At 72.2% G+C, this 115,343-nt stretch carries 43 protein-coding genes and 3 pseudogenes (1 of these 46 running past the window's edge); 30 read left to right on the plus strand and 16 right to left on the minus strand.

Annotated elements, in window-relative coordinates; all coding sequences use genetic code 11:
• The 14 genes and pseudogenes from ACWC5C_RS31980 to ACWC5C_RS32045 all read left to right on the plus strand — a co-directional run.
• Nucleotides 1-214 (plus strand): annotated as a pseudogene (locus ACWC5C_RS31980) (hypothetical protein); the annotation flags it as partial.
• A gap of 331 nt (nucleotides 215-545) precedes the next feature.
• Nucleotides 546-1,091 carry a hypothetical protein gene (locus ACWC5C_RS31985; RefSeq protein ID WP_450881130.1) on the plus strand — a complete coding sequence of 182 codons (546 nt, stop codon included), beginning with the start codon at nucleotides 546-548 and terminating at the stop codon, nucleotides 1,089-1,091.
• Nucleotides 1,092-1,127: 36 nt separating this feature from the next.
• Nucleotides 1,128-3,965, plus strand: a complete 2,838-nt coding sequence (locus ACWC5C_RS31990) for a Helicase associated domain protein (protein WP_450881132.1) — start codon at nucleotides 1,128-1,130, stop codon at nucleotides 3,963-3,965.
• Complete coding sequence (locus tag ACWC5C_RS31995; protein ID WP_450881134.1) at nucleotides 3,958-4,173, plus strand: hypothetical protein; 216 nt, start codon at nucleotides 3,958-3,960, stop codon at nucleotides 4,171-4,173. The genes ACWC5C_RS31990 and ACWC5C_RS31995 overlap by 8 nt, the downstream gene beginning before the upstream one ends.
• A gap of 219 nt (nucleotides 4,174-4,392) precedes the next feature.
• Nucleotides 4,393-5,019 carry a TnsA-like heteromeric transposase endonuclease subunit gene (locus ACWC5C_RS32000; protein ID WP_450881249.1) on the plus strand — a complete coding sequence of 209 codons (627 nt, stop codon included), beginning with the start codon at nucleotides 4,393-4,395 and terminating at the stop codon, nucleotides 5,017-5,019.
• Nucleotides 5,016-7,259 (plus strand): transposase, encoded by a 2,244-nt coding sequence (locus tag ACWC5C_RS32005; RefSeq protein WP_450881136.1) that lies wholly within the window; start codon nucleotides 5,016-5,018, stop codon nucleotides 7,257-7,259. The genes ACWC5C_RS32000 and ACWC5C_RS32005 overlap by 4 nt, the downstream gene beginning before the upstream one ends.
• Complete coding sequence (locus ACWC5C_RS32010; protein WP_450881138.1) at nucleotides 7,253-8,281, plus strand: TniB family NTP-binding protein; 1,029 nt, start codon at nucleotides 7,253-7,255, stop codon at nucleotides 8,279-8,281. The genes ACWC5C_RS32005 and ACWC5C_RS32010 overlap by 7 nt, the downstream gene beginning before the upstream one ends.
• A 100-nt stretch (nucleotides 8,282-8,381) precedes the next feature.
• On the plus strand, nucleotides 8,382-11,591 hold the full coding sequence (locus ACWC5C_RS32015) for a Helicase associated domain protein (RefSeq protein WP_450881140.1): 3,210 nt from the start codon (nucleotides 8,382-8,384) through the stop codon (nucleotides 11,589-11,591).
• 84 nt (nucleotides 11,592-11,675) lie between these two features.
• A complete protein-coding gene (locus ACWC5C_RS32020) occupies nucleotides 11,676-12,860 on the plus strand; it encodes an ABC-three component system protein (protein ID WP_450881142.1) in 1,185 nt (394 codons plus the stop codon).
• Nucleotides 12,853-13,332, plus strand: a complete 480-nt coding sequence (locus ACWC5C_RS32025) for a three component ABC system middle component (protein ID WP_450881144.1) — start codon at nucleotides 12,853-12,855, stop codon at nucleotides 13,330-13,332. Before ACWC5C_RS32020 ends, ACWC5C_RS32025 begins: the two co-directional genes overlap by 8 nt.
• A 4-nt stretch (nucleotides 13,333-13,336) precedes the next feature.
• Nucleotides 13,337-15,301, plus strand: a complete 1,965-nt coding sequence (locus ACWC5C_RS32030; RefSeq protein ID WP_450881146.1) for a DUF3732 domain-containing protein — start codon at nucleotides 13,337-13,339, stop codon at nucleotides 15,299-15,301.
• Between the two features lie 75 nt (nucleotides 15,302-15,376).
• A complete protein-coding gene (locus ACWC5C_RS32035) occupies nucleotides 15,377-15,625 on the plus strand; it encodes a hypothetical protein (protein WP_450881148.1) in 249 nt (82 codons plus the stop codon).
• Entirely contained in the window at nucleotides 15,622-16,599 is a 978-nt protein-coding gene (locus tag ACWC5C_RS32040; RefSeq protein ID WP_450881150.1) for a hypothetical protein, read from the plus strand. Before ACWC5C_RS32035 ends, ACWC5C_RS32040 begins: the two co-directional genes overlap by 4 nt.
• A gap of 186 nt (nucleotides 16,600-16,785) precedes the next feature.
• Nucleotides 16,786-17,580, plus strand: a pseudogene (locus ACWC5C_RS32045) (helicase associated domain-containing protein); the annotation flags it as partial.
• A gap of 133 nt (nucleotides 17,581-17,713) precedes the next feature.
• Here ACWC5C_RS32045 and ACWC5C_RS32050 read toward each other — a convergent pair.
• Nucleotides 17,714-18,763, minus strand: a complete 1,050-nt coding sequence (locus ACWC5C_RS32050; protein WP_450881152.1) for a DUF4238 domain-containing protein — start codon at nucleotides 18,761-18,763, stop codon at nucleotides 17,714-17,716.
• Nucleotides 18,764-19,086: 323 nt separating this feature from the next.
• Nucleotides 19,087-19,365 carry a hypothetical protein gene (locus ACWC5C_RS32055; RefSeq protein WP_450881154.1) on the minus strand — a complete coding sequence of 93 codons (279 nt, stop codon included), beginning with the start codon at nucleotides 19,363-19,365 and terminating at the stop codon, nucleotides 19,087-19,089.
• A 704-nt stretch (nucleotides 19,366-20,069) separates the two neighbouring features.
• Between ACWC5C_RS32055 and ACWC5C_RS32060 the strand changes: the two genes are divergently transcribed.
• From ACWC5C_RS32060 to ACWC5C_RS32080, 5 genes are all read left to right on the plus strand, one after another.
• A complete protein-coding gene (locus ACWC5C_RS32060) occupies nucleotides 20,070-21,023 on the plus strand; it encodes a DNA-binding protein (RefSeq protein ID WP_450881156.1) in 954 nt (317 codons plus the stop codon).
• 160 nt (nucleotides 21,024-21,183) lie between these two features.
• On the plus strand, nucleotides 21,184-21,939 hold the full coding sequence (locus tag ACWC5C_RS32065) for a TnsA-like heteromeric transposase endonuclease subunit (RefSeq protein WP_450881158.1): 756 nt from the start codon (nucleotides 21,184-21,186) through the stop codon (nucleotides 21,937-21,939).
• 59 nt (nucleotides 21,940-21,998) lie between these two features.
• Entirely contained in the window at nucleotides 21,999-22,487 is a 489-nt protein-coding gene (locus ACWC5C_RS32070) for a hypothetical protein (protein ID WP_450881160.1), read from the plus strand.
• A gap of 97 nt (nucleotides 22,488-22,584) precedes the next feature.
• Entirely contained in the window at nucleotides 22,585-24,042 is a 1,458-nt protein-coding gene (locus tag ACWC5C_RS32075; RefSeq protein ID WP_450881162.1) for a Mu transposase C-terminal domain-containing protein, read from the plus strand.
• An 86-nt stretch (nucleotides 24,043-24,128) separates the two neighbouring features.
• A complete protein-coding gene (locus ACWC5C_RS32080; RefSeq protein ID WP_450881251.1) occupies nucleotides 24,129-25,106 on the plus strand; it encodes a TniB family NTP-binding protein in 978 nt (325 codons plus the stop codon).
• Nucleotides 25,107-25,201: 95 nt separating this feature from the next.
• Here the strand turns inward: ACWC5C_RS32080 and ACWC5C_RS32085 are convergent.
• Together ACWC5C_RS32085 and ACWC5C_RS32090 are read right to left on the minus strand one after the other, a co-directional pair.
• Nucleotides 25,202-25,998, minus strand: a protein-coding gene (locus ACWC5C_RS32085) for an IS5 family transposase (RefSeq protein ID WP_450881253.1) whose coding sequence is annotated in 2 segments (ribosomal slippage) — nucleotides 25,202-25,653 and nucleotides 25,653-25,998 — 798 coding nt in all. Because the reading frame shifts where the segments join, the coding sequence is not laid out codon by codon here.
• Nucleotides 25,999-26,050: 52 nt separating this feature from the next.
• A complete protein-coding gene (locus tag ACWC5C_RS32090) occupies nucleotides 26,051-26,350 on the minus strand; it encodes a hypothetical protein (RefSeq protein ID WP_450881164.1) in 300 nt (99 codons plus the stop codon).
• A 389-nt stretch (nucleotides 26,351-26,739) separates the two neighbouring features.
• Between ACWC5C_RS32090 and ACWC5C_RS32095 the strand changes: the two genes are divergently transcribed.
• On the plus strand, nucleotides 26,740-27,258 hold the full coding sequence (locus ACWC5C_RS32095) for a pyridoxamine 5'-phosphate oxidase family protein (protein ID WP_450881166.1): 519 nt from the start codon (nucleotides 26,740-26,742) through the stop codon (nucleotides 27,256-27,258).
• On the opposite strand, the gene ACWC5C_RS32100 is transcribed toward ACWC5C_RS32095, so the two are convergent.
• From ACWC5C_RS32100 to ACWC5C_RS32115, 4 genes are all read right to left on the minus strand, one after another.
• The gene (locus ACWC5C_RS32100; protein ID WP_450881168.1) at nucleotides 27,245-27,406 is read right to left on the minus strand and encodes a hypothetical protein; all 162 of its coding nucleotides are present in this window, start codon (nucleotides 27,404-27,406) and stop codon (nucleotides 27,245-27,247) included. The two genes, ACWC5C_RS32095 and ACWC5C_RS32100, sit on opposite strands and share 14 nt — an antisense overlap.
• 546 nt (nucleotides 27,407-27,952) lie before the next feature.
• Nucleotides 27,953-29,194: an IS701 family transposase gene (locus tag ACWC5C_RS32105; protein ID WP_450881255.1), complete on the minus strand. Its 1,242-nt coding sequence runs from the start codon at nucleotides 29,192-29,194 to the stop codon at nucleotides 27,953-27,955.
• Nucleotides 29,195-29,314: 120 nt separating this feature from the next.
• Entirely contained in the window at nucleotides 29,315-30,085 is a 771-nt protein-coding gene (locus tag ACWC5C_RS32110; protein WP_450881170.1) for a transposase, read from the minus strand.
• A 12-nt stretch (nucleotides 30,086-30,097) separates the two neighbouring features.
• Nucleotides 30,098-30,586 (minus strand): hypothetical protein, encoded by a 489-nt coding sequence (locus ACWC5C_RS32115; protein ID WP_450881172.1) that lies wholly within the window; start codon nucleotides 30,584-30,586, stop codon nucleotides 30,098-30,100.
• A 349-nt stretch (nucleotides 30,587-30,935) separates the two neighbouring features.
• Between ACWC5C_RS32115 and ACWC5C_RS32120 the strand changes: the two genes are divergently transcribed.
• Nucleotides 30,936-31,154 carry an EF-hand domain-containing protein gene (locus tag ACWC5C_RS32120; RefSeq protein ID WP_450881174.1) on the plus strand — a complete coding sequence of 73 codons (219 nt, stop codon included), beginning with the start codon at nucleotides 30,936-30,938 and terminating at the stop codon, nucleotides 31,152-31,154.
• Nucleotides 31,155-31,866: 712 nt separating this feature from the next.
• Here ACWC5C_RS32120 and ACWC5C_RS32125 read toward each other — a convergent pair.
• Entirely contained in the window at nucleotides 31,867-32,115 is a 249-nt protein-coding gene (locus ACWC5C_RS32125; protein ID WP_450881176.1) for a hypothetical protein, read from the minus strand.
• A gap of 263 nt (nucleotides 32,116-32,378) precedes the next feature.
• Here ACWC5C_RS32125 and ACWC5C_RS32130 point away from each other — a divergent pair.
• Both ACWC5C_RS32130 and ACWC5C_RS32135 read left to right on the plus strand, forming a co-directional pair.
• A pseudogene (locus ACWC5C_RS32130) lies at nucleotides 32,379-32,519 on the plus strand (50S ribosomal protein L32); the annotation flags it as partial.
• A 244-nt stretch (nucleotides 32,520-32,763) separates the two neighbouring features.
• Entirely contained in the window at nucleotides 32,764-33,240 is a 477-nt protein-coding gene (locus ACWC5C_RS32135) for a GNAT family N-acetyltransferase (RefSeq protein WP_450881257.1), read from the plus strand.
• A 67-nt stretch (nucleotides 33,241-33,307) separates the two neighbouring features.
• On the opposite strand, the gene ACWC5C_RS32140 is transcribed toward ACWC5C_RS32135, so the two are convergent.
• Nucleotides 33,308-34,264, minus strand: a complete 957-nt coding sequence (locus ACWC5C_RS32140; RefSeq protein WP_450881178.1) for an immunity 49 family protein — start codon at nucleotides 34,262-34,264, stop codon at nucleotides 33,308-33,310.
• A gap of 198 nt (nucleotides 34,265-34,462) precedes the next feature.
• On the opposite strand from ACWC5C_RS32140, the gene ACWC5C_RS32145 reads away from it, so the two are divergent.
• The 7 genes from ACWC5C_RS32145 to ACWC5C_RS32175 all read left to right on the plus strand — a co-directional run bounded on the left by ACWC5C_RS32145 (nucleotide 34,463) and on the right by ACWC5C_RS32175 (nucleotide 40,129).
• Nucleotides 34,463-35,236: a thioesterase II family protein gene (locus ACWC5C_RS32145; protein ID WP_450881180.1), complete on the plus strand. Its 774-nt coding sequence runs from the start codon at nucleotides 34,463-34,465 to the stop codon at nucleotides 35,234-35,236.
• 342 nt (nucleotides 35,237-35,578) lie between these two features.
• Nucleotides 35,579-36,484 carry a thiamine pyrophosphate-dependent dehydrogenase E1 component subunit alpha gene (locus ACWC5C_RS32150; RefSeq protein ID WP_450881182.1) on the plus strand — a complete coding sequence of 302 codons (906 nt, stop codon included), beginning with the start codon at nucleotides 35,579-35,581 and terminating at the stop codon, nucleotides 36,482-36,484.
• The gene (locus tag ACWC5C_RS32155; RefSeq protein ID WP_450881184.1) at nucleotides 36,484-37,464 is read left to right on the plus strand and encodes an alpha-ketoacid dehydrogenase subunit beta; all 981 of its coding nucleotides are present in this window, start codon (nucleotides 36,484-36,486) and stop codon (nucleotides 37,462-37,464) included. Before ACWC5C_RS32150 ends, ACWC5C_RS32155 begins: the two co-directional genes overlap by 1 nt.
• A gap of 2 nt (nucleotides 37,465-37,466) precedes the next feature.
• Nucleotides 37,467-37,709 (plus strand): biotin/lipoyl-containing protein, encoded by a 243-nt coding sequence (locus ACWC5C_RS32160; RefSeq protein WP_450881186.1) that lies wholly within the window; start codon nucleotides 37,467-37,469, stop codon nucleotides 37,707-37,709.
• A 30-nt stretch (nucleotides 37,710-37,739) separates the two neighbouring features.
• Entirely contained in the window at nucleotides 37,740-37,985 is a 246-nt protein-coding gene (locus ACWC5C_RS32165) for a phosphopantetheine-binding protein (protein ID WP_450881188.1), read from the plus strand.
• Nucleotides 37,982-38,917, plus strand: a complete 936-nt coding sequence (locus ACWC5C_RS32170) for a ketoacyl-ACP synthase III (protein ID WP_450881189.1) — start codon at nucleotides 37,982-37,984, stop codon at nucleotides 38,915-38,917. The genes ACWC5C_RS32165 and ACWC5C_RS32170 overlap by 4 nt, the downstream gene beginning before the upstream one ends.
• Nucleotides 38,918-38,974: 57 nt before the next feature.
• The gene (locus ACWC5C_RS32175) at nucleotides 38,975-40,129 is read left to right on the plus strand and encodes a zinc-binding alcohol dehydrogenase family protein (protein WP_450881191.1); all 1,155 of its coding nucleotides are present in this window, start codon (nucleotides 38,975-38,977) and stop codon (nucleotides 40,127-40,129) included.
• Nucleotides 40,130-40,211: 82 nt separating this feature from the next.
• On the opposite strand, the gene ACWC5C_RS32180 is transcribed toward ACWC5C_RS32175, so the two are convergent.
• From ACWC5C_RS32180 to ACWC5C_RS32205, 6 genes are all read right to left on the minus strand, one after another.
• Complete coding sequence (locus ACWC5C_RS32180) at nucleotides 40,212-46,394, minus strand: type I polyketide synthase (protein WP_450881259.1); 6,183 nt, start codon at nucleotides 46,392-46,394, stop codon at nucleotides 40,212-40,214.
• Between the two features lie 50 nt (nucleotides 46,395-46,444).
• Nucleotides 46,445-66,475 (minus strand): type I polyketide synthase, encoded by a 20,031-nt coding sequence (locus tag ACWC5C_RS32185; RefSeq protein ID WP_450881193.1) that lies wholly within the window; start codon nucleotides 66,473-66,475, stop codon nucleotides 46,445-46,447.
• Nucleotides 66,476-66,585: 110 nt separating this feature from the next.
• A complete protein-coding gene (locus tag ACWC5C_RS32190; protein WP_450881195.1) occupies nucleotides 66,586-82,311 on the minus strand; it encodes a type I polyketide synthase in 15,726 nt (5,241 codons plus the stop codon).
• Entirely contained in the window at nucleotides 82,308-98,426 is a 16,119-nt protein-coding gene (locus ACWC5C_RS32195; protein WP_450881261.1) for a type I polyketide synthase, read from the minus strand. The genes ACWC5C_RS32190 and ACWC5C_RS32195 overlap by 4 nt, the downstream gene beginning before the upstream one ends.
• A gap of 59 nt (nucleotides 98,427-98,485) precedes the next feature.
• Nucleotides 98,486-114,925 carry a type I polyketide synthase gene (locus tag ACWC5C_RS32200; protein WP_450881197.1) on the minus strand — a complete coding sequence of 5,480 codons (16,440 nt, stop codon included), beginning with the start codon at nucleotides 114,923-114,925 and terminating at the stop codon, nucleotides 98,486-98,488.
• Nucleotides 114,926-115,308: 383 nt separating this feature from the next.
• Nucleotides 115,309-115,343: the 3' portion of a YiaA/YiaB family inner membrane protein gene (locus tag ACWC5C_RS32205; RefSeq protein ID WP_385444104.1), read on the minus strand. It continues 253 nt past the right edge of the window; the window shows 35 of its 288 coding nt (coding positions 254-288); its start codon lies beyond the right edge, outside the window; its stop codon occupies nucleotides 115,309-115,311.

Below are 115,343 nucleotides of genomic sequence, written 5' to 3' on the forward strand. Positions count from 1 at the left end.
CACCTCGTCCACAGCGGCCCAGACCACCCTCACCCACGAGGACGGTGTGCTCTCGTACATGGCCGCCGCCGGGCAGACGAACAAGGTGACGGTCCTCCAGCAGCGCCACGCCAACGCCCCTCTGTTGAAGCAGAGTTGTGGCCTGGTGCATCCCCCCTGCTGGGATTGGGAGCGCTGCGCGCTCCGGGCGGGTCCGCTGCGCTCCCCCGCCTGACGGTCCCTCCGGCTTCGCCTCCAGAACCGTTGGGGCCCTCCGGCGCGGGCTAGGCTGGCTAGGAGGGTGGCGGTCGCTCGTTCGGGTAGGTTCCAGGTAGTACATGCATCAGGTTGATACAGCGTGTAGCGTTGGCGGAAACACGGGACACCTCACAACCACCCGGGAGCCTCCCCGGAATTCCGAGAGGACCGACCGCAGATGACCGGTCACCCCGAATCTACCGGACCCGATCCCGCGCTGAGTAGCGATTGTGCACCGGGTGACGCAGTACCAGACTACGGGCGTAAACGCCCGGTAGAAGGTATTCGCGCTCCTGGATGCGCACGGCGTGCCCGCGAGCGAGGCGGACGACCTGGAGACCGGGGCGGTCGCCGGGGCGCAGTGCGAAGTGGTGGAGCTGGGCGGCATGGCGCCGGCCTCTCGGGGCCCGCTGTTCGCGGACGGCTGGGACGACGGCGTGACGGCCGTGAGCAAGGCCTTGGTGGGCATCGCGGACCGGGACTGGTCCCGGCGTGGCGGCCGGTCGGCCGGATCCGCTGAACTGGCCGTACATCTGGCGGACGTGAGGCAGCGTGAGCGGGCCGACCTGGTGCGGCTGGAGAGGTTCGTCCGGGAGAACGTGCTACCGCGCACCCATCCGCACACCACGGCGCGGCGCCGTGTGCTGGAGGCGCTGGGCGAGGCCGGCGGTCTATACACGACCCGGACGCGGAACACGGACGGAGACGTCATCGTCTGCACGCCCAATGCCGGGCACTACGACCCGGACGAAAAGCCGCCCTTCAAGGACGGAAAGCCCGGCGGCTGGCACAAGGCGGATGCGTCGATCTGGAACGACCTAGGCGCGGCCTGCATTCCGCACACGGCCCTCTAAAAGACCACAGACATTCACGCTCGGGGAGACATGGAAATGTCAGCGATTCAGCTCAAAGAACACCAGGTAGATCAGCGCTCCGCGTTTCGCAGGTGGGTGGGATTCCCTCCAAGGTCATCTGTGCCCCCGCAGGGTGCCCGGGGCACGATCGTGTCAGCGACCGGCTCGGGCAAGACGATCACAGCCGCCGCGTGCGCGCTGGAGTCATTCGCGGACAGCCGGATCCTCGTGACCGTCCCCACCCTGGACCTGCTCGCGCAGACCGCCCAGGCATGGCGCCTGGTGGGCCACCGCGCCCCGATGGTCGCGGTGTGCTCGCTGGAGAACGATGCAGTGCTAAACGCGCTGGGGGTGCGGACCACCACGAACCCGATCCGGCTCGCCCTGTGGGCCGGGTCCGGGCCGGTGGTCGTGTTCGCCACGTACGCCTCCCTGGTGGACCGCGAGGACATCGACGCTCCCGTGGACCAGGGGAAGGTTCGCGGGCCGCTGGAGGCCGCTCTGGCGGGCGGGGAGCGGCTGTACGGGCAGCAGATGGCCCCGTTCAACCTCGCGATCGTGGATGAGGCGCACGGAACCGCTGGTGATCTTGGGCGGCCGTGGGCGGCGATCCACGACAACCAGCGGATCCCGGCGGACTTCCGGCTCTACCTGACCGCGACCCCGCGCATCCTCGCCGCGGCCCGCCCGCAGAAGGGCGCGGACGGCCAGGAGGCGGAGATCGCGACCATGGCCGATGACCCGGAGGGCACGTACGGCGCGTGGCTCGCGGAGCTCGGGCTTTCGGAGGCGATCGAGCGCGAAATCCTTGCCGGGTTCGAGATCGACGTGCTGGAGATCCGCGATCCCTCGCCGGTCCTCGGGGAGTCGGAGGAGGCGCGGCGTGGCCGGCGCCTGGCGCTCCTGCAGACCGCCCTGTTGGAGCACGCGGCGGCGTACAACCTCCGTACGGTCATGACGTTCCACCAGAAGGTGGAAGAGGCGCAGGCGTTCTCGGACAAGCTCCCGGAGACCGCAGCCGAGCTGTACGTCAACGACGCCTCCGATGAGGACCTGGCCGCCGCCGACAAGCTCCCGAAGTCGTCCATCGACGCGGAATTCTACGAGCTGGAGGCCGGCCGCCACGTCCCGCCGGACCGGGTGTGGTCGGCGTGGCTGTGCGGCGACCACCTCGTCAGCGAGCGGCGCGAGGTCCTGCGCCAGTTCGCCAACGGCATCGACGCGGCCGGGCGCAGGGTGCACCGCGCCTTCCTCGCCAGCGTTCGCGTGCTCGGGGAAGGCGTGGACATCACCGGCGAGCGGGGAGTCGACTCGATCTGCTTTGCGGACACCCGCGGCTCGCAGGTGGAGATCGTGCAGAACATCGGCCGGGCGCTGCGGCTCAACAAGGACGGCTCCACGAAGGTGGCCAGGATCATCGTGCCGGTGTTCCTGGAGCCCGGCGAGGACCCGGACGACATGGTCGCCAGTGCCTCGTTCCGCCCTCTTGTAGCGGTCCTCCAGGGCCTGCGCTCGCATGATGAGCGCCTGGTCGAGCAGCTCGCCTCCCGCACGCTCACCAGCGGGAAGCGCAAGGTCCACCTCCGACGCGACGAGGACGGGCAGATCGTCGGGGCGGGCGGCGAGGGCGACGGCGCGGACCAGGAGGACGACGACACACAGGCCGCCGCCGAAGCTGCTCTGCTCCACTTCTCCAGCCCGCGCGACGCGGCGACCATCGCGGCGTTCCTGCGCACCCGGGTGTACCGGCCGGAGTCGCTGGTGTGGCTGGAGGGCTACCAGGCCCTGCTCCGGTGGCGGAAGGAGAACGGCATCACGAGCCTCTACGCCATCCCGTATGACGTCGAGGTCGAAGTCGGGGCGACCAAGGCGTTTCCGCTCGGGCGATGGATCCACCAGCAGCGAAAGGCGCTGCGGGCCGGGGAGCTGAAGGAACGGCGCAAGCTGTTGCTGGACGCACCGGAGGCCGGAATGGTCTGGGAGCCGGGCGAAGAAGCGTGGGAGGCCAAGCTCGCCGCGCTCCGGTCCTACCGGCGCGCCACCGGGCACCTCGCCCCACGTCAGGGCGCCATGTGGGACGACCCGGCCGGCGGCGGCCCCGTGCCAGTCGGGCAGCACATGGCCAACCTCCGGCGTAAGGGTGGTCTCGGGAAGGACCCGAAGCGGGCTGCCGCACGCGCGCATCAGCTGGCCGCGATCGATCCGGACTGGAACTGCCCCTGGCCCCTGGACTGGCAGCGTCACTACCGCGTCCTCGCGGACCTGGTCGACGCCGACGGCGCCCTGCCAGCCATCGCGCCCGGGGTGCTGTTCGAGGGCGACGACCTGGGCAAGTGGCTCCAGCGACAGCAGCAGCCGGCTAGCTGGGCGCAGTTGTCGACCGAACAGCAGGACCGGCTGTCGAAACTGGGCGTACAGCCCGCCGAGGCCCCGCCTGCCGTCCCGTCGCGTGCTCGTGCGACGAAGGAGCTACCCAAGGCGCAGCAGGCCTTCCAGCGCGGTCTGACAGCCCTCGCCCAGTGGGTGGAGCGGGAAGGTACGGACCGGCCGGTGCCGAGAGGGCACAGCGAAGAGATCACGGTCGACGGCGAGACGGAACCGGTAGCCGTCAGGCTGGGCGTGTGGGTCTCGAACACCAAATCGAGGTGGGGCAAGCTCGCCCAGGAGCAGCAGGCCGCCCTCGCTGCACTGGACGTCCCCTGGGCAGTGACCGCGCCGGTGCCGAGTCGGCCCGGGGGTCCGGATCCGGCGGGTGACGTCGTCGTCCAGCCCGTACCGTCGGACGCGTCAGGGCAAGAATGCCAGGGCCGAGGCGACACCATGGCGGAGAAAGAGCGCCAGGTCATGGAGCGGGTAACCGAGGCGCATGCATGAGCTGATGCGCAACCACACCAAGGCAGAACTGCTGCGCATGGCCTACGCGGGCGGCCTGGTCCGTTTCAACTCCCCCGAGAAGTGGCGCAAGGACGAGATCGCCTCCACCATCGTGGACATCGAACTTCGGACCGCTGTCCAGCCAGACCAAGCCCGGTCTGCCGAAGACACCACGCCTGCGGCGAAGAGTTCTCATCCGTTCGGGTGAGCGGCGAGGATCGGAACATCTGCGCTTCTGCTCATGTACTTGGCTTCGGGTATGGAGCCTGGCGGAGTTGTTGGTGTGGATGCGGCGGGCGATCTCAGGGTGTCCGCAGCACCTGTGGCTACCGGCAGGGTCGACGCGTGCTTTCGTGATCTTCTGGGGAAGGCACATCAGGTTTCGTGGCTTGAGGCGGCGCAGGATGTTGTCTTTGAGGACTGTCCTGTGATTCGGTCGTTTCCCGTCCGGTATGGGCGGCGCGTGGCGCCGGGGTGGTGGTGGTCGTCGACCACCGGGCGGCTGGTGGCGTACGGGTCCGGTGTCATGCGGACCGAGATGATGCTGCTCGACCGGGATCCGGCGGTTGTGGGGCTGGTCTGTCGGCCGGTGGAGCTGGTGTGGCGTGAGGACGGCAAGGTCGTCGGTCATGCGCCGCAGCTGATGGCCCGGCTTCAGGACGGCAGCGGCCTGTTACTCGACTGCGTGGGACGCAGCGGGTCCTCTGCCCGGCTGGCGGAGCGGGCACGGGTTGTGGCGGCTGCCGCGGAGGCAGTGGGCTGGTCCTACAGGCTCGCGGGGCCGCCGGATCCGGTGCTGGTGGCCAATGTGCGGTGGCTGGCGGGTTACCGGCATCCCCGGTACGCCGCAGGGCCGTGGATGCCAGCTCTGGTGGAGGCGTTCAGCAGTCCGCAGCCAGCGGTGGAGGCTGTGCGGGAGCTGGGTGACCCGATCGCCTTGTGGCCCGCGGTCTTTCATGCGCTGTGGAGCGGTGTGCTCCGGGTGCGGCTGGACGAACCGCTGCACGAGCGTGCCGTTGTCTCGGTCGCACGGCAGGAGGCCGGAGCGGCGTGACGCAGGCGGTTGTCGAGGTCGGGGCGCGCCTTCGCTACGACGGACGGGTATGGACGCTCGCCGTGCTGGAAGGCGCCCGGGCCACGCTGGTGACCGATGAGGGCGCCTCGGCGGTGGTGCTGCTGCCCTACCTGTTCGCCGATCCGTCCTTCGAGGTGGAAGGCGGGCCGGCGCCGGGGAGGGTGCCGCCGTTCGGGCTGCTGGAGGCGCTGCCGGTGGAGGTGCGGGAGCGGGCTCTGGCGTGGCAGCGGCATGTGCGGGAGGTGGAGACCGGATTTCCTGACGCGGTCGGGCAGGGCGCCCCGCGTGAGCAGTTCGATCCGGCGGTACGGAGCCTGGCGCAGCGGGAGCGGGCGAAGGCGGAGGAGTTGAGGGCAGCGGGCTGGGCGGCGAGTGCGGCGACGGTGCGCCGGATGCGGGCGCGCTACCGCAGCGAGGGCTTGTGGGGGCTGTTGGACGGCCGGGCCGTGCGGGAGCGGTCGGCGGTGGGTCGGGCCGATGAGCGGGTGGTCGCGGCAGTCAGGAAGGCGCTGGATGGGCAGCGGGAGCGGTCGACGGGCACGCTGGTGCGGCTGCGGCGCCGGGTGGGGTGGCTGCTGGAGGAGGAGTACGGCGCCGGGGTGGTGGCGCTGCCGCCGGTGTCGACGTTCAACCGGCTGGTGCACGCGGTGGCCGACGGGCAGGGGCTGCTGGGAACGGCGGCGCAGCGGCGGTGGCATGCGTCGCGGCCGGCGCCTCCGTTCACGCCGACGGTGGCACTGCGGCCGGGCGAGCTGGTGATGCTGGACAGCACGCCGCTGGACGTGCTGGCGGTGCTGGACGACGGTGTGACCGGCCGGGTTGAGCTGAGCATCGCGCTGGACGTGGCGACGCGCAGTATCTGCGCGGCGGTAGTGCGGCCGGTGGGCACGACGTCGGTGGACGCGGCGATGCTGCTGGCGCAGATGGTGGTGCCGACGGCGATGCGGCCGGGGTGGGACGCGGCGCTGTCGATGCAGCGGTCGGTCATCCCCTACGAGCGGCTGGTCGCGTTGGACGCGCGGCTGGAGCATGCGGCCGCCCGGCCGGTGATCATGCCGGAGACGGTGGTCGTGGACCAGGGCCGGGTGTATGTGTCGGCTTCGTTCGTCTCGGCGTGCGAGAGCCTGGGGGTCTCGGTGCAGCCGGTGCCGCCGGCGAACGGCCCGGCGAAGGGGAACGTGGAGCGGACCTTCGGCGCCATCGCCGACGGGTTCAGCCAGTACCTGCCGGGCCACACCGGCTCGGATGTCTCCCAGCGGGGCACGGCCGCGGAGCAGGATGCGTGCTGGAGCCTGGCGCAGCTTCAGGAGCTGCTGGACGAGTGGGTCATCTGCGGGTGGCAGGAGCGCGCGCATGAGGCGCTGCGGCACCCGATGATGCCGCGGGTCGCCGTCTCCCCGAACGAGATGTGGGCGGCTTTGGTGGCGGTGACGGGGCATGTACCGGTGCCGTTGTCCGCCGACGACTACGTCGAGCTGCTGCCTCTTCGGTGGCAAGCCGTCAACGACTACGGCATCCGCTTCGGCTACCGCACCTACGACCACCCCGGCCTGAACCCCTACCGGCGCCGCAGCTCACCGCAGACGGACAAGAACGGACGGTGGGAGGTCCACCACAACCCCTTCGACCCGAACCGGGTGTGGGTGCGCCTGCCCGACGGATGGCTCGAGGTGCCGTGGGTCCACGCGGAGGCGGTACGGCGCCCCTTCACCGCGTTCACCTTTGACCACGTCCGCCGCACCGTGGAACGCCGCGAGGGCCGCGAAGAACACGAGGCGGCGATCGCCCAGGCGCTGGATGCGCTGCTATGGCGCGCAAGCCAGGGACTGGGCAGCAGACGAGAGCGGACGGTAGCCGCCCGGGCCCAGGCTGCTGCACAGATGACCGATCCCTCCCCCGTCACCACCCCGCAGCAGTGGCCTGCGCCTCTCGCGCCGGGGGCCTCGTTCGGGCTGCCCGGTTCCTTCACCGTCCCGCTGGACGCCGACGGCTGGGACATCGACGACAGTCTGGATGACATCGACGACGATCCGGGCGGCGAGGACTACCTTCTCGCCTCCCTCGCCGACGGCCAGGACGCCACGGCAGGCCACGCGGATGAAGCGTCCAAGCCGACGGCCGCAACGGCCGGGGACCAAGCCGCTGAGCAGACGCCGGACGCTGACGGAGCGGGCGGCATGCGCATCTACGACCCATACCAGGAGGCCCAGGCATGGTGACGACGGCCCAGCCCGCCAGCACGAGCACTTTCAGTCCACTGACGACGTGGGACGGGTGGCAGCAGTTCGTCGACACGCACCACGCAACGGCACGGGACGTCGGCGACCGGGAGTGGACGCTGGAGCAGCGGGAGGACTACCACGCGCGGTTCGTGGTGCTGAAGACCCCCGCGATGGACACCATCTCCACCGCGGTCCGGCGTCTGCTGCTGCTCAACCGCGGCCAGCAGGGCGGAGCCCGGCGCGGCCTGATCATCTCCGGACCGGCCACCACCGGGAAGACCACCGCGATGCAGCAGCTCGGGCGCACCGTCGAACTGGCCGACCGGCGCCGCCACCCGAACCGGGACAGACGTCTGCCGGTCCTGTTCATCACCGTGCCGCCGTCCTCCACCCCAAAAATGCTCATCAGCGAGTTCGCCCGCTTCCTGGGCCTGCCAACGCTGGAGCGGATGAACCAGATCCAGATCACCAACGCCGTGTGCGAGCTGCTGTGCGAGATGGGCACCCAGCTGGTCCTGGTCGACGACGTGCATCTGATGGACACCCGCAGCCGGGCCGGCGCCGAGACCTCCGACCAGCTGAAGTACCTCGGTGAGCGGATCCCGGCGACGTTCGTCTACTCCGGCATCGACGTCGAAGCCTCGCCGCTGCTGACCGGCGTGCGCGGCTCCCAGCTCGCCGGCCGCTTCAAGATCGTGCGCAACCAGCCGCTGCGCTACGGCAGCAGCGCGGACAAGCAGGTCTGGAATGCCCTGGTGAACGGCATGGACGGCGCGCTGCGGCTGCGCCAGCACCGGCCCGGCACGCTGGTCACACACGCCGCCTACCTGCACGCCCGCACCGGCGGCCGCATGGGCAGCCTCTCCCACCTCATCCGCGAAGCCGCCCTGGTCTCCCTGCTGGACGGCACCGAGAAGATCACTAAGAATCTGCTCGAACAGATCGAGCTCGATACCGCCGCCGAACAACGGGCCCGGACACCCAGGCGCCGCCGAATGCCCACGCAACGCCAGCCTTGACCGGCGGCTTCTGCCTCAACCGTCCGCCCCGATCCCCCGTTCGGCCACAGCTCGGATGCCGGTACATCCGGGCCCGCCAGGAAACGACCTCTGCTCCCTGATGCACGACTTTCTTCCACCACAGCCGCAGCCGCCGCGTACGGCTGCGGCACGACCGGGGCCGGTACGGCTCGCGCCGCTGCAGGGTGAGACGAACCTTTCGTACCTGGACCGGCTGGCCGACCGCTACCGGCTCGGCGTCCGAGACCTCGTCCCGGCGCTGCTCCAGGTCGGCGGAAGCCTGTTCAAGGGCTACCGCACGGACGGCGAGGTCTACCTCAACGCCGAGGCTCGCGCCCGCGTCTCCGTGTTCAGCCGCGTGCCCGAGGAGATCCTTCAGCGGGCCCTGCCCTTCTGGACCGCCCAGGAACCCCTTTCGCCGGACGGGGCGGGCACGGCCGGGCGATTCCGCTTCGGTTCCGTGGTCCCGGCTGCGGGGGAAGGCTGCCGGCTGTGCACGGCCGCACGCACCGGACGGGCCAAGCCTGCACGGCTGTACCTGCAGCCGCACACCCGGATCTGCCCGCGCCACCGGCGCTGGATGCTCGGCACCCACTGGATCGGCGGCGCGCCGGTCGGCACCGAGCAGATCGACCTAACGGGGCTGCCGGAGATGATCGCGGCACACCGGCGACACATGAAGCTGCTGCGCCATCGGCCGGACATGTCTAAGGCTTTCGATGTCGCCCATGCCGTCGCCGTCTCCTGGTGGGCACAGCAATGGCCTGAGGAAGAGCAGTGGCCGCGCCGGGCACTGCAGCTCGCGCCGCCAGGCACCGATCCCGGCTGGTGGCGGCTGCTGGCCAGGGACGCGGTCACCTACCCGGAGACGGTTGCCCTCGCCTCTGTTCTCGTTGATGAACGCTTCAAGCAGCGGCTGCTCGCCGAGAGCGGCGGCCACCTGCCGCACACCCTTGCGGACACGCCCGCTCTGGTCAGCGAGCTGGCCCAGATCACCAACCGGGGCTGGCTGCCCGAGAAGATCGCTTCCACCTCAGCCGGGCCCTTGCTGGTATGGGTGCACCACTGCGTGCGGTCCCCTGCTGGCGCAGACGCCGCCGATCGTTTGTGGACGCTGCACATGGCACACCGGCCCCGGCCCATCGCCCGGGAACTGCAGGCCTACCGCGACGCGGGCCGTAAGCCGGAGGCGGTGGGAGACAGCCTGTCGCGGGGCCGCGGGCTTCGGCTCACCCCCGAGCAGGCATTTCATACAGGTCTGGCCCAAGCCCGTGCCTACGCTGCCCTTCACGGCCACCTCGCGGCTCCGATCGGCGAGCGGTTCAACGGCTTTGCACTGGGCCGGTGGCTGTCCAACCACCGGAAATCCCCCGCGGTACCGCCCGAACACGTCGCGGAACTCGAGGCGCTGGATCCGTGGTGGCGGCCGCCTTGGACGGTGATGTGGCAGCGTACCTACTACGAAGCCCGCGACCACGCCCGCGCGCAAGGCCTGCGGCCCGAGCGCGGCTTTCCCGCCACAAGCTTCGGCCTGGGCGAATGGCTCTACAACCAGTGCGCAGGCTATGACGACTTGCACCCCGCGCAGCAGCGCCTGCTGTCCGGCATCGGCCTCACCCCCGAGGCCGTACGGGCGGCCCGTCCCCGCCGCAAGCACATGGCCACCCACTTCGAACGCACCCTCGCGGGTGCAAGCGCCTACGCCCGCGCCCACGGCACGCTGGTGACCGCGACCGCCGACACCGTCCAGGACGGATTCAAGCTAGGGCAGTGGCTGGCCAACCAGCGCAGCAAAGACCGCGCCTACCAGCTGCGTCATGGCGCTCCCTCACCCCGAGCACTGGCACTGTCGGCAATCGATCCCTGGTGGAACCCGCCCTGGACCCTGGACTGGCAACGCTCCTGGCACCAGGCACACACCCACATCGGAGACGGTCACGTCCTGGACGCTGGGGCCGGATTCCCCGGCACCAGCAGCGCACTCGCCACCTGGCTGACCAACCAGTGCGCCCAGTACGACGCACTCCAGCCCGACCAGCAGGGCCTGCTCGCCCGGATCGGGCTGACCGCGGACCGGGCCCGCGGCGCGGCCGCACGGCCCGCCGAACGCGAAGCCGACTTCGCCGTCGGACTCGGCTACGCACTCGGCTATCACGCCGCACGCGGCACCCTCGCCATCCCGGTCGACACCGTCCACGACGGATTCCAGCTGGGGCGATGGCTGCGCCGACAGCGCCACCACGCCCGAACCGACACCTGCCGGGGTGCGCCTCCTTCCGCTGCGGCGAAGGCGCTGGGCAGGGTCGATCCCTGGTGGTGCCCGCCCTGGAGCCTGGCCTGGCAGCGCACGTGGCAGCACATCCACCATCAGGTCCCCGCTGACCACCAGCTGGACGCCACGCACGAGTTCCGCAGCTTCGCCCCCGCCGAGCGCGCCTGGCTACGCCGACAGATCACCCGCTACGACGACCTGTGTTCCGGCCAGCAGCGCCTCCTGGCCGACATCGGCCTCACCGAGGAGAGCACCCGCGCCCGGCCCGTCACCCCGTACGCCGAGACCGCGCTCGAGCACGCCCGCGGCTACACAGCCGCGCACGGCAGTCTGGCAACGCCGTACTGCGCCGTCCACGACGGCTTCCCCCTGGGGACCTGGCTCGCCCGACAACGCCTTCTGGCCCATAACGCGAACACCCCATACGCCGTCCACCGCGCCCTGACCACGCTCGACCCCTGGTGGAACCCGCCCTGGCCCATGCGCTGGCAGCGCTCCTACCATCACGCCCGCACCACACCCATCAGTGCGGGCACGAGCTCTTGGGCGTCCGCTCAACGCGCCGCCTGGCGCCGGCTACACCCGCAACAGCGCGCACTCCTCACCGACATCGGCATCACCCCGGAAAACCGCACAACCACACAGCGCCGCGAAGCGACCCGCGCCTACCCGCCAAGCCCCGGCTTGGCCCACGCCCGCGCCTGGGCCGAGGAGACCGGCAACCTCTGCGTCCCCAAAAGCGCGCACCATGACGGCTTTCCCCTGGGGGCATGGCTGATCCAACAACGCCGCAAAGCCGGCCAACGCCGCCTCTCCCCCGCCACCCTGCACACCCTCAACACCATCGACCCCTGGTGGAACCCACCCTGGCCCTACCACTGGCACCGCACCTACCACCAAGCCCGCGAGCATCACCACACAGGCCAGCCCTACCCGCCACGCATCACCTCATGGATCCAGACCCAGCACCGCGACTGGCCACGCCTGCATCCCAAGCAACAACACCTGCTCACCACCATCGACATCCACCCCGGATAGAACCGACAACATCGCTTCCCATACTTGTGTTCGATTATTGTTGTTGTTCTGGACGGGCAACATCAGAATCGGGAGAATGTGGGCATGGCGTCCTCCGCGCATGAGGCATCTGCGTCGGCCCTGGGCTATATCTTCCAGGCGCAGCTCGCCCTCCTTGAGCTGCTGCGGGGACAAGAGGATCGCCCGGACGGGGCGATCAGCCTGGAGCTCCACGACGACGTTGCGTGGGAAGAAGACGGTCGCCCCGTTGAACTCCTGCAGGTCAAGCACCACATCCGCAGTGTGCGGTTGCTCGGCGACAAGGACGACGACGTGTGGCGGACTATCCAGTCCTGGATGGACACCCACGCCCCTGGCGACGAATACGGCCCCATGCTGACCCTGGTCACCACGCAGGAGGCCCGGCCGGGTACGGCTATGGCCGCGCTCAAGGTGCCCAATCGAGCACCCGCACAGGCCCTTGACCTACTCATCGCCGCCGCGCAGGAGTCGAAGGCCAAGGAAACGAAGGACGCACGGGCAGCTTTCCTGGCACTTCAGCCGGCGCAGCGTGCCGTCTTCGTACAGCGGATGAGGGTCATCGACGGTTCGCCGTCCATCGACGACCTCGACGCGCAGGTACGGGTGAAGCTCAGAGCCGCGCTCCCCGACGGGCACGCCGACTCCTTCATGCGGCAGCTGTGGGCGTGGTGGTACGAGCAGACCGTGGACATGCTGCAGAAGCGGCACACCAGCGTCTCCGTGACCCGGCTGATGCAACGCATCAGCCGTCTCCGCGACGACTACACCTCCGACAGGCTGCCCACACTGGTGAACCGTGAGGACTTCCCGCAGGAGGCTGAGACCGAGCTGGCCGATGCCTGCTTCGTCCACCAGCTGCGCTGGGTGGGCGCCGGCCGTCAGTTGAACAAGGCGATGGTGGACTATTACCGCGCCTACACCCAGACCGTGGCCTGGCTCGAAGATGACCTGGTGGACCTCGACGAGCTGGCACGGTTCGAGGACAACCTCGCCGACGAGTGGCAGCGGGAGTTCGACTGGATGCTCGACGACCTGGGTGAAGATGCCACCGACCGGGAGCAGGAGCAGGCCGGCAAGGCGCTGCTGCGCAAAACCCTGGACCAGACCCGGTACCGAATCCGTGAAGCGTACGACGAGGCGTTCTTCTCCCGAGGCAAGCACCACGAGCTGGCCGACCGCGGACGGGTCGGATGGCACCCCGACTTCGAGGTACGAGTGAAGAACCTGATCAGGGCCGCCCGTGCCTAGCTGGACACAGCGGCCGCAAGCCAGCGCCGCCTTCCTCAACCCTGCTCTCGTCGCCGCCGTCGCAGCCACTGCGGCACGCGATTACGAGCGGGAGGCCTCCGGCAGGCTGATGCCGTGGCCAATGGCCTTCGTCGTGGCCCCACTGATCCTGCACCGGCCCACGCGGCAAGCGCTGCCCACTTCGACGCGCACCCATCTCACGAACTGGGTGGCGAAACACCCGGCACTCGTCGCAGGCCTTGCCGCGCGCAGCAACTCACTCGCGCCCGCCGTACGGGAAGGCCTGCGCTTTGGGCTCCGCCATCAGATGCTCACCATCGAGCAGGGCTCTCTCAAGGGCCGGATTGCGTCGAAATCCCTTATCGAGGGTGAACTTGCCGACCTGATCAAGGCCGCATCGCTGATAGGCCGCTGGACTGCCAAGTCCGACAACCCTTCCACCGTGTTTACGCTGCTGGGCGTGAGACCCTGAGCCGGTGCAGATCCGGTCGATCATCCTCTACAGCAAGAGCGGCGAGAAGCGCGTCCTGGACTTCCGGCTCGGCGAGCTCAACATCGTCACCGGCACCTCCCAGACAGGCAAGAGCGCGCTGCTCGACATCGTCGATTTCTGCCTCGGCAGGGACGAGGCCACGCTCCCGATCAGCCCGATCTTCAACACTGTCGCGTGGTATGCAGTCATCCTGCAGCTGCCCGACACCCGCATACTCGCCGCACGGCCGGCGCCTCGCCCCGGCGCCAAGTCCGTCACCAACGCCATGCTCGAAGTCGGCAACGACCTCGGCACCCCGGAACTGTCCGACCTCCGCGTCAACACCGACTCCACACAGCTGCGCCAGCAGCTCGGACGCCGGATCGGCATCGGAGACACCCGCAGCGAACCAGCGCCGGGAAGCCTGCTCTCCCCGCTCAGCGCCAACCTCGGCCACGGCGTCCTGCTCTGCCTGCAGAACCAGGATGAAGTCGCTTCCAAACGGGCCCTGTTCCACCGGCAGAACGAGCGCGGCATCCCCGAGAGCCTCAAGGCCACGATCCCCTATTTCCTCGGCGCGGTCCCCGAGGACCAGGCCGCGCTCCAGCATCAGCTCACCCAAGCCAAACGAGCCCTCCGCCGCGCCGAGAACGACCTCAAAGCCGCCCAGGAAGCAAACCAAGGCATCGAGGCCCGCCTTGAGTCCCTCCTCGGCGAGGCCCGCGTCCACGGTCTACTCGCCGACACCAGCGTCGACACCTCCGACAGAGCAGCCGTCATCGAGGCACTGCAGCAGGCTGCTTCCTTCCGGCCCACCCCGGACAACGCAGACGAGGAACAGCGGCGGCACGAACTCCTCCTCACCGAACAGTCAGCGGCTCTCCGGCGGCAGCTTCGCTCCCTCGCAGAAGAACGCCAGCTCCTCAACGACCTGGAGACACAGGCCGCCGGCTACACCGGCGCCGTCGCCCGCGGCATGTCACGCCTGTCGGCGCTCAACCTCGTACCCGACGGTTTCCCCGGCGAACACAGCTGCCCCCTGTGCGGAAACGAGCTCGCCGAGCCCGACCCAACCATCGCCGATATGCACACCACCCTCGCAGACCTCCGAGGACAGCTCGACAGCGTCCAAACCGTCCAGCCCCGCCGCGAGCAGGCCCTGCGCGAGATCGAGCAGACGGCGACGCGCCTACGCCAACAGCTCCGCGGCATCGAAGGCGCCCTGAGCATCATCGCCGAACAGCGCAACCAGCAGGCCGGCCTCCTAGGACAGGCCGAAGCCCAGGCCTACACCCGCGGCAGGATCAGCGCCTACCTGGGCCAGATCAACACCGCATCCGACAGCGGACACCTCCAGCGCCTGGAGTCAGACGTCGCCGTCGCCCAGCGACTCATCCAAGGCCTCGAAGAGCAGCTCGATACCGAGACCATCGACGACAAACTCACCCACGGCCTCAGCTACCTCAGCGGCAAGATGACCAGCCACGCCCGAACCCTGAAACTCGAACACGGCGACCGCCTGGTCCGTCTGGACCTCAAAAAGCTCACCATCGTCGCCGACACCGACGAGGGCATCACCGAACTGCTCCGCATCGGCAGCGGCAAGAACCACGTCGGCTACCACGTGGCCGCCCATCTCGCCCTCCACCAGTACTTCGTCGCCAACAGCCGGCCCGTACCCCGCTTCCTCATGCTCGACCAGCCGACCCAGCCCTACTACCCCTCCGACATGGCCAAACAACGAGGACGGCTGGAGGACATCACCCTGGACGAAGACCGAGTGACCGTCACCCGCCTCTTCGAACTCATGCATCAGGTCGCCAGGGAGCTCTCCCCGAAATTCCAGATGATCGTCAGCGACCACGCGGACCTGCCCCACGACTGGTACCAGGGCTCCGTCCGCTACAACTGGCGCAATGGCGAAAAACTCATCCCCACCACCTGGCTCGAAGACCAGCCCACCCCGTAGCCAGGCACCATGCCCCGCTCTCCACCATCGGCATCCACCCCGGACGGAACCGACAACAGCGGCACTGTCAGAGCCGTGCGGAACAATGCCTCCATGGGCGAATCCCTCGCGACACAGTTCCTCAGCGCGGACTTCGAGACGGCCTGCCCCAGCTGCGGCTACCTGACGTGGGTCCGCTACTCGGAGGTCGTAGCCCAGACGGCCGTGATCTGTCCCTGCTGCTACACCCAGATCTGGCTGGTCGACGAGACCGGCAGTGCGCAGAACGCGGGCGACGTCGTCCAGCAACAGATCACACAAGTTCTGAAAGGCCTCTTGCGGTGAAGTACCAGCAGCGCCTCCAGGTCACCGTACGCGAACGCCTGCGCAAACTCATGACCGCGCCCTTCTCCAGCTCCGGCCACGAAGTCCACCTCGCCGTCACCTGGGTCAAGAATCAGCCAGCCCTCAGATGCCTCCTCGAAGAGGCCTCCAGGTCAGAGCCGGACGTGGACCGGGACCGGTTCCGCACCGGACTGACCCGCAGTGGCCGCTTCGTGTGGCCCAGCCGAACCGAAGAAGGACGAGCCACACTCATCTGGGACCTGATGCAGGAAATTGCAGAAGCCGAAGCAGACAACCCCGAGATCGGGTGGCAGATCGCAAGCGACTACAGCATGCAAAGGAGCGCTCAGGACAACTGGCGGGAGTTCGCCGAAGACATCCTGCAGCCCCTCTTCGACTTCCTCAGCGAGCGCGTCGGGGCCGAGAGCAGCATCCTGCATACTCTCGAGCGCTACCGCACCCGCATCGAGTGGTTCGACCGCGACGAGCTGTACGCACGGTTCACCGCCGACACCGCCAACGGCGAAGAGGTCTACAACCTGGACCTGCAGCGCTTCCTCTTCCTCGAGGGTGACCACATCACCCACGCCAAGCCCCGCTCAGCCTCCGGCGAAGCCGACCTCATCGGCGACCTCGACGCCGGCGACCCCCTCGTCTGCGACGGCAAGATCTTCGACGGCACGAGCCGCGGCAAGAGCTACCTCGTTAAAGGCATGCACCAGATCGTCAAGTACGCCCACGACTATGGGCAACACACCGCCTACCTCGTCATCTACAGCATCAGCGACAAGCTCCTCGAGCTACCGACCAATGGCACCCCCGGCGCCTGGCCCCCGTACACCGAAATCTCCAGCGTCCGCGTCTACTTCATCCACGTCCGCGTCCTGCCACCCACCACCACCGCCAGCAAAGCCGGCAAAGCCACCCGCGTCACCCTCACCCACCACGACCTCACCACCCCCGACACCACCTGACCCGTCCCATCAAGTAGCAGCTCACTGGAACTGCACAACGCTCGATCAACCTGCCACACCCGCGTACGCACAGGTCAGAGCAACACCACCCCGCCCAGCCCCGCACACCGAGCACCCCCAGGCACCGCGAACATCACCCAGAAGAACTGAGAAACCCCAGTTCGCAGCCACAGCGACAACTCAGAAAAACTGGGCGACGACAGCAAGGAGCTGCTGGATGCCCCGGAGGCCGGGATGGTGTGGGAACCGGGCGAAGAGGCGTGGGAGACCAAGCTCGCCGCGCTCCGGTCGTACCACCGGGCCACCGGGCACCTCGCCCCGAGGCAGGACGCTCTCTGGGGCGAGGGAACGAGCCTGGGTACAGGGGACGACTTGATCCCCGTCGGGCAGCACATGGCCAACCTCCGCAGGAAGGGCGGCCTCGGCAAAGATCCCGAGCGTGCTGCAGCCCGCGCTGCCCAGCTCGCTCAGATCGACCCGGATTGGGACTGCCCGTGGCCGCTGGACTGGCAACGCCACTACCGCATCCTCGCCGACCTCGCCGCCGACGAACCCCACGGTTTCCTACCCGACATCCAGCCCGGCGTGCTCTTCGAAGGCGACGACCTCGGACGGTGGCTCCAGCGGCAGGTGAATTTCTGGGCGGAGCTGTCGGAAGAGCAGCAGCGGCGGCTGTCCGAGATCGGTGTGAAACCCGCTGAACGGCCCGCCCCGGCACCGGCCACCAAGAATGGCAAGGCCTCAGGGAAGGCGTCAGCGGCCTTCCAACGCGGCGTGAGGGCCCTCGCCCAGTGGATCGAGCGGGAAGGCGCGGGCAGGCCGGTTCCACGTGCACACAGCGAAGAAATCATCGTCGACAGCGAGGCGGAGCCGGTGGCCGTGAAGCTGGGCGTGTGGATCTCCAACACCAAGGCCCGCCGCGACAAGCTCACTCAGGAGCAGCGCGCGGCCCTCGCGGAGCTGGGGGTTGAGTGGGCATGACACGCCGCCTCGCTCGTCGTTGAGCTGGAAGGTCAGCGACGGCCCCGGGACGTCGTAGCCCCGGGGCCTTTGTCTTGCTTTCTGGCGCCGGACCCGGTGCAACGCGGGCCGCAACACAGGTCCGCTTTTCAGGTCAGGGGTGCAACACGTCTGGGGAGCGAGGCGGTGGATGCTCCACGGTCCAGCGACGTTCAATGTTCTGACTGGGCGGAAATACGCCGTACTCCAAGATGTGCTGAGGAGCAGAGTGCGTCTGCCCGGCCCACGGCTTGGGCTGACCCGGGCTGTTCGGCTCCCAATGCTTCCAGGGATCGTGCTCCGGGTGGTGGATCACGAACTGGTCAGCCACGTCGTACGCCACCTCCACGAGCGCGAAGCCGATGGCGCCCTCCGCGTGTATCAAGTGGTCCTCGTGCTTACGCCGGTCGGTGCCCCGGGTAGCAGGGCCGGGCAGGAGCAGAAAGCGGTGAGGGTCCAGCGGAAGCATGATGTCGCTCAGTGCGGCGGCGCGCAGCTGGTCTTCGTCGTCGGGGCGGTTCCATATGGCGATCGGGGTGTCGCTGGTTAGCAGGCACATGTCGCTGAAGCCGAGCGCCCATGGACGTGCTTCCAGAGTGAGCGTCAACGTGGCGATGTTCTCAACGATGTAGTGCAGATGGGGATTGTTCTGCGCGAGCCTGTGCACTTCCTGCGGGAGCCCGGTGATGTCCGGTGCTTCGGTCTGCTGGTGGGTAAGCCGTTTCCGCTGGCGCGTGGTGCGCAAGATCTGGGCAGCCATCCACCAGGCGAGGACATGGCGCTGGTCCGGGCCCAACGGCCAGTGCGGCGTGAGCGCCCAGTCCGGGTCGTTCAGGAGGACCTTCAGTACTGTATCGGCGCGTCCCTCAAGGGAGGTGAACAGTTCCTCAGCAGCGTGGTGAGGGACCCCTTCGGCACTGATCCCCCAGTAGTAGCCGGTCTCAGCAGCGATGCCGGGAGGCGTCACGGTAAACGGCTCGTCGATCTTGTCGAGCCGTCGCACCTTCAGCTCGTACTTGTGGCGTGCTACGTGCTGAGCGAAGTGCTTCAGGTACATCTGCGGCACTGTGTGATCCCGGGTTCCGCCTGCCTTGGCCGCGCGCTTCCCCGACGACGCCTTACCCACCGGCTGCCCTCCCCCTGTATGGCTGTCCGCGCCAGTCATACACGGAACCAAGTAGAGAGTGTCACCAAATTCCGCGGGTACTGCCGGACAACGGTGCGGCAGCTGGCGAGCGGCCCGGATGTCGTCCCGCCCATGTTTCTGCTCTTCCTGCGTGGACGCTCACGCTACGCATCGTCGTCGATGTGCAGCGTCCAGCGAGACGTAAAGCCGCTGTGTGATCCGAGCCGGGTGGCAAGTCCGCGCAGCGCCGCGTAGCCCTCGTCGCGTTCATCAGTGTTGCCGGCGCTGAGCAGCTGTTCGCAGGGATTAATGAGGTGGGTTTGGACAAGCCCAGGTCCGTCGTGGTCCACCGTGCTCGCCCATCAGTCGCAGCCAGTCCGGGTAAACGTGACGAGCTGAGCTGCGTCTTCTCCTGCGTGCTGGCCGGTGTCGCGGGCGTGATGGATGGCCAAGCCGGCGCGCCGCAGTTCCCGCGCGAGAATGCCGACGCTGTGGGCCGGGGTGTTGGCGAGCCGGTCGCGTGCCGCGCGGGCCAGGTCAGAAAAGGCATAGGACTCGTAGCCGGGAAGGTTGGCGGCGAGGAGGCTCCGGACTTCGTCAGTGCCGAAGAGTTCGGCGATCCGATCAGTGCTCGATCCCATGGTGGTCGTTCTTCTCGGCCCCGCGCCGGTCACCACCGTCCTCCGCGAGTGGCTCTCGCACAACACTGAGTCGTGTGACCGTGGCCACAGCACGGCGGACGAAAGCGTTGACTTGGGCGGGCCCATGGTGGCACCGGTCGCGGGTCACACGGCCTGGATGGGTGCGGCGTCCGAAGGTCCAGGCCTCCATCCGGCGGGACTCTGCCGCCTCACGCCTTGGTGGGACTCGGTACCGAAGGACAGCACCGGGGCGCCAGCGAGGTCCGTCCTGACGCGCGCCGCCAGCTTGTCGCCGGTGCTCCCCAAGTGGAGGGAGACGACCTCGTCGCTGATCTGCCGCATAGCCAGCCGCTACGGGATGGAAGCGAAGGCGCTGCGGGCGTGCTGGAAGTGGCGCAACTACCCGCCCGGGCACGAGGGCGGAGGCGCACGGGCCGACGCCGAGGTGCTGCTGAACGCAGCCGGACGCCAGCTCCTGGCAGGCATGTGCGGCGTCGAGGAAGACGTGCTGGCGCGGGCGTTGCCGTCCTGGGAAGAAGGGGACGCCAAGCTGCGCGCCGAGGATGGCGATCCAGTGGGGCTGTGGCGGATCGGTGGCGCGGTGGCCGGTCCGGTGGCGTTCGGCTGCCGGCTACTGCACGGCCCGGCGCACGGGGACGGCTCTCCGGGTGGTGCGGTACGCGCCGCGGTGGGAGCGGGGGTGTGTGCGGCATGGGCGGTGGCTGCTGGACGCGGACGCCAACCAGCCGCTGGAGCACCTCGATCTGCGTGGCGTGCCGGAGGTGGTGGCGGCGCAGCGGCGGTGGGCCTGGGTGGCGCGGCGAGCGGTGCGGGCCGGTGCGGAGCCGGAGCGGGTGTTCGCGCTGGCTCAGGCGGTGGTGGCCCGGTGGTGGGAGCAGGCCCTGCAGTGGGAGCAGGAAACGATCTGGCCGCGGCGCCTGCACCAGGTCGCGGGCGGGGATGCCGGGGGTGATCTGGAGCGGTGGCGGATCGTGGGGCGGGACGCGGTTGTCTTTCCCGAGGTGGTGGCCGTCGCCGACGCACTGCTGGACCCAGCCATGGCCCAGCTGGTGTGGGTCGACAGTGGTGCCGGGCGGCCGCGGGCGCTGCCCGCCGACGGGATGTTCTGCCGCCGGCTCGGCGAGCGGGTCGGGCGGGAGTGGCTGGGGCCGCTGGCCGCGACCGACTACGGTGGCCCGCTGACCTCCTGGATGGGCAGCGTCATCCGCCTGCGCCGGGGGGCCAGCGGACCCTGCGGATACGACAACGATCCCTGGTGGCTGCGCCAGGAGCACCAGCCCGTGACCATGGCCGGACAGCTGCGGGTGCTGGGCACGGAGAAGAAGGCGCCCGGCTCGGGGACGATGTGGCGGACGGTGGTGCCGCCCGAGCAGCGGGTGCGGATCGGCAGTCTCATCGAGAGTGCCGAGGAGCAGCTGCTGCAGCTGCGCGGAGTGCAGACCGGGCCGACCGCCGAGGTCGCCCAGCTGCTGCTGCGCGGGCTCGGTCACAGTGCCGGTCTGATCGAGAACGCTTGGAAACGGACCGCGGTGGCGGCGGTGAACGGCGGGGTGCCGCTTCAGGAGGTGGCCCAGTGGGTGGACATGCCCGTTGAGGTGCTCAGCCAGATGCTGACGGCGGGCAGGCAGGACGGCTGAGAGCGATGCGTCGACGGGCAGGTCGGCTGTTAGCTGATACGGCACTCGTTCGTGGCAGAAATACTGAAAGCGGCGGCGTCTGCCGGCGGGAGCGGCTTGGCTGGCGAGAGTGACCAGCACAGGAGCGGCCCGGCCCCGGAGCCGGGCAGGGCGAGCGGCCGTGGACCAGGGCAGCGGGTTCGAGGCGGTGTTCCTTGACCCGGTGGGACAGGCGGTCCAGCAGCGGTGGGCGGATGCCGCCATGACCGTGGCGTTCGAGGAACTGCCGCCAGTGTCGGCGTTCCCGGTGATCCCGGGGTGGCGCTGGGGACCGGGCCTGTGGTGGTCAGCAACCACCGGACGGCACGTGGCCGCAGGGTCCAACGCGATGCGTGGCCAGCTGATGGTCCTGGACCGCGACCCGGACGTGACGGGGCTGGCAGGGCGGCCGGTGCGGCTGCTGTGGCGTAACCCCCGCGGCCAGGTGCGCTCCTGGGTGCCGCAGCTTTTCGCCCGTCGTGCCGACGGCACCGTGCTGCTCGCCGACTGTCCCAGCCACGCGGGCGCCGGCGGCGAACGCGCCCGGGGCGCCGCCAAGGCCGTCGCGGAAGCGTGCGCGCACATCGGCTGGAGCTACCGGCGCCTCCCACCGCTCGACGACGTACTGGCCGCCAATCTGAAATGGCTGGCCGGTTACCGCCACCCCCGCAACGCCGGCCAGCCCGGCCTGATGCCCGCTGCCTTGGAGGCGTTCACGCGGCCGCGGCCGCTGATCGAAGGCGCCAGCGCGGCCGGCGACCCCATCGAGGTCCTGCCCGCCGTCTTTCACGCCCTGTGGCACGGACAGCTGACGGCCGGCCTGGACACGCCGCTGCACGAACGCGTCCCCGTCGGCCCGCGGGGCTGGAGCGGCCCCCAGACGGGAGATGCCGGGTGACCGCGCGGCGCAATGCCCGGCCGGCCGTGAAGGTCGGTGCTCACATCCGCTTCCGTGGCATGAAGTGGCAAGTGGTCGCCCTGTCGGGACAGGACATCGAGCTCGTCGGCCCGGAGGGCGGCGGTGAGGCCGTGCTCGCCGGGCACCTGTTCGCCGACCCCGGCTTCACCGTCGTCGGGGCCGATGCGCCTCAGGCGGCCCCGCAGTGGGGGCTGTTCGAGACCGCCCCTGCCGCGGCGCGTGAGAAGGCGCTGGCGTGGCAACGACACGTCAGGGAAGTCGAATGCGGCCTGCCTGGCGGGCCCGGCAGCGAAGGAGCAGTGCGCGAGCAGTACGACCCCGAGCGGTACACGCTGGCCGAACGGGAGCAGGCCAAGGCCCAGGAGCTGACCGCGCTCGGATTCGGCCGGGTCTCGCGCACCACGGTGCAGCGCATGCGGCTCGCCTACCGCAAGCAAGGCCTGTGGGGGGCTGCTCGACCACCGCACCACCCGCGCCTCCAGCCCCACCGGCCGGGCCGACGAGCGGGTCGTCGCCGCCGTCCGTGAGGCGCTGCGCCGTCGGCGCGGCCGTTCCAAGGGCACCATCAACGGCCTGTTCCCGCTGATCAACCAGATCCTCGAGGACCGGCACGGCCCCGGCACGGTGCCCGCGCCGTCCCAGGCCACGCTGTACCGGCTCGTCACCGCCCTGGCCCGGCCCGGCGAACTGCTCTCCGGACCCGTCCGGCAAGTACCGGCGAGCGTCGACGGGCGGGCGTTCACCCCAGCTACGGCGCTGCGGCCCGGCGAGCAGGTCCAGGTCGACACCACCCGCCTGGACGTCCTGGCCCTCTTCGACGACGGGCGTCTGGCCCGGCCCGGGCTGACCATCGCCGTCGACGTCGCCACCCGTGCCATCCTGGCCGCCGTGCTGTGCCCGAGTGCGACCAAGGCCGTGGACGCGGCGCTGCTGCTGGCGGAGATGGCCGTCCCGCACCCCGCCCGCCCCACTTGGCCGGACATCCTGCGCATGGACCACGCCCCCGCACTCCCCCACCAGCGGCTGGCCGCGCTGGATGAGCGACTGGCCGGGGCTGCGGGCCGGCCGGTCGTCCTGCCCGAGACGATCGTCGTCGACCGGGGCAAGGTCTTCGTCTCCCGGGCGTTCACCGCCGCCTGCGAGCACCTCGGCATCAGCGTCCAGCCCGCCCCGCCCCGCGCCCCTACCGCCAAAGGCATCGTCGAGCGGACCTTCGGCACCATCAACGCCCTGTTCTGCCAGCACCTGCCCGGCTACACCGGATCCGACGTCACCCGCCGCGGCCCCGACACCGAGCAAGACACCTGCTACAGCGTCCCCCAGCTCCAGGACCTGCTCGACGAATGGCTGGTGCACTACCACCACCGCCCCCACGAAGGCCTGCGCCACCCGATGATGCCGAAAAAGGCCCTCACCCCGAACCAGATGTGGGCCGCGCTGGTCGCCGTCGCCGGATACGTGCCCGTCCCGCTCACCGGCAGCGACTACCTCGAGCTGCTGCCCGTGCGCTGGCAGGCCAACACCCCCGCCGGCATCACAATCCACCACCGCACCTACGACCACGATCTCCTCGCCCCGTACCGCGGCCAGCCCTCCCCCGTCGCCGGCCGGGGCGGGAAATGGGAGATCCACTACAACCCCCACGACGTCCGCCAGATCTGGATCCGCCTGCCCGACGGCGAGCTCACCGAAATCCCCTGGATCCACCGCGACCACGTCCACCAGCCGTTCAACGACCACACCTGGCAGCACATCCGCACCCACGCCCACCACAACAACCACGACGACAGCCAGCAGCATGAGGCCGGCCTGGCCGACGCCCTCGACCAGCTCATGCGCCGCGTCCACAGCGGCCACGCCACCACCACCGCACAAGCTCTCCTCGCCCGCGCCGCCACGCTGCCGGTTCCCGCCGCACGGCACCCGCATTACGGCACCGGCCCCATAACCGGCGAGCCGGCGCAGCACGGAGAGGACGACAGCATCGACGACCTCGACGACCTCCCCGAGGACGACACCCGCCCCGCCGCGGCCGCCGGGTTCGGGCTCTACGACGCATACGAGGAAGCCGACAAGTGGTGAACACCCGCCCTCACCCCGCAGCGCACCAACCGCCCAGCGCACCCGCCGACGCGGGCAGCGGCAACACGGCCGAACCTTCCTGGCCCCTGACCACCTGGCAGGGCTGGCACCGCTTCGCCACCACCGACCCGCCCGCCCCGCCCCAGCCCGACGACCCGCCCCGCAGCCGCGACGAACGCCTCGCCTACCACTCCGCGTTCGTCACCATCCGCACCCCCGCCATCAGCAAGCTCGCCACCCAGGTCCGCACCCTGATGATCCTCGGCCGCCACCAGCAGACCACCGCACGACCCTCCCTGATCGTCACCGGACCCGCCGCAGCCGGGAAAACCACCGCCCTGCTGAACGTCGGCCGCGCCTGCCACCTCGCCCACACCCGCAAGAACCCGCCCCCGCCCGGGTCAGCCCACGCCACGGCACCCGTGGCGTACGTCCTGGTCCCTCCCGGCGCCACCGCGAAAACCCTCATCACCGAGTTCGCCCGCTACCTCGGCATCCCCACCACCACCCGCATGACCCAGACCCAGATCACCGACGCCATCTGCCACACCTACACCCAAGCGGGCGTCCAACTCGTCCTCATCGACGAAATCCACCGCCTCAACCCCCGCACCACCACCGGCGTCCAAACCGCCGACCTGATCAAAGACCTCACCGAACGCCTCCCCGCGACCTTCGTGTACGCCGGCATCAACGTCACCGACACACCCCTGTTCAGCGGCACCCGCGGCGCCCAACTCGCCGGACGCGCCACCCTCATCGACTGCGGCCCCCTCCCCGCCCGACACGGCACCCGCCAGCCGTTCCGCGACGTCATCACCGACATCGAAAACGCCCTCGACCTCCACCAGCACAAGCCCGGCACCCTCCCGGCCCACGCCGCCTACCTCCACCAACGCACCGCCGGCCGCATCGGATCCCTCACCCGCCTCATCCGCCAAGCCACCATCACCGCCATCACCGCCATCACCGACGGCACCGAACGCATCACCAAAACCGCCCTCGACGCGGTACAACTCGACCACCTCGCCGAACAACACAGACGCCCCACCCGCAACCGCTAACCCCACCCGCCAAACAGGCAAAAAAGCGCTGCGCGATGCCGCGTCGCCGCAGGTAGCCGCGGAAGCCTCGAGAGCTGTAAGCCTTAGACGTCGTTTCAGTTGGTGAGCCGGCGGTAGCCGATAAGGGCTGCGGCTATGCCGACGAAGGCGAGGAAGTGCTCAGCCTTGCGTTCGTAGCGTCGGTGTAAGCGGCGGCATCCGGCCATCCAGGACACCGTCCTTTCGACGACCCAGCGGTGGCGTCCCAGTCGAGTCGATGACTCGATGCCTTTGCGAGCGATGCGGTGGCGGATGCCTCGGTGGCTGAGCCATCGGCGCAGGTGGGCGTAGTCGTAGCCTTTGCCGGCGTGGAGCTTGGCCGGGCGCCGGCGGCGCGGGCCGCGCCGGGAGCGTATGGGCGGTATCCCCCGGACGAGCGGTTGAAGCCCGAGGCTGTCGTGCATGTTGGCGCCGGAGATGCCGAGTGACAGTGGCAGTCCGTTCCGGTCGGTGATCAGGTGGATCTTTGATCCGTTCTTGCCACGGTCGGTCGGATTCGGTCCGGTCAGGGGCCCCCTTTTGTGGCCCGGACGCTGACCGAGTCGATGTCGCACCGCGACCAGTCCAGCTCACCACGAGCACCGAGCTCGTCGAGGATGACCCGGTGGAGCCGGGCCCAGACCCGGCCCCTGCTCCACTGAGCGAAGCGCCGGTAGACCGTGGGCCAGGCCGGACCGAACACCGGTGGGAGCTGCCGCCAGGTGCAGCCCGAGGTGGCCACGAAGATGATCGCGGCCAGGACCTCCCGGTCACCGGCCCGGCGCCGGCCGCCGCCCTGAGGACGCTTGACCTCCGTCGGCGGCACCACTCGCCGAAACAGCACCCATAACTCGTCCGGCACCAGCCGCTGCATCAAGTCCGCCATGCACCGTTCAACGACCGACGCCGTCATAAGAAACGACGTCTTAGAATTGACTCACCTGGGTGCTGGTCTGCGCCACGACCACGCACGCGTACTGGTCGGCCAGACGTGCACCGTGGTGGCGGCGCAGGGCGCCGGTGACGAGCTTGGGGGCGGCGTTGCCGTCGACCATCGAGTGCACGAGGGCGATGCCGCCACGGTCGGTATCCCACCGCAGCACCGCGTAGCGGTCGGTGAACTCCGCCCGGTCGAACACAGCATTGGCTGCTGGCTGTTGGAGCCACCGCTGCTGGCTCTCATGGCCTTTGTCGTCGTCCGGTGCATTCCGTGCGAACAGCGTCATGCCGTCCCCTCCCCGTACATTCCACCCAGGCCGGAACACCGGCCGGAATCGACTGCCGCCCCCACTTTGCCCCAGGCAGCCGAGCACTCGGCATCGCCCTCAGGAAGAGAACTTGGCCCGGATTGACGCGACTTGGAGTCAGCGTCAGCAGATCCTTGGGAGAGGCGCAGGCACTCATCCCAGGCTTCAAGAAAGCTCTCGTAGGTGTTGAGGCGTTCTTGGGGCATCCAGTGACCGTGCTCGACGGCACCTTGGTCCTGTACTTGCCGCCGGACGGCTTCGGCGTTCTTTTCCGTGCCGAACTTAGCTGCCCGCCCGCGCGGAGCAACCTCACCGCTGCTTCATCAATGACGACAGAGGGTGTCGGGTTTACGGCCGACGATGGACGTATGCGCGAAACCCCAGAAGAACTCAACAAGCTCCAGTCCCTCCTCGACTCCTCCCTCTCCGGCTCGACCGCACACCTCCGCTCGATCGTCGAGGGCCGCACCATCACGGCGGCGCAGCTCACCGGGGTCCTCACCGGCATGTGCACGCTCGCCCTCTCCACGGTGACCGCAAAGGGCGAACCGCGGATCAGCGGCGCCGACGGGCACTTCCTGCACGGCCGGTGGCACTTCGGCACGGCGCGCAACGCCGCCAAGGCCCGTCATCTCGCGGCCCGTCCGGCCGCCAGCGTCGCGCACATGCGCGGCGAGGACCTCGGCGTGTTCACCCATGGCACGGTGGAGGAGCTGAACCCCGAGGGCGCCGAGACCACGGCCGACTGGCAGGAACTCCTCGCCTACTTGAAGGACTTCTACAGCGACGACGCCTTCGACTGGAACCGCGAGGTCGTCTACTACCGGCTGAACCCTCACTGGATGACCGTCTACGCCCCCGACCTCGACAAGCTCACCGGCACGTGACGCCGGGCCCGTCGACGAGGGCCTGCACCTGCGCGTACGTGGGTGCGGGGCCGGTCGACGGCGCGCCGTCGCGTACCGCCAGCGCCGTGGCGACGGCCTCGCCCACCGCCCGCCGGTACAGCAGCGACCCGAGGCTGCCCCGCCCCAAGCTCTCAACTCCTTCCCCAAGCTCGCAACTCCGCTTCGCTGCGTTCGAGCAGGGGGCCGCTCGGCGTCTTGCCGGTCCAGGGGGCCAGGAACGGCAAGGTCGCGAGTTGACCCCGAACCCACGGAAGCAACTCCGCAGAGCACGACGACGGACCCTTGAGTTCCCACCGAGAACCCTTCAGTTTGCGTGAACTTACGGGACAACGACGCCACAAACTCACCCAACCCCAACGCGCCGCACTCACCGAACTCGGCATCGAATGGGCATGACGCCACCGATGGGCGCGCATCGTGTATCAGCACCCGCCACACAACCAACCACGGCCAAGAGCCACCAGACCAGGCCGGTGAACTCCCCTTTCACCAAGCCACTGCCCGGACGCATGTGACAGCCGGATACATGTGACCAACTGGAACCCAGGCACCGCTCCCCCCCACCCACACCCCCACTAGTACTCCAGTCAGAAATCGTTGCCTGAGCTGGCTCTTCTTCGGTAGTGGCAGCGCCGGGCGGTGGCCTGGTGGCGTCTTCTCCAGGCCGACCAGTTCAGTGCGTGGGTGACACGGTCGCGGTCGGCGCGGGGGTGGGGCAGGAAAGTGTCCAGGAGTCTGCGGACCTCTGCCACCGTGTATCGGATGGCGCTGGTGTCGTTTCTGCGGCCCCCCTTTCGGTGGTCTGAGCTGCGACGACAGCCAGGAACGCGTGGGCGAGCATGGCCAGGGTGATGTGCCGGTACCAGCCTGGGTAACGGCGGACCTCGTATTGGTCGAGGCCGCATTCGTTCTTGGCTGCCTGGAAGGCTTCCTCGATCGCCAAGCGTGAGCCGGCGATCCGGACCAGGTCCGCGACACTGGTGCCGTTGGGTGCGTAAGCGAGGTAGTAGGCGATCTCGTCAGGCTGGGACAGGCTCCGGCGAGCCAGCACCCACCGCTGATGGGTGGGCGTATCACCGTCGAAGACACCGATCGACGGCAGCCGGGCGGAAGCCCAGTCGTAGAAGCGTGGGCCCTTGGCCCCATCGCCGCATGAGTGGCGTTCCCGTGCCGCTTCGGGGGCGTCGGCGATGGCCTGGTCGATGCGGCCGAAGGGAGCGTGCAGTTGCTGTGACTTCGGCACGGCCAGGACGTAGCCGACTCCGGCCTCTTCCAGCGTGCGGCGCATGCGCCATTCCTGGCCGTAAGCACAGTCGCCGGTCACCCAGGCGACCGGCAGTGGCGAGGCCAGAACCCTCAGGATCATGGCGCGGGCCAGCTGGCCCTTGGTCGCGAACCCGCGGCTGCCCGGAACCTTCGCCGCCTGGCACCGGTCCGCATCACCGGTCCACGACTTCGGCAGATACAGCTCCCGGTCCACCAATGCCCGGCCTCTGGAGGAGGCATAGGCGGCGAAGACCCCGATCTGGCAGTTCTCCGTGCGGCCGGCCGTGCCGGAGTACTGCCGCTGCACACCAGCGGACGTGGTGCCTTTCTTGAGGAAACCGGTGTCGTCGACGATCAGGACGCCGCCCGGAGTGCCGAGCCGCTCGGCGACGTAGTGCTGCAGGTCGTCCCGGACGGCGTCAACGTCCCAGGCCGCACCGTTCAGCAGATGTTGGAAGCCAGCCGGTCCACGGTGACCTGCGTACTCGGCGAGCTGCCAGCCGTTCTTCCGCTCCACCGGAGCCAGCAGCCCCCGCACGTAGTCCCGCATTCGCCACCGCAGATCCACCCTCGAGAACCGGCCCGCGACCCGCGCGAAGACCGACTCCAACTCCCCAGCCCACAAGGCCGCTTCATCTATCCCCACCATGCCCGGAATAACGAGACCGACCAGCTCAGGCAACGATTTCTGACTGGAGTACTAAAAGCTGTCCCGTAAATGATCTTTGAGTCGGCATGGACAAGGCTGTGTGATGTGCGACCTGCTCGCTCAGCTGGCAAGGGTGAGGTTGTGCAGGCGGGCGATGCCCAGCATGGCGTGGTGGACGCCGTCGCCTTTGAGACGGCAGTCTCGGAGGATCTTCCAGCCCTTCATTCGGGCGAAGACGTGCTCGACGCGGGCACGGACCTTGCGGTGGGAGGCGTTGTGTTCTTCCTTCCAGGCGGGGAGTTCGGCCTGGCCTTTCTCCCGGCGGTGCGGGATGACCAGACCAGTGCCCCGGTAGCCGCCGTCCGCGATCACCGTGGTCGTGCCGACGACGGCCTTGGTGCCGGAGAGTTCCCATGCCTTGCAGTCGTTGCGGTTGCCCGGCACCGGTCGGCCGACGGTGACGACGAGCCGGGTGTCGGCGTCGATGACGACCTGGTGGTTGGTGGAGTACCGATAGTTCTTGGACTGCTCGGCGATGGTGTGGTCGTGGGTGGGGACCAGGGTGCCGTCCACGATGAGCACGGAGTCTTTGCGGAACCGCTTGCGTTGCTGGAGCGCGAGTGACGGCCCGAGGTGGTCGATGATGCGGTCGGCGGCTGATTTCGACACCCCGAACAACGGTGCCAGCTGCCGCAGTGTGAGGTTCGTGCGCCAGTATGCGGCGACCAGCAGGACTCGGTCTTCCAGCGGCAGGCTCCAGGGCCGACCCTTGCGGACCGGGTCCGCACCCTCGCGCCGCAGCGCGGTGATCAGCTTGGCGAACTGACGTCGGCTCAGTCCGCTGAACGGAGCTATCCAGGACGACTCGAATGCCGTGATCACACCAGCCACGGCGAGATCATCTCACTGAGGTGTGGCGGGCTCCCCGTCTGCCCGTCGCTGGCCCGGCCACATGTCGCCATACGCGGCGTCCATGAATTGGACCTGCGGCCCACGCAGCGCGGAAGCGTCGGCTATCTCGTCTCGGGCCGCCTCAGCAAGGCGGAACGCGTAGCGATAGGCAGCTCCCCGCAGTGGCTCGCTTCTGGCTGCCAGGTCGATCTCCGCCTGGGCGAGCCAAAGGTCGTCGAGAAGTTGGCCGAGCGCGGGATCGGCCGCGGTGCCGCCACCGTCCGATCGCGTGAGCGCCGCCTTCTCCACCCGCAGCGCAATGCTCACGAACTTCAGAACCGCGTCCTTGAGCTCCGCCCGGTGGGCAGCTGATTCCTGCACTTCGAGCTGCCGGGCGCTCACGCGCGAGACGAGATACTGCCCAAACAACGATCCGCCCGCGCCGAGCGCAACACCCGCGAGAGACAACAACGCCGGCCCCAAGGTTCCCCAAGATCCCATAGCTGGAGTCTCTCAACATCGGTCCGCCCCTTACAGAGGGCGGGGATGCCCGTCCACCGGTCACGCAAGGCAGTTACGGGACAGCCCTTAGACAGCAAGACTCCCGTGAGTGACACCCACCCCCACGCACAAACGGACGACAGATCCGCCCCCACCGCCACCACAGCCTCCACAGCCTCCACAGCCGGAACAGAGTCACGCGGCCGGAACGGGGTACGCGGTCACGGGCCCTGGACACCGCAACAGCCAGGTGGGGTGGCCGCAACAAGTGGGGGGGCCGTGGCCGCGCCGCCTGGGGCGGACGGATAGCCTGGGCCCGTCAGCGAAGATCACAGAAAGGGCAGACCACATGGCAGACATCATGGAAACAGCGGCGCGGAAGGTCTTCGAGCGCTACGACATCGACGGAGATGGCCTCGTCACCGCGGACGAATACCGCAAAGTCGTAGCAGAACTGGAAGGCACGCAGATCACCCAGACACAAGCCCAGGAACTGATCGACGCACTCGACACCAACGGCGACCGTCAGATGTCCTTCGACGAGTTCTGGACAGCCATGAAGAGCTGACACCGCCCCGGGGGCCCAACACACCAACTCGGGCGCAGCGCGCTTCCCGCCACCGCGTCGAGCGCCTGATGACCGTAACGGTCACGGTCCTTCACGGCGCGGGACGTTCTACCGGATAGTCGCCCGCAACCCGGTCCGGGGCGCACATCGGCGCCTGCCGACTGCGCTCCTTCCGGTCCATCTGCCCACCCGGACCATGACCAGCCTGCAGCGCTCCCGCCCCTCCACGAACCTCAGCATCTCGTTCAAGAGCCGCACGGAAGGCTTACACCGAAGGTTCGCGCGAAGACCAAGCGGAACACCGACCGACGTCGCGGCGCACGGCATAGCGGCCGCCACGCGCGACCCACCCGCCGACCACCTGACACCGCTGGACCCACCCGGAGTCACATCAGCTGACAGCCGCGGCCTGTACGTGACAATCCCACACAGCCACCAGAGCCAGGCCCAGGATCCAGGCGAGGCCATGGCGATGGCCACGTCGTCGGAGCGGCCACGTCGGCCGAGCACGCCGATCGATCAGCGCAGCGAACACGACGGGCGCCGCGAACAGTCCCCGTTGCAGGTCACAGCCGAGCGACGAGCGCCGCCAGCGCGCCGGTGAACGCGACGTGGCCGAGCGCGTCCCCGCCCGGACTGCCCGCGAGCTGAGCTTTACCGTGCTCGACAGCGGCCCCTGCGGAGCGCCCGCCACGGGACGGGGTTCCCTCATCTACGGGTTCAGCATTCCGGGTTCTGTGCCGTGGTGCCGAGCAACGGCCCAGTGGTCGGCGCCGAGGGCCAGTTCGCGGTCGCCGAGCACAGCGTCCAGCGCCGCCCGCAGGCAGTCCTCGTCCAGCCCGGCGCCGGTGAGCAGAATCTCGTCGCGGCGCTCGGCGTAGTAGTCGTCCCAGTACCACGAGGCCAGCGTCCGACGCCGCGGCGAGGCGGCGCGCCAGCCTTGCGTATCGCCGCCCTCCAACCAGCCTCCGGCCTCTCCCAGGACGAGGAGGCAGCCGGCCGAGCACCAAGAGACGACCGTCTTCCAGGTCGGCAGCCACCCACAGGTGCCCTCAGCCGCGCATCGCCGCAGCCCCTCACCCCGTCCCCCGTCCGATGGCGGTGACGAGCCCATACGCGCTCCTGCGTACCCGCAACATCACCAACGGCACTTTCCCTCCCGCACGACGGCCTCACAGTAACCAGAACCCTAGATGAAAACGGACCCCATTTTCATGTAGGGGAAGCAACACCCGCCACCGCCGCGCACAGTGGAAGGCAACCGCACCGGACCTGGTGACCATCACCATCAACGGCCGCGAACACCAGGTGCCACGACGACTCGCCCCCGCCTACCGACGCGGCCTGCTCCACCCCGAGGACTGAGCCTCCTACCCGCCACACATAGCCACCGGGTCGCACCCACGGACGTCCTCGACACCAGCCGCTTCAACCCCGAACCCGCCCAGCAAACACCCGGCTACATTCCAGAAACCAAGGACTACATCTCCAACATCCTCTTCCACACCAGCACGACGCTCCGCAGGAGACCCACGTGACCGATTCCGCACGTCACGCCTACGCCGTGCGCCCCGCCACCACCGCCGACGCCGACGGAGCGCGCCGCGTCATGCTCGACACGTTCTACCGGGAGTTCGGCTACGGCTACGTCCCCGCGTGGCACCGCGACGTCGTGGACATCACGGGGACCTACCTCGAAGACCCCCGGCACCTGCTGCTGGTGGCCGTGCACGGCGACGAGGTCGTGGGAACGACCTGCGTTCGCTCGGCGGGGCCGACCCACCCGCCGCATCCCGGGCGGCTCGCCGAGCGCTACCCGTCCGGAACCACCGCGCAGCTGCTCCGCGTGTACGTGCGACCGGAGCACCGACGGCACGGCCTGGCGCGGACGATGGTGCACCAGGCGTGCGAGTTCGCCGCCGCGACCGACGGCTACGAGAGCATCTACCTGCACACCAACGCCGACATCGCGGGCGCCCTCCCGTTCTGGCACAGCGTGGCGAAAGAAATCTTCGACGCCCGCACCACAGGAGAGCACGGCCCGGGCTTCGCTACGGTGCACTTCGAGATCCCGATGCCACGCTGACACAATCCGGAGACAGGCACCGCGGACGGCGGGGGCGATACGCCGTACCCGGCGAACGTGGCGCAGCCTATTTCGCGTACCACAGCCCCAGGTCGTTCGATTCGGCATCTGCCGCACGCCGCAGAGCGTCCAAAGAGCCCAGCATGGTGTGCGGCAGATAGCCGGACCGGATGCTCAGCTCCCACCCGTGCACCTGGACCGCGAGGGCGGCCACGGCAACGGCGCCGACCGGCAGCAACGTCCTGGGGGCGGGGTCGGGGCCCGCACTGTCCCGGTGCTCGGTGAGCCGGGCCATAAGAGCCTGTTCGAAGGTGTGCTGGTCGTCGTCGAGGAGCGCGCGAAGGAGACACCGGTCCGGTGTCAGGCGGCCGACGGCGTCCAGTCGCCTGGCCGCTTCGGCCCGCTCGCCCGGGTCCGGCTTGCGCAGGGGCACGGTGGGCCAGTCGCGGGGCAGGTGGCCGCTCGCCCGGGTCAGGTAGCCGCACAGCGCGTCCATCGCAGCGACGTCCGCCGAATCCGATGTCGAGGTGAGCTTCGAGTACGGCACCCCGTTGCGGATAGCGGGCGCGTAGTCGTCTTCGAGCAGGAGCCCGATCACCCGCCGCCATTCCCACACCACGCCGCTGACCAGGCACATCGCAAACGCATCGAGCCATGTCCCGGCCGTGGGTGCTTCCTCGATGACATCGCCGAAGGTGACGTCATCGCTGCTGAGCTCCTCGCCGATGAGCGGGAAGGCGATTTCCTGGTCACCGTTGGGGAAACAGCCCACGCTCAACACCCCCAGGGAGCACTCCGCCGCGGTCCGCAGTGCCAGGCGCGACTGCTCGTCGCCGAGGACGGAGTCCTCGACGGTACGGGCAGCGACATGGTCCAGGAGTTCGTCCCGCATCTCCATGAGCTTCTCCGGGGACGGACAGTCGTAGCGCAACCCGTGCCACCGCCGCCGGGTCCGTCCGGTGACGTCGTCGAGTGCCTGGGCTACGCGTCCTCCGCTGACCGGGTGGCGCGCCACGTCCTGCATCGAAAGCCCTCTCCTCATGATCGCCTTGACAGAGTGGGCACGCTAACAGCGGGCGGGGGTGTGCGACTCGGAGAGCCGCGCGCGGACACGCATGCGACAGTTGTAGATCATTTGATTGTCGGACCAGTACGGTGGATCGGCGCCTCCCCCGGCTTCCGCATGGTCGATATGAGGCAACGTCAGGAACCCAGGAGTGACATGACCGCGGCCAGCAGTGCCCCCAACTCCGCGTGGATACGGCGGTACTCGCCCGCACCCGACGCGCCGGTTCGCTTGGTGTGCCTTCCGCACGCGGGTGGTTCGGCGTCCTTCTACGCCGGGCTGGGCAAAGCGCTCGGGCCGCGGGTCGACACTCTCGCCGTGCAGTATCCGGGGCGGATGGACCGTCTGCATGAGCGGCTGCTGACGCGGATCGACGATCTGGCCGAGGGGCTGGTCGCCGAGCTGGCGCCGTGGAGCGATCGGGGGATCGCCGTGTTCGGGCACAGTCTGGGAGCGGTGCTGGGGTTCGAGGTGGCGCGGCGCCTCCAGGCCATGGGCCGTCCGCCGGTCGCGCTGTTCGTGTCCGGGCGGGGCGCTCCGTCCCGCCATCGGCGGGAGTTCAGCGAGCGCCCGGATGACCGGACGCTCATCGAGCAGGTGCGGGAGCTGGGCGGCACCGATCCGCGCGTCTTCGACAACGAGGAACTGGTCCAGCTCGCGCTGCCGGTGATCCGCGCCGACTACGAGGTCGTGGAGAGCTATCAGTACCGTCCGGGCCCGCCACTGAGTTGCCCCGTGATCGCGCTGAACGGCGAGGACGACCCCAAGGTGCCGGACGGGGGCGCCGCCGCGTGGGCCGAGCACACCACGGGCGCGTTCGAGGAGTTCGCCATGCCGGGCGGCCACTTCTATCTCGTGGACCGGCGGGCCGAGGTGGCCGGCATCGTCGCCGACCGGCTGGCGCGGCTGACTCACACCCAGCCTGTCTGAGCAACATCTTCGGGCGACCCTCGCTACGTCACCCGGGACGGTTTAGGTAGTGTGCGGTACAGCATGGGCGCGAGTTACCCATGCGACGGGGGAGGAATTCGCGTGACTGTTCAGTGCTTGGTGTCTGGCCGATCCGTGCCGCCGATGACGGGCCGTGTGCCCGCCCGGCCGCCCAGACAGCCCTAACGCGACTTCGGCAGTCGTCCTCACCATACGACCACACATCAGCGCCGGGTTCTGACGCGCGTTCGGCCACTCCCCCGTCGAGGGTCCGATCGTGACAACGGCCGAAGCCACCCACTGACCGGCAACGCACCCAAGAGACACGGGGGTTCGAATGTGATGACCTTAAGATCGCAACCCGAGCAGGGGCTGGACGACGGTACGAAACGGTCCCTGCTGCACCACATGCTGGTGGCGCGGGGCGTCGACGAGGAGGCCCAGCAGCTCCAGAAACAAGGAGCGCTCGACCTCTGGCTGTCCTGTCAGGGCCAGGAGGCCGCGCAGGTGGGCTCCGCTCTGGCCGTGGGAACGGAACCCGCCATCTTTCCCAGCTACCGTGAACACGCGGTGGCTCTCCTGCGGGGTGTGGCCCCGGTCGAATTGCTGGCGCAGTGGGCCGGGCGCACGTTCTGCGGCTGGGAACCGTGGCAGCGGCGCTTCTTCCCCTACACGCTGGTGCTGGCGGCGCAGACCCTGCACGCCGTCGGCTACTCGCTGGGGCAACGGCTGCAGGGGCGGGAGGACTTCGTCGTCGTCTACGTCGGTGACGGAGCCACCAGCGAGGGCGACATGTCCGAGGCGATGAACCTGGCCGCCGTCGAGTCCGCCGCCGTGCTGTTCGTCTGCCAGAACAACGGCTGGGCCATCTCCAAACCCGCCGGCGAGCAGATGCGCACCTCCGTCGCCGAACGCGCCCGGGGCTTCGGCATCGAGTCCGCCGCGTTGTCCGGCCGGGATCCGGAGGCCGTCTTCACCGCCTGCTCCCGGGCCGCCCGGCACATACGTGAGTCCAAGTCGCCGTATCTGGTGGAGATCTCGGTGGGACGCGTCCACGGCCATTCGACGTCCGACGCCCAGGAGCTGTACCGCAGCCGGGACGACATCGCGAGGACCCGGGAGTCGGACCCCGTGACCGCCTACGCGGACCGGCTGACGGCCGAGGGCGTGGTGGACGCCGCCTGGCGGGAGTCCGTCGACGCGGAGGTGCGGGAGCTGCGGAGCCAGCTGATGAAGGGGTACGCGTGATGGCTCTGGAACGGCCCGCCAGCATGGCGGAGACGATCAACGCGACCCTCGCCGACCTGATGGAGCGGGACCCGAGGGTACTGCTGCTCGGCGAGGACATCGGACGGCTGGGCGGGGTTTTCCGGGTCACCCGGGGGCTCCAGCAGCGGTTCGGCGGGGACCGGGTGCGGGACTCGCTGCTGGCGGAGTCCACCATTGTCGGCCAGGCCGTCGGGATGGCGATCAGCGGGCTGATACCGGTGTGCGAGATCCAGTTCGGCGGGTTCGTCTATCCCGCGGTGAACCAGCTGATCACGCAGGCGGCCCGGATCGGCCACCGCTGGAACGGGCAGATCAGCCCGAGTCTGGTGGTGCGTATCCCGTCCGGTGGCGGCATTCGCGGCGTCGAGCACCACAGCGAGTCCAACGAGGCGCTGTTCGCGCCCGCCTCCGGTATCTCGGTGGCGTATCCGTCCACGGGCGAGGATGCCGACCAGGTCCTGCGGTACGCGGTGGGGCTGGGGTCGCCCGTGGTGATGTACGAGCCGGTCCGGCTCTACTGGCGCCGGACCGCGCCCCCGCGCAGCGACGCGCCGGCGACGTCGCCGACGGCCGCCCGGATCGTCCGGCCGGGCACGGACGTGACCGTGGTGACCTTCGGCGCGGTCACGAACGAGGTCCTGGAGGCGGCGCACGCGCTCAGCCCGACGGTGGACGTCGAGGTGGTGGACCTGCGCTGGGTGGCGCCGGTGGATATGGACACGGTCCTTCGGTCCGTGGCCCGGACCGGGCGGCTGCTGATCGTGCACGAGGCGACGAAGTACGCGGGCATCGGTGCGGAGGTCGCCGCCGCGGTGGCCGAGCAGGGCTTCGAATCGCTGCGCTGCCCGATCCGGCGACTGGCCCCCGACCGCCGCGCGTATCCGCCGGCGGACTTCGAGAACGACTACCTGATAGGCGTGCGGGAGATCACGGATGAGGTTCTGGTGATGATGAAGTGAGCGTGGAGCACATTGACTTCCGGGTCCCCGGCTTCGGGCACGGCCTCGGCGAGGCGCTGCTGGTCGAGTGGGTCGCCGCCGTCGGCGACCGCGTCGAGCGGGGGGACGTGGTCGCGGTGATGGAGACCGACAAGGCGAGCACCGAGATCGTGGCGGAGCGCGGCGGCCGTGTCGCCGCGCTCTCCGCGACGGTCGGCACCGTTCTCCAATCCGGTGACGTGCTTTACCAGTTGGCGGCCGAGTAGCCACCGCCCCAGGGCTTTCAAGGAGAGAAAATGAACGACATCGAACGCCGGATAGCGGACATCATGCTCACCAAGCTGAGGGAGCGGGACCCGTCCCTGGGTTACGACGACCTGGAGCGGCCGGTGGGCGACCTCGACCTGGACTCGCTCGACATCGTCGAGCTGACCCAGTTGATGGAGCGGGAGTTGCAGGTCAAGGCCGATCTGCGGGAGACGGCGGGCTTCGGTCTGCTCCAGGACTTCACCGCCTACTTCGTGAAGCTGGCCGACCAGTGACGAGCGCGGGCATCGTCGATCTCGCCACGGCGAAACCGGGCCGGACCGTCGACAACGCGCACTTCGACGCGATCGGCCTCACCGACGAGTGGATCAGGCGCCGCAGCGGGATCGCGTCCCGCGGCTGGCTCGACGACGACATCCCGCTGGCGGAGGTGGCGGCGGAGGCCTGCGCGCCGATCGTGGGCCGGATGGCCGATCCGTCGTCCGTCGGCGCCCTCGTCCTGGTCTCCACGTCCGTACGCCAACGCGTCCCGGGTATCGCGCAGAAGGTGGCCGAGCTGGCCGGGCTGCCCTCGTCGGTGCTGGGCTTCGATATGAACGCGGCCTGCTGCGGCTTCGTGTACGGGCTGGTCACCGGGCTGTCGCTCTGTGACGCCGGGCAGGCGTCGTCGGTCCTGGTGTGCTCGGTGGAGGCCATGTCCCGGCTGGTGGACCGGACCGACCGGCAGACCGCCTGCCTCTTCGCCGACGGGGCCGCCGCCGTCCTGCTGGAGCGGCGCGAGGAGTTCGCGCGCTTCCACCATGTCGCCGGGAGCGACGGCTCCGGCGAGGGGCTCATGCGGGAGACCGACGCCGGCGGCATCCATCTCGACGGGATGCAGGTGTACGACCGTGCGGTGCGCCGGATGTCGGAGTCGGCCCGGTATCTCGCCGAACGGGAACCCGCGCCGACGGTGCTGGTCGGCCACCAGGCCAACGGCCGCATCCTGGAGCAGGTCCGTACGTTCACCGCCGACCTCGGCGTGCCCTTCGTGAACCGTATCGCGCACTTCGGCAACACCTCCTCGGCGTCGGTCCCGCTCGCGTTCGCCGACGAGCTGGCCTCGGGCTCCCTGCCCGCCGAGGGCCGTCTCGGGGCCGTCGCCTACGGCGCGGGCGAGGCCTGGGGCGGGGTGTCGGTGAACTACCGGGTACCGGTGGCCCGGTAGCCGGGCACGGGGAAGTCCTGATCTTAGGAGGTTGTCATCTATTCGCCAGAAGCCTGGGTGCTTCGCTCTGGTTCGCTGGTCGGCACGCCCGACGGCGGCCCGGGCGGCGCCCTGCGACGTGATCTGTTCACCTTCGGTCCGCTGGAGGAGGGTGAGGCACTGGTGGAGCCGATCCTCGGTTCCTGGGAGGCCAACGTCGATCACGCGCTGGCCCGTTCGCCGATCGATGTGTGCAGCAGCCGCGGGGAGGACGCCGTGGTCCTGGGCAACCTGGGGGTGGTACGCGTCCTCAAGGTGAACGCGGCCGACCGGGATGTCCGGGTCCGCGAGGGGGACCTGTGTCTGCTGCTGCCGTTCGGCAAGTGCGACCGGTACGGCTACGCCGAACTCGCCTACGCCTACGACGCCCCGAACACCATCGGTCTGCTGACCAAGCGGTCGAAGATGGACACCCGGGTGCTGCTGCCCATCCCGGCCGACACCGCCTACTCCCTGCCCCAGTGGGCCACCTACGGCCGGTATTTCACGGCGTGGGACAACTGGCAGAAGGCGTACGGCTGCTGGCGGACGCAGATCGCCGACGACGACCCGTCCAGCCATCTGGTCTTCGGCTGGGGCGGCGGGGTCGCGTTCGCCGAGCTGATGCTGGCCCGGCGCGCCGGTTTCCGGGTGGCGATGACGGCGGGCTCGGACGAGCGGATCGCCTTCCTGCGCGAACACGGCATCGTCCCGGTGGATCGCCGGCTCTACCCCGATCTCTCTCTTCCGCCCCGCCAGGCCAGGGCGGACCGGGAGCGTCAGGCCCGCCGGCGGCAGTCGGTGTCCGACTTCCTCGGAGTGGTCGACGAGCTGAGCGACGGCCGGGGAGCCGCGATCTTCGTGGACAACATCGGCGAACCGCTGTACGACGTCACCGTGAAGGCCCTCGCCCGGGAGGGCGTCGTCACCACCTGCGGCTGGAAGGCGGGCATGCGGCTGTCCCATCTGCGGGGCGCCGAGTGCATCAGCAGGCACATCCATGTGAATACGCATGTGTGGCGGCTGCCGGACTCGCCGGTCATCCGGGACTTCCAGGAGGCGGGTGGCTGGATGGCTCCCGAGGGGTCGACCGTCACCTACGGCTTCGACGAGGTGCCGACGCTGGCCGACGACTACGCCGCGGGCCGGATCGCGTCGTACTTCCCGCTGTACAGCGTGAACCCGCTCTCGTGAGCTGAGCCGGGCTCCACGACAAGGCTCCGCCCCGACGTCCGTACGGCGTCGGGGCGGAGCCTTGTCGTGGTGCCCGTGGCCGTCAGTCCGGGGCCCGGTCGAGCCAGTCCATGACCGGCCGGGCCGTGGCGGCGGACTGTTCCTCCATCATGCTCCAGTGGTTCCCCGGCACCTCGACCGCGGTGTGCGGCAGCTGCCAGAAGGCCTGCGGGGCAGGGGCACCGGACCCCTCGCCCGGGGCGATCCGCTCCCCGGCGCGGACGAAGAGGGTGGGGGCCGCGATCTCGGCCGGTTCCCAGTCCGCGAAGAGCCGGAAGTAGCCGCCCATCGCGGTCAGCCGGGTGAAGTTCACGCCGTCCACCAGCCCCTCCCGGTCGAACATGCTGTCCATGAAGACCGAGGCGAAGCCGTCGACGACGTCGTTGCCGGGCAGATAGGTGTCCAGCAGCACCACTCCGGCGGGCACCACGCCGACGCTCTCCAGGTGTGCGGCCACGGCGTGGGCGAGCCATCCGCCGGAGGAGTGCCCGACCAGTACCACCGGCGCCCCGTCGGCACAGGCCAGTGCCGCGTCCGCGTGGGCGGCGACGGCCGCCTCGACCGACCGCGGCAGTGCCTGGCCGTCGGAGAAGCCGGTCGGCACCAGCACCGACACGTCCCTGACGTCGTGGAAGGCCGTCGCGAACCGCGCGTACTGGTGGGCGCTGGACAGCGCCACCGGGGCGGCGAAACAGACCAGCGACGGCCGCCGCGGTCCGTGGGAGAGCCGCACCGGCTTCGGCGCGTGCCGGGCCGCGTCCGCCGCGTCGAAGGCGGGACGGACCCGGGAGGCCGCCATCAGCAGGTCCACGCCGTCCTTGTACTGGCCGCTCTCGCACGCCTGCCGGAACAGCGCCTCCACGGAACCGGCCGGTGAGGGCGCGGCGGCGGGCGGCGCGGTCTGCGGTACGGCGTCCTCGGCGGCGGCCGTCGCCAGCAGCCCGCGCAGATGCGCGGCGACCGCGGCCGGTGTCGGATGGTCGAAGATCAGCGTGGCGGGCAGCGGGACGCCGCCCGCGGCGGTGAGCCGGTTGCGCAGTTCGATGGCGCCGAGCGAGTCGAAGCCCATGTCCGTGAACGGCTGGTCGGCGTCGATCACCGCTCCGGAGGAGTGGCCGAGCACCGCCGCGACCTGGTCGCGCACCGCCGTGTCGAGGAACTGCTCCCACGCGTCCTGCGGCACCTGAGCGAGTGCCCGCCGCAGACCGCCGGTCTCGGTGGCGGGCCGCGCCCGGCGTGCCGGGGTTTGGACGAGGTCCCGCAGCAGCGGAGGCAGCAGATCACCCGACGACTCTCCGCCGAGGCCGCTGGGGTCGAGCCGCATGGGGACGAGTGTGGCGTCCTCGCCGGTGCTCGCCGCGTCGAACAGCGCCAGACCCTCCTGGTCCGACAGCGCGCCCAGGCCCGCCCGGTGCAGCCGCTGCAACTCCGCCTCGCCCAGTCCCCCGGTCATTCCGCTGAGCCGCGCCCACATGCCCCACGCCAGGGAGACCGCGGAGCGGCCGCTCGCCCGCCGGTGCACGGCCAGCGCGTCCAGGAAGGCGTTCGCCGCGGCGTAGTTGCCCTGCCCGGCGCCGCCCAGCGTGCCGGCCAGCGACGAGAACAGCACGAACAGGGAGAGGTCCGCCTCTGCGGTAAGCTCGTGCAGATGCCAGGCGCCGTCCACCTTGGGCCGGAGCACCGAGGCCAGCCGCTCCGGGGTCTGCGAGCCGATCACGCCGTCCGCGACCACACCGGCCGTATGCACCACGCCGGTCAGGGGATGTTCCCGCGGTACGGCTGCCAGTACCTCGCGCAGCGCCTCCCGGTCGGCGACGTCGACCGCGGCGACAGTCACGGACGCGCCCAGTTCGCGCAGCTCCGCGACCAGATCGGCGGCTCCCGGGGCGGCCTCGCCCTGCCTGCTGGTGAGCAGGAGCCGCCGTACGCCACGTTCGGCCACCAGATGTCGCGCCACCAGGGCGCCCAACGCTCCGGTGCCTCCGGTGACGAGGACCGTGCCGTGCGCCCGGGGCGCGGCCTCAACTGGGCCGGTGACCGCCGCCCGCGCGAACCGGGCCGCCGACACCGTGCCCTGACGGATGATCAGCTGTGGTTCGTCCGTGCCGAGGGCGGCGAGCGCTGCGGCGCCGGGCTCCTCGGCGCCGTCGAGGTCCAGCAGGACGAATCGGCCGGGGTGCTCGGCCTGCGCGGAGCGCACCAGTCCCCAGACGGTCGCCGCCGCCGGATCCGCGAGGGGCGGTGCCGCCGCGCCCCGGGTGACCACCACCAGCCGGGCTGAGGCGAACCGCTCGTCCGCCAGCCACGACTGGAGCAGGCCGAGGATGTCCCGCGCCAGCCGGTGCGCGCGCTCCACCGGGCTCTCGTCTCCCGCAGGCTCCGGTACGACGGCCAGGACCAAGTCCGGAACCACGGCACCGGGCTCCCGCAGCCGGGCCCCGAGCGCCGTGAGGTCCGGGTGCGCCTCCACGGCACCGCCCGCGTCCGTGAGCGCGCGGCGCAACCCGGTGTCGCCGGTGCCCAGCAGGGCGCAGCGGGCTGCGCGGGCGTCCCCCACCGCGAGCGGCGTCCACTCCAGCCGGAACAGCGACCTCCGGTAGGCCCCGGCCCGCAGCTGCTCGGCGCTGACCGGCCGCAGTACCAAGGCGTCCACGGACGCCACCGGGGCGCCCGAGGCTTCGACGGCCGCGAACGACACCGTGTCCGGCCCCGCCGGGGCCAGCCGTACCCGCAGTGTGGTCGCGCTCGCGCGGTGCAGCCGCACCCCGTTCCAGGAGAACGGCAGCCGCCCCCGGCCGTCGTCCGCCAGCAGTCCTCCGAGGTTCAGTCCGTGCATCGCCGTGTCCAGCAGCGCCGGATGAAGCCCGAAGCCCTCGGCGGAGTCCGCCACCGGCTGTGGCGCCTCCACCTCCGCGTACACCTCGTCGCCGAGCCGCCAGGCGGCCCGCAGCCCCTGGAAGGCGGGCCCGTACTCCAGTCCGCCGTCGGCCAGCCGCTCGTAGAGCCCGTCCACCCGCAGCGGCTCGGCCCCGGGCGGCGGCCACTCCCCCGGTGTCCACGGGAACGCGGTGTCGGGGGAGGCGGCATCGGGGGAGGCGGAGAGCAGGCCCTCCGCGTTGAGCGTCCACTCGGCCTCACCGTCGGCGCCCGCCGCACGCGAGTACACCCTGACGAGTCGGGAGCCGCGCTCGTCCGGTGCGCCCACGACCAGCTGGAGGGTGACCGCGCCCTGCTCAGCGGGGAGGGCCAGTGGCACGCGCAGCGTCAGCTCGCTCAGCTCGCCACAGCCCAGGCTCTCCCCGGCCCGCAGCGCCATATCCACCAGAGCCGTACCGGGCAGCAGTACGACACCGGCCACGGTGTGGTCGGCCAGCCAGGGGTGGACCTCGGCCGAGAGCCGGCCGGTGAACAACAGCCCACCGGTATCCGGCAGTTCCACCGCCGCGCCCAGCAACGGATGGTCCGCTGTGCCCAGACCGGCGAATTCCACGTCCCCGGTCAGGTGTCCGTTGTCCAGCCAGTAGCGTTCGCGCTGGAAGGCGTAGGTGGGCAGCTCGACCCTCCTGGCGCCGCGCCCGGCGAAGAACGCCGCCCAGTCGACGGGGACTCCACGGACATACGCCTGGGCGACGGCGGATGTGAGGGCCTGCGCCTCCGGGCGGTCCCTGCGCAGCGCGGGCACGAAGACGGCTTCGGTGCTCTCCTGGCCCATCGCGGACAGGACGCCGTCCGGGCCCAGCTCGATCAGGGTCCGTACACCCAGCTCGTCCAGGGACCTGAGCCCGTCCGCGAACCGGACCGCCTCACGGACATGCCGCACCCAGTACTCCGGAGTACACAACTCCTCGGCAGCGGCCATCCCACCGGTCAGGTTCGAGACCACAGGGATGCGCGGCGCATCGTAGGACAGCTTCTCGGCCACGTGACGGAACTCGTCCAGCATGGGGTCCATGCGCGGGGAGTGGAAAGCGTGCGAGACCGTCAGGCGCTTGGTCTTGCGCCCCTGCTCGGCGAACCGCTCGGCTATCCCCTGTACGGCGTCCTCGTCACCGGAGACAACGACAGACGCCGGTCCGTTGACAGCGGCGATCGAGACCGTGGCCAGACCGGTCAGCGCCTCGGCGACCTCGGCCTCGCTCGCCTGCACCGCCACCATCGCACCACCAGCGGGCAGCGCCTGCATCAACCGACCACGCGCCGCCACCAGCACACACGCGTCCTCCAGCGACCACACACCCGCCACATACGCGGCGGCCAGCTCACCGATGGAGTGTCCGAGCAGGACATCCGGTGCCAGACCCCACGACTCCAGCAGCCGGAACAGCGCCACTTCCACGGCGAACAGACCGGTTTGTGTGTAGACGGTTCGGCCCAGTGCGGCAGCGTCCTCGAAGACCACCTCCTTCAGCGGCCGGTCCAACTCCCCCTGGAATCCATCGCACACGGCGTCGAAGGCCTCGGCGAACACGGGGAACGCCGCGTACAGCTCACGGCCCATTCCGGCGCGCTGCGCCCCCTGCCCCGTGAACAGGAACGCGGACTTGCCCCGGCGGGAGACCACGCCTCGCACCACGCCCGGCGCCTCCCCGCCCTCGGCGAGTGCGGTCAGAGCGGCGGCGAAGGTGTCCCGGTCCGCGGCCACGACGGCGGCGCGGTGGTCCATGGGCGTGCGGGAGGTGACCAGGGACAGGCCGATGTCCTGGGGTGTGCTCTCCGGGTGGGTGTCGAGGTGGGTGCGCAGGCGGGTGGCCTGGGTGCGCAGCGCTTCCTCGGACTTGGCGGTCAGTACCCAGGGCACCGTGGTGGTGCGGACGGTGGGCTGGGGGAGGTCGGCGGGGTCAGCGGCGGGTGCCTGCTCGACGACGGCGTGCGCGTTGGTGCCGCTGATGCCGAAGGAGGACACGGCGAAGCGATGCGGTCGCCCGGTCTCCGGCCACTCCCGCGCCTCGGTCAGCAGTTCCACCGCGCCCTCGGACCAGTCCACCTGCTGTGAGGGCTCGTCCACGTGCAGGGTGCGCGGCAGCACACCGTGCCGCATCGCCATCACCATCTTGATGACGCCGGCGACACCGGCGGCCGACTGGGTGTGGCCGATGTTGGACTTCACCGAGCCCAGCCACAGCGGCCGGTCCTCGGGCCGGTCCTGGCCATAGGTGGCCAGCAGGGCCTGGGCCTCTATGGGGTCGCCCAGCCGGGTGCCGGTGCCGTGGGCCTCCACCGCGTCGATCTCGTCGGTGGAGAGCCGGGCGTCGGCGAGAGCCTGGCGGATGACGCGCTGCTGGGAGGGGCCGTTGGGGGCCGTCATGCCGTTGGAGGCGCCGTCCTGGTTGACGGCGGTGCCGCGTACGACGGCCAGGATGGGGCGGCCGTTGCGCCGGGCGTCGGAGAGCCGTTCCAGCAGCAGCATGCCGACGCCCTCGCCGAGTCCGGTGCCGTCGGCGGCGGCGGCGAATGCCTTCACCCGGCCGTCCGGTGCGAGGCCGCGCTGCCGGGAGAACTCCAGCAGGGTCACCGGAGAGGACATCACGCAGACACCGCCGGCCAGGGCCATGGTGCACTCCCCGGAACGCAGTGCCTGCACGGCGAGGTGGAGGGCGACCAGCGAGGACGAGCAGGCGGTGTCGAGGGTGACCGCGGGGCCTTCCAGCCCGTAGGTGTACGCCAGCCGTCCCGAGGCGATGCTGCCCGAGTTGCCGTTGCCGATGTAGCCGGCGACGTCGTCGGGTACGGAGCGCAGCCGGGCGGCGTAGTCGTGGTACATCACTCCGGCGAATACGCCGGTGCGGCTGCCCTTCAGTGCGGAGGGGGCGATTCCGGCCCGTTCGAACGCCTCCCATGAGGTCTCCAGCAGCAGGCGGTGCTGGGGGTCGGTGGCCAGCGCCTCGCGCGGGGAGATGCCGAACGGGGCGGGGTCGAAGTCCGCGGCGTCGTACAGGAAGGCGCCTTCGCGGGCGTACGCGGTGCCGATGTGGTCCGGGTCGGGGTCGTAGAGGTTGTCCACGTCCCAGCCACGGTCCTCGGGAAGGCCGGACACGGTGTCGGTGCCCTCGGAGACCAGCCGCCACAGGCCCTCCGGGGACGTGACGCCGCCGGGGTAGCGGCAGGCCATGCCCACGATGGCGATCGGTTCCCGGCTGCCGGCCTCCAGCTCGCGCACGCGCAGCTTCGCCTCCTGCAGGTCGGCGGTCACACGGCGGAGATATCCGAGGAGCTTTTCCTCATTCATCACGTACTCGTCGCTCCTCGCGAATCGTCGTCAGGGGTGCAGGGCATCGGTCACAGCTCCCCGAGCTCGCCGTCGATGAAGTCGAACAGCTCGTCGGCGGTGGCCGTCTCCAGGCTGCGCGTGGTCTGCGCGGGCTCCGGCTCGGTGCGGAAGCGGCTCCACTTGGCGAGCAGTGTCTGAAGCCGCACGGTGACCTCCTCGTAGGCGGTGTCGTCCGGGGCGGCCTCGGCGAAGGTGTCCGGGGTGATCGTGGAGAGGGCTGACTCCATCCGGGCGAGCTCGGCGAGCAGCGGTGCCGTCGCCGTGGGCTCTTCCAGGTCCAGGTCGGCGAGGAGCTGGTCCGCGAGCCGGTGGGGGCTGGGATGGTCGAAGACCACGGTCGGGGTGAGCCGCAGCCCGGTGACCTGGTTGAGCCGGTTGCGCAGTTCGACGGCGGTCAGCGAGTCGAAGCCGAGTTCGCTGAAGGCCTGGTCGGGCTCGACGGCGTCCGCGGAGGTGTGTCCGAGGACGTCGGCGACCTGGCCGCGGACCACGTCGAGCAGTACCCGGGCACGGTCCTCGGCGGGTACGCCCAGCAGCCGGTCGCGCAACGCGGTGCCGTCCGTGTCGGCCTGTTCCTGTGGGGTGGGCCGGGCCCGGCCGCGGACCAGGTCGCGCAGCAGTGGCGGTACGGCGCCCGGGCCGCCCGGTGCACGGTCGAGGCGGGTCGGCACCAGCAGGGCCTCGTCCAGGGTGTCGGCGAGGTCCAGCAGGGCCAGGCCCTCCGGCGCGGACAGGCCGGTCATACCGGAGCGGGTCATACGGCGTATGTCGACGTCTCCGATGGTGTCGGCCATACCGCTGTTGACGCCGGTCTCGTCGGCCCACAGGCCCCAGGCGAGGGAGGTGGCCGCCAGCCCGAGGGCCCGGCGGTGGTGGGCCAGGGCGTCCAGGTAGGCGTTGGCCGCCGCGTAGTTGCCCTGGCCGGGGCCGCCGAAGACGCCGGCCGCGGAGGAGAAGAGGACGAACGCCGACAGCTCCAGGTCCCGGGTGAGGGTGTGGAGGTGCCAGGCGGCGTCCACCTTGGGGCGCAGCACCCGGTCCACCCGCTCGGGGGTGAGGGAGCCGATCACGCCGTCGTCGAGCACACCGGCGGCGTGTACCACGGCGGTCAGCGGATGCTCCTCGGGAATGCCGGCCAGCAGTGCGGCCAGCGCCTCCGGGTCGGCGGTGTCGCAGGCCGCGATCGTCACGCGGGCGCCCAGCTCGGTGAGTTCCGCCGCCAGTTCGGCGGCGCCGTCGGCGTTCGGGCCGCGCCTGCTGGTGAGCAGCAGGTCGCGGACGCCGTGGGCGGTGACCAGGTGGCGGGCGACCAGGCTGCCGAGGGCGCCGGTGCCGCCGGTGATCAGGACGGTGCCGTCGCGGCGGGCGGCGAGGCCGGTTTCGGTGCCGTCCGCCGGGGTGTGCGACCCGGCCTGGTCCGGCGGCGGGGCGGTGACCCGGGTGAGGCGGGCGGCGTGCGCGGTGCCGTCCCGCAGGGCGAGTTGGGGTTCGCCGGTCGCGACGGCGGCGGGCAGGGCTCGCCAGGAGGGTTCCCGGTCGTCGAGGTCGACGAGGACGAACCGGTCCGGGTTCTCGGTCTGTGCCGACCGGATGAGTCCCCACACGGCGGCTCCGGCGAGGTCCGGCACGCTGTCGCCGGGGTGGGCGGCGACCGCGCCGCGGGTCACCACGACCAGCCGGGCGGTGGCCAGGCGCGGGTCGGCGAGCCAGGACTGGGCGAGGTCCAGCGCGTCGTGCGCGGCGCTGTGCACCGTGTCCGGCTGCTGGGCCTCCCGCTCGTCCGCCTGTTGCGGTGTCCGTGCACCGCCGGCGCCTACCAGGATCACCTCCGGCACCGGGGCGCCCGCGCCGATGGCTTCGGCGAGCGCGGCCAGGTCGGGGTAGGCGCCGGGCGGGGTGCCCACGGCCTTGAGGTTCTCGGCGAGGCGCAGCTCGTCCGTACCGAGGACCGCCCAGGCGCCCGGCGTCACGGCGGGGAGGGCGGTCGGTTCGGGTACGGCCGCCCAGCCGAGCCGGAACAGGTTGTCGTGGTGCCTGGCGCGTGCACCCGCGAACGTCTCGGCCGTCACCGGGCGCAGCACCAGCGACTCAACCGAGGCGACGGGTGCGCCGGAGGCGTCGGCGACGGTGAGGGACACGGTGTCCGGGCCGGCCGGTGACAGCCGGACGCGCAGCGCTCCCGCGCCGGTCCTGTGCAGGGACACGCCGGCCCAGGAGAACGGCAGCCGGATGCTGTCCTGGTCGGTGAGGAGTCCGCCGGGGCCGATCGCGTGCAGGGCGGCGTCCAGCAGTGCCGGGTGCAGCCCGAAGTGTGCCGCGTCGGCGCTGGTCGGCTGGTCGAGGGCGACTTCGGCGAGTACGTCCGTACCGTCCTGCCAGACGGCCCGCAGGCCCTGGAACGCCGGGCCGTAGTCGACGCCGTCGACCGCCAGCCGCTCGTACAGGCCGTCCACGGGGACGGGCACGGCGCCGGCGGGCGGCCAGATTCCCGTCCCTGCGGGGGCGAGCGCGCCGTCTGCGGCGAGCAGACCGGTGGCGTGGCGGGTCCAGGGTTCGCCGGTCGCGGTGTCCTGGGTGCCCGCCGCGCGGGAGTGGACGGTCAGCGGGCGGCGGCCGGTGGGGTCGGTCTCGCCGACGGTCAGCCGGACCTGGACGGCGCCGTGTTCGGGCAGCACCAGCGGGGCTTCGATGGTGAGTTCGTCCAGCCGGTCGCAGCCCACGTGGTGTCCTGCGCGGACGGCCAGTTCGACGAAGGCGGTGCCGGGTACCAGCACCACTCCGGCGACGGCGTGGTCGGCGAGCCACGGGTGGGTGTCGAGTGACAGCCGTCCGGTGAAAAGCAGGCCGCCGGAGTCGGGCAGTTCCACGGTGGCGCCGAGCAGCGGATGGTCGGCGGCGGCCAGCCCGGCCGCGGTGACGTCACCGGCGGTCTGCCGGGGCAGCCGGGGCCAGTAGGACTGGTGCTGGAAGGCGTAGGTGGGCAGGGGCACCCGGCGGGCGTCCCTGCCCGCGAAGACCGGCTGCCAGTCGACGGGCAGGGCCGCGACATGCGCCTCGCCCAGGGAGGCGAGGAAGCGGTCCAGGCCGCCCTCCCGGCGGCGGATCGTGCCGATCACGGTCGCGTCGCCGTCGATCTGCTGGACCGCGATCGTCAGCATCGGGTGCGGGGAGCTCTCCAGGAACGTGCCGTACCCGTCCGCCAGGAGGCGGCGGACGACGGGCTCGAACAGCACCGTGCCGCGCATGTTGCGGTACCAGTACTCGGCGGTCAGCTCGGCGGTGTCGACGATCCCGCCGGTCACCGTCGAGTAGAACGGGATGTCCGTCGACCGGGCGGTCACCGGGGCGAGCTGTTGCAGCAGGGGTTCGCGCAGTGGCTCGACCTGCGGGCAGTGGCTGGGCACCGAGGCGGGGATGGACCGCACCCGGATGCCGTCCGCCTCGCATTCGGCGACCAGCTCGGCCAGCGCCTGCTCGTCTCCGGCGATGGTGACCGCCTTGGGGCCGTTGACACCGGCCACGGACAGGGCCCGGCCCCAGCGGGCGACGCGACGGTCCGCCTCCTCGCTGGAGATCATCACGGAGGCGACACCGCCCCGGCCTGCCAGGTTCTCGGCCAGCATGCGGCTGCGCAGCGCGACCACGCGGGCCGCGTCCGTCAAGGACAGCGCGCCCACGAAGCAGGCGGCGGCGATCTCGCCCTGCGAGTAGCCGACCACGGCCGAGGGCCGCACGCCGTGCGCGCGCCACAGTTCTGCCAGCGACACCATCACCGCGAACAGCACCGGCTGGACCACGTCCACCCGGTCGAGGTCCGGTGCCCCGGGCACGCCGCGCAGGACGTCCATCAGGGACCAGTCGAGGAACGGGGCGAACGCGGCGGCGCACTCCGCCATCCGCTCGGCGAACACCGGGGAGGCGTCGAGCAGTTCGAGCCCCATGCCCGGCCACTGGGTGCCCTGGCCGGGGAAGACGAACACCGGGCCGTTGCGGGTTCCGGCGCCGGGCCCGCCCCGGACCACGCCGAGCGGCTCCCGGCCGTCGGCGAGGGCGGCCAGCCGCTCCAGGAACTCGGCGGGTTCCGTGCCCACCACGACCGCGCGGTGGTCGAACACGGTACGCCCGGTGAGCAGCGAGTGGCCCACGTCCAGCGGGCGCAGCCGCGGGTTCCGCTCCAGGTGGGCCCGCAGCCGGGCGGCCTGGGCGCGTACTCCCGCAGCGGTCCTGGCCGACAGCGGCCAGGGCACGAGCGGTGCCGTGTCCTCGGCGGGCCCGTGGTCGGCGGGGTGCAGGGCCGCAGGGGCCGGTTCCTCCAGGATGATGTGGGCGTTGGTGCCGCTGACGCCGAAGGACGACACGGCCGCCCGGCGCGGCCGGTCCATGGCGGGCCAGTCGCGGGCCTCGGTGAGCAGCTCCACCGCCCCGGATTCCCAGTCGACCTGCGAGGTCGGCGCGCCGACGTGCAGGGTGCGCGGGAGCGCTCCGTGGCGCAGCGCCATCACCATCTTGATGATCCCGGCGGCGCCCGCGGCGGCCTGGGCGTGGCCGATGTTGGACTTGATGGAGCCGAGGTACAGCGGTTCGGCGTCCGCCTCGCGCCGCCCGTAGGTGGCGAGCAGCGCCTGTGCCTCGATGGGGTCGCCCAGCTTGGTGCCGGTGCCGTGCGCCTCCACGGCGTCGACGTCCGCCACGGACAGACCGGCGCTGTCCAGTGCCTGACGGATCACCCGCTGCTGGGCCGGTCCGTTCGGTGCGGTGAGCCCGTTGGACGCGCCGTCCTGGTTGACGGCGCTGCCGCGCACGATCGCCAGGACCGGGTGTCCGTTGCGGCGGGCGTCGGAGAGCCGCTCCACGAGCAGCATGCCGACGCCCTCGCCCCAGCCGGTGCCGTCGGCGTCGTCCGAGAAGGACTTGCTGCGCCCGTCCGGGGAGAGCGCGCGCTGCCGGGAGAATTCGACGAAGGTGCGCGGGGTGGACATGACGGTCACGCCACCGGCGAGGGCCATCGAGCACTCCCCCGACCGCAGCGCCTGCGCGGCCAGGTGCAGGGTGACCAGCGACGAGGAGCAGGCGGTGTCGATGGTGACCGCCGGGCCTTCGAGGCCGAGGGTGTACGACACCCGGCCGGAGGCGACGCTTCCGGAGCTTCCTGCGCCGCCGACGTCGCCTTCGGTGTCTTCGTCTGAGCCCTGTGCCAGGAGCACGCCGTAGTCGTGGTACATCACCCCGGCGAACACCCCGGTACGGCTGCCCTTGAGGGATGTCGGGTCGATGCCCGCGTGTTCGATGGCTTCCCACGAGGTTTCCAGCAGCAGCCGCTGGTGCGGGTCCATCATCAGGGCCTCGCGCGGGCTGATGCCGAAGAAGGCCGGGTCGAACTCGGCGGCGCCGTAGAGGAATCCGCCCTCGTTGGTGTACGAGGTGGCGGGGCGGGACAGCTCCGGGTCGTACAGCGACTCGACGTCCCAGCCTCGGTCGGCGGGGAAGACGTCCACGCCGTCGGCGCCGGTGGCCACCAGTTGCCACAGTTCGTCCGGGGAGGTCACCCCGCCCGGGTAGCGGCAGGCCATGCCGACGATCGCGATGGGCTCGTCGGCGGCCGGCGCGGCGCCGCTGGTGGGCGGCGCGGTCTCGGTCCGCGCGCCGACGAGTTCGTCGCGCAGCATTCGGGCCAGCGCCAGGGGCGTCGGGTAGTCGAAGACGAGGGTGGCGGGCAGGCGTACTCCGGCGGCCTTGGTGAGCCGGTTGCGCAGCTCCACCGCGGTCAGCGAGTCGAACCCCGCGTCCCGGAAGGCCTGTTCGGCTTCGACGGCGGCCGCCGATTCGTGGCCCAGTACCGCGGCCACCTGGGTGCGGACCAGTTCCAGCAGCCGGTGCTCCTGCTCCGCCGGGTCGAGTCCGGCGAGCCCCTGGGCCAGCGCCGAGCCGGTGGCGGACTCCTCCGCGGCGAGCCGCCGCCGGGCGGGCCCGCGCACCAGGCCCCGCAGCAGGGCGGGTACGTCGGCGGTTTCCGCGGCGGTGCCCGGGTCGCCGAGGCCGAGGTGCATGGGCACCAGGACGGGCTCGTCGACGGCGGCCGCGCGGTCGAACAGGGTGGTGCCCTGCCGGGCGGACAGCGGGTGCAGTCCCGAGCGGGCCATCCGCTGCCGGTCGCTGTCGGTCAGCGCGTCGGCCATGCCGCCGGTCTCGTCCCACGGTCCCCAGGCCAGGGACCGGCCGGGCAGGCCGGAGGCGGTACGGAGCTGGGCGAGCGCGTCCAGGAAGGCATTCGCCGCCGCGTAGTTGGCCTGTCCGGCGCCGCCCATGACGCCCGCCACGGACGAGAACAGCACGAAGGAGGTGAGGTGTGCGTCGCGGGTCAGCTCGTGCAGGTTCCACGCGCCGTCCACCTTGGGGCGCAGCACGGCCGCCATCCGCTGCGGGGTCAGCGCGCCGACCACTCCGTCGTCGGTGACACCTGCGGCGTGCACCACTGCGGTCAGCGGGTGCTCGGCGGGTATCCCGGCCAGCACCTGGGCCAGCGCCTCGCGGTCCGCCACGTCCACGGCGGCGACCCGTACGGAGGCGCCCAGCCCGGCCAGTTCGGCCACCAGCTCGGCCACGCCCGGCGCGGCCTCGCCGCGCCGGCTGGTCAGCAGCAGCCGGCGTACGCCGCGCTCGGTCACCAGATGCCGTGCGAGCACCGCGCCGAGGGCGCCCGTACCACCGGTCACCAGCACCGTGCCGTCGCTGTCGGCGGGGGCCGGGGCGGTGTCGGCGGGGGCCGTCACCCGGGCCAGCCTCGGCACCACGACCCTGCCCTCACGGACGGCCAGCTGGGGTTCGTCCCCATCGAGCGCCCCGCTCAGGGACCCGGTGGGGACGGCGTCCTCGCCCAGGTCGAGGAGAACGAGACGGCCGGGGTTCTCGGACTGTGCCGAGCGCACCAGGCCCCATACGGCCGCGCCCGCCAGGTCGGACAGTTGGTCCCCGACGGCGCCCCGGGTCACCAGGACCAGCCGCGAGGACGCGAACCGCTCCTCGGCCAGCCACGACTGGACCAGCGTCAGGGCGACGGCGGCGGCCTCGTGCACGCCACCGGCCGTGGCCTCGCCGCCGGTGACGCAGGCGAACACCACGTCGGGCACCGGCCTGTCGAGCGCGCCCAGATCCGGACGGACATCGAGACCGGGCCCGTCCGGATCGAACGCGGCGGCGAGACCGTACGCGTCGTCGCCCACGACGGCCCAGGAGCGGGCCGCGTCCTCCACCGGCTGCCGCCGCTCGGGCAGCGGCACCCACTCGACCCGGAACAGGGACTCCCGGCCACCGCCCCGGGCCGTCTCCAGCTGACCGGCCCGCACCGGGCGCAGGGACAGCGTGTCGACGCTCGCCACGGGGACACCGGCCCGGTCGGTGACCGTCAGGGCCACCGTGTCGGCGCCGACCCGGGACAGCCGTACCCGAACCGCCCGCGCGCCCTCGGCGTGCAGGCTCACACCCGACCAGGCGAAGGGCAGCCGGGCCTGGCCGGCCGCCTCGACCAGGTCGCCCAGCCCGACCGCGTGCAGCGCCGCGTCCAGCAGAGCCGGATGCAGCCCGAACTCACCGGCCGCGTCCGCGACCCCGTCGTCCAGGGCGACCTCGGCGAACACCTCGCCGGGTCGCGTCCACACCGCGCGCACGCCCTGGAACGCGGGCCCGTACTCCAGCCCCGCGGCGGCGAACGCGTCGTACAGTCCCTCGATCGCCACGGGAACGGCGTCCGCCGGTGGCCACACGCCCGGCTCGGCCGATGGCACCGGCCCGGCCGGCGCCAGCCGTCCACTGGCGTGCCGCGTCCAGGCCCGGCCCTCGTGACGGGAGTGGATGCTCAAGCCCCGGGCGCCGGAGCCATCCGGCCCACCGACAGCCAACTGCACCTGCACCGCGCCGCGTTCGGGCAGCAGCAGCGGCGCCTCGAGGGTCAGCTCCTCCAGACGGCCGCAGTCGACCTGGTCACCGGCCCGGATGGCCAGCTCCACGAAGGCGGTGCCGGGCAGCAGCACCGAGCCCATGACGGAGTGGTCCGCGAGCCACGGATGGGTGTCCAGCGACAGCCGGCCGGTGAACAGCAGCCCACCGGTGGCGGGCGTCTCCACGGCGGCACCCAGCAGCGGATGGTCCGCGGCGCTCAGGCCCGCCAGCTCGACGTTGCTCGCCAAGACCCCGGCCTCCAGCCAGTACCGCTGGTGCTGGAAGGCGTAGGCCGGCAGCTCCACCTGCCTGGCCCCCCGGCCCGCGAAGAGCGCCGCCCAGTCCACGGCGGCGCCCCCGACGTGTGCCCGCGCGACGGCCGAGGTCAGCGTGTGCGCCTCGGGGCGGTCGGCGCGGAGGGCGGGAACGAAGAGAGCGTCGGCGGTGTCCTGCCCCATCGCCGAGAGGACACCGTCCGGCCCCAGCTCGACCAGGGTGCGGATGCCCTGCTCGGCGAGCGTCCCGAGGCCGTCCGCGAAACGGACGGCCTCACGGACGTGCCGCACCCAGTACTCCGGGGCGCACAGCTCCTCGGCGGTGGCCGGACGACCGGTCACGTTCGAGACCACCGCGATACGCGGCGCGCTGTACGACAGCCCCTCCGCGACCCGGCGGAACTCCGCCAGCATCGGCTCCATGCGAGGCGAGTGGAAGGCGTGGGAGACCGTGAGCCGCTTGGTCTTACGGCCCTGCTGAGCGAAGTGCGCGGCGACCTCCAGTACCCCGGTTTCGTCACCCGAGATCACCACCGACTCGGGCCCGTTGACGGCAGCGATCGACACGGCGCCGGTCACCGTCTCGGCGACCTCGGCCTCGGTCGCCCGCACGGCCACCATCGCGCCGCCGGGCGGCAGCGCCCGCATCAGACGGCCGCGCGCGGCAACCAGCGTGCACGCGTCCTCAAGCGACCAGACACCCGCCACATGCGCGGCAGCCAGCTCACCGATCGAATGCCCCAGCAGAACGTCAGGCGTGACGCCCCACGACTCCAGCAGTCGGAAGAGGGACACCTCCAACGCGAACAGACCAGCCTGCGTGTAGACGGTCTCGTCCAGCGCGGCCGCGTCCCCGAAGACGACCTCCCGCAGCGGACGGTCCAGCTCCGCGTCGAACCGCGCACACACCGCGTCGAACGCCTCCGCGAACACCGGGAACGCCGCGTACAGCTCACGGCCCATCCCGGCCCGCTGCGAGCCCTGACCCGTGAACAGGAACCCGACGCGCCCGTCCTCACCGGCGACGCCCTCGAACAGCGTCGCCGAACTCCCCTCCTTGGCCAGCGCGTTCAGGGCGGCGAGAAGTTCGTCCCGGTCCGTGGCGACCACGGCGGCCCGGTGTTCCAGGGCCATCCGGGAGGTGGCCAGGGTCAGCGCCACGTCGAGCTGCCGCAGCTCGGGCCGGTCCACCAGGTGCGTGTGCAGGCGAGCGGCCTGGGCGCGCAGGGCCGTGGCGGTCTTGCCGGACAGGACCCAGGGGATCACCGGGGAGCTGACAGTGACCGTGTCCGGCTCGTCGGCGGGCTCGCTCGGCGGCGCCTGTTCCAGAACGACGTGGGCGTTGGTACCGCTGATACCGAAGGAGGAGACCCCGGCCCGCCGCGCGTGCCCGGTCTCCGGCCACTCCCGCGCCTCGGTCAGCAACTCCACGGCGCCCGCGGACCAGTCGACCTGGTGGGACGGCTCGTCCACGTGCAGGGTGCGCGGCAGCACACCGTGCCGCATCGCCATCACCATCTTGATCACACCGGCCACACCGGCGGCGGCCTGGGCGTGTCCGATGTTGGACTTCACCGAGCCCAGCCACAGCGGCTGTTCCCGCTCCTGGCCGTAGGTCGCGAGCAGCGCCTGCGCCTCGATCGGGTCGCCGAGGGTGGTTCCGGTGCCGTGTGCCTCGACGGCGTCGACATCGGCGGTCGTAAGCCGCGCGTTGGCGAGCGCCTGTCGGATCACCCGCTGCTGGGACGGGCCGTTCGGGGCCGTGAGGCCGTTGGACGCGCCGTCCTGGTTGACCGCGCTGCCCCGTACGACCGCCAGCACCCGGTGGCCGTTGCGCTCGGCGTCCGACAGCCGCTCGACCAGCACGACGCCGACGCCTTCGCCCCAGCCGGTGCCGTCGGCGGTGTCCGCGAAGGACTTGCACCGGCCGTCGGTGGCGAGGCCGCGCTGCCGGGAGAACTGGACGAAGGTACCCGCGGTCGGCATGACCGTGACACCGCCCGCGAGGGCGAGGGAGCACTCCCCCGAGCGCAGTGCCTGCACCGCCAGGTGCAGGGCGACGAGGGAGGAGGAGCAGGCGGTGTCGACGGTGACCGCCGGGCCCTCCAGACCGAAGGTGTACGCCACGCGGCCGGACACCACGCTGGCCGAGGCGCCGGTCATGGCGTAGCCCTCGACGCTCTCCGCGGCGGTGTCGAATCCGGCGCCGTATCCCTGGTAGCCGCATCCGGCGAACACTCCGGTCCGGCTGCCGCGCAGGCCGACGGCGTTGATCCCGGCATTCTCGAAGACCTCCCAGGAGGCCTCCAGCAGCAGCCGCTGCTGCGGGTCCATCGCCAGCGCCTCACGCGGGCTGATGCCGAACAGACCGGGGTCGAAGTCGCCCGCCTGGTAGAGGAAGCCGCCTTCGCGGACGTACGAGGCCCCGGGCCGGTCGGGGTCCGGGTCGTACAGCTTCTCCAGGTCCCAGCCACGGTCGGCGGGGAACTCCCCGATGCCGTCCATGCCGTCGGCGACCAGCCGCCACAGTTCCTCCGGGGAGGACACGCCGCCGGGGTAGCGGCAGGCCATGCCGACGATCGCGATCGGATCGTCGGTGGTCCCGACCGTGGCTGCGGGGGTGTCGGAGGCGGACTCCGCGCCCACGCCGCGCAGTTCGCGGCCCAGGTGTTCGGCCAGGACCGCCGCGGTGGGGAAGTCGTACACGAGTGTCGAGGGCAGGGTGAGCCCGGTCGCGGCATTCAGCCGGTTGCGGAACTCGACGGCGGTCAGCGAGTCGAAGCCCAGCTCCTTGAACGGGCGTTCGGCCGCCACATCGTCCGGCGAGGCGTGGCCCAGTACCCCCGCCACCTCGGTACGGACCAGTTCCAGCAGCGCCCGCCCGCGCTCCGCCTCGGAGAGGCCGCGCAGTCGGCGCGCGAGCGCGGAGTCCGCGAGGTCCACGTCGTGCGGGCGTTCCTCGTCCAGCACCGCTCGGACGGCCGGCAGGTCGCCGATGAGCGGGCGGGACCGGGCGACGGCGAAGCCGGGCAGGAACTGCTCCCACTCCACGTCGGCGATGGTCAGGGCGGTGTCGTCGGCGTCCATGGCCTGCTGGAGGGCGGCGATGGCCGACTCCGGCGCCAGCGGCAGCAGACCGCCCCGGCGCAGTTGTGCCTCACCCGTGGCGTCCGCTGCTGCCAGGCCGACCTCGGCCCAGGGCCCCCAGGCGAGCGCGGTCGCGGGCAGTCCGGCGTCCCGGCGCTGCTGGGCGAGGGCGTCGAGGTAGGCGTTGGCCGCGGCGTAGGCCCCCTGACCGCCGCTGCCCCAGATGCCGGAGACGGACGAGAACAGGACGAACGCGTCCAGGGGCGTGTCGAGGAGCAGTTCGTGCAGATGGCGGGCGCCGACGACCTTGCCGGTCACCACGCGCGTGAACTCCTCTGCGTCCATGTCGGCGAGCGGGGTGTACTGGCCGACGCCGGCGGCGTGCACCACCGCCCGGAGCGGCTGCTCCGGGGGCAGGGTCGCCAGCAGGTCCGCCAGCGCCTCCCGGTCCGCGATATCGCAGGCCGCCACCGTCACCTCGGCGCCGAGTCCGGTCAGCTCCTGGCGCAGTGCCTCGGCGCCGGGAGCCTCGAGGCCCCGGCGGCTGGTGAGGATGAGATGCTCGGCGCCGTTACGGGCGAGCCAGCGGGCGACCTCACCGCCCAGCGCGCCCGTACCGCCGGTCACCAGCACGGTGCCGCGCGGGCGCCACGGGGCGCTGTCCCCCGTACGGCGAGGAGCGTGGGCGAGCCGTCGGACGAACACGCCCGAGGCGCGCACCGCGATCTGGTCCTCGTCGCCGCTCCCGGCCAGTACCGCGAGCAGCCGCCGCAGCGCCTGCTCGTCGGCCGTCTCCGGTACGTCGACCAGACCGCCCCACCGGTCGGGGTGCTCCAGCCCCACCACCCGGCCAAGGCCCCAGGCCTGCGCCTGGGCGGGGCTCGCCAGCCGGTCGGACCGGCCCACCGACACCGCGCCCCGCGTCAGACACCACAGCGGTGCCGTGACCTCCGCGTCGCCGAGGGCCCGTACGAGTTCCAGGGTGGCCCACAGGCCCTCGGTCACTCCGGGGTGCTGAGAGCGAACGGTCTCGTCCAGCGCGAGGAAGGACAGCACTCCGTTGACGGGCCCCTCCTCCTCGGCCAGGTCGGACAGCCGCCGGGCCAGCCGCGCGCGGTTGTCCTTGTTCGCGCCGACGGTCAGGAGGACGGTCCGCGCCCCCCGTCCGTCCATCGCGGGCAGGACGGCCTCGGCCCATTCGTCGCCGTGCCGCCCCTCGGGCAGGACCACGAGCCAGGTCCCGGTCGGAGCGGCGGCGCCGCTCTCCGGCACCGGCTTCCACGTCACCCGGTAGCGCCACGAGTCGGCGACCGACTCCGTGTGGTGCCGCTTGCGCCAGGCCGACAGCACCGGCAGCGCCGCGCTCAGCGAATCACGCTCGGCCGCACCGACCCGCAAGGTCTCGGCGACTCGCGCCACATCGGCCCGCTCCACGGCCTCCCAGAACGCCCGGTCCACCGGATCGGCCCTGTCCGTGGCCCCGACCGGTTCCGACACCGTCCAGTAGCGCTCCCGCTGGAAGGCATACGTCGGCAACTCCACCGGGCGAGTGCCCCAGCCCGCGAAGAACGCCGCCCAGTCGACAGTGGCTCCGCGGACGTGGGCCTGGGTGACAGCCGTGGTCACGGTCTGCGCCTCGGGCCGGTCGGCACGGAGGGTGGTCACGAAGAGGGCGTCGGTGCTGTCCTGACCCATCGCGGAGAGCACACCGTCCGGGCCCAGCTCGATCAGGGTCCGTACACCCTGCTCGTCCAGGGCCTTGACCCCCTCCGCGAAGCGCACCGCCTCACGGACGTGCCGCACCCAGTAGCCCGGGTCGCACAACTCTTCGGCGGTCGCGAGCTGTCCGGTCACATTCGAGACGACCGCGATACGCGGCGCCTCATACGACAGGCCTTCCGCGACCCTGCGGAACTCCGCCAGCGTCGGCTCCATACGCGGCGAATGGAAAGCATGCGAAACCGTGAGCCGCTTGGTCTTACGGCCCTGCTGAGCGAACCGCTCGGCTATCTCCTGTACGGCGTCCTCGTCGCCGGAAACAACGACGGAGGTGGGTCCGTTGACGGCGGCGATCGAGATCGTGTCCAGGCCGGTCAGGGCCTCGGCGACCTCGGCCTCGCTCGCCTGCACCGCCACCATCGCACCGCCCTCGGGCAGCGCCTGCATCAAACGCCCGCGCGCCGCCACCAGCGTGCACGCGTCCTCCAGCGACCACACACCCGCCACATACGCGGCGGCCAGCTCACCGATGGAGTGTCCGAGCAGGACATCCGGTGCCAGACCCCACGATTCCAGAAGCCGGAACAGCGCCACTTCGAGAGCGAACAAACCCGCCTGCGCATAGACGGTCCGGTCCAGCGCGACCGCGTCCTCGAAGACGACCTCCCGCAGCGGGCGGTCCAACTCCGCGTCAAACCGTGCGCATACGGCGTCGAATGCCTCCGCGAACACCGGGAACGCCGCATACAGCTCGCGGCCCATACCGACCCGCTGCGAGCCCTGACCGGTGAACAAGAATCCGACCCTGCCACCGTCTCCGGCCGACCCGCGCACGAGCCCCGGCAGGCGCTCACCCTCGGCCAAAGCCGCCAGTACGGCCAGGAATTCGTCCCGGTCTCCGGCCACGAGTCCGGCACGGTCCTCCAGCGCCGCTCGCGAGGTGGCCAGCGCGTGGCCGACATCGACGAGGGAGGACTCGGGGTGCGCTTCCAGCCAGTCCCTCAGTCGCCGTGCCTGGCCGCGCAGGGCGGCTTCGGTGCGTCCGGACAGCACCCAGGGCACGACCGGCGATGCCACGACCGGTGTCCGCGGCGTGGTCGTCGGGGTGTCGGGGGCCTGCTCGATGATGGTGTGGACGTTGGTGCCGCTGATGCCGAAGGAGGACACGGCGGCCCGACGCGGTCGCCCCGACTCCGGCCACTCCCGCGCCTCGGTCAGCAGCTCCACCGCGCCCTCGGACCAGTCCACCTGCTGCGACGGCTGATCCACATGCAGGGTCCGCGGCAGCACACCGTGCCGCATCGCCATCACCATCTTGACCACACCGGCCACACCGGCAGCCGCCTGGGTATGCCCGATGTTCGACTTCACCGAACCCAGCCACAGGGGCTGTTCGCGGTCCTGCCCGTAGGTGGCGAGGAGGGCCTGCGCTTCGATCGGGTCGCCCAACGTCGTCCCCGTACCGTGCGCCTCCACCGCGTCCACCTCGGCCGCCGTCAGCCGCGCGTTCGCCAGCGCCTGACGGATCACCCGCTGCTGCGACGGACCATTCGGCGCCGTCAACCCATTCGACGCACCGTCCTGATTCACCGCACTGCCGCGCACCACCGCCAACACCCGGTGACCGTTGCGCTCCGCGTCCGACAGCCGCTCCACCAGCAGCACACCGACGCCCTCGCCCCAGCCGGTGCCGTCCGCCGCGTCCGCGAAGGACTTGCAGCGACCGTCGGCGGCGAGCCCGCGCTGCCGGGAGAACTCCACGAACGTACTGGCGGTCGGCATCACGGAGACGCCACCGGCCAGCGCGAGCGAGCACTCCCCCGAGCGCAACGCCTGCGCGGCGAGATGCAGGGCGACGAGGGAAGACGAGCAGGCGGTGTCGACGGTCACCGCCGGGCCCTCCAGACCGAGGGCGTAGGCGATACGGCCGGAGGCGACGCTGGTGGAGATGTCGGTGAGGGAGTATTCGGCCGGGTCGTCGCCCTGGCCGCCGCCGACGCCGTAGCCCTGGTAGCTGGAGCCGACGAACACTCCGCAGGGGTGGCCCCGGAGTGCGGTCGGGTCGATGCCCGCCCGCTCCACGGCCTCCCAGGAGGCCTCGAGGAGGAGTCGCTGCTGCGGGTCCATCGTGAGGGCCTCACGCGGCGAGATGCCGAACATCCCGGCGTCGAAGTGGCCGGCGTCGTAGAGGAATCCGCCTTCTCGGGTGTACGAGGTCCCGGGGTGCTCGGGGTCGGGGTGGTAGACCGCGTCCGGGTCCCAGCCACGGTCGGTGGGGAACTCCCCGATGCCGTCACCGTCGGCGGCCACCAGCCGCCACAGTTCCTCCGGCGACGAGACACCTCCGGGGTAGCGGCAGGCCATGCCGACGATCGCGATCGGATCGTCGGTGGGCGCGGTGCTCGCGGGGAGCGCCGTGTGGACCCGGCCCGCGGCGCCGACCAGTGCGTCGCGGAGGTGTCCGGCCAGGTCGACGGGGGTGGGGTGGTCGAAGACGAGGGTGGCCGGGAGGACCAGCCCGGTGCGGGTGTTGAGCCGGTTGCGGAGTTCCACCGCGGTGAGCGAGTCGAAGCCGAGTTCCCGGAAGGCACGGCCCGCTTCCACCACGTCCTGGGAGGCGTGGCCCAGTACGGCGGCGGTCTCGGTGCGTACCAGGTCCAGGAGCAGGCGCTGCTGCTCGGCTTCGGAGAGCGCGGCGAGGCGGCGCGGCAGTTCCGCGTCGGCGTCGTCGTCGGGCGCCTCGGTGACCAGGGCGCTGCGCACCTCGGGCAGGTCGCCGAGGAGCGGGCTGGGGCGTACGGCGGTGAAGCCCGCGACGAAGCGGTCCCAGTCGACGTCGGCGACGGACACGGCCACGTCGTCGTGCTCGACGGCCTGCCGGAGTGCGACGACGCCCAGTTCGGGGGCGAGCGGGCTCAGGCCGCGGCGGCGCAGATGCCCCTCGGCCTCGCCGTCGGCCATACCGCCGCCGCTCCACGGGCCCCAGGCCACCGAGGTGGCGGCCAGTCCCCGGTCGCGGCGCTGTTCGGCGAGGGCGTCGAGGTAGGCGTTGGCGGCCGCGTAGGCGCCCTGGCCGCCGCTGCCCCAGACGGCGGAGATGGAGGAGTAGAGGACGAAGGCGTCCAGAGGGGTGTCGCCCAGCAGTTCGTCCAGGTCGCGGGCTCCGGCCACCTTGGCGCGCAGCACGTCGGCGAGTTCGGCCGGGGCGGTGTCGGCGACGGGCGTGAACTGGCCGGCGCCCGCGGCGTGCAGCACCGCGCTGAGCGGCGTCTCGGCGGGTATCTCGGCGAGCAGCCTGGCCAGTGCGTCCCGGTCGGCCATGTCACAGGCCGCGACGGTGACCGTCGCGCCCAGCTCGGTCAGTTCCCGGCGCAGTTCCTCGGCGCCGGGAGCGTCAAGACCCCGGCGGCTGGTGAGGATCAGGTGCTCGGCACCGTTGCGGGCGAGCCAGCGGGCGGCTTCGGCACCCAGAGCGCCGGTGCCGCCGGTGACCAGGACGGTGCCGCGCGGGCGCCAGGGGGTGACCGGCGACTCGGATCGGGGAGCGCGGGCAAGTCGTCGTACGAACGCTCCGGAGGCGCGCACCGCGATCTGGTCTTCGGTACCGTCCTCGGCCAGCACGCGCAGCACCCGGGCCAGCGAGCGGTCGTCCAGGGTTTCGGGCAGGTCGAGCAGTCCGCCCCATCGGTCGGAGTGCTCCAGGGCCACGGTCCGGCCGAGCCCCCAGGTCTGCGCCTGTGCCGGGCTCGCCGGGCGGTCGGACCGGCCGACCGAGACGGCGCCCCGGGTCAGACACCACAGCGGCGCCGCGATGTCCGCTTCTCCGAGGGCCCGCACCAGTTCGAGCGTGGCGGCGAGTCCGGAGGTCACCTCGGGGTGCTCCCGGAGCGGGGTCTCGTCCAGCGCGAGGAAGGACAGCACACCGGCGACCGGCGCCGAGTCGGCGACCGCGTCCCGCAGTCGGGGCAGCAGCGCGGCCACGGTGCAGTCGGCCGCGTCGACCTCGACGGTGACCGGCTCGGCGTCGGAGCCGACGAGCGCGTCGAGAACCGCGGCAGCCCCCGCCGACCGGCCCTGTGGCAGCAGTACGATCCAACGGCCCGTCAGCGGCCGCCCCGGCTCGGTGGCATGCGACACCGGCTTCCAGGCGATCCGGTAGCGCCATGAGTCCACCGCGGACTGCGTGCGGTGCCGTGTGCGCCACGAGGCCAGCATCGGAAGCACCGTGCCAAGCGAGGACCGCTCCTCCTCGCCGACCTCCAGCGTGCCCGCGAACGCCGCCACGTCCCCGCGCTCCACGGCCTCCCAGAAAGCGGCGTCCACCGGGTCGGCGGAACCGGCGCCCTCGCTGATCTCGGGCCAGTAACGCTCGCGCTGGAAGGCGTAGGTGGGCAGGTCGACCGTCCTGGCGCCGCGCCCGGCGAAGAACGCCGCCCAGTCGACGGCGACTCCCTCGACGTGGACTCGGGCGACAGCGGTGGTCAGGGCCTGGGTTTCGGGCCGGTCGGCGCGGAGGGTGGGCACGAAGAGGGCGTCGGTGCTGTCCTGGCCCATCGCGGAGAGCACACCGTCCGGGCCCAGCTCGATGAGCGTCCGTATGCCCTGTTCGGCCAGCGCTCGCATTCCGTCCGCGAAACGCACCGCCTCACGGACGTGCCGCACCCAGTACTCCGGGCTGCACAGCTCGTCGGCGGTGGCCGGACGACCGGTCACATTCGAGACGACCGCGATACGCGGCGCCTCGTACGACAGCCCCTCCGCGACCCTGCGGAACTCCGCCAGCATCGGCTCCATGCGTGGCGAATGGAAAGCGTGCGAGACCACCAGACGCTTGGTCTTACGGCCCTGCTGAGCGAACCGCTCCGCGATCTCCAGTACGACGTCCTCGTCACCGGACACCACAACGGACGCGGGCCCGTTGACGGCAGCGATCGACACCGTGTCCAGACCCGTCAGGGCCTCGGCGACCTCGGCCTCGCTCGCCTGCACCGCCACCATCGCACCACCAGCGGGCAGCGCCTGCATCAACCGACCACGCGCCGCCACCAGCGCACACGCGTCCTCCAGCGACCACACACCCGCCACATACGCGGCGGCCAACTCACCGATCGAGTGGCCCAGCAGTACATCCGGCGTGACGCCCCAGGACTCCAGAAGCCGGAACAACGCCACTTCCACAACGAACAGTGCCGCCTGCGTGTAAACCGTCTGGTCCAGAGCGGCCGCGTCCTCGAAGACGACCTCCCGCAGCGACCGGTCCAACTCCGCGTCAAACCGCGCACACACCGCGTCGAACGCCGCCGCGAACACCGGGAACGCCGCATACAGCTCCCGGCCCATGCCGACCCGCTGCGAGCCCTGACCCGTGAACAGGTACCCGACCCGACCAGCCTCACCGGCCGAGCCTCGTACGAGCCCCGGCGCGCCCTCGGCCAACGCGGCCAGCCCAGCCAGGAGTTCGTCCCGGTCCCCCGAGACGACGGCAGCCCGGTGTTCCAGGGCCGACCGGGAGGTAGCCAGGGAAAAGCCTGTGTCGACGGGTCGCAGGTCCGGTGTGTCCAGTAGGCGGGTGTGCAGGCGGGCGGCCTGGGCGCGCAGGGCGGTGTCGGTTCGGCCGGAGAGCAGCAGGGGTACCGTCGGCGAGTCGACCGTCACGGTCTCCGGTTCACCGGCCGGTTCCTCCTGGGGTTCTTCCTCCAGCACTACGTGGGCGTTGGTGCCGCTGATGCCGAAGGAGGAGACGCCCGCGCGGCGGGGTCGCCCGCTCTCCGGCCACTCCCGCGCCCCGGTCAGCAGCTCCACAGCGCCCTCGGACCAGTCCACCTGCGCGGTGCGCTCTGCGGCGTGCAGGGTCTGTGGCAGTACGCCCTGCCGCATCGCCATGACCATCTTGATCACACCAGCCACACCCGCGGCGGCCTGCGTGTGCCCGATGTTCGACTTGACGGACCCCAGCCACAGAGGCTGTTCGCGTTCCTGCCCGTAGGTGGCGAGGAGCGCCTGCGCCTCGATCGGGTCGCCCAACGTCGTCCCCGTACCGTGCGCCTCCACCGCGTCCACTTCGCCCGCCGTCAGCCGCGCGTTCGCCAGTGCCTGACGGATCACCCGCTGCTGGGACGGGCCGTTCGGCGCCGTCAACCCATTCGACGCACCGTCCTGGTTCACCGCGGTGCCGCGTACGACCGCCAGCACCGGATGACCGTTGCGACGGGCGTCCGACAACCGCTCCACCAGCAGTACGCCCACACCCTCGGCCATGCCCATACCGTCCGCGTCCGCCGAGAACGCCTTGGAACGGCCGTCGGCGGCGACGCCACGCTGGCGGGAGAACTCCACCAGCGGGCCAGGGGTCGCCATGACCGTGACGCCGCCCGCGAGGGCGAGGGTGCAGTCGCCCTTGCGCAGGGCGTGGGCGGCGAGGTGGAGGGCGACGAGGGAGGACGAGCAGGCGGTGTCGACCGTCACCGCCGGGCCTTCAAGGCCCAGGGTGTAGGCGACGCGACCGGAGAGGACGCTGCCGGAGTTGCCGGTGCCGACATAGCCTTCGGCCTCGCCGGGGGCGGTGCCGAAGAGGGCCGCGTAGTCCTGGCCGCTGATGCCCGCGAAGACGGCGGTTTTGCTGCCCTTGACGGAGGCCGGGTCGATGCCCGCCCGTTCCAGGGCTTCCCAGGAGGTCTCCAGCAGCAGCCGCTGCTGCGGGTCCATGGCCAGGGCCTCGCGCGGGGATATGCCGAAGAATCCGGCGTCGAACTCGGCGGCCTCGTGCAGGAATCCGCCGCCGCGGACGTAGGACCTGCCCATGGCGTCGGGGTCCGGGTCGTACAGGCTCTCCAGGTCCCAGCCGCGGTCGGCGGGCAGGGGCGTGATGGCGTCGGTGCCGGATGCGAGGAGCCGCCACAGTTCCTCGGGGGAGCTGACACCTCCGGGGAAGCGGCAGCTCATCGCCACGATCGCGATCGGCTCCTGCTCCTTGTCGGTGACCTCCCGCAGGCGGTCGTGCGCCTCGTCGAGTTCGGCGGTCACTCGGCGGAGATATGTGCGAAGTTTGTCTTCATTCGCCATGGGAGCAGCATCCATTCAGACTTGCGGGAAAACGGCGGGCACGTGGCAGGGCGGGATGTCCGGTGACGTGGTCACCCTTTTCCGAATTTCTTGTCGATGTAGTCGAAGATGTCGTCGTCCGCGACCGAGTCGACTGTGTGCGGGACGGTGTCGCCCAGCACCTCGGCACGGGTCTCCCGCCAGGTGGAGAGCAGGGACTGCAGTCGTTCCGTGATGCCGTCCAGCGCGGCGTCGTCCATGTCCGTCCCGGCGATCGCGTCGGGGGTGAAGGCGGACAGGGCGGACTCCAGTTTCCCGATGTCGGCCAGGAGAGGGACGGCCGGTGCCGCGAGCGCGGGTGCGAGTTCCGCGAGCAGGTGGCGGGCCACGGCGGCCGGGGTCGGAAAGTCGAATACCAGGGTGGCGGGGAGCCGTTGGCCGGTGGCGGCGTTCAGGCGGTTGCGCAGTTCGACGGCGGTCAGGGAGTCGAAGCCGGACTCCTTGAAGCTCTGGCCGGGGCCGACCTCCTCCGGTCCGCTGTGGCCGAGGACGGTGGCGACATGGGTCCGTACCACGTCCAGGACCAGGCGCTCGCGCTCCTTGTCGGGCGTTGCCTCAAGGCGTTCGCGGAGGGTGCCGGTGCCGGTCGGGGTCTGCTCGGGCAGCGGCAGGGCGGGGCCGCGGACCAGGTCGCGCAGGATCGCGGGGATCGGGGTTCCGGCGGCCTGGGCCTGGCGGCGCAGGGTGCCCGGTTCGAGTCGGGTCGGCACCAGTGCGGCTTCGGTCCGCTGGAGGGCGGTGTCGAACAGGGCGAGGCCGAACTCGGCGGGCATCGGGGCGACTCCGCCACGTGCCATGCGGGTGCGGTCCACTTCGTCCAGGCGTCCGCCCATGCCGTCGCTCTGCGCCCACAGACCCCAGGCCAGTGAGGTCGCGGGCAGCCCTTGGGCCGCGCGGTGCCGGGCGAAGGCGTCCAGGAAGGCGTTGGCGGCGGCGTAGTTGGCCATGCCGGGGCTGCCGAGCGTGCCGGAGAAGGATGAGTAGAGGACGAAAGCCGCCAGGTGCAGATCGCGGGTCAGCTCGTGCAGGTTGAGCACCGCGTCGACCTTCGGGCGCAGCACCCGGTCCAGCCCGTCCGGGGTCAGCGTGTCGATCACGCCGTCCTCGGTGACACCGGCCGTGTGGATCACGGCGGTGAGCGGGTGGGCGGTGGGGATGCCGCTGAGCAGGCGTCCGAGTGCGTCGCGGTCGGCGATGTCGCAGGCGGTCAGGGTGACCTGGGCGCCGAGTTCGCCCAGCTCGGCGCTCAGTTCGGGCATGCCGTCGCCGGCCGGGCCGCGTCGGCTGGCCAGGACCAGGTGGCGGACTTTGTGCTCGCTCACCAAGTGGCGGGCGAGCAGCTTCCCGAGGCCCCCCGTGGCGCCGGTGATCAGGACGGTGCCGTCCGGGTCGAGCGGGGCGGGCGTGGCGGTTCCGGCCGGGGTTCCCGCTTCGGCGGTGTTCGCCCGGCTCAGCCTGGGCACCAGCGTCCTGCCCGCGCGCAGGGCGAGTTGGGTCTCGTCCTGGGCCGGGTCGAGAGCGACCGCGAGGGCGCGCGGGAGGGCCCGGTGGGAGTCCGGGTGGCCGTCGGTGTCGATCAGCACGAACCGGTCGGGGTGCTCCGACTGCGCCGAGCGCGCCAGGCCCCACACGGGCGCTCCCACCAGCCCGGGCACGTCGTCGCCCGGGGCGGTGGAGACGGCCGCGCTGGTCAGCAGCACCAGCCGGGAGTCGGCGAGGCGGGGGTCGGCCAGCCAGGTCTGCAGCAGTTCCAGGGCCCGGCGGGTGGTCGTACGGGCCGCTTCGGCTCGGTCCGTGACGCCGGCCGGGTGGGCCGGGATCGCGGCGACGACGACCGGGGGGACCGGGGTGCCGGTCTCGTGAGCCGCGGTGAGGGCGGCCAGGTCGGGGTGGGTGGCGAGGGTCGTGCCGGTCGTGCGGAGCGCGTCGGTCAGGGCGGCGTCGGGCTCGCCGAGGAGGGCCAGGGTGTGCGGGCCCGTGCCTGGTCGCGGGTGCGCGGGTAGTGCCTTCCAGTCGAGCCGGAGGAGCGCGTCGCCGGTCGCGGCGTCCGGAAGCTCGGCCTGGGAGACGGGCCGGGAGATCACCGCGTCGACCTCGGCCACCGGGGTTCCGTCGGCGTCCGCCACGCGCACCGACAGGGTGTCGGGGCCGTCCGTGCCGAGGGTGACCCGCAGCGGGCCGGTCGTGCCGGGCGTGTGCACGCGGATGCCGCGCCAGGAGAACGGGCGGCTCGCCCGCAGCTCGCCCTCCGGGGCGCCGGTGAGCGCGACGGCGGCGGCTGCCTGGAGGGCCGCGTCGAGCAGGACGGGGTGCAGGGTGAAGCCGTCGGGCCGGATGGCGTCGGGCAGTTCGACCTCGGCGTGGATCTCCGCGCGGGCCGCTGGGTCGGACGTGTCAGCGGGGGTGCTTCGCCAGACGGCGCGCAGGCCTTGGAAGGCGGACCCGTAGACCACGCCGGTGTCGGCCAGTCGCTCGTGGAAGCCGTCGAGAGCCACCGGTTCGGCCCCGGCCGGTGGCCAGACGCCGCCCGCGGTGCCGGGCCGTGGCCCGGAACCGGTGGTGAGCAGGGTGCCTTCGGCGTGCCGGGCCCACGGGGTGTGGGGGTCGGCTCCGTCGGGCCGGGAGTGCAGCGCCAGGGCCCGACGTCCGGACTCGTCCGGGGCGGCCACGGTCAGCCGCAGCACGACGGCGCCCTGCTCGGGCACCAACAGTGGCGCCTCCAGGGTGAGTTCCTCCACCAGTTCGCAGTCGGCCTGGCGGCCGGCGCGCAGCGCCAGTTCCACGAACGCCGTGCCGGGCAGCAGCACGGAGCCCAGCACCAGGTGGTCCGCCAGCCAGGGATGCGTGTCCAGGGAGAGCCGACCGGTGAACACCAGCCCGTCGGAGTCGGGCAGTTCGAGGGCGGCGCCCAGCAGCGGGTGGCCAGTGGCGCCGAGACCGACCCCGGCCACGTCGCCCGAGGTGGCCGGGGCGGCCTGCGGCCAGTAGCGCCGACGCCGGAACGCGTAGGTCGGCAGGTCGACGCGCCGGCCGGGCCGCCCCGCGAACACCGCGTCCCAGTCCGGGGTGGCGCCCTGCACCTGGGCCTCGGCCAGCGACCGCAGGAAACGGTCGGTGCCGCCCTCGTCCCGGCGCAGGGAGCCGACCGCGCGGGCGTCGCAGCCAAGCGCGTCGAAGCTGTCCTGGAGTCCGACCGTCAGCACGGGATGCGGGCTGGCCTCGACGAACAGGGCGAAGTCCGCGTCCACGAGCCGCCTGGTGGCCTCGTCGAGGCGAACCGGCTGCCGCAGGTTGGTGTACCAGTACTCGGCGTCGAGCCGTTCGGTGTCCAGCCAGTCGCCGGTGACCGTCGACAGGAAGGGCACCTCCCCGGAGCGCGGGCTGATCGGGGCCAGCTCGGCGAGCAGTTCCTCGCGGATGGCCTCGACCTGGGCGGAGTGGGAGGCGTAGTCCACGGGTATCCGGCGGGCCCGGATCTCCTCGGCGGCGCAGTCGGCCATCAGCCGGTCCAGCGCGTCCGGTTCGCCGGAGACGACGACCGAGCCGGGGCCGTTGACCGCGGCGATGGACACCCGGCCGCCGAATGGCTCCAGGCGTGCGGTCAGCTCGTCCAGCGGCAGCGCGACGGAGACCATGCCGCCTCGGCCGGTCAGCGCGCCGAGCGCCTTGCTGCGCAGCGTCACGACCCGGGCCGCGTCCGGCAGGGACAGGGCGCCCGCGACGCAGGCGGCGGCGATCTCGCCCTGGGAGTGGCCGACGACCGCGGCGGGGTGTACGCCATGGGCCCGCCACAGCTCGGCCAGCGAGACCATGACGGCGAACAGCAGTGGCTGCACGACGTCCACCCGCTCCAGCGGGGGCGCGCCGGGCGCGCCGCGCAGCACGTCGTACGGCGACCAGTCGACGTACGCCTCGACGGCGCGGGCGCAGGCGGCGAACCGCTCTTCGAACAGCGGGGAGGCGTCGAGGAGTTCCGTCGCCATGCGGGCCCACTGGGAGCCCTGGCCGGGGAACACGAACACGGTCCGGCCCTCGGCGGCGACGGTTCCCTCGACGACGGCGGGGTCGCTGTCGCCCTGGGCCAGGGCGGTCAGGGCCCGGCGGAAGCCGTCCCGGTCGGCGGCGAGCAGCACCGCCCGGTGCGCGAACGCGGCGCGGGAGGTGGCCAGGGCGTACCCGATGTCGGCGGGGTCGGCCTCCGGGTGGGCGTCCAGGTGGGCGCGCAGCCGGGCGGCCTGCTCGCGCAGCGCGTCGGGGGTCTTCGCCGACAGGGGCCACGGCAGGGCCGTGCCGTCGGGCCGTACGTCGGGGTCGGGCACCGCGGGCTCGGGGCCTGTGGGCGCCTGCTCGACGATGACGTGGGCGTTGGTGCCACTGACACCGAAGGAGGAGACACCCGCGCGGCGAGGCCGCTCGCCCTCGGGCCACGGCACACTCTGCCTCAGCAGCGCCACCCCGCCAGACGACCACTCCACATGCGCGGACGGCTCATCGACATGCAACGTACGCGGCAGCTCACCATGGAGCATCGCCATCACCATCTTGATCACACCGGCCACACCGGCGGCCGCCTGCGTGTGCCCGATGTTCGACTTCACCGAACCCAGCCACAGGGGCTGTTCGCGGTCCTGCCCGTAGGTGGCGAGGAGGGCCTGCGCTTCGATCGGGTCACCCAACGTCGTCCCCGTACCGTGCGCCTCCACCGCATCCACCTCGGCCGCCGTCAGCCGGGCGTTCGCCAGCGCCTGCCGGATCACCCGCTGCTGCGACGGACCATTCGGCGCCGTCAACCCATTCGACGCACCATCCTGATTCACCGCACTCCCCCGCAGCACGGCCAACACCGGATGCCCATGGCGCTCCGCGTCGGACAGCCGCTCCACGAGGAGCACACCGACGCCCTCGCCCCAGCCGGTGCCGTCCGCCGCGTCCGCGAAGGCCTTGCAACGGCCGTCCGGAGCCAAACCGCGCTGCCGGGAGAACTCGATGAAGGCCCCGGGGGTGCTCATCACGGAGACGCCGCCGGCCAGCGCCAGGGAGCACTCCCCCGAACGCAGGGCCTGGGCCGCCAGGTGCAGCGCCACCAGCGAGGAGGAGCACGCGGTATCGACGGTCACCGCCGGGCCCTCGAAGCCGAAGGTGTAGGCGAGCCGTCCGGACACCACGCTGGCCGAGTTGCCGGTGGCGAGGTATCCCGCCAGGTCCTCGGCGGAGTTCAGCAGCAGGGAGGCGTAGTCCTGGCCGTTGGTTCCGACATAGACGCCGGTCCGGCTGCCGTGGAGGGCGTCGGGGTCGATGCCCGCCCGTTCGAAGACCTCCCAGGAGGTCTCCATCAGCAGCCGCTGCTGCGGGTCCATGGCGAGGGCCTCACGCGGACTGATGCCGAAGAACCCGGCGTCGAAGTCGGCCGCGTCGTGCAAGAATCCGCCTTCGCGGACGTACGAGGTCCCGGGCCGGTCGGGGTCCGGGTCGTACAGCTTGGCCAGGTCCCAGCCTCGGTCGGCGGGGAAGTCCCCGATCGCGTCGGCGCCGTCTCGCAGCAGGCCCCACAGCTGCTCCGGCGAGTTCGCGCCGCCGGGGAACCGGCAGCTCATCGCCACGATGGCCAGCGGTTCGTCGTGCGCTCCCGGGGCGCCCGCCCCGGTCTCTTCCGTCCGCACGTCGCCGAGGAGTTCGGCGGTCAGGTGGACGGCCAGGTCGCGCGGGGTGGGGTGGTCGAAGACCAGGGTCGCGGGCAGGGGCAGTCCGGTGGCGGCGGTCAGCGCGTTGCGCAGTTCGAGCGCGCTCAGCGAGTCGAAGCCCAGCTCGCGGAAGGCGGTGCGCGCCGGTACGGCGCCCTGGGCCCGGTGTCCGAGCACGGCGGCCACCTGGTCGAGGACCAGTTCCCGTACGAGGCGCGGCCGTTCGTCGGTGGGCAGGGCCATCAGCCGCCGTACGAGGTCGTCGGTGCCTCCGGCCGGGGTCCGGGCCGTCGCCCCGCCATCCCGGCGCATCTCGGGGAGGTCGGCCAGCAGCGTGTGCTGCCGGGGGTGGGCCAGATGGGCCGTGAACCGGTCCCAGTCGATGTCCGCGACGACGCTCCCGGCCGTGTCCTGCTGCCAGCAGCGGGCCAGGGCGGCGAGCGCGGCCTCGGGGTCCATGGGGGTCACGCCGCCACGGGCGAGGTGGTGGGCGGTGTCCTCGGACTCGGCCATTCCGGCGTCCGCCCAGGCGCCCCAGGCGATGGATACGGCGGGCAGTCCGTCGGCCCGGCGCTGCTCGGCGAGAGCGTCCAGACAGGCGTTGGCGGCCGCGTAGTTGGCCTGGCCAGCGCTGCCGACGACACCGGCCAGGGAGGAGAACAGCACGAACGCCGACAGGTCCATGTCGCGGGTCAGGCGGTGCAGGTTCCGGGCGCCGTCGGCCTTGGCGCGCAGTACGGCGGTGAACCGGTCGGGCGTGAGCCCGTCGAGGACCCCGTCGTCGAGGACGCCGGCCGCGTGGACGACGGCGGTCAGCGGCCGGTCGGCCGGGATGGCCGCCAGGACCTCGGCGAGTTCGTCGGGGGCGGCGACGTCGCAGGCCGCGATGGTGGCCTCGGTGCCGAGTCCGGCCAGTTCGTCGCGGAGTGCGGCCGCGCCCTCGGCCGTCGGGCCTCGGCGGCCGATGAGGAGCAGGTGTTCGGCGCCGTGGCGGGCCAGCCAGCGGGCGGTCCGGGCGCCCAGCGCGCCGGTGCCGCCGGTGACCAGGACGGTGCCGGACAGGCGTGGCGCCGTCGCGGGCCCGGCCGGGCGGGGCTCGCGGACCAGGCGTCGTACGAACACGCCCGCGGCCCGCACGGCCAGTTCGCTCTCGTCGCCGGTGCCCGCGAGCAGGCCGGTGAGGCGGGAGGCGGATCGTTCGTCGAGGTGTTCCGGAAGGTCGACGAGGCCGCCCCAGCGGTCCGGGTGCTCCAGCGCCGCGACGCGGCCCAGGCCCCAGATCCGGGCCTGGGCCGGGTGCGCGGGGCGATCGGAGCGGTTCACGGAGACCGCGCCGCTCGTCAGGCACCACAGGGGTGCGGGCACGCCCGCGTCGCCCAGTGCCTGGATCAGTTCGACGGTGAGCAGAGCGCCGCGCTCGTCGTCGGCGGCGAGCAGCGAGAGCACGCCGTCGACCGGCTCGCGGTGGCCGGCCAGCCGTCCGGCGAGTTCGGTACGGCCGCCCGCGCCCGCCTCGACGACGTCCACGCGAGCGCCGTGAGCGCGCAGGGCGTCCGTGGCGGCGGTGGCCCACTGCCGCGCGGGCACGGTCTCGGTGTCGGTCTGGGTCTGGGTCTGGGTCTGGGTCTGGGTCTCGGGGACGATCGCCAGCCAGCGTCCGGTGAGCGGCGGGGCGGCGGGGTGGGTGGTGGGCCGCCAGGTGACGCGGTAGCGCCAGGAGTCCGCGGTGGAGCGCGCACGGTGGCGCTGCCGCCAGGAGGACAGGGCGGGCAGCACGTCGCTGAGCGAGGTCCGCCGGTCCTCGCCGACCTCGAGGGCGTCGGCCACCGCCGTCACGTCGGTGCGCTCGACGGCGTCCCAGAACGCGGCGTCCGCCGGGTCCGCGGCGGGCTCCGGGGTGGAGGGCGCCGGGGCCTGCGGCCAGTACCGTTCGTGCTGGAAGGCGTAGGTGGGCAGTACCACCTCTCGTGCGTCCCGGCCGGTGAAGAAGCGGGCCCAGTCCACGGGCACGCCCCGGGTGTGCGCGCCGGACAGCGCGGCGACCAGGGTGTGGGCCTCTGGGCGGCCCTCCCGCAGGAGGGGCAGGGTCACGGTCTCGGGGCGGTCGGCCGGGGCGTCCTCGTCCAGCGTCTCCCGCGCCATGGCGGACAGCACGCCGTCGGGGCCCAGCTCGATCAGGGTGGTGACGCCCTGCCCGGCCAGGGCGCGGACCGTGTCGGCGAATCGGACCGGCCTGCGCACCTGGCGTACCCAGTAGTCGGGCGAGCACAGGTCCTCGGCCGTGGCGGGCTCGCCCGTCACGGCGGACATCAGCCCGATCCTCGGCGGGTGGAACGTCAGGCCCGCCGCGACCTCGCGGTACTCGGCCAGCATGGGTTCCATGCGCGGGGAGTGGAAGGCGTGCGACACCGCCAGCCGCCGGGTCTTGCGGCCCTGCCGGGCGAGATCGGCGGCGATCTCCAGGACGACGTCCTCGTCGCCCGAGACGACCGTGGCGGCCGGACCGTTGACGGCGGCGACCGACGCCCGGTCGGTCCGCCCGGCCAGCGCGGCGGCGACCTCGTCCTCGGTGGCCTGGACGGCGACCATCGCACCGCCGGCGGGCAGCGCCTGCATCAGGCGGCCGCGGGCGGCGACCAGCGCGCAGGCGTCGTCCAGGGACAGCACACCCGCCACGTGGGCGGCGGACAGTTCGCCGATGGAGTGGCCCACCAGCCGGTCCGGGGTGACGCCCCAGGACTCCAGCAGCCGGTACAGGGCGACTTCCAGCGCGAACAGGGCCGCCTGGGTGTAGTAGGTCTGGTCGAGGGCGGTCGCGTCGGCGAACAGGACCTCCTTCAGCGGACGCTCCAGCAGCCCCTCGAAGCGCGCGCACACCGCGTCGAGGGCCTGCGCGAACACCGGGAAGACGGCGTACAGTTCACGCCCCGTTCCGACGCGCTGGGCTCCCTGCCCGGTGAACAGGAAGCCCACCCGGCCGCGACCGCCCGCCACGCCCCGCAGCAGGCCGGGCCCGGTGCGTCCGGCGGCCAGCGCGGCGAGCCCGGCGATCAGGTCGTCGCGGTCGTCGCCGACGATCGCCGCCCGGTGCTCCAGGGCCGTGCGCGTCACCGCCAGGGACAGGCCGATGTCGGCGGGGCGGGCGTCGGGGTGGGTCCGCAGATGGGCGTGGAGCTTCTGTGCCTGGGCGCCGAGCGCCGTCTCGGTACGGGCCGAGAGCAGCCACGGCAGCGGCGCCGCCGGGCCGTCCGCGTCCGCGGCGACGGCGGGCGCGGAGGCCGGGTCGTCGGGGGCCTGCTCCAGGACCAGGTGGGCGTTGGTGCCGCTGATACCGAAGGAGGAGACGCCCGTGCGGCGCGGCCGGTCGAGGGCCGGCCATTCCCGGGCCTCGGTCAGGATCTCCACGGCCCCGGCGGACCAGTCCACCTGCCGCGTCGGCTCGTCCACGTGCAGAGTGGGCGGCAGCACGCCGTGCCGCATCGCCAGCACCATCTTGATGACCCCGGCGACACCGGCGGCGGCCTGGGTGTGCCCGATGTTGGACTTGACGGTTCCCAGCCACAACGGCCGGTCCTCCGGCCGGTCCTGGCCGTACGCCGCGAGCAGGGCCTGCGCCTCGATGGGGTCGCCGAGAGTGGTGCCGGTGCCGTGCGCCTCCACCGCGTCCACGTCGGCCGACGTCAGGCGTGCGCTGCTCAGGGCTTGGCGGATGACGCGCTGCTGCGCGGGGCCGTTGGGCGCGGTCAGCCCGTTGGACGCGCCGTCCTGGTTGACGGCGCTGCCCTTGACGATGGCCAGCACCTGGTGGCCGTTGCGCCGGGCGTCGGACAGCCGCTCCACGAGCAGCAGGCCCACGCCCTCCGCGAGGCCGGTGCCGTCGGCGCCGTCCGCGAACGCCTTGACGCGTCCGTCGGGGGCGAGGCCGCGCTGCCGGGAGAACTCCACGAAGGTGGAGGGCGTGGCCATCACGGTGACACCGCCGGCCAGCGCCAGTTCGCACTCGCCCTGCCGCAGCGCCTGGGCGGCCAGATGCAACGCCACCAGCGAGGACGAACAGGCCGTGTCGACGGTCACCGCCGGGCCCTCAAGACCGAAGGTGTAGGCGACCCGGCCGGAGGCCACGCTGATCGAGTTGCCGGTGCCGAGATAGCCCTCGTCGCCGTCGACGGCGGCGGCGATCTGCGTGTCGTAGCCCTGGTGCATGGCGCCGGCGAAGACGCCGGTCCGGCTGCCCTTCAGGGTGGCCGTGTCGATGCCGGCGCGTTCGAAGGTCTCCCAGGCGGTTTCCAGGAGGAGCCGCTGCTGCGGGTCCATGATGCCCGCCTCGCGCGGCGAGATGCCGAACAGCGCGGAGTCGAAGTCCCCGGCGTCGTAGAGGAATCCGCCACCGGAGGTGGAAGAGGTGCCGGGCGTGTCGGGGTCGGCGTCGCGCAGGAGCCGCTCCAGGTCCCAGCCGCGGTCGGCTGGGAATTCGCCGGTGCCCTCCGCGCCGCTGGCGACCAGCTGCCACAGGTCCTCCGGGGACCGCACGCCGCCGGGGAAACGGCAGGCCATGGCCACGATGGCGATCGGCTCGCCGGAGCCCGTCACGGCCACCGGCCCGGTGGTCTCCTCGGCGGCGCCGAGCAGTTCGGCGTCCAGGTGCCGTGCCAGGCCGCGCGGGCTGGGGTGGTCGAAGGCCAGCGTGGGAGGCAGCCGCAGGCCGGTGGCGGTGCTGAGCCGGTTGCGGAGTTCCACCGCGGTCAGCGAGTCGAAGCCGAGGTCCTTGAACGCCTGGTCGGGCTCGATGGCCGCCGGAGAGACATGGCCGAGGACCGCCGCCACATGGGTGTGGACCACGTCCTCCAGGGCGCGTGCGCGTTCGGCCGGGGACAGTCCGGCCAGCCGCCGGACGGCCTCCGGCAAGGTGCCGTCCGGCTGGGCGGCGCGGGCCGAGAGGGGGCGGACCGGACGGGGCAGCAGTGCGCGCAGCAGATGCGGCGGTTCCCCGGCGGCGGGCAGGCGGGCCGGGTCCAGGTGCATCGGCGCGAGGACGGGGTCGCCCCACGCGCCGGCCATATCGAACAGCGCCATGCCCTCAGCGGCGGTGAGCGGGGCCATGCCCCGGCGCCGGATGCGGGCGAGGTCGGCGTCGTCGAGGCGGCCGGCCATGTCGGAGCCGTCTTCGTCCCACAGGCCCCAGGCCAGCGACCGGGCCGGAAGTCCGGCCGCCCGGCGGTGCTCGGCGAGCGCGTCCAGGGCGCTGTTCGCGGCGGCGTAGCCCGCCTGACCGGCGGCGCCCAGCAGGCCTGCGGCGGAGGAGAACAGCACGAACGCCGACAGGTCCAGGTCGCGGGTCAGCTCGTGCAGATGCCAGGCCCCGTCCGTCTTGGGACGCAGGACGCCGGTCAGCCGCTCGGGGGTGAGGGAGGACAGGACGCCGTCGTCGAGGACGCCCGCGGCGTGCACCACGCCGGTCAGCGGTCGCTCGGCCGGTATCCCGGCCAGCACCTCGGCCAGCGCCTCCCGGTCCGCCACGTCCACGGCGGCGACCTGCACGGAGGCGCCCAGCGCGGTCAGTTCGGCCATCAGTTCCGCCGCCCCCGGCGCGGCCTCGCCCCGCCGGCTCGTCAGCAGCAGTCCGCGTACGCCGTGCTCGGCCACCAGGTGCCGGGCCACCAACTTGCCGAGTGCGCCGGTGCCGCCGGTGATGAGGACGGTGCCGTCGGCGGGGAAGGCGGGGCGGGTGGTGGGGGCTGCCGGTGCGGTGGCGCGGGTGAGGCGGGCGGCGAAGGCGGTGCCGGTGCGTACGGCGAGCTGCGGCTCACCGGTGGCGATCGCGGCCGGGACCGCGCCGGGCGACGCGGCGTGCTCGTCGAGGTCCAGCAGGACGAACCGGTCCGGGTGCTCGGCCTGCGCGGAGCGCGCCAGGCCCCACACGGCGGCGGCCGCCGCATCCGGCACGGTGTCCCCGGGTCCGGCGTTCACCGCGCCACGGGTCACGATGACCAGCCGCGACGCCGCCGTACGCGCGTCCTCGGTCCAGGACCGCAGCAGGGCGAGGGCCCACTGCGCGGCCCGGTGGACGGCTTCGGCACCCGTGCCGCAGTCCGGCACCGGCGCCAGCACCACATCCGGAGCGGGGTCGGCGGCGCCCGTACCGTCGTAGGACCGTACGGGGACGCCCAGTTGCTCCGTCAGCCCGAAGCGGTCGTCCAGCACCGCGTACGAGGCGGCCTCCCGCTCGTTCGACGGAGGCCGGGCCGGTGCCCACTCCACGCGGAACATGGAGCCCCGCAGCGGGTCGTGGGCGGCGCCCAGCGTCTCCGGGGCCACCGGGCGCAGCGTCAGCGACTCCACCGTGGCCACGGGCGCGCCGGTGAGATCGCTGGCCGTGAGCGAGACGGTGTCCGCGCCGATCCGGGTCAGCCGTACCCGCAGCGCCGACGCCCCGCCGGTGTGCAGGCTCACACCCGTCCAGGAGAACGGCAGCCGCACCCCGGCGGCGGCGGGGTCGTCGTGGTCCGTCAGGAGGCCGGCGGCGCCGATGGCGTGCAGGGCGGCGTCCAGGAGTGCGGGGTGCAGCCCGTAGCGCTCGGCGTCGGCCTCGGTGTGCTCGGGCAGTGCCACGTCGGCGGCCAGGCCGTCGCCGTCCCGCCAGAGAGCGCGCAGCCCCTGGAAGAGCGGGCCGTACTCCAGGCCGGTGTCTGCCAGGCGCGGGTACAGGTCTTCGAGGGGTATCGGTCGTGCGCCCGCCGGGGGCCAGGTGGCCGGGCCGTCTTGGACCGGTGCCGCGCTGTCGGCGAGGACGCCGTCCGCGTGCAGGGTCCACGGCTCGTCGGTGGCGGCGCCCGCGCGACGGGCGTGCACGCTCAGCCGTCGGTGTCCGTCCGCGTCGGGTGCGCCGACCAGCAGCTGGAGGTCGACCGGGGCGGATTCGGCGAGCGGCAGCGGGGCGTGCAGCGTCAGTTCCGCCACCCGGCCGCAGCCGACCTGGTCGCCCGCGTTGACCGCCAGTTCCACGAAGGCGGTACCGGGCAGCAGGACCGCGCCCGCGACGGCGTGGTGGGCGAGCCAGGGGTGGGTGGACAGCGACAGCCGCCCGGTCAGCAGGAAGCCGTTGCCGTCGGCCAGGGTGACCGCCGCGCCCAGCAGCGGGTGGTCGGCCGAGCCGAGACCGAGACCGGCGGTGTCGCCCGGACGGCCGGACCCCCGGAGCCAGAAGTGCTCCCGCTGGAAGGCGTAGGTGGGCAGTTCCACTCGCCGCGGGTCACGGCCGGCGAACACCGGCCGCCAGTCGACGCCGACGCCCTGAGTGTGGGCCTCCGCGAGGGAGACGAGGAAGCGTTCGAGGCCGCCCTCGCCTCGGCGCAGGGTGCCCAGAGCGAAGGCCGCGCCGTCGATGCCGGACAGCACTTCCTGCATCCCCATGGTCAGCACGGGGTGCGGGCTCACCTCGATGAACACGGCGCGGCGGCGCTGCGACAGGGTGCGTACCGCTTCCTCGAAGCGGACCGTGCGGCGCAGGTTGCGGTACCAGTAGGCGGCGTCGAGTGCGGCGGTGTCGATGGGTTCGCCGGTCACCGTGGAGCACAGCGTCACCTCGGCGGTGCGCGGCGCGATCGGCGCCAGGGCCGCGAGCAGCCGCTCCTCGATGGCCTCCACGTGGGCGGAGTGGGAGGCGTAGTCGACGGAGACACGGCGGGCCCGGATCTCCTGGGCCGCGCACTCGGCGAGCAGTTCGTCAAGGGCCTGGGTGTCGCCGGAGACGACGACGGAGGCGGGGCCGTTGATCGCGGCGACGGACAGCCGGTCCGCCCAGCGGGTGAGCCGCTGTTCCAGTTCGGCGACGGGCAGCGCCACGGACACCATGCCGCCCTTGCCGGAGAGTTCGGTCAGAGCCTGGCTGCGCAGGGTGACCACCCGGGCGGCGTCCTCCAGGGTGAGCGCACCGGCCACCACGGCGGCGGCGATCTCGCCCTGGGAGTGGCCGACCACCGCGGTGGGCTTGACCCAGTGGGCCTCCCAGAGGGCGGCCAGGGACACCATCACCGCGAACAGCACCGGCTGGACCACGTCGACCCGGTCCAGGGACGGTGCGCCGGGCACGTCGCGCACGACGTCGAGCGGCGACCAGTCGGTGAAGGGTTCCAGGGCGGCCGCGCACTCGCGCATCCGTGCCGCGAACACCTCGGAGGTGTCGAGCAGTTCGATGGCCATACCGGCCCATTGGGAACCCTGTCCGGGGAAGACGAAGACGATGTCGTCGGCGCCGCCGGTGGCCGCACCGCGCACCACCCCGGCCGGCTCGGTGCCCGCGGCGAGGCTGTCGAGTCCGGCGAGCAGCCGTTCGCGGTCGCTGCCGACGACGACGGCTCGATGCTCGAAGAGGGCACGGGTGGTGGCGAGGGAGTGGCCGATGTCGGCCGGGCGCAGCGCGGGGTGGTCCCGTAGATGTGCCGCGAGCCGGGTGGCCTGCTCGGACAGGGCAGCCGGGGTGCGGGCGGACAGGACCCAGGGCAGCGCGCCGTCTGAGTCACCCTCGGGAGCGGAGCCCTCGGGAGCGGTGTGATCGGGAGCGGCGTGTTCGGGAGCGGCGTGCTCGGGAGCGGCGTGCTCGGGAGCGGCGTGCTCGGGAGCGGCGTGCTCGGCGGGCTCCGGCTGCTCCAGGATCACATGGGCGTTGGTGCCGCTCACTCCGAAGGAGGACACGGCGGCACGGCGCGGGGCGCCGGTGCGAGGCCAGGGCGTGTTCTCGGTGAGGAGTTCGACGGCCCCGGCCGTCCAGTCCACCTGGGGGGTGGGTTCGTCCACGTGCAGGGTGCGCGGCAGCACGCCGTGCCGCATCGCCAGCACCATCTTGATGACCCCGGCGACACCGGCGGCCGCCTGGGTGTGCCCGATGTTGGACTTGACGGAGCCCAGCCACAGCGGCTGCCCGTCCCGCCGCTGCCCGCCGTAGGTGGCGAGCAGGGCCTGCGCTTCGATCGGGTCGCCCAGCGTCGTTCCGGTGCCGTGCGCCTCGACGGCGTCCACGTCGGCGGGGGTCAGCCGGGCGTTGCTCAGCGCCTGCTGGATGGCCCGCTGCTGGGCGGGCCCGTTGGGTGCGGTGAGCCTGCTGCTGGCGCCGTCCTGGTTGACGGCGCTGCCGCGCACGACGGCGAGCACCGGGTGTCCGTTGCGCCGGGCGTCGGAGAGCCGCTCCAGCAGGAGCATGCCGACGCCCTCGCCCCAGCCGGTGCCGTCGGCGGCGGCGGCGAACGGTTTGCACCGTCCGTCGGGCGCCAGTCCGCGCTGCCGGGAGAACTCCAGGAAGGTGGCCGGTGAGGACATCACGGTGACGCCGCTGGCCAGGGCGAGGGAGCATTCGCCCTCGCGCAGCGCCTGGGCGGCCAGGTGCAGGGCCACCAGCGACGAGGAGCAGGCGGTGTCGACGGTGACGGCCGGCCCTTCCAGGCCGAGCGTGTAGGCGACGCGGCCGGAGGCGATGCTGCCCGCGCTGCCCTGGCTGAGGTAGCCCTCGAACTCCTCGGGAACGTCGTGCAGCCGGGCGAGGTAGTCGTGGTACATGACGCCCGCGAAGATGCCGGTGCGGCTGCCGCGCATGGTCTTCGGGTCGATGCCGGCGTGTTCGAACGCCTCCCAGGAACTTTCCAGCAGCAGCCGCTGCTGCGGGTCCATGGCCACCGCCTCGCGCGGCGAGATGCCGAAGAACGCGGCGTCGAAGCGGGCGGCGTCGTGCAGGAAGCCGGCCTCGCGGACGTAGGAGGTGCCGGGGTGGTCCGGGTCGGGGTCGAACAGTCCGTCCAGGTCCCAGCCACGGTCGTCCGGGAAGCCGGAGACGGCGTCCGTGCCGGAGTCGACGAGACGCCACAGGTCCTCCGGAGACCGCACGCCTCCGGGGTACCGGCAGCTCATTCCCACGATCGCGATGAGCTCCGGCTCGTGGGACTCGGCCTCGCGCAGCCGCTGCCGCGTCTCGTGCAGCTCGGCGATGGCTCGCTTGAGGTAGTCCCGAAGCTTCTGCTCATTCTCCACTTGACGTTGGCTCCTCATGGCGTGCGGAAAGCGTGGGGTTTCGTTCACCTGGCGACTCATGAGAGGCCGAGGTCTTTGTCGACCAAGTCGAAGAGTTCGTCGTCGGTCGACGATGCGAGCCGGTCGGCCAGGCTGACGGCACCGGCCGCCGGTCCGGGGTCCGGATGCGCGTCGCTACGGCCGCCGCCCAACTTGGCCAGCAGGCTCTCCAGCCGCAGCGCGACCCGGGCGCGCTGGTCCTGGTCGTCGGCGAGCCCGGCGAGGGCCGCTTCGATGTGGTCGAGTTCCGCGTCGACCGACGGCGCGGCGGCCGGGGCCGGCGCGAGCAGGGCCCGCAGGTGGCGGGCCAGTTCGAGCGGTGCCGGATAGTCGAAGAGCAGCGTGGCGGGCAGGTGGAGCCCGGTGAGCGAGGCGAGCCGGGTGCGCAGTTCCACGGCGGTCAGCGAGTCGAAGCCGGACTCCATGAATCCGCGTTCGGGGTCGAAGACGCCGGGGGCGCGGTGACCGAGGACCGTCTCGGTCTCCTCGCGCACCCACTGGAGCACGGCGCGCTCCTGCTCACTCTCCGACAGCCCGGCCAGCTGCTCGACAAGTCCACTCGGTGCCGCCGGACCGTCGTGCGTGGCCGGGCGGGCGGGCGCGGGCAGCAGGCCCCGCAGCAGGGCTGGTACGGCGCCGCCCCGGGCAGCCTGGTTCCGCATTCCGGTCAGGTCCAGCCGGGCCGGTACGGGCACGGGCTCGTCGGCGGCGTGCGCGAGGTCGAACAGGGCCAGGCCCTCCGCCGGGGACAGCGGGGACATGCCCAGCCGTTGGACCCGCGCGAGGTCCGCCTCGTCGAGGCCACCGGCCATGCCGGTGTCGTCCTGCTCCCACAGTCCCCAGGCCAGCGAGGTCGCGGGCAGGCCCTGGTGGCGCCGGTGGTGGGCGAGCGCGTCCAGGAAGGAGTTGGCCGCGGCGTATCCGGCCTGGCCCGCGCCGCCGAAGACCCCGGCGGAGGAGGAGAACAGGACGAACGCCGACAGGTCCAGGTCACGGGTCAGCTCGTGCAGATGCCACGCCGCGTCCGCCTTGGGCCGCGACACTTCGGCCAGCCGGTCCGGTGTCAGCGAGGCCACCACGCCGTCGTCCAGCACGCCAGCGGTGTGCACTACGGCGGTCAGCGGACGCTCGGCGGGGATCTCCGCGAGAAGGCGTGCGAGGGCGTCCCGGTCCGCGGTGTCCGCCGCGGCAATCCGCACCGACGCACCGGCGGCGGCGAGTTCGGTCACCAGCTCCGCCGCACCGGGCGCGGCCTCGCCCCGCCGACTGGCCAACAGCAGGCTGCGGACGCCGTGTTCGGCCACCAGATGCCGGGCCACCAGCTTCCCCAGCGCCCCGGTCCCGCCAGTGATCAGCACGGTTCCGGCTCCGTCCCAGCCCCGACCGCCCGGCTCCGCGCCGGTCATACGCTCCAGCCTCGGCACATACGCGGTCCCGGCACGCAGTGCGACCTGCGGCTCACCGCTGACGGCACAGGCCGTCAACTGCCGCCGGGAAGCCTCGTCCTCATCGATGTCCAGCAGCACGAACCGGTCCGGATGCTCCGACTGCGCGGAGCGCACCAGCCCCCAGACCGCCGCCTGCACCGGGTCCGGCGCCCCCTCGCCCGGCACCCCCGTGCCCACCGCGCCCCGCGTCACCAGCACCAGCCGCGCCCCGGTCGTGCGCTCTTCGGCCAGCCATCGCTGTACGACGGCCAGCGCGCTGCTGGTGGCCGCGGCGACCGCGCCCGGGGTGTCCTGCCCCTCGCTCCCCGGGCCCGAGCTGTCGAAGAACACCAGCTCGGCCCCTTCCTCGAGGGCGTCCCGCAGGCTCTCCGGGTGGGCGGACACGGCGACACCGCCCGCTCGCAGCCCGTCGGCGAGTCCCAGGCTGTCCGGGCCCACCACGGCGCACGCGGCCGGTCGTACGGTGCTCACGGGGGCCGCCACGGTCCAGTCGAGCCGGAACAGCGCGTCCCGGTGGCCGCCGCGGGCCGCCCTGAGCTGTTCCCCGGTCACCGGGCGCAGCGTCAGCGACGCCACGCTCGCCACCGGAAGCCCGTTGCGGTCGGCGACGTCCAGTGCCAGCACGTCGTTCTCCGCGACCGACAGCCGCACCCTCAGGGCGCTGGCGCCAGCGGAATGCAGCCGGATCCCGGACCAGGCGTACGGCAGCCGCGCGCGGTCCACGCCATCTGCGTCGTCCGCGCCGTCCGCGCCGTCCGCAGTCAGCCCGAGCGTGTGCAGGGCCGCGTCCAGCAGGGCCGGATGCAACGCGAACGCCTCGGCACCTGCCGTGGCATCGTCCGCCGACTCGATCTCCGCGAACAACTGGTCGCCCAGCCGCCAGGCGGCCCGCAGCCCCTGGAACGCCGGACCGTATCCGAACCCGGCTCGCGCGGCACGGTCGTAGAAGGTGTCGGCCGCCAGCGGCGTCGCCCCCGCCGGAGGCCATACGCGCAGCTCGGCGGGCGGGACCGCGCTGCCGGTGACGGGAACCAGCACGCCGGTCGCGTGCCGGGTCCACACCTGCTCGTCCGTCGCCCGCTCCGGCGTCGCGTGGACGCTGAACTCGCGCCGTCCGTCCTCGCCCGGCCCGCTCACCAGCAGCTGGAACCGTACGCCGCCCCGCTCCGGCAGGATCAGCGGCGCTTGGAGGGTCAGTTCCGCGACCTCGTCACAACCGCAGGCGTCGGCCGCCCGTACGGCCAGCTCCACGAACGCCGTGCCCGGCAGCAGCACTGAGCCCATCACTGCGTGTTCCGCGAGCCACGGATGCGTCTCAAGCGACAGTCGGCCGGTGAACAACAGCTGGCCTGTGTCCGGCAGTTCCACCGCCGCACCCAGCAGCGGATGGTCCGCTGTGCCCAGACCGGCAAGTTCCACGTCCGGCGCGGGTCGGCCACGGCCAAGCCAGTAGCGTTCGCGCTGGAAGGCGTAGGTGGGCAGCTCGACCGCCCTGGCGCCGCGCCCGGCGAAGAACGCCGCCCAGTCGACGGGAACTCCACGGACATACGCCTGGGCGACAGCGGATGTCAGGGCCTGCGTCTCCGGGCGGTCCTTGCGCAGGGCGGGCACGAAAGCGGCGTCGGTGCTCTCCCGGCCCATCGCGGACAGGACGCCGTCCGGGCCCAGCTCGATCAGGGTCCGTACGCCCAGCTCGTCCAGGGACCTGAGCCCGTCCGCGAAACGGACCGCCTCACGGACATGCCGCACCCAGTACTCCGGAGAACACAACTCCTCGGCGGTGGCCATCCCACCGGTCAAGTTCGAGACAAGAGGGATGCGCGGCGCATCGTAGGACAGCTTCTCGGCCACCTGACGGAACTCCGCCAGCATCGGCTCCATACGCGGGGAATGGAAGGCGTGCGAGACCGTCAGACGCTTGGTCTTGCGCCCCTGCTCGGCGAACCGCTCGGCCATCTCACGTACGACGTCCTCGTCGCCGGACATCACCACGGAGGTGGGCCCGTTGACGGCGGCGATCGATACCGTGTCCAGGCCGGTCAGCGCCTCGGCGACCTCGGCCTCGCTCGCCTGCACCGCTACCATCGCGCCCCCGGAGGGCAGCGCCTGCATCAAACGACCACGCGCCGCCACCAACGTGCACGCGTCCTCCAGCGACCACACCCCCGCCACATACGCGGCAGCCAACTCACCGATCGAATGCCCCAACAGGACATCCGGCGTCACACCCCAGGACTCCAGAAGCCGGAACAACGCCACTTCCACAGCGAACAAACCCGCCTGCGTGTAAACCGTCTGATCGAGCGCGGCCGCGTCCTCGAAGACGACCTCCCGCAACGACCGGTTCAACTCCGCGTCCGACCGCGCACACACCGCGTCGAACGCCTCCGCGAACACTGGGAACGCCGCATACAGCTCCCGGCCCATCCCGACCCGCTGCGCCCCCTGCCCCGTGAACAGGAACCCGACCCGACCAGCCTCACCGGCCGAGCCACGTACGAGCCCCGGCGCGCCCTCGGCCAACGCGGCCAGCCCAGCGAGGAGTTCGTCCCGGTCCCCGGAGACGACGGCCGCCCGGTGTTCCAGCGCCGCCCGCGTCGTGGCCAGCGACAGGGCGATGTCGGCCGGTGCCGCCTCCGGGCGGGAACGCACATGCTCGGCCAGGCGCCGGGCCTGGGCCCGCAGGGCCGCATCCGTGCGTCCGGACAGCACGCAGGGCACGACCGGGGAGTCGACGTTCACCGTCTCCGCCGAGTCGACCGGTTCGTCCTGCGGGACCTGTTCCAGGACCACGTGCGCGTTGGTGCCGCTGAGCCCGAAGGAGGACACCCCGGCCCGCCGCGCGTGCCCGGTCACCGGCCACTCCCGCGCCTCGGCCAGCAGCTCCACCTCACCCGCAGACCAGTCCACCTGCTGTGAGGGCTGATCCACGTGCAGGGTCCGCGGCAGCACACCGTGCCGCATCGCCATCACCATCTTGATCACACCGGCCACACCCGCGGCCGCCTGCGTATGCCCGAGATTCGACTTCACCGAACCCAGCCACAGGGGCTGTTCGCGTTCCTGCCCGTAGGTGGCGAGGAGCGCCTGCGCCTCGATCGGGTCACCCAGCCGGGTCCCCGTACCGTGCGCCTCCACCGCGTCCACCTCGGCCGAGGTGAGCCCGGCGCTGGCGAGCGCCTGACGGATCACCCGCTGCTGCGACGGACCATTCGGCGCCGTCAACCCATTCGACGCGCCATCCTGGTTCACGGCACTCCCTCGCACCACCGCCAACACCCGGTGACCGTTGCGACGGGCATCCGACAGCCGCTCCAGCAGCAGCATGCCCGCGCCCTCGCCCCAGGCAGTGCCGTCCGCCGCGTCCGCGAAGGACTTGCAACGGCCGTCGGCGGCGAGCCCGCGCTGGCGCGAGAACTCCACGAAGGTGTTCGGCGTGGACATCACGGAGACGCCACCGGCCAGCGCGAGCGTGCACTCCCCCTGTCGGAGGGCCTGCGCGGCGAGGTGCAGGGCGACCAGCGAGGACGAGCAGGCGGTGTCCACGGTCATGGCCGCGCCTTCCAGCCCGAAGGAGTAGGCGACACGCCCCGAAGCGATGCTGCCCGCGTTGCCCGAGCCCAGGTAGCCGTCGACGCCCTCGGGGACGGTGCCGGTCTGGGAGGCGTAGTCCTGGTACATGATTCCGGCGAAGACACCGGTACGGCTGCCCTTGAGGGTGCCGGGGTCGATGCCCGCCCGCTCGAACGCCTCCCAGGAAGTCTCCAGGAGCAGCCGGTGCTGCGGGTCCATCGCCAGCGCCTCGCTGGGGACGATGCCGAAGAAGCCGGGGTCGAACAGGGCCGCGTCGTAAAGGAAGCCGCCGTCGCGCGCATACGAGGTACCGGGATTGTCCGGGCTGGGGTCGTACAGGTTCTCCAGGTCCCAGCCCCGGTCCGTGGGGAACCCACCGATGCCGTCACCGCCAGCGGCCACCAGCCGCCACAGGTCTTCCGGTGACAGGACGCCGCCGGGGTAGCGGCAGGCCATGCCGACGATCGCGATCGGCTCGTCGGCCCCGGCCACCGTCGTCGCCGAGGTGTCCTGCGCGTCGTCCTCGCCCAGCAGCTCGGCCCGGAGGCGGTCGGCGAGCGCGGCCGGGGTCGGGTGGTCGAAGATCAGGGTCGCGGGCAGCTGGAGGCCCGTGGCCGTGTTGAGGCGGTTGCGGAGTTCCACGGCGGTCAGCGAGTCGAAACCCAGCTCGCCGAAGGCCCGCGAGGCGTCGACCTGTTCCCCGGAGGCGTGGCCGAGCACGGCCGCGACCTCGGTACGGACCAGCTCCAGCAGCGTACGGGTGCGGTCGGCCTCCGCCAGGGCACGCAGCCGTGCCTGCGGGGAGAGCGCGCCACCGCCGGTTCCCGCCCGCCTCCTGACCGGCCTGCGGACCAGGCCGCGCAGCGGCGCGGGGACCGCCGCGGCCGGTTCCGCGGGCAGCGCGGAGGTGTCCAGGAGCAGCGGTACGAGGACGGGCTCACCGGTCTGGCACGCGGCGTCGAACAGGGCCATGCCCTGCTCGGCGGACAACGGGTTCAGCCCCGAGCGCCGCAGCCGCTCCAGGTCCTCGGCGCCGAGCGTTCCCGCCATACCGTCCGGCTGCTCCCACAGGCCCCAGGCCAGGGACCGGGCGGGCAGCCCGGCGGCGTGGCGGTGCGCGGCCAGCGCGTCCAGGAAGGCGTTCGCGGCGGCGTAGTTGGCCTGTCCGGGGCCGCCGAGCACTCCTGCGGCGGAGGAGAACAGCACGAACGCGGACAGGTCGAGGTGCCGGGTCAGCGTGTGCAGATGCCACGCGCCGTCGGCCTTCGCGCGCAGGACGCGTGAGACGCGCTCCGGCGTCAGCGCCTCCAGCACGCCGTCGTCGAGGACACCGGCTGTGTGCACCACGGCGCGCAGCGGATGCTCCGCCGCCACCTCCGCCAGGGTCGTCGCGAGCGCGTCCCGGTCGGCGACGTCGCAGGCGGCCACGGTCACCCGTGCGCCCCGCCCGGTCAGCTCGTCGCGCAGCTCGGCGGCGCCTGGCGCCGCCAGCCCCCGGCGGCTGGTCAGCAGCAGGTGCCGTACGCCGTGTTCGGCCACGAGATGCCGGGCCACCAGGGCGCCGAGCGCGCCCGTACCCCCGGTGACGAGCACCGTGCCCTCGGCGTCCCACACCGGTGTGGTGGCCGGGGCCGAGGAGACCTCTCGGGTGAGCCGTGGCACGCGTACGACACCGGACCGCACCGCGACCTGCGGCTCACCGGCGGCGAGCACCGCCGCCAGCGCTGTCGCCGTACCGGAGGCCGGGGCCGCGTCGAGGTCGGCCAGGAAGAACCGCTCCGGCTGCTCGGACTGCGCCGAACGCACCAGTCCCCACGCGGCGGCAGCGGCAGGGTCGGGCACGTCCTCGCCCGCCTCGACGGCCACCGCGCCACGGGTGACCAGGACCAGACGGGAGCTGGCGAACCGCTCCCGCGACAGCCACTCCCGCACCAGCTCCAGCGTCCATCGAGCAGTCTGGTGCACCGGCTCGGTGAGGCCGTCGCCGCCCGCTCCGCCGGACAGCGCGCCCGAGCGGTCGGGCACGGCCGCCACGACCACATCCGGTACTCGCCCGTCCACCGCCGCCAGTTCGGCGAGGTCCCGGTACGACGGCACCGCGACGCCCTCGTCACCCTCGCCGCCCAGCAGCGTTGCCAGGCCGGTGGGGGCGGTGGGGTCGGTGGGGTCGTCCAGCACGGCCCAGGCGCCCTCCACGGCGCCCGACGGTGCCATGGGCAGAGCCGTCCACTCCACTCGGAACAGCGACCCGTCGTGGCCCGTACCACGGGCGGCGTCGAGCTGCTCGCCGCTCACCGGCCGTGCGGTCAGCGCGTCCACGGTGGCGACCGTCTCGCCCGAGGGGTCTGTGAGCGTCAGCGAGAAGACGTCGGTGCCCACGGGATTCAGCCGTACCCGCAGCTCGGTGGCGCCGGTCGCGTGCAGGCTCACCCCGGCCCAGGAGAACGGCAGCCGCGCCGCACCGGCCTCCTCGGCCGGTGAGACCAGTCCGACCGTGTGCAGCGCCGCGTCCAGCAATGCCGGATGCAGGCCGTACCGTCCGGCCTCGTCCGCCATGGCCTCCGGCAGCGCGACCTCGGCGAACACCTCCGCGCCGCGACGCCACGCGGCCCGGAGCCCCTGGAACACCGGCCCGTAGGCCAGGCCCAGGCCCGCAAGGTCCTCGTACAGGCCGTCGACCGGCACCGGCTCGGTGTTCACGGGCGGCCAGACCGCCGCCTCTGCCGTGGGGACCGTGTTCTCCGGGGCCAGCAGACCACCGGCGTGCCGTGTCCAGGTGCCCCCTTCGGAGGCGTCCGCCGGACGCGCGTACACGCTCAGCGCACGCCGACCCGCCTCGTCCGCGTCCCCGACCGCCACCTGGAGCTGTACGGCGCCCAGCTCCGGGAGGACCAGCGGACTGTCGGCCGTCAGCTCCACGGCCCGCCCGCAGCCGACCTGATCACCCGCCCACACGGCCAGGTCCACCAGAGCGGCACCGGGCAGCAGGACCGAGCCCAGGACGGCGTGGTCCGCCAGCCACGGCTGCTCCTCCAGCGACAGCCGACCGGTGAACAGCACGCCACCGGTGTCCGGCAGTTCCACCGCCGCGCTGAGCAGCGGGTGACCGGCAGGACCGAGGCCGCCGAGTTCCATGCCACCCGCGAAACGGCCGCCAGCCAGCCAGTACCGCTGGTGCTGGAAGGCGTAGGTGGGCAGGTCAACCGTCCTGGCGCCGCGCCCGGCGAAGAACGCCGCCCAGTCGACGGTGGCTCCGCGGACGTGGGCCTGGGTGACGGCCGTGGTCACGGTCTGCGCTTCGGGCCGGTCGGCGCGGAGGGTGGTCACGAAGAGGGCGTCGGCGCTGTCCTGGCCCATCGCGGAGAGAACACCGTCCGGGCCCAGCTCGATCAGGGTGCGCACACCTTGTTCGCTCAACGCCCGCATGCCATCGGCGAATCGCACCGACTCGCGCACATGTCGTACCCAGTACTCCGGGTCGCGCAATTCCTCGACGCCCGCCGGTGCACCGGTGACATTGGATACGACGGCGATACGCGGCGCCTCGTACGACAGCCCTTCCGCGACCCTGCGGAACTCCGCCAGCATCGGCTCCATACGCGGCGAATGGAAAGCATGCGAAACCGTGAGCCGCTTGGTCTTACGGCCCTGCTCCGTGAACCTGGCCGCGATCTCCAGCACAGTGTTCTCGTCGCCGGAAACAACGACGGACATGGGCCCGTTGACGGCGGCGATCGACACCGTGTCCAGGCCGGTCAGCGCCTCGGCGACCTCGGCCTCGCTCGCCTGCACCGCCACCATCGCGCCCCCGGAGGGCAGCGCCTGCATCAAGCGACCACGCGCCGCCACCAGCGCACACGCGTCCTCCAGCGACCACACACCCGCCACATACGCGGCAGCCAACTCACCGATCGAGTGGCCCAGCAGGACATCCGGTGTGACGCCCCAGGACTCCAGGAGCCGGAACAACGCCACTTCGAGGGCGAACAAACCCGCCTGCGTGTAAACGGTCTGATCGAGCGCGGCCGCGTCCTCGAAGACGACCTCCCGTAGCGGCCGGTCCAACTCCACATCGAACCGCGCGCACACCGCGTCGAACGCCTCCGCGAACACCGGAAACGCCGCATACAACTCCCGGCCCATCCCAACCCGCTGCGCGCCCTGACCGGTGAACAGGAATCCGACCCTGCCACCGTCACCGGCCGATCCGCGCACGAGCCCCGGCAGGCGCTCACCCTCGGCCAAAGCCGCCAGTCCCGCGCGGAGTTCGACCCTATCCGCGGAGACGACCGCGGCCCGATGCTCCAGCGCCATCCGCGCAGTGGTCAGCGACAGTGCCACATCGCCAGGTTCGACCTCCGGGTGACGGTCCAGGTGGGCAAGGAGGCGCGCTGCCTGGGCGCGCAGGGCGGGTTCGGCCGAGCCGGAGAGCACCCACGGCACGACCGGCGAGGTCACGGTCCGTACCGGCTCCTCGGCAGGAACGGTGTCGGGGGCCTGCTCGATGATGGTGTGGACGTTGGTGCCGCTGATGCCGAAGGAGGACACGGCAGCCCGACGCGGTCGCCCCGACTCCGGCCACTCCCGCGCCTCGGTCAGCAGCTCCACCGCGCCCCCGGACCAGTCCACCTGCTGCGACGGCTCATCCACGTGCAAGGTCCGCGGCAGCACACCGTGGCGCATCGCCATCACCATCTTGACCACACCGGCCACACCGGCAGCCGCCTGGGTATGTCCGATGTTCGACTTGATGGACCCCAGCCACAGGGGCTCTTCCCGACCCTGTCCATAGGTGGCGAGCAGGGCCTGCGCCTCGATCGGGTCACCCAACGTCGTCCCCGTACCGTGCGCCTCCACCGCATCCACCTCGGCCGCCGTCAGCCGCGCGCTCGCCAGCGCCTGACGGATCACCCGCTGCTGCGACGGGCCGTTCGGCGCCGTCAATCCATTCGACGCACCGTCCTGGTTCACCGCACTGCCGCGCACCACCGCCAGTACCGAATGCCCGTTGCGCAGGGCATCCGACAACCGCTCCACGAGGAGCACACCGACGCCCTCGCCCCAGCCGGTGCCGTCCGCCGCGTCCGCGAAGGACTTGCAGCGACCGTCGCGTGCCAGGCCGCGCTGCCGGGAGAACTCCACGAAGGTACCGGGCGTGAACATCACCGTGACACCACCCGCGAGGGCGAGCGAGCACTCCCCCGAGCGCAACGCCTGCACGGCCATGTGCAGGGCGACCAGGGAGGAGGAGCAGGCGGTGTCGACGGTGACGGCCGGGCCCTCCAGGCCGAAGGTGTAGGCGATCCGGCCGGACACCACGCTGCTCGACGTGCCCGTGCCGATGAAGCCTTCGACCTCGTCCGGGACGGTGCTCAGCCGGGCGCCGTAGTCGTGGTACATGACCCCGGCGAACACACCGGTGCGGCTGCCCTTCAGAGAACCGGCGTCGATGCCCGCCCGTTCGAAGACCTCCCAGGAGGCCTCCAGCAGCAGCCGCTGCTGCGGGTCCATCGCCAGCGCCTCACGCGGGCTGATCCCGAACAGACCGGGGTCGAAGTCGCCCGCCTGGTGGAGGAAGCCGCCTTCACGGGCATACGACGTCCCGACGCGGGCTGGGTCCGGGTCGTACAGGTTCTCCAGGTCCCAGCCCCGGTCCGTGGGGAACTCCCCGATGCCGTCACCGCCACCGGCCACCAGCCGCCACAGGTCTTCCGGCGACAGGACGCCGCCGGGGTAGCGGCAGGCCATGCCGACGATCGCGATCGGCTCGTCGGCCCCGGCCACCGTCGTCGCCGAGGTGTCCTCCGCGTCGTCCTCGCCCAGCAGCTCGGCCCGGAGGCGGTCGGCGAGCGCGGCCGGGGTCGGGTGGTCGAAGATCAGGGTCGCGGGCAGCTGGAGGCCCGTGGCCGCGTTGAGGCGGTTGCGGAGTTCCACGGCGGTCAGCGAGTCGAAACCGAGGTCCTTGAACGCCTTGGCGGGCGGCACCTCGTCGAGTCCGGCGAAGGCGAGCGCCGCGGCGGTCTCCGTGCGGACCAGGTCGAGTATGAGCCGTGCCTGTTCGGCTGCGGGCAACCGGGCCAGACGGTCGGCGAACGCTCCGGCGGCGGTGTCGGGGCCGAGAGTGTCCACCGCGCGCCGGGCGGGACCACGGACCAAACCGCGCAGCAACGGGGACGGGGTTCCGGTGTGGCGCAGGGCGGCCGGGGCGAGGCGGACCGGCACGGGCGCGGCGTCGGCCCCGGCGCAGGCCGCGTCGAACAGGGCGAGCCCTTCCTCGGCGGTGAGCCCGACCATTCCGGCGCGGCGCATCCGGGCGAGATCGCCCTCGTCGAGGCTGCCGGTCATACCCGTGTCGCCCTCCCACAGGCCCCAGGCCAGGGAGGTCGCGGGGAGCCCCTGGGCGCGGCGGTGCCGGGCCAGGGCGTCGAGGAAGGCGTTGGCGGCGGCGTAGTTGGCCTGACCGGGGCTGCCCACGACGCCCGAGACGGAGGAGAACAGCACGAACGCGGACAGGTTCAGGTCGCGGGTCAGTTCGTGCAGGTGGACCGCGCCGTGCGCCTTGGGCCGGAACACCCGGTCGAGTCGCTGCGGGGTGAGTGTGTCGACCAGGGCGTCGTCGAGTACGCCTGCCGCGTGCACCACGGCGGTCAGCGGGTGTGGGGCGGGGATTCCGGCCAGCAGCGCGGCGACGGCGTCACGGTCGGCCACGTCGCAGGCCACCAGGGTCACCGTGGCGCCCAGCGCGGTGAGTTCCGCCTCCAGCTCCGGGGCGCCCTCGGCCTGGGCGCCGCTGCGGCTGGTCAGCAGCAGGTGTCGTACGCCGTGCCGGGTGACCAGGTGCCGGGCGAACCGGCCGCCCAGGGCGCCGGTGGCACCGGTGAGCAGGACCGTCCCGGCGGGGTCGGGTATCAGGCCCGTGACGGCCTCGTTCTGCGGCGCCCTGGCCAGTCGGGGTATCAGCAGGTCGCCACCGCGGACGGCGAGCTGCGGTTCGGCGGACCGCACGGCCTCGGTCGGCAGTGGGGCGCCGGGCGTCGCCGGGTCGGCGTCCAGCAGCACCAGTCGGCCGGGGTGTTCCGACTGCGCCGAGCGCACCAGGCCCCACACCGCCGCCGCCTCGGGGGCGCGCACGTCCCCGTCGCCGGTCGCGGCGACGGCGCCGGTGGTGATCAGCACCAGCCGGGACGCGGTGAACCGGCTGTCGGAGAGCCATGCCTGGAGCAGGTCCAGTACGGCACGGGCGGCGTCGTAGCCGACGTCGGCGAGGGAGCCGGTGTCCGCGGTGCCGGTGGTGACACGGTGGATGACCGCCTCGGGGGCGGGCCGACCGGTGTCGACCGCTGCGGCGAGCGCGCCCAGATCGGCGTACCGCTCCTCTCCTGCGCCCGGCTCGCCGGACGCGGTCTCCTCCGCGATCAGCTCGACCCAGTCCCCGGTGGAGCCGGACGGCGGCTCCTGCGTGGTCGGAAGCGCGGTCCACTCCACCCGGAACAGGGCGTCGTGTCGGCCGACGCGGGCCTGGGCCAGCTGCTCCCCGGTGACCGGTCGCAGGGCCAGTCGGTCCACGGATGCCACGGGCCGGTCCAGGGAGTCGGCGATGTCCAGCGCGACGCCGTCGGCTCCGGCCGGGGACAGCCGGACCCGCAGGGCCGCCGCGCCGGAGGCGTACAGCGAGACGCCTCGCCACTCGAACGGCAGCTGGACCCGGTCGGGTTCCGCCACCAGGTCGGCGAGCCCCAGCGCGTGCAGGGCGGCGTCCAGCAGCGCCGGGTGCAGCCCGAACCGGGCGGCGTCCCCGGCCGCCCACTCCTCCAGCGCGACCTCGGCGAACACCTCCCCGTCGCCGCGCCATACGGCGCGCAAGCCCTGGAACACCGGGCCGTAGTCGAGGCCCAGGGCGGCCAGTCGCTCGTAGAAGCCGTCCAGTTCGACCGGCTCGGCCCCGGTCGGCGGCCATACCCGGCCGACGGGCTCGGCGGGTGCCACCTCCCGCGCCCCGGCGGACAGCACGCCGCTCGCGTGCCGGGACCACGGCCGGTCGTCGGAGACGGCGGGGCGGGAGTGCAGGGTCACCGGCCTGCGGCCGGACGCGTCGGCCGCGCCCACTTCGAGCTGGAGCTCCACCGCGCCCTGTTCCGGCACGATCAGCGGCGCCTCGAGGGTCAGCTCGTCCAGCCGGTCGCAGCCGACCTGATCGCCAGCCCGCAGAGCCAGCTCCACGAACGCCGTGCCGGGCAGCAGCACCGATCCCAGCACCGCGTGGTCCGCGAGCCACGGCTCGACGTCGATGGCCAGCCTGCCCATCAGCAGCAGCCGGTCCTCGCTGGCCAGGGTGACGGCGGCGCCCAGCAGCGGATGGTCCAGCAGGGCCACGCCACCGGGCAGTTCGCCCGTCCCCGGCAGCGGCGTGGTCCGCAGCCAGTACCGCTCGTGCTGGAAGGCGTAGGTCGGCAGGTCGACCGGCTCGGCTCCGCGCCCCGCGAAGAATGCCGCCCAGTTGACGGCGGTGCCCCGCAGATGAGCCGCGGCGACGGCGGCGGTCAGTGTGTCGTCCTCCGCACGTCCGCCGCGCAGCAGGGGCACACCGAGCACATCGGCGTCATCGGGCAGACACTCCTGCCCCATCGCGGAGAGCACACCGTCCGGGCCCAGCTCGATGAGGGTGCGTACACCCTCAGCGGCCAGCGCTCGCATCCCATCCGCGAAGCGCACCGCCTCACGGACGTGCCGCACCCAGTAGCCCGGGTCGCACAACTCTTCGGCGGTCGCGAGCCGTCCGGTCACGTTCGAGACGACGGCGATACGCGGCGCCTCATACGACAGCCCCTCGGCGACCCTGCGGAACTCCGCCAGCATCGGCTCCATACGCGGCGAATGGAAAGCGTGCGAAACCGCGAGCCGTTTGGTCTTACGGCCCTGCTGAGCGAACCGTTCGGCCAGCTCCTGTACGACGTCCTCGTCACCGGACATCACCACGGAGGTGGGTCCGTTGACGGCGGCGATCGAGACCGTGTCCAGGCCGGTCAGGGCCTCGGCGACCTCGGCCTCGCTCGCCTGCACCGCCACCATCGCACCGGCCTCGGGCAGCGCCTGCATCAACCGACCACGCGCCGCCACGAGTGTGCACGCGTCCTCCAGCGACCACACCCCCGCCACATACGCGGCAGCCAACTCACCGATCGAATGCCCCAGCAGGACATCCGGCGTCACACCCCAGGACTCCAGAAGCCGGAACAACGCCACTTCGAGGGCGAACAAACCGGCCTGCGTGTACACCGTCCGGTCGAGCGCGGCCGCGTCCTCGAAGACGACCTCCCGCAGCGGACGGTCCAACTCCGCGTCAAACCGCGCACACACCTCATCAAACGCCGCCGCGAACACCGGGAACGCCGCATACAGCTCCCGGCCCATCCCGACCCGCTGCGCCCCCTGCCCGGTCAACAGAAAACCGAGCGTGCTCTCTCCCGGGGCTTCTCCGCGGCGCAGTGCGGGGGCCTGCCGGTCCTCGGCCAATGCCTCCAGTGCGTCCAGGAGTTCGTTCCTGTCCCCGGAGACGATGGCAGCCCGGTGTTCCAGGGCCGACCGGGACGTGGCCAGGGAGAGGGCGATGTCGGCCGATCCGTCCTCGGGCCGGGAGCACACGTGCTCGGCCAGGCGCTGGGCCTGGGCCCGCAGGGCTGCCTCGGTGCGACCGGACAGCACCCAGGGCACCACGTCCGTGCGGACCGGGGCGGTCTTCTCGGACTGAGTGTCGGCGGAGCCCGGCTCCGGGGCCTGTTCCACGATCGTGTGGGCGTTGGTGCCGCTGATACCGAAGGAGGACACGGCGGCCCGACGCGGTCGCCCGGACTCCGGCCACTCCCGCGCCCCGGTCAGCAGCTCCACCGCTCCGGCGGACCAGTCCACCTGCGCGGTGCGCTCGGCGGCGTGCAGGGTCTGTGGCAGTACGCCCTGCCGCATCGCCATGACCATCTTGATCACGCCAGCCACACCCGCGGCGGCCTGCGTGTGCCCGATGTTCGACTTCACCGACCCCAGCCACAAGGGCTCTTCCCGGCCTTGCCCGTAGGTGGCGAGAAGGGCCTGTGCCTCGATCGGATCGCCCAGCCGGGTCCCCGTACCGTGCGCCTCCACCGCGTCCACCTCGGCGGCCGACAGCCGTGCGTTGGCCAGCGCCTGACGGATCACCCGCTGCTGCGACGGACCGTTCGGCGCCGTCAACCCATTCGACGCACCGTCCTGATTCACCGCACTGCCGCGCACCACCGCCAACACCCGGTGACCGTTGCGCTCCGCGTCCGACAGTCGTTCCACCAGCAGCACGCCCACACCCTCGGCCATGCCCATACCGTCCGCGTCCGCCGAGAACGCCTTGGAACGCCCGTCGGCGGCAAGGCCACGCTGACGCGAGAACTCCACCAGCGGGCCAGGCGTCGCCATCACGGCGACGCCACCGGCAAGGGCGAGCGTGCACTCCCCCGAGCGCAACGCCTGCGCGGCGAGGTGGAGAGCGACGAGGGAGGACGAGCAGGCGGTGTCGACCGTCACCGCCGGGCCTTCAAGGCCCAGGGTGTAGGCGACGCGCCCGGACAGCACACTGGTCGCGCTGCCGGTGAGCAGATGTCCCTCGACGCCTTCGGCCGGTTCGTGAAGCCTGGGACCGTAGTACTGGTGGCTGGCCCCGGCGAAGACGCCGGTGCGGCTGCCCTTGAGGGAGGCCGGGTCGATCCCCGCCCGTTCCAGGGCTTCCCAGGAGGTCTCCAGCAGCAGCCGCTGCTGCGGGTCCATGGCCAGGGCCTCACGGGGGCTGATGCCGAAGAGCCCGGGGTCGAAGTCTCCGGCGTTGTGGAGGAATCCGCCCTCACGGACATAGGTGGTGCCCGAGGTCGCGGGGTCGGGGTCGTACAGGCCCTCCAGGTCCCAGCCGCGGTCGGTGGGCAGCCCGGAGATCCCGTCGCCGCCGGAGGTGACCAGCCGCCACAGGTCTTCCGGGGAGGCGACCCCGCCGGGGTAGCGGCAGGCCATGCCCACGATGGCGATGGGGTCGTGAGCGGCCGCCGCGAGTTCCCGGTTCTGCTGCCGCAGACGCTCGGTCTCCTTCAGGGACGCTCGCAGCGCTTCAACGACCTTGTCGGTGGATGCAGTCATGTCCTTGCCTCACACTTCGAGCGTCATCAAGAGTCGGGGGTGTCGAGCGCCAGCTGGACGAGCCCGTCGATGTCCATCAGGTCGATCTCGCCGGCCGTGCCCTCGTCCTTCGGCTCGGGCGCTGTCTCCTCGGCGATGTCGGTGCCGTCCGCCAGCTTCAGCAGGGTGTCCAACAGACCGGCCTCCTGGAGGCGGGCGAGCGGGATGGCGGTGAGCAGGCGGCGGGTCTCCGCCTCGTCATCCGGCACCTCGGACGCATCGGGTTCCGCCTGTGTGCCGAGGAGTTGGTCGCCCAGGAACGCCGCGAGCACCGTCGGTGTCGGATGGTCGAAGACGGCGGTGACCGGCAGCCACAGCCCGGTGGCCTCGTTGAGCCGATTGCGGAGTTCCACCGCGGTCAGCGAGTCGAAACCCACGTCCTTGAACGGCCGGTTCACGTCGACGGCTTGGGGGTCGTCGCGGCCCAGCACGGTCGCGACCGCGTCGCGGACCAGGCCCACCAGCGCCCGCTTGCGCTGGGCGGCGGTGAGCCCGGCCAGGCGCCGCCGCAACGGGCTGCCACCGTGTTCGTCGCCGTCCGGTGCGGCATCAGCGGCGCGCAGGGCGCGCACCTGTGGGATGCCATCGAGCAGCGGGCTGGGGCGGGCCGCGGTGAAGGCGGCGGCGAACCGGTCCCAGTCGACGTCGGCGACCACCGGGAAGGTCTCGTCCCGGTCCAGGAGCTGTTGCAGTGCCTCGATCGCCAGCTTGGGCGGCAGCAGCGGAAGGCCACGCCGGTCGAGGGTGCCTTCGGCGACATGGTCGGCGACCATGCCGCGTTCGGCCCACGGCCCCCAGGCCACCGAGGTGGCGGCCAGTCCGCGCGCCCGGCGGTGGCCGGCCAGCGCGTCGAGGCAGGCGTTGGCGGCCGCGTACGCGGCGTGTTCGGCGCTGCCCCAGACTCCGGCGATGGAGGAGAACAGCACGAACGCGTCGAGGGGGCGGTCGTGAAGGAGTTCGTCGAGGAGGGCGGCGCCACGGACCTTGGCGCCGGCCACCTGGGCCAGCTCGGCGTGCTCCAGCTCCTCCAGAGTGGACAGGCGGTTGACGCCCGCGGTGTGGAATACGGCCGTCAGCGGGTGGTCGCGTTCGACGTCGGCGAGCAGCGCGGCCAGGGCCGCGCGGTCGGTGACGTCACAGGCGGCCAGGGTCACCCGGCAGCCGAGGCCGGTCAGTTCGGTCTCCAGCGCGCCGGCGTCCGGGGCGGCGCGCCCGGCGCGGCTGACCAGGACGACATGGTCGGCGCCGGTACGGGCCAGCCAGCCTGCGACCTGGCTGCCGAGGGCGCCCGTACCGCCGGTGACGAGCACGGTCCCGGAGGGCCGCCAGGGTCGGCCGTCGGCCGTGCCGGTGGCGGGGACGAGCCTGCAGGCGTGGGCGCCGGAGGCGCGGATGGCCAGCTGGTCCTCGTCGCCCGGGTCGGCCAGGAGGCCGCGCAGCCGGGTGCGTACCCGCTCGTCGAGCGGGTCGGGCAGGTCCACCAGGCCGCCCCAGCGCTTGGGGTGCTCCAGGCCCATCACCCGGCCCAGACCCCAGGTCAGCGCCTGGAGCGGGGCGGCCACCGGGTCGGACGGGTCTGCTTGGACGGCGCCCCGGGTGGCGCACCACAGCGGTGCGTCGACGCCCAGGTCGCCGAGTGCCTGGATCAGGGACACGGTGAGGGCCTGGCCCAGCGGCAGCTCGGGGTGGCGCGGGTGGGCGGTCTCGTCGAAGGCGAGCAGCGACAGCACGCCGTCGACCGCGCCGTCCTCGGGCAGCGCTTCCCGTACCCGCGCGGCGAGCGCCGCACGGTCGCCGTCCCGGTCGGTGACGGTCACCTGGACCGTACGGGGCGCCAAGTCGGCGAGGGCGTCCGCGGTGCGCCGTGCCTCCGGTCCCGGAGGCACGAGCAGCAGCCAGGTGCCGGTCAGCTGGCGCGGGGACGGTTCGGGCAGGCGCTGCCAGTCGACCCGGTAGCGCCAGCCGTCGACGGTGGTGCGCTCCTGGCGCTGTCGTCGCCAGGACGACAGGACGGGGAGCATCGCGCCCAGCGCGGAGCGGTCGTCGGTCTCCCCGATACGCAGCGCGTCGGCGAGTGCCACGAGGTCCTCTTGTTCGACGGCCTCCCAGAAGCGGGCCTCGGTCGGATCGGCCGAGGTCGCCGTCACGGGGGCGGCGGGTGTGGGCCAGAAGCGTTCCCGCTGGAAGGCGTAGGTCGGCAGGTCAACTCGCTGCCGGGCGGGTCCGCCGAGCACGGTCGGCCAGTCGACCGCGGTACCGCGGACGTAGGCCTCGGCGAGCGAGGTGAGGAAGCGGTCCAGGCCGCCCTGGTCGCGGCGGAGTGAGCCCACCACCGTGCCGTCGCGCACCGGGTCGTCGCCCTCGTCGAGGGTTTCCTGGAGGGCCATGCCCAGCACCGGGTGCGGGCTCATCTCGATGAACGCGCGGTGCCCCGAGTCGAGCAGCGCGCGGGCGGTGTGGGCGAACCGCACGGGCTGCCGCAGGTTGGTGTACCAGTACTCGGCGTCCAGGCCGGTGGTGTCGATGCGTTCGCCCGTCACCGTGGAGTGGAACGGCACACGGGACGCGACCGGCGCGACCGGGGCCAGCAGCTCCAGGAGTTCGGCGCGGATCGCCTCGACCTGGGGGCTGTGCGAGGCGTAGTCGACCGGGACGCGGCGGGCCCGGATGTCGGCGGCGGTCAGCTCGGCGTGCAGCCCGTTCAGGGCGTCGGGGTCACCGGCGAGGACGACCGAGCCGGGACCGTTGAGCGCGGCGACGGCGAGCCGGTCACCCCACGGCGCCAGCCACGGGCCGAGTTCCGCCTCCGGCAGCGCCACGGACATCATGCCGCCCCGCCCGGCCAGCGTCACCAGGGCGCGGCTGCGCAGCGCGACGACGCGCGCGGCGTCCTCCAGGGTCAGCGCCCCGGCCACGTGGGCGGCGGCGATCTCACCCTGGGAGTGGCCGATCACCGCGTCGGGGTGCACACCGCAGGAGCGCCACAGCGCGGCGAGGGACACCATCACCGCGAACAGCACCGGCTGCACGACGTCGACACGGTCCAGAGAGGGCGCGTCATCCATTTCGCCCAGTACGTCCCCCAGGGACCAGTCGACGAACGGTGCCAGCGCCTCCTCGCAGGCCAGCAGCTGCTCGCGGAACACGTCCGAGGAGGCCATCAACTCGCGGGCCATACCGGCCCACTGGGCGCCCTGCCCCGGGAAGACGAAGACGACCTTGCCGCCCGGTCCGGCGGTGGCCCGGACCAGGTTCGGGGCGGTGCCGCCGTCGGCGAGGGCGCGCAGGCCCGCGAGGAAGTCCTCGTGCCGCTCGGCCACGACCGCAGCCCGGTGTTCCAGGGCGGCCCGGCCGGAGAACAGGGCGTGCGCCACATCCGTGGCCGCAGGAGCCGGTTCGTCGGTCATCCGGTCCAGTAGGCGTTCGGCCTGCTCGCGCAGCGCCGCGTCGTCGGCGGCGGACAACAACCACGCGGTCGGCCGCTCCTGCGGCACCGAATCCGGCTGGCCGTCGGCGGCCGACTCCGGCCGGGGCGCCTGCTCGACGATGACGTGGGCGTTGGTGCCACTGACACCGAACGAGGAGACACCCGCCCGGCGGGGCCGCTCGCCCTCGGGCCACGGCACACTCTGCCTCAGCAGCGACACCCCGCCCGACGACCACTCCACATGCGCGGACGGCTCATCGACATGCAACGTACGCGGCAGCTCACCATGGAGCATCGCCATCACCATCTTGATCACACCAGCCACACCCGCAGCCGCCTGCGTATGGCCGATGTTCGACTTCACCGAACCCAGCCACAGGGGCTGCTCCCGGTCCTGCCCGTAGGTGGCGAGGAGCGCCTGCGCCTCGATCGGGTCACCCAACGTCGTCCCCGTACCGTGCGCCTCCACCGCATCCACCTCGGCCGCCGTCAGCCGCGCGTTCGCCAGCGCCTGCCGGATCACCCGCTGCTGCGACGGACCATTCGGCGCCGTCAACCCATTCGACGCACCATCCTGATTCACCGCACTCCCCCGCAGCACAGCCAACACCGGATGCCCATGGCGCTCCGCGTCGGACAGCCGCTCCACGAGGAGCACACCGACGCCCTCGCCCCAGCCGGTGCCGTCCGCCGCGTCCGCGAAGGCCTTGCAACGACCGTCAGGAGCCAAACCGCGCTGCCGGGAGAACTCGATGAACAGGCTGGGCGTAGACAGAACGGTCACACCGCCCGCGAGCGCCAGGGAGCACTCCCCCGAACGCAGGGCTTGGGCCGCCAGGTGCAGCGCCACCAGCGAGGAGGAGCACGCGGTATCGACCGTCACCGCCGGGCCCTCGAAGCCGAAGGTGTAGGCGACGCGTCCGGAGAGCACGCTGCCCGCGCTGCCGGTGCCGATATAGCCCTCGGCGGCGTCCGTCGAGGCACTGGACAGGACGGCGTAGTCCTGGTTGCTGATACCGGCGAAGACGCCGGTCTGGCTGCCCTTGAGGGCTGTCGGGTCGAGGCCCGCCCGTTCGAAGACCTCCCAGGAGGTCTCCATCAGCAGCCGCTGCTGCGGGTCCATGGCGAGGGCCTCACGCGGACTGATGCCGAACAGTCCGGCGTCGAAGTCGGCCATGTCATGGAGGAATCCGCCGGAGCGGGTGTAGGAGGTGCCCTGGTGATCGGGGTCCGGGTGGTAGAGGCCGCTCAGGTCCCAGCCACGGTCCGTCGGGAAGCCGGAGATCGCGTCGGCGCCGTCCGTGACCAGTCGCCACAGCTCTTCCGGGGAGGCCGCTCCGCCCGGGTAACGGCAGGCCATGGCGACGATCGCGATCGGTTCCGTATCGGCGACGGCGACGGCCTGCGGCAGGGGCGCGACGGGCGCGGAAGCGGCCGACTCCGCCTTCAGGAATCGGGCCAGGGCGGTCGGGGTGGGGTGGTCGAAGACCAGGGTGGCGGGCAGCCGCAGACCGGTGACCTGGCCGAGCCGGTTGCGCAGCTGGACGGCGGACAGCGAGTCGAAGCCGGTGTCCTTGAACGCCTTGCCAGCCGGGATCGCCGCCGCCGAGGCGTGTCCGAGGACAAGGGCGACCTGCTCGCGGACCAGTTCCAGGAGGGCGGGTTGGCGTTCGTCCTCGGGCAGCGCGGCGATCCGCAGCCGCCACTCGGCGGCCTGGTCCGTGACCGGCCCGCCGCTGCCGGTCAGGTCCTCACGGGCCTCGGGGAGGTCGCTCAGCAGGGCGCTCGGGCGCTGTGCGGCGAACACCCCTGCAAACCGGGCCCAATCGATGTCGGCGACGGCAGTCACCGCCGCCCCGCCCTCGAGGGTCCGGCGCAGCGCCTCGAGGGCGGTGTCCCGGTCCATGGGCGCGAGCCCGATGCGGCGCAGGCGGTCGCCGTCCGGGTCTTCGGCGGCGGCCATGCCTGCCCCGGCCCAGGGGCCCCAGGCGATCGTGGTGGCGGGCAGTCCGTCGGCCCGGCGCTGCTCGGCGAGGGCGTCCAGGTAGGCGTTGGCGGCCGCGTAGTTGGCCTGTCCGGCGTTGCCGAGTGTGCCCGCCACGGAGGAGAACAGCACGAACGCCGCCAGGTCGTGGTCCGCCGTCAGCTCGTGCAGGTTGCGTGCCGCGTCGGCCTTGGGCCGCAGCACTCGTGCGAACCGCTCGGGCGTCTGCCCGTCCAGCACACCGTCATCCAGCACTCCGGCCGCGTGGACCACCGCGGTCAGCGGCTGTTCGGCGGGCACGGAGGCGAGCAGGGCGGCGAGGGCCGTCCGGTCGGCCGCGTCACAGGCCGCGATCGTCACGTCGGCACCGAGCGCGATCAGTTCGTCGCGGAGTTCGGCGGCGCCGTCCGCGGCCGGACCGCGCCTGCTGGTGAGCAGCAGGTGTCCGACCCCGTCGCGGGCCAGCCAGCGGGCGACCTCGGCCCCCAGCGCGCCGGTGCCGCCGGTCACGAGCACGGTCCCCCGCGGCTGCCACGGCGTGGCGTCGGCGCTCCCGCGCGGGGCGCGGGTGAGGCGTCGTACGGCCAGCCCCGAGGTACGTACGCTCAGCTGGTCCTCGGAAGCCAGGCCCGCGAGGGCGGCCGTCAGACGGGACAGGGACCGCTCGTCCGGGTTCTCGGGCAGGTCCACCAAGCCGCCCCAGCGGTCCGGATGCTCCAGCGCCGCGACCCGGCCCAGACCCCAGATCTGTGCCTGCTCGGGATGGGCGGGGCGGTCGGCGGGGCTCGGGGAGACCGCGCCGGTCGTCAGGCACCACAGCGGCGCCGCCACTTCGGCGTCGCCCAGCGCCTGTACGAGGGCGAGGGTTGCGGCGAGGCCCTGAGAGACGGCCGACTGCTGTGCGTACGGTGCGTCGGCGAGCGCCAGCAGTGAGACGACACCGCTGATGGGTCCGTCCGTCTCGGTGACGGCCGAGGCGATGCGCTCGGCGAGCGGCGCGCGTTCGCCGGTGGCCGTGCCCACCACGACCGGCAGCGTCCGGGCACCTCGCACGGTCAGCGCCCGCAGGCATCCGGCCGCCCACGGGTGGTCCTCCAGGCCCTGCGGGAGCACCACCAGCCAGGTGCCGCTCAGCACCGGTTCCGGTCCGTCCGCCAGGGGCTGCCAGGTGATCCGGTACCGCCAGGAGTCGGCGGCGTGCCGGGTCCGGTGCCGCCTGCGCCAGGAGGCCAGCGCCGGGAGCGCCGCTGTCAGCGACGCCCGGTCGTCCTCGGCCAGTTCCAGCACCTCGGCGACCGTCCCGGCGTCGGCGCGCTCGACGGCGTCCCAGAACGCGGCGTCCGCCGGGCCGTCGGTGTCCGCCGTCACGGTGGGCTCGGGCCAGTACCGCTCCCGCTGGAAGGCGTACGTCGGCAGCTGAACCGGCCGCGCCCCGCGCCCGGCGAAGAAGGCCGCCCAGGCGACGGGGACTCCCCGGACATGGGCGTGCGCGACGGCCGCGGTCAGGGTCTGCGCCTCGGGGCTGCCGGATCGCAGCGCGGGCACGAATTCCGCGTCGACGCTGTCCTGCCCCATCGCGGAGAGAACACCGTCCGGGCCCAGCTCGATGAGCGTCCGCACACTCTGTTCGGCCAACGTCCGCATGCCATCGGCGAATCGCACCGACTCGCGCACATGCCGTACCCAGTACTCCGGGTCGCGCAGTTCCTCGGCGCCCGCCGGTGCACCGGTGACATTGGATACGACGGCGATACGCGGCGCCTCATACGACAGGCCCTCCGCGACCCTGCGGAACTCCGCCAGCATCGGCTCCATACGAGGCGAATGAAATGCATGCGAAACCGTGAGCCGCTTGGTCTTACGGCCCTGCTCCGCGAACCCGGCCGCGATCTCCAGCACCACGTCCTCGTCGCCAGAAACAACGACGGACATAGGCCCGTTGACGGCAGCGATCGACACCGTGTGCAGGCCGGTCAGCGCCTCGGCGACCTCGGCCTCGCTCGCCTGCACCGCCACCATCGCACCACCCTCGGGCAGCGCCTGCATCAAACGACCACGCGCCGCCACCAGCGTGCACGCGTCCTCCAGCGACCACACCCTCGCCACATACGCGGCAGCCAACTCACCGATCGAATGCCCCAGCAGGACATCCGGCGTCACACCCCAGGACTCCAAGAGCCGGAACAACGCCACTTCGAGAGCGAACAAACCGGCCTGTGTGTAAACCGTCTGGTCCAGCGCGGCCGCGTCCTCGAAGACGACCTCCCGCAGCGGCCGGTCCAACTCCGTGTCAAACCGCGCACATACCGCGTCGAACGCCTCCGCGAACACCGGAAACGCCGCATACAGCTCCCGGCCCATCCTGACCCGCTGCGCCCCCTGACCGGTGAACAGAAAAGCTGTCCTGCCCGGCTCGGAGGCGACGCCTCGCAGCACGCCGGGGGCGTCGCGGCCCTCGGCGAGGGCGGTCAGCGCGGTGAGGAACGCGTTCCGGTCATCGGCGACGACGACGGCGCGGTGGTCCAGCGCCGCGCGGGCGGTGGCCAGGGTGAGGGCGACGTCGGCCGGTTCGGGGGTGTCCGCGGCCCTGGTGTGGGAGAGCAGTCGCCTGGCCTGATCCGCCAGTCCCGACACGGTGGCCGCCGACAGCAGCCACGGCACGACCGGGGTGGTGACGCGGGCCGGGACGGTGGCGGGTTCGTCGGCGGGCGGTGCCTGTTCGAGGACAGCGTGGGCGTTGGTGCCGCCGATGCCGAAGGAGGAGACGGCCGCCCGGCGCGGCCGGTCGAGGCCCGGCCACTCGCGGGTCTCGGTGAGCAGTTCCACCGCGCCCATCGACCATTCGACCTGCGGGGTGGGTTCGTCGACGTGGAGCGTACGAGGCAGCACTCCGTACCGCATCGCCATGACCATCTTGATCACACCGGCGACACCGGCGGCGGCCTGGGTGTGCCCGATGTTGGACTTGACGGACCCCAGCCACAGCGGGCGGTCATCGGGCCGGTCCTGGCCGTAGGTGGCCAGCAGCGCCTGGACCTCGATGGGGTCGCCGAGCCGGGTCCCCGTGCCGTGCGCCTCGACCACGTCGACATCGGCGGCGGGCAGGCCCGCGCCGGACAGGGCCTGGCGGATGACCCGCTGCTGCGAGGGACCGTTGGGTGCCGTGAGGCCGTTCGACGCGCCGTCCTGGTTGACGGCCGAGCCGCGGAGCACCGCGAGCACCTGGTGGCCGTTGCGCCGGGCGTCCGACAGCCGCTCCACGAGGAGGACGCCGACGCCCTCGGACCAGCCGGTGCCGTCCGCGTCCTTGGCGAAGGACTTGCAGCGTCCGTCGGGGGCGAGGCCGCGCTGCCGGGAGAACTCCACGAAGGTGGAGGGCGTGGCCATCACGGTGACACCGCCGGCCAGCGCCAGTTCGCACTCGCCCTGCCGCAGCGCCTGGGCCGCCAGGTGCAAGGCCACCAGCGAGGACGAACACGCCGTGTCGACGGTCACCGCCGGGCCCTCAAGACCGAAGGTGTAGGCGACCCGGCCGGAGAGCACACTGCCCGCCGTGCCGGTGACCGTGTAGCCCTCGGCCTCGCCGGAGAGCCCGGCGGACTGGACGGCGTAGTCGTGGTACATGAGCCCGGCGAAAACACCGGTCCGGCTGCCCTTGAGGGCGGTGGGGTCGAGGCCCGCGCGTTCGAAGACCTCCCAGGAGGTCTCCAGCAGCAGCCGCTGCTGCGGGTCCATGGCCAGCGCCTCACGCGGGCTGATGCCGAACAGTCCGGCGTCGAAGTGCCCCGCGTCGTACAGGAATCCGCCGGAGCGGGTGTAGGAGGTGCCCTGGTGGTCGGGGTCCGGGTGGTACAGGCTGTCCAGGTCCCAGCCACGGTCGGCGGGGAATTCGCCGGTGCCCTCCAGCTCGGAGACGACCAGCCGCCACAGTTCCTCGGGGGAGTTGACGCCGCCGGGATAGCGGCAGGCCATGCCGACGATCGCGATCGGCTCGTCCGTGTCCGCCGCCTTCGCCTGCTGTGGCGCGGTCTCCGGTTCACGGCCGCGCAGCAGTTCACCGTGCAGGTGGCGGGCGACGGCGAGCGGGGTGGGGAAGTCGAAGACCACGGTGGGTGGCAGCCGCAGGCCGATCGCGGTGCCCAGCTGGTTGCGGAGTTCGATCGCGGTCAGCGAGTCGTAGCCGAGGTCCTTGAAGGTCTGCTCGGCTCCGACGGCGTCGGCCGACCCGTGGCCGAGGACGGCGGCCACCTGCTCGCGCACCAGGGTGAGCAGGGTGCGGTGCTGTTCCGCCTCGGGCAGGGCCGCGAGCCGTCCGGCCAGGGAGCTGGGAGTATCGGCGGCGTCGGGTGCGGGGGGCCGCACGAGGTGCCGCAGCAGGGCGGGTACCGGCCTGGTGGCCGCCTGCGCGCGCAGTCCGGCGAGGTTGAGACGGGCGGGCACCAGCAGGGCGCGGTCGTGGCGTACGGCCGCGTCGAACAGGGCCAGTCCCTGCTCGGTGGGGATGGGCTGCAGGCCGGAGCGGGCCATCCGGTGCAGGTCGGTCCCGGCGAGTTCGCCGGTCATGCCGGAGGCCTCCTCCCACAGTCCCCAGGCGGGCGCCGTGGCGGGCAGGCCCTGGGCGCGACGGGTGTGGGCGAGGGCGTCGGTGAAGGTGTTGGCAGCGGCGTAGTTGGCCTGGCCGGGGCCCCCGAGATGGCCGTTGACGGAGGAGAAGAGCACGAACGCGGCAAGGTTCGCGTCCTGGGTGAGCTGGTGGAGGTTCCACGCGCCGTCCGTTTTGGGGCGCATCACCTGGTCGACGCGTTCGGGCGTCAGGGTCTCGATGACGCCGTCGTCGGTCAGGCCCGCGGTGTGCACGACGGCGGTCAGCGGGCGCGTGGCCGGGAGCGGGGCGAGCAGTGTGGCCAGGGCGTCGCGGTCGGCGATGTCGCAGGCGGCGATGGTGACGTCGGCGCCGAGATCGCGCAGTTCGTCGCGGAAGCCGGGCATGCCGGGTGCGTCGATGCCTCGGCGGCCGGTGAGGAGCAGATGCCGGGCACCGTGCTCGGTGACCAGGTGGCGGGCGACGAGCCGTCCGAGGACGCCGGTGGCGCCGGTGACGAGGACCGTGCCGTCCGGGTCGAGGAGCGGAGTGCCGGGGTCGGTGCCGGTCGGCGGGGCCGGAGTGAGTCGCGGGGTGGTGAGGGTGCCGCGGCGCAGGGCGATTTGGGGCTCGCCGGAGGCGACCGCGGTGGGCAGCGCCATGGTCGATCGGGCGTCCGTATCGAGGTCGACGAGGACGAAGCGGCCGGGGTGTTCGGTTTGCGCCGAGCGGATCAGGCCCCACAGCGGCGCGTGTGTCAGGTCGGTGACGGGTTCTTCGGGTCGGGTGCCGATCGCGCCATGGGTGGCGACCACGAGCGTGGTCGCGGTGAGCCGGGTGTCGGCCAGCAGTTCCTGGACGAGTGCCAGCAGGTCGGCGGTGGCGGCACGGGCCCCGGTGGCGGGTCCGGCACCGAGGTCCGGGTGCCCGTCGGCGGTGCGCAGGGTCAGCAAGACGTCCGGCGGCGGGGCGCCGGAGTCGAGGGTCTGCCGCAGGACGGCGAGGTCCGGGTGGCTCGCCACCGTCGCGTCGGCCGCGGCGAGGGCGGTGCCCAGGTCCTCCGGCACGGGGCCGAGGACGGCCCAGGAGGCGGGGGCCCGGTGTGGGGCCGCGCTCTGCGGCGGGGTCCACTCCACCTGGTAGAGCGAGCGGGTGGCCGCGGAGCGCAGCCGGTCCGCGGCGACCGGACGCATCACCAGCGAGTCGATCGCGGCGACCGGGCGGCCCAGCGGGTCGGTGGCGGTGACGGTCAGCGCGGCACCGTCGGCACCGTCGGCGCGGTCGTCGGACGCGATGCGGACACGGAGGGTGTCGGCGCCGGTGGAGTGCAGGGTGACGCCGCTGAACGCGAAGGGCAGCCGCGGGGCCGTGCCGTGTGCGTCGGCGTCGTCGCCGACGCTGTCGAGCAGGGCGGCGTGCAGGGCGGCATCCAGCAGGGCCGGGTGGATGCCGAAGCGACCGGCCTCGGCGCGCTGCGCCCCTTCCAGGGTGACCTCGGCGAACACCTCGGTGCGCCCGGTGGTGCCGGTGTCCCGGCGCCAGGCGCCGCGCAGCCCGCGGAACTCGGGTCCGTAGGCGTAACCGAGGTCGGCGAGCGCGGTGTAGAAGCCGCTCAGCGGGACGGCGGTCGCGTCCTGCGGCGGCCACGGGGCGGGCGGCGCGGGGAGGGTGCCCGGCACGCTGCTCAGCAGCCCGGTGGCGTGCTGGGTCCAGGGGGCGTCGGAGTTCTCCCGCTCAGCGCGGGAGTGCACGCTGACCGGTCGGTGGCCGGTGGCGTCCGGGGCGGCGACGGCGACCCGCAGGCGTACACCGCCGTGCTCGGGGAGCACGAGCGGGGCCTCGACGGTGAGTTCGGCGATGTGGTCACAGCCCGCGCCGGTCGCGGCGTGCAGGACCATGTCGACGAAGGCGGTGCCGGGCAGCAGGGCCTGGCCGAGGACCTGGTGATCGGCGAGCCATGGGTGGGTGTCCAGGGACAGCCGACCGGTGAAGAGCAGCCCGTCGGAGCCGGGGAGTTCGGCGGCGGCCATCAGCAGCGGGTGGTCACCGTCCAGCAGGCCCGCCGCGCCGACGTTCCGGTCCGTGGTGCCGGGCAGCAGCCAGAACCGCTCGCGCTGGAAGGGGTGGCCCGGCAGCGGCACGCGCTGGACATCCCGGGCGGTGAATGCCTGCGCCCAGCTCACCGGTACGCCCGCGACATGTGCCTCGGCGAGCGACGTCAGCAGCCGGGCGGGGCCGCCGTCGGCGCGGCGCAGGGTGCCGATGACCCGGGCGTGGTGCGCCTCAGCGGCGGCGAAGGTCTCCTCGAGCCCGACGCTGAGCACCGGATGCGGACTGGCCTCCACGAAGACGCGATGGCCGTCGGCGAGCAGGGCGCGTGTGGTGCGCTCGAACTCCACCGGGTGGCGCAGGTTGCGGTACCAGTACGCGGCGTCGAGTTCGGCGGTGTCGAGGCGTGTGCCGGTCACGGTGGAGTAGAACGGCACCTCGCAGGCGCGTGGGGTGACCGAGGCCAGCTCTGCCGACATCCGTTCGCGGATGGCCGCGACCCCGGCGGTGTGCGACGGGTAGTCGATCGGCACGCGGCGTGCGCGCAGATCCCGCTCGGCGCACTGGGCGAGGAGTTCGTCGAGTGCGGCCGGGTCACCGGCGACGACGGTGGAGGACGGCCCGTTGACGGCCGCGACCGTGAGCCGGTCGGACCAGGCGGCGATCAGCTCACGGGCGTGGCCCTCGGGCAGCGCGAGGGAGACCATTCCGCCGGAGCCTGCGAGGCCCAGCAGGAGCTGGCTGCGCAGCGCCGCGATCCGGGCGGCGTCGGTCAGGGAAAGGGCACCGGCCACGCAGGCGGCGGCGATCTCGCCCTGGGAATGTCCGACGACGGCCGCGGGGCGTACGCCGCAGGAGCGCCAGACCTCGGCCAGGGCCACCATGACGGCGAACAGCGCGGGCTGGACGACATCGTCGCGGTCCAGCGCGGGCGCGCCGGGGGCGCCGCGCAGGACGTCGGTGAGGGACCAGTCGACGTGGGGGGCGAGGGCGTCGGCGCACTCCTGGATACGGCGGGCGAACACTGGTGAGGAGTCCAGGAGTTCGGTGGCCATGCCCGGCCACTGGGAGCCCTGGCCGGGGAAGACGAACACGGCTTCGCGGTCGGCACCGACGGCGGTGGTGCCGCGGACCAGTCCGGGAGCGTCCCGTCCCTCGGCCAGCGCGCTCAGCGCGGTCAGGGCCTCGTCGCGGTCTCCGGCCACCACTACCGCGCGGTGCGGCAGCTGCGACCGGCCGGTGGCCAGGGTATGTGCCACGTCGGCGGTGCGCAGCCCTGGCCGGGCTTCGAGGTGGGCACGCAGCCGGGCCGACTGCTCACGCAGCGCGGCCTCGGAACGCGCGGACAGCGACCAGGGCAGTGGGGACGGGAAGGTGGCGGCGTCGGCACCAGCAGGGGCGTCGGCCGGTGTCGGCTCCGATTCGATGATCACGTGCGCGTTGGTGCCGCTGATGCCGAACGCGGAGACCGCGCCGCGCCGGACGGCGCCGCTGGCGGGCCAGTCGACGGTGTCGGTCGGCAGCTCGATGTGGCCTGCGGACCAGTCGACATGGCTGGTCGGCCGGTCCACGTGGAGGGTGCCGGGCAGCTTCCCCTGCCGCAGGGCGAGCACCATCTTGATGATGCCCGCGACTCCGGCAGCGGCTTGCGTGTGCCCGATGTTGGACTTCAGGGAGCCGAGCAGCAGCGGCTGTTCGGTGGTGTGGCCGCGCCCGTAGGTGGCGAGCAGCGCCTCGGCCTCGATGGGGTCGCCGAGCCGGGTGCCGGTGCCGTGAGCCTCCACGGCGTCTACGTCCGCCGCGGTCAGCCGGGCGTTGGCAAGGGCCTGGCGGATGACACGCTGCTGGGAGGGGCCGTTGGGGGCGGACAGGCCGTTGCTGGCGCCGTCCTGGTTGATGGCGGTGCCACGGATCACGGCCAGCACCTGGTGGCCGTTGCGGCGGGCGTCGGAGAGCCGTTCCACCACAAGCAGCCCGACGCCCTCGGCCCAGCTGGTGCCGTCGGCGGCATCGGCGAACGGCTTGCACCGGCCGTCCGGTGCCAGTCCGCGCTGACGGCTGAACTCGGCGAACATCCCGGGGTTGGGCATGACCGTGACGCCGCCGGTGACGGCGAGGGTGCAGTCGCCCTGACGCAGCGCCTGACCGGCCAGGTGCAGGGCGACCAGGGAGGAGGAGCAGGCGGTGTCGACCGTGACGGCGGGGCCTTCGAAGCCGTAGGTGTAGGCGATACGGCCTGAGGCGACGCTGGCGGTGTTGCCGGTGAGCAGGAAACCCTCGACGCCGTCCGGCGCCTGGTGCATGCGCGGACCGTAGTCCTGGGTCATGGCACCGACGAACACACCGGTGCGGCCGCCCTTGAGCGAGCCCGGGTCGATACCGGCCGCCTCGAAGGCCCGCCAGGAGGTCTCCAGCAGCAACCGCTGCTGCGGGTCCATGGCGAGCGCCTCGCGGGGCGGAATGCCGAAGAAGGCGGCGTCGAACTCGTCGGCGTCGTGCAGGAATCCGCCGTCGCGGGTGTACGACGTGCCGGGGTGGGCGGGGTCCGGATGGTACAGCTTGTCGAGGTCCCAGCCGCGGTTGGTGGGGAAGCCGGTGATGGCGTCGCCACCGGAGAGCAGCAGCTCCCACAGCTGTTCGGGACTGTGTACGCCGCCGGGGAAACGGCACGCCATACCGACGATGGCGATCGGCTCGTCGTCGGCGGCATCCGGCGCCACCGGCTCCGCCACGTGCTCGGCCTCGGTGCCGCGGACGGCCGCACTCAGCCGTTGTACCAGTGATTCCAGGGTGGGGTGGTCGAAGACCACGGCGGCAGGCAGCCTGCGGCCGAGGGCGGCGACGAGCCGGTTGCGCAGCGCCACCGCGGCCGAGGAGTCGATGCCGAGGTCGCGGAAGGCACGGCCCGAGTCGGCGGCGACGGCGGCCTGGTCGCCCAGGACCGCGGCGAGTTCGGTGCGCACCAACCCGGCGAGTTCTCGCGGCAGTTCGGTGTCGGGCAGTGCGGCGAAGCGGGAGACGGCAGCGGCCCCGTCCGGCTCCTGCCGCACGCCGGGGTCGGGTGCGGGCAACTCGACGGGGCGCGGGTCGGTCCCGGCGAACGCACCTGCCCAGTCCACGCTCCCGCCGTGCGCGTGGACTTCGGCCATGCTGGCCAGGCACCGTGCGCGGCCGCCGTCGTCGCGCCGCAGGGTGCCGACGGCGGCGGCCACGCTACCGGCGTCGTCCAGGGTCTGCTGGACGCCGAGAATCAGCACGGGGTGCGGGCTGATCTCGACGAAAGCCGTGGGGCGCTGGGTGAGCGCGGCCCGGACAGCGGATTCGAACAGGACGGTGCCACGCACCATCCGGTACCAGTACTCGGCGCCGAGCCGGGTGGTGTCGTAGCGGCCGCCGGTGAGTCCCGAGTAGAAGGGGATGGTCGAGGGGCCGCCGGTGATGGGGGCCAAGTCCCGTAGCAGTCGGTCGCGTACGGAGACGATGTGCGGGGAGTGGGCCGCGTAGCCGACGGAGATGAGCTGGGCGCGCACGCCGTCGGCGACGAGTTCGGCACGCAGGGCGGCCACGGCCTCGGTGTCACCGGAGACGACGGTCCACGAGGGGCTGTTGACCCCGGCGATCGCGATGCGGGAGCCCCACGGCTCCAGGCGCGGGCTCAGCTGATCGACCGGGAGCAGGACGGAAAGCATCTCGCCGTGGCCGACCAGGGACATCTGAGCACGGCTGAAGGCGGCGACCGCGTGCAGGGCGTCGGGGAGGGAAAGCGCCCCGGCGACGTGGGCGGCGGCGAACTCGCCCATGCTGTGGCCGACGACCGCGCCGGGTTCGATTCCGGCGGACCGCCACAGGGCGGCAATAGAGATCATCACGGCGACGAGCGCGGGCTGGGCGACATCGGGCCGCGCCCACAGGGCAGAGTCCTGATCGCCCGTCAGAAGGTCTTCCAGGGACCAGTCGACGTGCGGCTTCAGCGCCTCGGCGCACGTTGCCAGGGAATCCCGGAAGACGGGCGAGGAGTGCCGGAGTTCGCGGGCCATCCCGGGCCACTGGGGGCCTTGTCCGGGGAACAGGAAGACCGGCGGTGTGCCGTCGTGAGCCGTTCCGGTGACGAGGTTGGGCGCGGCCGTGCCGTCCGCCAACGCCCGCAGCCCGAGGTCCTGTTCCCGGCGGTCGGCGCCGATGAGGACGGCCCGGTGCGGTCCCGTGGTGTCGTCCGCGAGGAGCGCGTGTCCGATGTCGGCGACGGCCCACTCGGGCCGGGTATCGAGATACTCTCGCAGCTGCCGCGCCCTCGCGCGCAGGGCCTTTTCGGTCGGCGCGGAAACGATCCAAGGTAACGTCGGCGAATGACCGTTCGTCCGTCGCCAGGAAAGCGATTCCGACATTCCCCGTCCCCCGTAGCCGATTGATATCTCAACGGTTTTACAACGGGGTCGGGGGTCGGCTGTACGCAGGGGAAAACGATCAGAAATATGCCGAAAAGGCCGACGCGGTAAAGAACATACCGCCAGCCGCCCCCGTGCGCATCACTTACATCCCCCGTGCTGCACGGCGCACACAATCCCCCGCGCCCCGTGATCAACTCGCCACCTAGCTAATACCGTGACTCGGCGGACTGTCAAGCGAGATCATCCTGTGACGAACCACGAGGCGTGACGACTGAATACGCCGAGTTGTTCCGGTGGCGCGCCCCGGTGGCGGTGGCGGGTGGCGGTGGCGGGTCGCGGTGCGGCATCTGCTACCCGCCGTCCGGCCGCAGACCGAGTGCTCACAGCTTTTCGAAGGGGTCGTGCTCGGCGAGGA

It is taken from the genome of Streptomyces sp. NPDC001700 (assembly GCF_053596435.1).

Bases quoted from the DNA above. Each gene is read 5' to 3' on its own strand.
- ACWC5C_RS31990 (WP_450881132.1), top strand. From the start codon at position 1,128: ATGTCAGCGATTCAGCTCAAAGAACACCAGGTAGATCAGCGCTCCGCG.
- ACWC5C_RS31995 (WP_450881134.1), top strand. From the start codon at position 3,958: ATGCATGAGCTGATGCGCAACCACACCAAGGCAGAACTGCTGCGCATG.
- ACWC5C_RS32010 (WP_450881138.1), top strand. From the start codon at position 7,253: ATGGTGACGACGGCCCAGCCCGCCAGCACGAGCACTTTCAGTCCACTG.
- ACWC5C_RS32015 (WP_450881140.1), top strand. From the start codon at position 8,382: ATGCACGACTTTCTTCCACCACAGCCGCAGCCGCCGCGTACGGCTGCG.
- ACWC5C_RS32020 (WP_450881142.1), top strand. From the start codon at position 11,676: ATGGCGTCCTCCGCGCATGAGGCATCTGCGTCGGCCCTGGGCTATATC.
- ACWC5C_RS32050 (WP_450881152.1), bottom strand. From the start codon at position 18,763: ATGACTGGCGCGGACAGCCATACAGGGGGAGGGCAGCCGGTGGGTAAG.
- ACWC5C_RS32055 (WP_450881154.1), bottom strand. From the start codon at position 19,365: ATGGGATCGAGCACTGATCGGATCGCCGAACTCTTCGGCACTGACGAA.
- ACWC5C_RS32070 (WP_450881160.1), top strand. From the start codon at position 21,999: ATGAAGTGGCAAGTGGTCGCCCTGTCGGGACAGGACATCGAGCTCGTC.
- ACWC5C_RS32090 (WP_450881164.1), bottom strand. From the start codon at position 26,350: ATGACGCTGTTCGCACGGAATGCACCGGACGACGACAAAGGCCATGAG.
- ACWC5C_RS32095 (WP_450881166.1), top strand. From the start codon at position 26,740: ATGCGCGAAACCCCAGAAGAACTCAACAAGCTCCAGTCCCTCCTCGAC.
- ACWC5C_RS32105 (WP_450881255.1), bottom strand. From the start codon at position 29,194: ATGGTGGGGATAGATGAAGCGGCCTTGTGGGCTGGGGAGTTGGAGTCG.
- ACWC5C_RS32115 (WP_450881172.1), bottom strand. From the start codon at position 30,586: ATGGGATCTTGGGGAACCTTGGGGCCGGCGTTGTTGTCTCTCGCGGGT.
- ACWC5C_RS32120 (WP_450881174.1), top strand. From the start codon at position 30,936: ATGGCAGACATCATGGAAACAGCGGCGCGGAAGGTCTTCGAGCGCTAC.
- ACWC5C_RS32135 (WP_450881257.1), top strand. From the start codon at position 32,764: ATGCTCGACACGTTCTACCGGGAGTTCGGCTACGGCTACGTCCCCGCG.
- ACWC5C_RS32140 (WP_450881178.1), bottom strand. From the start codon at position 34,264: ATGCAGGACGTGGCGCGCCACCCGGTCAGCGGAGGACGCGTAGCCCAG.
- ACWC5C_RS32145 (WP_450881180.1), top strand. From the start codon at position 34,463: ATGACCGCGGCCAGCAGTGCCCCCAACTCCGCGTGGATACGGCGGTAC.
- ACWC5C_RS32150 (WP_450881182.1), top strand. From the start codon at position 35,579: ATGACCTTAAGATCGCAACCCGAGCAGGGGCTGGACGACGGTACGAAA.
- ACWC5C_RS32155 (WP_450881184.1), top strand. From the start codon at position 36,484: ATGGCTCTGGAACGGCCCGCCAGCATGGCGGAGACGATCAACGCGACC.
- ACWC5C_RS32165 (WP_450881188.1), top strand. From the start codon at position 37,740: ATGAACGACATCGAACGCCGGATAGCGGACATCATGCTCACCAAGCTG.
- ACWC5C_RS32180 (WP_450881259.1), bottom strand. From the start codon at position 46,394: ATGAATGAGGAAAAGCTCCTCGGATATCTCCGCCGTGTGACCGCCGAC.
- ACWC5C_RS32190 (WP_450881195.1), bottom strand. From the start codon at position 82,311: ATGAGTCGCCAGGTGAACGAAACCCCACGCTTTCCGCACGCCATGAGG.
- ACWC5C_RS32200 (WP_450881197.1), bottom strand. From the start codon at position 114,925: ATGTCGGAATCGCTTTCCTGGCGACGGACGAACGGTCATTCGCCGACG.